The sequence below is a fragment of the Bacillus sp. 3255 genome (genome assembly GCF_031456485.1).
Taxonomy (GTDB): Bacteria; Bacillota; Bacilli; order Paenibacillales; family NBRC-103111; genus Paenibacillus_E.
Map to the genome: position 1 here is coordinate 1 of NZ_JAVDUS010000002.1, position 115,343 is coordinate 115,343.

Genomic DNA, 115,343 nt, shown 5'->3' on the forward strand with positions numbered 1-115,343 from the left:
ATTTCCTATGCGCCGATGGGTGTCGACGTGGGAGATCGCGGGGCAGGAATGTATAAGTTGAAAAAAGCAGCCGCCGAAGCGGCTGCTCTTGTATGCGTCTTAGACGGCTTTCCTCGCAGCCTTGAGCTTCTCAAGCTCCAGGCTCACATCTTCCTGGAAAGCCAAATCGGGCGCGCTGCTCACAGTGGCATTAACCAGCTTGTTCACCCTAAGCGATGCTGCAGCTCTGGCCTCCAGCTGCCAGATTTGTTCTTCCATTCTAGCGAAGTTTTTGCCAATGCTCGAGGCATCAACCGAATAAAGCGTATTGTTCACTTGCTGTATCGCATGAGCCGTGTTCGCTCTGGACAAGTACATGAGCTTTTTATTTTGCAGCTCTTCGTACAGCTCCATCAATCTCTTCAATTGATCTTCCAGAGCCAGCGTCTGCTGTCTCATCGCCTCATATTGATCCTGGTGTGCTTGCAGCTTACGCTCTGTGGCCAACTTCTCCTCCACAGCCAGTACCGCCATGTCTTCCTCGTTCCGGTCAATCGCGATATTTGCTTGCCGGGTGCGCTTCTGTACGAGGTGTTCAAGCTCTGCGATGATAACTTCATATTTCCGTTCGGCAAGCAGTTGATTGGATAAGGCAAGCTTGGCTTCCATCAGTTTCCCTTCCAGCTCGCGTATATATTGCTTCACCATACTAAGCGGATTTTCCATTTTATCCAGCACCTCATGAATGCCAGCCATGGCGATATCGTTCACACGTTTGAAAATTCCCATTTATTTCTCCTCCTTAAGTACGTTGCGTTCCCATTGATCCAAGGTGGCCGCCCGCTGCGCAGATGAAGCACTGTACATAACGGTATGCTCGTCCATCATAAAAGCAGGCACCGCCAGTTGGTTGATGTCGGTTCTTCTATTGTGGATTCTTTTCGCCATTACCCATACCAGAATTAGAAGGATAAGTCCGATAACAATCCCAAGGATAGGTCCACCATGAAATCCGTGGTGATAATGACTATCAGCAAATCGCTCCGCAACCGGATTACCGACATGCAGCCGGGGGGCCGGAAACTCATGTCTCATGCTCTCCACCTCTCTTCTCTCTTCTCTCTTATTCGCGTTACAAGTTGAAGTATAGACCCCGTATCTTAAAGGCCAATTAAAACCAACTGAAAGAGGGTTGAACGTTCACTGAGAATCTGCTGAATGCTGCACCTGCTTCTGTACCTGCATCTGCACCTGTTCCTGTGCCTGTACCTGCTCCTGCTCCTGCTCCTGCTCCTGCACCTGCACCTGTACCTGTGCCTGTACCTGCATCTGCTCCTGCTCCTGTTCCTGCACCTGCACCTGCACCTGCACCTGCACCTGCACCTGCACCTGTACCTGCTCCTGCACTTGTTCCTGCACCTGCACCTGCACCTGCTCCTGCACCTGCTCCTGCTCCTGCTCCTGTTCCTGCTCCTGCACCTGCACCTGCACCTGCTCCTGCTCCTGCTCCTGCTCCTGCACCTGTACCTGCACCTGCTCCTGCTCCTGCTCCTGCTTCTGTACCTGTACCTGCACCTGCACCTGCTCCTGCTCCTGTTCCAGCACTTGCACCTGCTTCTGTACCTGCACCTGCACCTGCTTCTGTACCTGCACCTGCTCCTGCACCTGCTCCTGCACCTGCACCTGTTCCTGCTCTTGCACCTGCTCCTACACCTGCACCTGTACCTGCTCCTACACCTGCTCCTGCTCCTACACCTGCACCTGCACCTGCTCCTACACCTGCATCTGCACCTGTTCCTGCACCTGCACCTGTACCTGTACCTGTACCTGTACCTGTACCTGTACCTGAACCTGTACCATTACTTATAAAAAGCAAAAAAGCAGCTGCCAAGGCAAGCCGCTTCTTCTGACGCTTCGTTCATCTATCCTCCAAAGCGTTCCCATCTGCATCGTAATGGCGAATATGCGCAATTAAGTCTTCATAATTCACCCATGCAATCCCTACCTTCTGATCCGCAGCGCCGTACGAAATAATCAAATCGTCGCCGACTACAATGCCAGCCGTTGCGAACAGACACGGGGTCGGATAGTCCGAAGGCATCTCCCAATCCTGCTGCGCAAACATCAGACGATCGGGACACCGGTGCGTGACGACAGGGAAGCCATTATCGCGCTCTTTCACGATCATGAAGGATTGGGTATAGCCGAAATGTACATCTTTCTTGCCGTGATAAGAGATAAGCCATTCATCTTCGGAAATTTGCAGCGGCGGCCAGCTGGCGCCAATACGGTCTTCCTCCCAATCGAATATGCCGGTTGCCATGAGGCAATGTGTGGCTTCAGACGTCGCGAAATCCTCGATCCGCTCAGCAGCGGCAACAAAAATGGATGGCATCCCGGCTGCTTCTCCGCCCGGGAAATGAGCCGGGTTCATCGGCCTGTGCAGAAGCACATACTGCCGCTTACCGTCTATCATCATTTTCTCAGGAAACAGGAACACATCGCGATTATCGCTCCGTGCCCCATCCGTTAGCGGGCATACGTATGTGAAAGCCTCCTCGTAATGACCTGCCTTCAGCTTATCCAAATTCAGTTTATACAGCACCGTCACCGTTTCGTTCATTCGAGCGGTGACATGGAACGGTTCATCGCCAGTGAGCGCCCACTCCGGCACATAGTCATACCGGGTCTGGACGGGAGGGTCTTGTTCCACTAACCAATAAGGGCCGGGCGGGAACAGCCTGCATGCCACCGAGACATACCATTCGCCTTCCACCTGAAAAATGCGAGGATCCTCGATGCAGCCATTGGCATAATCCTTCACAAGCTCGCCGTTCACATTATGAATGACAATGTCAGCTTCGTTCCAATTCAAGCTTGGCGCCAGCGCAGGACGCGAGAAGTCGGCCTCCCAGGTCGCTCCAAGATCGTCGCTGAACGCATAACCCAGAAAGATCGGATACGGATCATGCTTGCCTTCCAATCGCTTCTGCGACCATGGCCCTGTCGCCCGGAACAGCATATGCAGCCTGTCGGAAACGGGATCTTTGACGATGGCGGGATTAAGGACCATCTTGCTTGCCCAATCACAACCCGCAGCAGGTTCTAACACCGGTTGGGATGAATATCTGAATTGAGGTGCCATGTGTGCAAGTGCCTCCTAGACCATATTTTACTCCTCCTAAGCATAAGTTAAGGACGAATGCGAATAAATAGACATAGTCGACGAGATCTACAAATGATGTCGTTTTTTTCACATTCTACCGTTATAATAAACTTAGGACGGAAGAACGGAGGAAAGCAGCTGCAAACACCGGTGGTTTACGAAAACTTAAATATTAAACACCAGATGGGCAATATGTTGATCAATATTTTATATATCAATTATGAACCCCCCGTTCCTTCCTGGTACTACGGCAATCATTGCCACAGCAGCTATGAACTGCATTTTATTCCGAAAGGCAGAGGGCTGCTGCGGGTGTCGCACCAACAATTTCAAATTGAACCTGGCATTTTCTACGTGACGGGGCCCGGGGTGTACCACGAGCAGCTTGCCGATCGGGATGATCCGATGAGCGAGTATTGCATTAATTTTGAGATCAAAATCCGGTCCGGGAGGCAGACCAAGGGCAGCACCTATCTCCAATCGGAAATCGACGAGGTCCTGCGAACCTTAACGAACACCCGCTTCTGGTTCGGCAAAGACGAGTTCCGTACGGTCTTGCTGTTCGAATCCATCCTGAAAGAATTCGAGATGCAATATTTGGGCTACTATACGGTGGTACAAAGCTTAGTGAGTCAAATCATTATGAACGCCGTTCGCTCTTTTACTCAACATAAGAAATCCAACTATTATATCCCTCTTAAAATTCCCGACGACTCCCGGCGCTATATCGCCGATACCTATTTCGACGATCCGTCTCAAGAGCTTACCCCGGAAGCATTGGCCGGGAAGATCGGCGTTAGCGTTCGTCAACTGGAACGGATCATGAAACAATATTATGGCGTCACATTCAAAGAGAAGCTGCTCGAAACCCGGTTGGAGCTTGCCAAACATCTGTTGCGAAGCGGTGAACTGCCCATCCATCTGATCGCCGAGCGAACCGGCTTTCGGTCCGCGAGCTATTTCTCCAAAACCTTTCGCGAACAGGTATCTCTTACGCCTCAACAATACCGCAGGCAGGAAGCTGAGGAACCCGCACTGTAGACATTCATGGAAACAAATGTACATCGTCACCCTGGATCCGAATTTGAAGGAATCCGCTCTTCCCGAATCGAATGGCTAACTAACCATACTTCAGAGGAGCAGACATCATGAATACGGCACATAAGATTACAACCCAGGATAAATATTTTTTGACCGTTGAAATAACCGATTATTTTGGCGTCCGCACGGAGCAGTTGGAGTTATTCGTTGACATCGGGACCAAACCGACGGTCGGGCATTATATCGATTTGTTCTTAAGACATTATGATCTAGAGGTCGAATTGAAAAATATTGCGCCTGCGATGGAGTTTAAAATTCTTCATCCCAAACCGCAGGGAATACGCGTCCTGAAGGCCATCCGGCTATCCAGAGACTGGACTTACAAGCCGATTACTAAGCTATAAGTCAAATGAAGAAGCAGCTGCTCCGGGCGATGCGCCCGCCATGAGCGGCTGCTTTTTGCATTGGCGGCAGACGTCATGATGCTCGTTCGCATCTTGCTGCATCCATGAAAAGTCTGGCAGGAAAGTCGAATAGCGTGATAGACTTATCCCTATAAGCGCTTACATCCACATTCCCTCCACGAACCACTGCATAAGCGATATAAGCCCTTGAATCTTTTCATGATTGGAATTCGTTGGCCTCGACGGGGAAAGGAGCGTACGTTCATGAAGCTGCCATTTGACCTTGCAAGGAGACTGGAAATCAGGGGTGGAGGAAGATGAAACTCGGTGATAACTATGATTTATCGGATGAAACATACGCGATTGTAAGCGTTATCGCAGATCGGCTCATTCCGAAGGATGCTTGGCCTTCGGCAACCGAAGGCGGCGTTACGGAATATGTGAAGCGGCGCGCCCAGGAGGATCCCGGCACTTGGAAAGATGTCATCGAACCCGGGTTGCGCGCCCTGGATGCGGAGGCTGCCGCCTTGCATGGTCACCCCTTCTCTCAGCTGTCGGGTGACAAGCAGGATGCATTGTTACAAGAGCTTGAGCTTGATCGTACCCGTAGCAGCTGGCCTGTTTCGCCTTCGGCGAAGCTTTTCTTTGCTGCCATTCTGAACCTGGTTGCTGAAGGATATTATGGAAGTCCGGAAGCCGGCGGGAATCTCGGCGGGAAGTCCTGGGAGATGCTTGGCTTCCGCCCGGGGCCGGTATCGGGTACCGGCGCCGCGAATCCGGAGACGGATCTGCCGCAGCGAACGATCGAACAGCTTCGTGAAGAGTATGATGCAATCGTCGTGGGAGCCGGGGCCGGGGGCTCGGTGGCAGCGGCCGTATTGGCCGAAGCGGGGCTCCGCGTGCTCGTCGTTGAGCGCGGAAGCTGGCTTCGCTTCGACCAGGTAGGCAGCGATCATCTCCGCAATCACCGGTTAAGCAAATATGGCCACAATACAGGGCCGGAGCTGGAAGGCCATCCCCGCACGATCGTGCTGGCGGACGGCACCGAACGGATAACAGCCCCTATCGATGGCGGCTATCATAATAACGCGATGACGGTTGGCGGCGGCACACGCGTGTATGGAGCGCAAGCCTGGAGATTTCATCCGGATGACTTTCGGATGGCGACCCGTTACGGCATACCGGACGGAAGCTCCCTTCGCGATTGGCCGCTTAGTTACGAGGAGCTTGAACCTTATTATGAGCGCGCAGAATGGGAAATCGGCGTCTCGGGAGACGGAGACGCACACCGCGGATGCGGAGATCGTCAGCGGCCATACCCGATGCCGCCATTGCCCAGTACGCTGGAAGCGGAGCGTTTGGCGCGTGCGGCGGCAAAGCTGGGGTGGGACGCAGGACCTGTCCCCCTTCTCATCAATTCCGTCGAGCGCGACGGCCGTTCCGCCTGCGGGAGGTGCGGGCAGTGCGTCGGGTTCGCCTGTCCGACGAACAGCAAGAACGGCGGTCACAATACGATGCTCGTGCGCGCCATGGCTACCGGCAACTGCGATCTGATCTGCGATGCGATGGTCGAACGAATCGACACTGAGGGAGGCAAACACGCTACCGGCGTTCGGCTTGTGCAGGCTGCGGGAGGCTCGCTCCGGCGGCTCCAGGTGCGGGCAGGGCACGTGATCGTTGCTGCCGGCGCCATTGAAAGTGCGCGGCTGCTCCTCCATTCGGCGAGCGATGCCGAACCGAACGGCATCGGCAACCGGTACGGGCAGGTCGGAAGGAACCTTCAGGGCCATGTGTATTCGGGAGCCTACGGCCTCTTTGACGAGCCGGTCCAAGACGGACTTGGACCCGGGGTAAGCATCGCTACCCGTCACTTTGCCCACGGCAACGGAGGCGGGATCATCGGCGGCGGGATGCTGGCCAATGAGTTCACCCGGCTGCCCCTCATTCACTGGTACCGCGCGTTAGCACCCGATACCGTGCGGTGGGGTGCCGCCGGGAAGGCTGCAATGCGCGAGAGCTACCTGCGCACCAGCCATGTCCAGGGCCCGATCCAGGACATTCCGACGCCCGAGGCGAGAGTAAGGCTCTCCCCGGCGGTCAAAGACCGCTTCGGCATGCCCGTCGCCCGGCTCTCGGGAAGTGTCCACCCCGAGTCGCTTCGGGCCTCCGCCATGCTGGCGGAGCGCGCGGAGACTTGGCTCTGGGCGGCCGGCGCACGCCGGGTTTGGCGGACGCAGCCGGGCGGAGAGCTTAGTGCGGGACAGCATCAGGCGGGAACCTTGCGCATGGGGGACGACCCGGCGGTTTCCGTTACCGATCCGAAAGGCCGCGTTCACGGATATGACAATCTCTGGGTGAGCGACGGCTCCGTCCATGTAACCAATGGCGGCGTGAATCCGGTGCTGACAATTCTGGCCTTGGCTTTCCGCACAGCCGGAAATCTGGTTAGGCATGGCTAACGGACACAGCGGCCCTTATTCGGCCAATGATGGCCGAATTGGCATTCTAACGGACACCAATGTCCCTATTTGCCGATGCGTATGCCATTTGCGCCCCATTTGCGGTAAATAAGCGCTTCGGTGTCCGTTACATTGGCCGCGCGCCCACATTCCTGGGTTTAACGGCCGTGGTGTCCGTTAAACCTGGCGGCAGCACAGCGCGCTGGCACGTGCTCGGCAGGAGACGCGTACTCCTGCCAAGTGCGCCGCGCTGGCACAAGCGCATCTCCGGCAGGCACGCGCTCCCGCCTCTATGCAGCGCCGCCCCCCTGCCCGAGCCGCCTAATAGCCTGCGCGGCGCATAAAGCTTGCCGCCCGCAGGCCGCCAAACGCACAAAGGGCGCCCCCCAGCCATTCACATAGCTGGGGGGCGCCCTTTACGTTTAGCTGCGGCGAGCAACGCCGAGCGTGACGATTTCGCAAGCACCTACCGGCAGCGACAATCGGCCGTCCGAGACAGCTGCGTCGACGCGCTCCCCGTGCTCTTCGAGGATCGTGCTCTTGTAGAAATAGTAGTGCGGAATACCGGCCTTCAGCTTCAATTCTGCAGCTTGAGGCCTCATGTTGTACCAACGGAGCAGCAAATCTCCGGTTCCTTCGTTCATTTTCAACGAGGAGAAAGCCAGCTCCTCGCCTTCCCACTGGAATAGCCCGAACGTAGGCGCAATGCTTCCCCCGTGAACCTCCGTCTGGCATAATGTCCACGGAATCTGGAATTGATAGGCTTCCGCATATGCCCTGGACTGCATACTGGAGTTACTGTACGGAATGAGCTCCATGCGTGCCGTATGCTCGCCGAGACACTGCGCCTCCGGCGTCGGGAACAAGCCCCAGTCGCCAAGCTCGCCAACCGCACGGAGCAGCGTTACCGCAATCGTATTGCGTCCGTCCCGCAGAACCTCATACTCGTTCAAGCCGAGGTTGGCAACAACAAGACCTGCTCCCGCCTCGCTGACATCAACGAATGCCTGTTGGTGCTGCGTATTGCTCGGATTCTCCCACTCTCCCGCCGGCGTGTTGTCGCGCTGCGGGATTTCGAACATAGAGTCCACACGGTGAACATTCGTGTTCAGATCCGTAGGGAACAGCATCCGCAGACGGTGGTCCTTAGCCTGATTGTTGAACGCCGACTCCACTACGACCCCTTGGCCGTTGCGGCTCAGAGAAACAACGGTCCGGATCGTCATCGGCACCATATGCTTGGAACGCTGCGCTTTACGATACGGGAAGTAGACCAAGTCACGCTGTTCTTCCTCCAGCTTCTCATCCGCCGACGCCGGGATCTCCCACGCATGGACGATTTCGATTGCCGCCTGATATGGCGTATCTTGCAGCACGCGGATTTGCGCGGCCAATCCTTTGGTCGTTCGTGCCGTTTCACCGTCCGGTTGTTTGTACATATACTCGTTGCCGATATCCCCGGTATTCTCATAGACGCCCAGATCGCGGTACGTGCGGCCGTTGGTTTTGTCCGTTACGGCGAATGAACCGTCATCCGCAATGGTTACTTTCAGAACCTCATTCTCGAGTGTCCGGTCTCCGATAAGCAGCGAGGACGTGGGAGGGAGCGTCGACGCCTTCATCACCCAAGCGTACGTTTTCAATCCCAGCGAAGGAACTTTCCCCGCTTCGAATGTCAATCTCACTTTACGGCACATATACGGCTGACGGAATTTGTCATCGGGCAACTCGTAGCCGAATTGCAACCCGGCGTCTTCCACCGCGCAAGGAATTTCCACGCCATGTTCATCCACGAGCACGCGTCCGGCAAGATCGGCTTCCTTGGCGAGACGGCTTGCTTCCTCCAGCGAGTAGCCATCGCGGAAATATAAGCGCAGCGCATCGATCTCGATAGTTACAACACCCGTACGCTCCCAACCGGATGTATTGAAGACGACAACCGGCAGTGCATCCTTCCCGAAGCTTGATGTATTAACCGCTCCGGCAATGGCACGCGAGCTTGCTTCAACGATCGCCTCGGCTACATGCCGGCTTTTCTCGAAGCGTGTGACCATTTCCCGGTGCACTTCATCGACGCTGCAGCCGCAGATGCTGTCATGCGGATGGTTCTGCATGAGCGTCTTCCACGCATACGTGAACAGATGGTGCGGATAGTTCTCTCCGGCGCGGAGGACGTGCGCGAACGCCGCCAAGGGTTCGGCAACTTTCTCCAGCATCGCCTGCCCCAGCTGATTCATCTGCTTCAAATACACGCGCGCCGAAGCGGTGTTCACCAGCGTCGACCAGCCGTCCGTGCGCTGGCTTCGCAGCTCGCCTTTGACGGTAGAAAGCTCATGCTTCAGCGAACGCTGCACAGATTGCAAATAATCGTGAAAGTTCGAATGAACGAATACGGTATCCGGATGCAGCTCACGCGCCGTCTGAATCGCTTCGGGCAAATCGAGCTGGATCGGCTGATGATCGCAGCCATTCATGAAGAGCAGCTCGCTTGTTGACGCATATTTCTCTGCATCCGCCAGCTTCCGCTCCCAGTAGGCTTTCGCCGCTTCCGGGTCAGCGGGAATTTCATTGCCGTTCGAATACCAATTGGCGAATAAAATGCCAAGCACCTTGGAACCGTCGGGCCCCTCCCAGATCAGCTCCGAGAACGACGATTCATAATCGCCGTCGGAGACGGTGTTGTTGAAGCCCGTCGGCTTCACGCCGCGGCCGAACAGCGCGTTCGTAATGCCCGACTGCTGCATCAGCTGCGGCGTCTGGCCGACCAGTCCGAACGTATCGGGGAAATAGCCGATTTTGGCCACGGAGCCGTATTTTCTCGCATCCTGATGACCGATCTGCATGTTGCGCACATTCGCTTCACTGCTGGTGAGGAACGCGTCCTGCAAAATATACCAAGGACCGATGATGATACGGCCGTCCTGGATATATTTCTCCAATCTGCCCTTCTGATCCGGCCGTACCTGCAGGTAATCCTCCAAAATAATCGTTTGGCCGTCCAAATAAAAACTGCGGTAATTCGGGTCGTTATCCAATTTATCCAGCAAGGTGTCCACCAATTTAACAAGGCGTACATGATGCTTCTCATAAGGCAAATACCATTCCCGGTCCCAATGCGTATGGGAAATAATATGCGCCGTTCTCTTCGTGCTCATGGCTTAGCTCCTCTCGATATGAACTTCTTCCGGCCGGTAGACGGACAGGATGCTGCCCTTGCTGTCAGCTGCAAAAAGTACGGATCGCTCCGCTTCCAAAGTAAACGCATAGACAGCCCCGCTGTCCGTATCCTTCACTTCGATCTCCGCGTCCCACGCATATTCGGATACGAATACGTATAAGAAGCCGTCTCTATAACGAAGCTTCCTCCCGAAGACACCGGCGAGATCGCCGCCCTGGCTCCACTGCAATCCGCTTTCGCATCCTGCCGCTTCGATCGCATACCGGTACAATTCGACCAGCGTATCCGTTCTCTCGTTCAATTCGACCGGCAGCGGACTCCAGATGAGTCGGCCGCTGCCAAGCGGAATGTGAACGACGGTGTCGCCACGGCCGCTTCCCGCAGCCGCAGGAATGCCTGTGCGCACTTCCTTCATCACTTCTGCGATGCGGCGCTGACCGTAGGATACCGGCAGTTCCGCGCCGTGCAGCAGAAGCCTTTCTTCCCGGCGCACATTGTGAAGCGTCCCTTCGCCCAACACATCGGTCAGACGCGGCATAGGATGCCAATAAGCATCGAGACTGACCGGACCTGTTGCCAGCAGCGTCGCCCCCGTCGTCTTGACGATATGGATCAGCTTGCTCCAAGCCTGCTCATCGATGTTATGAGCGCTAGGCAGCACAATCAGCTTCGGCGGCTGCTCCGCCAGATCGTCCAGATGATATTCCGATGCGCCGCGCAGCGGCATGTTCATCTGGTAGGAGAGTACGCGGACCATCCGCGTCGTCGCATCGTACGCTAACTGCCGGTTGGAGAAATCGTTCGAATAAGGGAAAATCGCTGCGATGTCATCCAGCTGCCGGTCCCGGAACAGATCCCGGATCTCCGCCATGAACCGGCCGAAATCGTACGATACGTCCGCTTCCGGTTTCTCCGTGCCGTCCGCGCGCAGCGCGCCGATATGCGATTCGTTCGCATTATCCATATAGAAGTTCGTATTCCAGATCCAATGAATGGCTCCGGCACCGCCGGCTGCGAAAGCATACGCATACTTGCGCTCCAGCATGCTGCGGAGCTCGTTCTCCGAACGCTTGGCGCGTCCATCCGGCGTTTCCACGTACATGATGCCCGTCTCTTGAACCACATTGGGCTTCCGAGCTGTTTTCGCAAAAATGCCGTCCCAGAGGAGATTGTCGTTCAGCCACCAGGAGTGAACGGTCGTGTAATCCACAGCTTCCTCATAGAAGAATGGCGATGGCCGCTGCGCGCCCAGCGCCTCGTCCTGTCCGACCACGACAAGCTGGTTAGGACTGATGTCCTTGATCGTATCGTAGAGCTCTTGGGCCCAGCGATTGTGCATATCCATTGAGAATAAGCAGTAATCGAGCCAGCGGGTGCCCTTCTTCGCCCTATGCATATCCTGCACGTCAAAGTTGATGTCTCCGGCTTCGGGAATGGCCGCCGCTTCGAAAGTCGGCAGCTGTTCCGGCGACATATTCCACCGCTCCTGGAGCCCTTCGATGCTTCCATGGCGCTCCTTGAGCCAATTGATGAAAGCGGCCTGCTCGAATGCGTCCCTGCCGGAACGAGGCCCGTCCGCGAAAATTTGCGCCGGATCGAACATCGACGGTTCGTTGATCAGATCCCAATCCACATGGGTCGACGCGCGGTGACGCGACACGATCGAGCGGATGAACCGCTTCTGCGCCTCGACGCTTTGAGGATCCAGGTAGGGGTTGACGCCTTCCCATGTTTCCGGTGTGAAGGAGAAGAAGGTGAACGTCACCTGCAAGCCGTGTTTCTTCGCCGTTAAGAAGAAGGCGTCGATCGCTCTCAGCACTTCCTCGGAAGCATGGCCGTCCACCTGCATGATATTCCGGTAAGCCGTCCATATGCCCGTACGAATCCAGTTAATGCCCGCCCTCGCCATCTGCGCCATATCCCGGTCCCACACATCCGCATTCGGCAGGAACAGAAATTTGCGCGCAACGTCGGACGCCATATAGGTCATGCCGACAATCGGCAGGGGCCGTCCGTCTTGGATGAAATAGTCGCGGTCGCAACGGACCGGACTTCCTTCGGCGAGCAAGCTCGAATCGTATCCCCAGAAGCCTTGGCGCAGCATGCGAATCTCTCCGTCCGCCGACTCCGCTTGACAGGTCACACGGTACAAGCCGCGCTCGATCGCCAGCGGCACTGGAATTCGCATACTGCCGAATTCCTTGGTCACTTCGGCTGTCACGCGCTGCGCCCATACGGCCTTCCCGCTCCCTTCACGCTCTACCTTCAGATCGAATGTCCACGCTCTCGACGCAGCTCCGGCAACAGGCCTTCCCAGGTACTGCGTTTGCAGCGTCAATACCGCATGCTCCCCAGGCTCATAGCTGGCATAATTCGGCTTGATCCACAGCTCCGTAACGCCTTGGGCGCACATCGCCGCCCAAGCGATCAAGGACTGCGCTCCGCCATTCGCCCAAAACGTTCCACGGATCGTAGTGTTCACGAACAGCCACCGCGAACCGGCGAACTCGCCGCGGGTGTTCTCCCACAGCACCACCGGCGCCGCGATCTCCCGCCCTTCTTGGCTTACGCCCTTCAGCAGCGGATAGATCTGCGTGCTCATCGTCCCTGCCGCTCCCATCTGAAGGGGCAAATCGCTGTTACGCGTCGTATGCGGCACCATGTTCCATGTATCGCCGATCTCGAACAGCGATTCTTGCCCCGCCAGCAGCGGCACCGCCGCAGACGCCGCAAGACTGCGAATTTCCTTCGATTCCACCGGGAGTATCTCATGTATGAACAATTGCTGATGGTAAGCGGTTTGTTCCGCTTCCGCATACCAGCTGCCGGCCTCGCGGCGCACAGGCCGCTTGAAGGCGGCGCCGCCGATGCTGAGGAGTGCGCCGCCGCGTCGCAAGAACGCCAAAATGTCCGGCCAAGCGGACTTCGGGAAGTAGGGCGCATGCAGGTTGACGAAGCATCCGCCTTCCGCCTGCCGGAGCGCTTCACCCAGCGCATCGACGCCTGCTATGCTCCCGCCAAGCGCCGTCAGTTCGGCGGCCGGAACTTCGCTTGCTGCGCCGCTCGGGAAGCCGGCCTCGTAGAAAATGATAATGGGACGCCTCATAGCAAGCCTTCCTTCATGGCTTGATACACCAGCTGGGAGAACAAGCTGTTGGACCAAGCGAACCATTTTCGCGTGAAAAGGGCGGGATCGTCGGCATGGAAGCCCTCATGCATATACCCGGTGTCCGCGTCCGTCGCTTCAAGCATGGCGATCATCGCCAGCTTCTCTTCCGCCGTGGTCGCCGTTATTCCCTGCATGGACAGCGCCATATGCCAAATGTAGTTGTCCGGCGTGTGGGGGCTGCCGATCCCTTTGGCCACTTTGCCCTCGAAGTAGAACGGATTCTCCTTGCTGAGCGCAAATCGTCTCGTATTCCGGTAAACCGGATCATCGGCGGATACATAGCCCAGATACGGAATCGACATCAGTCCCGGCGTTCCCGCATCGTCCATCAGGCAGTAGTTGCCGAAGCCGTCGGTCTCATAGGCATAGATCGGGCCGAACTCCGGATGGCGGTAGATGCCGTACAGCTGGATGCCATGATCGATATCCGCTTCTAGTGTCTTCAATTCATGCAGGAAATCGGTATCCCGGAACACCCATTCCGCGAATTCCTGCATATGCCGCAGCGCTACAACCGCGAACATATTCGCCGGGATGTTGTAGTGGAAGTCGCAAGCATCGTCGCTTGAACGGAAACCGGACCAGACCATGCCCGTATAGTTCACAGGCATCCCCATGCCGTTATTGCGCAGCGAGTCGGTCGGAATGCCGTTATTGCGTGTGAACCGGTACGGCGACTCCTCGAAGTGGCGCTGCTCCGTCTTGAACAGCTCATAGATACGGATCATCGCCGCCTTAAAGCCGGCATCGAAAATATCCGTCAACTCCGTTTCCTTCCAATAGGCATAGGCCAGACGCATGGAGAAGCACAGCGAATCCAGCTCGAATTTCCGTTCCCACACCCATGGGGACATGTCCGTCCGGTCTGCTCGGTTCCAATGCCAATCGTTCGCCGATTCATTAAAAGCGTTCGCGTAAGGGTCGATTAAGATATAGTGAATATGACGTTTAATGAGTCCGCTGAGGATGCGCTGCAGATCGGGATCGTTCTTCGCGAAAGGCACGTAGTGCATGACCTGTTCAACCGAATCGCGCAGCCAGGAAGCCGGGATATCTCCGGTAATGACGAAGGTCGTGCCGTCCTCCATCAATTTCGTCGTCGTTTCCAATGTATTGGGGAAGCAGTTCTTAAATAACTGCAATAATCTCGGGCGATGGGCCAGCTTCACTTCTGCTTCCGCCAGCACGTCCTGAATCGCCTGCGGCAGCTCCAGCTTCGGCATCGCAATTTTGGGCAATCTGAATTGTTCCATGGGATATCCTCCATCATTTGAATAATGAACAATGTTCGTATAAGTTCTTCGGATTTACTCTTTCACCGCACCGATCGTCAAACCTTGAATAAAATACCGTTGGAAGAACGGATAGGCGAAAATAATCGGTCCTGTCGCAAGCACGACCATCGCCATCCGCGACGTATCCTGCGGCAGCGATTGCAGCAAGCTCACGCCGATGGACGGGTTATTCGTGTTCTGAAGCAGGAACTGCATGCTGTTCTCGATTCGCATAAGCATCGACTGCAGCGGCACGAGATTCGGCGAATCGATATAGAGCAGTGCATTAAACCAATCGTTCCAGTATCCCAGCGTGCTGAACAAACCGATCGTTGCCAGTCCCGGAAGCGAGAGCGGCAGCACCAGCTTGACGAAAATGCCGAACTCGCCGGCTCCGTCGATTTTCCCGGATTCAATGATCGCGTCAGGCACCGACGTACTGAAGAACGTCCGCATAATCATCATATAGAACGCATTGCCGGCCAAGGGCAAGACCAGCGCCCACAGCGAGTCCTTCAGTCCCATAAGCTGTGTAACGACGATATAGGTCGGGACAAGCCCCCCGTTGAACAGCATCGTGAAAAAGGCGAAAAATCCGAAGAAATTGCGGAATTTAAAGCTTTTTCTAGAAATCGCATAGGCAAAAGTAGCCGTCAGAAGCAGGCTGACAATCGTTCCGACGACGGTCACCAGAATCGTGACGCCGTACGACATCAGCAGCTGATCTCCCGCTTTGAACAAGTATCTGTAAGCTTCCAGGCTCCACTTCTCGGGGAAGATCCGGTACCCGTTCGTACTGAGCGACTTCTCGTCCGTGAACGAGATGATCGTTACGAACAGGAACGGAAACACGCAAGCTAGCGCAAAGATTCCCGCTACGAGATTAAAGAGCACATTGAGCACAGGCGGTAATTTATGAAAGTCACGACTTTTCATCGGTTTCGTAATCACGCTATTTCCCTCCTTTCCGTTCCGTTCATTAGAACAGCGCGTTATCCTTATCATATTTCCGGACAATATAGTTGGACGTCATGACGAGAATGAAGCCGATCACAGATTGATAGAGACCCGCTGCGGTACTCATCCCGATCTCCCCGGTCGATTTGAGGCCGCGGTATACATAGGTGTCAATTACGTTCGTGACCGAATACAGCGTTCCCGAATCTCTCGGCACCTGCAAGAATAAGCCGAAGTCGGCATAGAAAATACGCCCGATCGCGAGCAAGGTCAAGATCGTCATCAGCGGCTTCAGCATCGGGAACGTAATGTGCTTGATTTGCTGCCATTTGCTTGCGCCGTCAATCATTGCAGCTTCATAGAGCGACTTGTCAATCCCCATAATCGCCGCCAAATAAACGACGGAGCTGTAGCCTACCGACTTCCACAGGTAAACCAAAATGATAATAAGAGGCCAGTACGTCTTATCGTTATACCACTGGATCGGATCGACGCCGAACGCCGCTAGAATATGGTTGAGCATCCCTTTATCGAAGCTCAGGAAGCTGAACACGAAATAGCCTACAATGACCCAGGATAAGAAGTAAGGCAGGAACATCCCGGTTTGGTACACTTTGGCCAGCTTCTTATTGGCGATTTCCGATAAAATAATCGCGAGCGCCACCGAGAGTACAAGCCCGACAACGATAAACACCGTATTATAGAGCAAGGTATTGCGCGTAATGATATATGCATCGTTCGTGCTGAATAGAAATTTGAAATTTTGCAGGCCGACCCATTTGCTTTCCATTATGCTTGCCCAGAAGCCGTCCCGGCTATAGCGGTACTGTTTGAATGCAATCACCATACCGGCCATCGGTAAATACGAGAAGAACAGGAACCAAAGCGTCGCCGGCAGCGCCATGAGCAGCAGCACTCTGCTTTGTTTAACATCTCTCAGAAATGCTCCTATTCTATTCATACAATCACCCCTCATCTTGAAGATTAAAAAGATCAGGCGAATGCTTTACATTCGCCTAATCCAGCATCTGATCTTATTTCTTATTCGCCGCTCTCCAAGCATCGATCTGGCTTTGCGCTTCCGCCATGATTTTATCAAGCCCGGCCGCTTTGAACTTCTCATTCGCTTGCGGGATGAATTTCTCCGGATCGACGGTACCCGTCATCAAGGTTGCCCAGAATTCTTCTTTGACGTTCTGAACCGCCGCAATTTCACTCGTTACTTTCGAAGGATCGAAGTTGAAGCCAAGCAGCGGTGCCGGTACGCCGGTATCGTTAAACTTTTTGAACTCGTCCCACTTGTTGTCAGGATCTTTCTGGTCTTTGTACGTCAGCAGGACGTTCCCAAGCGAGAAGGTCGGCATATCGTAATTTTTGGATTCCGGCAAGTTTTCCATTTTATCGTTATCCAGCTTTTTGTAATGGACGCCTTCGATACCGGAATCAACCATATTGCGCAGCACCGGATCCGTATTCAGCAGGTTCAGGAACTCCATCGCTTTCTCCGGATATTTGGAATTCGCCGAGATCGCTTGCATGGAGCCCATAACGGACCAGTTGTAAATGAAAGCCGGGCTGGCTTGTTTGGAAACAACCGGATACCCGTAGCTGGCCGACCACAAATTGTCTGCGAACGGTTGATTCGTCGCTTTGTCCGCGAACCATTTGCCGGTCACTTGAACATCGTTCAGCGAGCTGAGCGTTGCCGCTTCCGTTGGGATATACCCCGCTTTGTAATATTTGTTCATCGTTTGAAGCGCTTGCTTCATTTCCGGCGTATCCAGAATGTTAACGACTTTGAAATCCGGGTTGTCGACTTTGACAGCCATCGGCATTTTCTCGATTACATAGTCATATGGAACGTAAGGCATGAACGTTTTGTCCACGGCTAACGCATATACATTCGGCTCTTTCTCTTTAATCGCTTTCAACAACGGCTCCAAGCTTTCAATGGATTTCACATTATCTATATTCAAGTTGTATTTATCGACCAGGTTTTTATTGAAACGCCATACGTCTTGCGCCGGAAGCTCTTTATTCGCCGGCACGCCGTAATTATGGCCGTCAACTTTGGAGCCGTTCAAGAATGCCGGGTCCAACGCTTTCACAATGCCTTGTCCATTTTTTTGGAGCAGCTCGTCAATCGGCTTGAATGCGCCTTTCCGAGCGTTCTGCACATAATCGAAGGCCCATGAAGACGTGAACATGATATCCATCGGTGTTCCGGAAGCGGCCATCACCTGCATTTTCTGCGGGTAGTCGCCCCAGTCGATCATGTTCATTTTCACCGTTACGCCGATTTTCTCTGCCGTATATTTACTGACCTCGGCCATAACGCGGTCAACGTCCTTCTGCGGAGTACCGATCGTATACCAAATCAATTCTACCGGTTTGTCCGGTGAACCCGCTCCATTGTTATCGGCAGCGTCTTTACTGCCGCATGCGCTAAGTACCATAGAAGCTGCAAGCGTCAGTCCGAGTGTCGCAGCCAACCGTTTTTTGATCTTGCTCATTCTTGTATCCTCCCTGTTGAGTGCTCTAATGTATAAGCCCGAGGGGGCTATATTTACAGTACCTCATGAAAGCCGTTACAAATAGACGATAAATTAAATGTATCGGTGTACAAATCAAAGAAAAAACAGAAAAAAGGACTGCACTCCAGTTTTCCCTAGAGCAGTCCTCTATAATCGGTTGGGGATATCCCCACATACTTCTTGAATTGTTTATAGAAATAACCGACTTCCCAATACCCCACCTCTTTGGCAATGACGTGCACCTTGGTAGTCGTCGTTTTGAGCAGCTCCTTCGCTTTCTCGATCCGGTACCGGTTGATATATTCCGTGAACGATTCATTAATTTCTTTGTGAAACAACTGTCCTAAGTAAACAGGATGGATATGGTAGTGAGCGCCAAGCATTTTGAGCGACAGCTCTTCCGCGTAAGATTGATGAATAAATTTCAATACCTGCTGCACAATCGGACTTCGAACGTCGGAGAGTAAGCAGCCGATGGTCATATCGGCGACCTCTACAATCACTTTCTCCAAATCGTCCAGCGTTACGGCGCTCCTGATTTGTTGAAACGCTTGATGATAAACGTCCGCTTCCTCGGTATGGCGGATCGCTTTCAGCTCCATTTTGAAATGAATGACCATCTCATAAGCGATATCTTGAAAATGCTGCGGCGTGATACCAGGCAGCGCTTGCATGCGTTTGAAATCCTGCTGAATCAGCAGACGCAATTGCTCTTGGTCCTTAGCCACAATCAGTTTGGCATAGGAAGGCCAGTCTATGATGGAGAAATCCGCCTTGGGCTGACCTTCTTGAAACTCCAGCTCCGCAGCGTCAATCATGAGCAGCTCGGGATAGATCCAGAAATATTCCTGCGCCTTCTTCGCCGCCGCGTAACTGCATCCCGCCTGCTCCGCAAGAAGCTCCACGCTGCCAATCGTGATGCGGAGCAATCGGTCATGCTGCTCGACTTGAAACTGCCGGAGGTGCTCCTTCAGTTCTTTCCTTTCCCGCTCGGCATCGTTCATGAACGCCAGCAGCACGATGTCTCCATCCATGTCGGAGAATGCGCTCAACCAGCGGTGCGGCTCCAAACGCCGAGTGAGAAGCTCGAACATTGCTGCGGCGCCGGATTCGGCTCGAAGTATAGAAACGGCCACATAGGTACAGTCGAGATCGATGCCCAGCAAATCGGCCCGCTCGTAGAATTCAAGCGGCGCCATCTGGTTCGTAAGCCACCGCTGCAAGGTGTTGTCCTTCAGAATTTGCTTGTTGTAGGCTTGGACTAATTGTGTCTCTTTGGAAGAATGCAGCTTCTCCACCGTATTATGCAGCGTCGCTTTCAGCTCTTTGATATTAATCGGCTTCAGCAAATAATTCTCAATGCCGAGCATCATGCCTTCTTTTAAATACCCGAACTCGTCGAAGCCGCTGAGCACAATCACCTTCAACTCCGGATGAACGGATCGCGCATGTCGAATCAAATCCAAGCCGTTCATGACAGGCATCGAGATATCGGTCAGCAAAATATCGACGGAAGTTTCCCGCAAAGCTTCCAAAGCTTTCTGCCCGTTGCCGGCATGTCCGACAATTTCCAGTCCTGCTTCCGCCCAATCGATAATGTCATACAAACCTTCGATAATGAAAGGTTCGTCGTCTACAAGGAAAACTCTAAACATCGTGCCCCTCCTTCCCGTCGTCAGCAGGCAGCCATACATCGATGCACGTTCCCCGGCCCGCTTCACTGTGCACTTCAATGCCGAATTTACCGCCGTAGAGCAGCTTCAGACGTTGATTAATGCTGCGCAGACCGAAAGATTCTCCTTCCGTTTCCTCCGATTGCAGCAGCATCCCGATCTCTTTCAACCGCTCTGGGGATATGCCGTTGCCATTGTCCTCCACTTGAACGTGCAGGAAGGGTTCCTCAAGTCGAACCCGGATATGCAGCTCGTTGTCTGTGCTCTCGCTTCGCAGTCCGTGCACGATATAATTTTCGATGATGGGCTGCAGCGACATTTTCATCACACGGCGGGAAGCCAGCCTGGGATCGCACGCGATCGAATAAGTGAATTTATCCTTATAGCGAATCTGGAACAGTTCCAAATACAAGCGGCAAGCTTCCAGCTCGTCTTTCAGCGTGTAATTCCTCTTCTGCTGAACGAAGCTGCGGAATAATGCCGATAAACTGTAGATCATCTCACCTACGTCATGAGCGCCCTGGGAAATCGCCCGCATGCGGATCACTTCCAGCGTGTTGTATAGAAAATGGGGATTGACCCGGGCCTGCAAGGCCGTTAGCTCCGTATGCTTTTGTTTGATCTCCGCCTTATATACACGGTCGATATACTGATTCAGTTCATCGATCATCTCGTTAAAGCTGCGCGATATTTGGCCGAGCTCATCCTCCCGGTTATCCTGAATCCGCGCGGTCAAGTCCCCTTGCTTGACCTTCCGCGTGAACCGGATGATGAGATTAGTTCGTTTGGCGACATTCAGCACGACCAGAGAAGGAAGTAATATCGCAATCACAATGCAAACCGCGCCGATCGAGAAGATCGTGCTTCCGATTCGCCAAGAGGAAGCCGCCAGCTCCTCTTTCGGCATCAAGCCGACGACGATAAAATCCCCTTTGTTTTGCGTAAGCTTCGTCACATAATCTGTCTTGCTCAGGTCGTTATGTTCATACATCGCGTTCACCTGATCCATGTGCGGATAAGGCTTGCCGTAATACCGATCGGAAGAGTCGAACAGCACGCCTCCATCCGAGGACAGAACGAGTATCGTCCCTTTCAGTTCGGCCTGCTCATTCGATAATACGTTCCAGATGCCATCCGAGCTGAAAAATACAACCTGTTGACCGATGTTTTTCAACGTTTGCTTATCGCTGATCGGTGTCCGCACCGAGTACAAATGATTATCCCATTGATTCGCGGCATCCCGCAGCCAAACGTTCGGCAGCGAGACGCTCTTGTTGTCCAGCGCCATCACATCCGGGATGTAGGAATGCGCCGCGTTCGCGGAGATCATCCTCATCGGCCGGTTATGGCTGAGGACATACAAGACTTGCTGGTCCACACTGTACAGCATCAGATTGCGAATGTCCGCGTCATCCTCCAAACGGTTCTTGAAATAATCCAAGCCGTCATTCCACGTGCTGGTTCCGCCCATGTTATATTGTTCAAGACTATGCTGCACATATTCTTGAAAGGGGTGCTGCAGCATGAAGGAGACGCCGGCCGCCAGCGAGCTGTCCCTGTACAGCCCGAATAAGATGGACTGCGCGGAGTCATACTTTTGCCCCAAATAATTGTTTACGTTCGTCATCGCTTTCTTCTGAATATCCAGTTCCCGGTTGATGGCCGCTTGCGACATTGACCGGTACATGAAATACGAAAATGAAATAATCGTGAGAATGGTAATCAAAGAAAACAGGAGCAGCAGCTTCATGAACAAGTTGTTTCTTAAGTGCGTTATACCCAGTTTGCCGAACCCCATCAAGGCTATCATCTCCTGCTCATAATCGGGTTCATTATAACACCAAGGAACGCCACATGAAAATGCGGGAATAGGAACGAAGAATGCCGCCGTATCCTACACCCCACAGCCCCGAACGAATTCCCGTTAGGAGGATGTACGTGTTTCCTGCAAGCTGCGCTTCGTCCCTTTCACCGATAAGATGAAACAGAATAACAAGACTAGGCACGCCAGCGTATACGGGTAATTGACATCCAAGTCGAATAAATATCCGGCTGCAATCGGTCCCACAATATTGCCAAGACTGGTGAAAGCGGAGTTCAGGCCGGCGACATAGCCTTGCTGATCCTTAGCCACCATGGACATTTGCGTGCTGATGGCCGGCCGTAAAATATCGATCGCCAAAAATACGACAAAGGTCACGGCAAAAATCATCCAGAATCGGTGAACGAAAAGCGTCAGCAGAATAAACAAACCTGCAAACAGCAGACATAGGGAAATGACGCGCTTCTCCCCAAAACGTTTCAATATCCAGCTGAAGGCCGTCATTTGAACCACGGCACCGGCGATGGACCCGAACGTTATGATGAAGGCGATATCCTTAGGCTGAAAGCCAAATTTCTGATCCACGAACAGGCCGAAGATCGTTTCGAAATTAGCAAGTCCGAACGACATCACAAAAACGATGATTAAGCTTAAGAAATACGGCTCTTTGTAAGCATTCCTCAATTGCGTAAGCAAACCCCTTGGTTCAACCGGACCGGATGGCGTATCCGCTGCATGCTCCTGATCTTGGCTTGGAAGCGACTCCCGAAGGAAAACCAAAGTGATGCATGCCGCAAAAACCGCCGCAGCCGCCGCGGCGTAAAAAGGTACGCGGATGCCGAATTCAGCGATATAACCGCCGATGCCCGGTCCGATAATAAAGCCCGTTGTAATCGCTGCTGTAATATACCCCATCCCGACTGCGCGTTCTTCCGGTGTCGTGATATCCGCTGCGTAAGCCATAACGGCCGGCATAATCATGGCGGCACTGACGCCGCCCAGCAATCTCGAAACAAAGAGCAGGCCGGCCGAACCGGCTAATCCGAACATCGCTTCCGAGACGGCGAACACGATCATGCCGGCGACGATCATTCTTTTCCTGCCGAATGAATCGGCCCAACGGCCGGCCACTGGCGAACAGAGAAGCTGCGTCAATGAAAAAGCGGCAACCAACAGGCCGATAATTCCTCCCGTAATGCCCAGACTCTCCATGAACTTAGGCATAATCGGGATGACAAGCCCTATTCCGGAAAAGACCAATAGTAAATTAAACATGAGAATGAATAATGCTCCCTGATTTTTTGTCAATAATTTCATGACAAAGTTCCTCCATTAATCGAATAATAATCCTGAATAAATATTCAGTATATTGACAAAAAAAAGGCTAGCGGATCCGCCTCGCAATGCCCTGCAGAAACACATCCATAGCCAGCCGATAAGCCTCTAGCGCTTCCTCTCGTTCCATTCTCCGGCTATGTTGACTTAGCCCCAGCAGCAAACTGTCCAAAATAATCGCCAGACTGGACACATTCTTGATTGCAAATTCATCGTTATCGATTCCCTGCTGAAGCAGCCGCCGATTAAATTCAATGTACCCTTGGACCATTTCATTTATCCGCTCCTCCACCTCCGGAGCTTTCTCCGCGTTGTTGAAAAACTCATCAGCGGCCTTCGTCAAGGGGTGGCTCATTTGATCAAGCGCCAAATATTCAGCCATACCGTACAGTTTATCGGTTGTAGTCAGGTACTGCTTTTCTTTAACCAGCCATGTCCGATCCCATTCCCTGTTCCAATCTTCAAGTAAGTATACAAAAAGCCCTTCCTTGTTCTTGAAATGATAATAAATGTTACCGGCACTGCACCCCGCTGCTTTGACAATGTCTTCAATGGCCGTTGCTTTGTAGCCCTTTTGAGCGAATAAAGCTCGCGCCGCATCGGCGATCTTCTTCTTTGTTTGCTCGGCTTGCTGTTGCTTTTTATTCACGCATGCTTCACCACTTTCCAGCTGGCAGATCTTTAAAATGAGAGTCATCCATTATACTGAACATTTATTCAGTATAGGTGATAAGTGAAGTCTTTGCAAACTTATCGTGTCAAAAAGAAAACAGCCGCTCCTTGACGGAGCGGCTGCCGCGGCGTTGGTATGGTACTAACTCTCTCTTTATTTTATGCCCTTTTGACATTGTCGCTTTCCAATATTTCAATGTACCCTTCCGTTCCATGCACGCGAATGCGCTGCCCGTCTTTGATGAGGGTGGTTGCATTCTCCACGCCAACAACGGCCGGCAAGCCGTATTCGCGAGCGATAACCGCTCCGTGGGTCATCAGTCCGCCAACTTCGGTAACTAAACCTTTGATCGATACGAACAAGGGGGTCCAGCCAGGGTCCGTAAAGGCGGTGACTAAGATATCTCCCTCTTCGATATCCGCATCTTCCATATGCAAGATGACGCGGGCTCGACCTTCTATAACACCGGAAGACACAGGTAGACCTGCAATCGCTTCGGTTGGCAGATTGTCTCGGTTGTACTTGCCCACAATGATTTCACCATCCGATGTAATCACTCGTGGAGGCGTTAGTTTTTCGTAAAATTTGTAATCCTCTTTCCGCTTGTTGATGAGCTGATCATCGAGATGATTAGTGCGTACAACATCGTGAAGTTCTTCGAAAGTGAGATAGAAAATGTCCTCTTTCTCACGAATAACGCCGGCTTGAAGGAGTCGTACGGCGTCTTTCATCAAAGCCTGTTTATACACGAAGTAGCGGCTGATCATGCCGTATTTCGGATATTCACGATATCCGATGAATGACCGGATGAGGCTGATCATTCGTTTAGTCTCGCTAGCTTTTGCTTCGCCATCCGGTAATAGTAGCAATCGTTCTAATAGCTCTTGCTCTTTCTCCAAAGCTTCCTGTCGCCCTTGTTCAAATTTCCGAATGCCGGCATTAGGCTCAAAGCTTTTGATATTATTGAGAATCATAGGGACAAGTGCCATGGGTTTCTCACTCCACCGCGTTCTCGTAATATCGATCTCCCCGGCACATCGCATGCCGAATTTATGGAGATAAGCGTTGATAGCGTCTCGCGCTTCCCGGCCGCCCTTCAATCTAACGAGTTCCTCCAAGAAGTTATCCGCTTGAACCTGCTGTAAATACGCAATCACTTCCGGATAAGGGCGAATCACATCCGCGACATCCAATAGCGCCAGACCCATCTCTGAAGTAATATTGTTCGGTACGGATTGAGAAAGTGTATCCGCTGCGTTTTTTTCGCCTAACCACTCGTTCATTTTTTCATTGATCCATGTCGTGGCATTAATAGCAGCCATGAACACAGCCGTACTTTGCGGGTCAAACAGGATCTTCTTTAATTGCTGGATATCTTCCAGAATAAAATCAAACAATTCCGGTCCCGATTTCGCTTGGATGTTTTGTTTTAGCTCTTCGATCGACGCTTGATTACGCTGAATCAAATCAGCAACGATTGTCGGATCGTTCTCGAATGGTACCGGCCCATCTGTATGATTTCTGCCAGGCATCGGTGGCGTTTGATCATTTGGCAGCAATTGTATAAAGTCTCGCTCGATGACGGTCATGAGTGCGCCTTTTATGAGCGGATCGGATCCTATGGTATTTAATAAAGCTTCCCGGCCGGCAAGTGTAGTGAGCCTAGGTGCAACATCGATAAACAACCTCCCCGCGGCTTTACGCATAGGTGCAGGAGTGATTAACAGGTAAAAAGACAATCCCAACGGTTTGATGGGATCCGTCATCATTTGTTGATGACCAACCGATAAATAGACGTGCTTTTCTTGGTCATTCGTTTCAGGGACCGGGTATAAAGTCGTGATTGGCCGACTCTGGACAATATAAAACATATCATCGGCCAAACACCATTCGATATCTTGCGGGCGACCGAAATAGGCCTCGATCTGTCTTCCTATGCGTGCCAGCTGCAGAATTTGGTGTTCAGACAGCGTTTGACTCTGCTGCTGATCGGGATCGAGCTGCCGGGTCTCCGTTCCGCCCTCTTTCCGACCATAGATCGCCAATTTCTTAGTCGCAATCCGCGTCTCGACGATTTCCTCTTCCTGAACTTTATAACAATCCGCAGATACCAAGCCGGAGACGAGCGCTTCTCCAAGTCCATAACCGGCATCGATGGAGAGCAACTTCCGATTGGAGGTCATTGGATCAGCCGTAAATAAAATGCCTGAAGCTTGGGGGAAAACCATCTTTTGAACGATAACGGATAAGTAAACTTGCCTGTGATCGTAGCCATTCTGCATCCGGTAGATGACCGCGCGATCCGTAAATAGGGAAGCCCAGCATTTGCTGATATGGTGCAAAACGGCTTCTCGGCCGATGATATTTAAATAGGTGTCTTGTTGCCCGGCAAAAGAAGCATGCGGCAAATCCTCAGCAGTCGCGCTAGATCGCACGGCATAAGCATGCTCCTCGCCATATTGGGAGAGATACTGCGTCACGGCCTCCACAACATCCCTCGGAATCTTCACTTCCATAAGGATTTGCCGAATTTCCCTGCTGATCTCACCAATTTGATCCCGATCTTCTGCTTTTAGCATGGTTAATCGGTCCAACAAAGCAAGATACGTTTCGTTTTGTTCGATGGCTTTTTGAAAGCCTACGGTCGTAACACAAAATCCTTCGGGTACATGTATGCCTTGAATTTTAGATAATTCCCCTAAATTTAAGCCTTTTCCGCCGACGAGCAAAAGCTGTTTCGTTTCGATTTCGTGGAAGCCGAGAACCAATGAAGGCATGCCAAATCACTCCTAATCATGAATTTGAGAAAACCATTTGACAAGAGTTAACCGGTCGTGATACACTTAAGATGTAAGATAGAATAAATGTGTTCGTATCACGAAAAACAGTCGTGATCTGATTATATCATCGTGTTTGTTTATGTGCAATACAGAAGAACCTGGACAGTATTTCCAGGTTCTTTTTTTGATGGACAACGGCAGCCGAGCGTATGCAGGCTGCCGTTGTCGATTAATGCATGTATGTATTCTTCACTCGTTTGGAATTCAATTATTTCCACTCCATCCCTGCCTGTTGAAGCATACCTTTGATGGCATTGGAAGCTACCTTGAACAGCTCTGCTCCGGAATATCCTTGGTACTTCCCATCTGCCGCGAGATGAGGCTCCAGCGATAGAAACCCTTCGTACTTCCGATCTCTTAAATTAGCAAGCAGCTCTGCAAGCTGACCATCCCCTTCACCGGCCGGAACGACCTTCCCTGTTTCCAAGAGCGCATCCTTGATATGAATATAGGATATATAATCATCTACAAGCGGGTGTGCTTCTGTCATAGGGCGGACACGACACTGAATATAGTTTGCGGGATCGAATGCACAGCGGAAATGTGAAGATTGGCAAGCCTCTAACAGGACTCGGCAGCGCTCTCCCGTATCCCCATAAATATGCTTCTCATTCTCATGCAGCAGGATCACGTGCTCTTGTTCCGCGATCCGGACAAGCTCCTTCATTCTAAGGAGCACTTCTTCCTTGTAGTGATCGGGGCTCTCTCCGCTTGGTATGAGAAACGAAAAAATACGGATGTACGGCGTTTCGAAAAATCGGGCCAAAGCGATGGCTCGTTGAAAATCAAGCAAATGAGGCTCAAAATCGTCCGTGATCTTGATTTTCCCGATTGGCGAGCCGATCGACGAAACTTGGATACCCCGGCTGTCTAATTGCTGCTTTATGCGCTCTACCTGAGCGTCCGATAATTTCAATACATTGGTTTTCCATACGCTGCGCAGCTCCAGATAAGAGATGCCCTCCGCGGTCAACGTATCTAACTGCGTATCCAAATCAGGTGAAATTTCGTCCGCAAATCCAGTTAAAGTGATCAATGCCATTCCCTCCCCTTATAGAGAGCGGGTCAAGTAAGACCCATTCTTACCCATTTTCTTTCGATGCCTGATGGAGGATCCCCTTCTATGCCTCTCAAGGTTTACCAAAACACAGCAAGGCTGCCGATTCATTTCCACCGGCAGCCTCGTTTTTTTATATACATAGAAGATCTTAATGCTTAGCCCCGCACTCAAGTTCATCCGCACGTACTAGGATGGGTCCCCCAATGAAAAAAAGCAATGGACCGCTGAAAAACGCAATACAAAGAAAAATAAAAGCTATTTGAGCTGCCATTCTATTCCTCTCCTTTACACCGATTATGACAGGCAACGTAATTCTCATACCTATCATAAAGTTGAAAAGAAGGAATGTAACCCACCAATTCATCATTTTTTACGCCATCCACTACTAATGTCTTTACTGGAAATAACGGATGTAAACCAAAAAAACGACAACCAAGATAACAACATAAAGCGCATTGAGAAGGGTTAATCTAAGAATGTTGCCTTTGGTTTTGTTGCTGTACTGACTTCCTTCCGTTTGGTTAGCTTTCGATATGCCTACAGCGAATGTGGCCAGGAGCCCAATAAATGCAATAGCGGCAATGAAAATATAGGATAACACAAGATCACCCTCTAGTTGATTGATTGTATGATGTGCGTTCTCTTCTTGATCCCTTGTTACTGGCCTTCTTGTTCATCCGTATTTACAAAAAAGAAAGCAGGTCCTTTCAAGCGTTCCAATATGATGGCCCGCGTTTCTTTGGATGGCACGACTTCCTCGAGCGTAATCCGCATACAGTCTAACCATGCCTCCGCACGACTTGGCGTAATTGGGAATGGCATATGCCGCGCCCTCATCATCGGATTCCCGTGTTCAGCCGTATATAACGGAGGGCCTCCGAAAAATTGCGTCAAAAACTGATATTGCTTCTCGACCAAAGAATCTATATCCTCAGGAAAAATAGGCGCAAGACTTGGATGAGCAAGAACTTTCGGGTAAAACGTCTCTACGATTCTCCGTATTGTCGCTTCTCCTCCGATATATTCGTATAATTCCATGAATGATCCCCCTTTGAAAAAGTAAAAAAAGCTTATATGCCTTCTACAAGTTTAAGTTTACCTCATTCTCAAAGTAAAGGATGTTATTGTAATCACACTGAATGAGATCAAATAATGAATATTTCTTTCGGCCTCCTCCTTCTCAAACAGCATCCTTCCCTCCTTGTGCCCGACTTAAGAATCGGCCTCTCACCACGGAAATCGCCCAATATATCAGCGGTGAACATTCTATGAAGTAGGCAAAATTGACCCAGGCATGCGTGATAAAATGATTAAGCTCGATCAAGTTTTTAACGGAATGCATAGACATTCCCACCATCACTGCCCCAATCGAGAAGGAAAGCGGTCTGGAGTCTTTAAGCTGCAGGAGTTGTGAGGAAATGAATACAGCCATATAGAGCAGGATGCTAATTTTAATAAATAGTCCTGCAATCCAAATGGCCACTACAATCGGGTCTAAATTTTCCAAAAAATCGCCTATGCGAATGAATCGCAGCATTTCTAATATGGGATATGTGAAATGTGCCATTAACGCCTCATCAAATAGCAGAATACACAATAAAAAATAGACCTCAAAGAAAAGCAGACTTATCATAGAGGACCATAGTAAAGTCCGAGGCGTTTTCTCTGCGTTAGCAAGGAAGGGAAAGATGAAAATGACTAAGAACATTTCGCCGAACCATGGAACAAACGGATAGCTCGTCTGAACCAGATCGCCTAAACTTAGATTGGTTAGTAAGGCAATGCCCCGATGGTAATCCAATTCTTTGCCCACTAGAAAGGGAACCAACGTTGCTGTGGAGAAAATGACAAAAAAGAATCCCGCGGCACATCGGAATATGGCCTCGATCCCGGACCTCACAGCGATGGCGATAACGAGTCCAAATGAGCCGGCAATAACCCATGCTGGCGTTGAAGGCAAATAAATCTGCACCAGAAAATCTGTAGCCTGCCGGAGGACAATCCCGGCTAGATGAATGAAGAAAAAGGCATAAATCACCATCATGATGAAGTTGATCCATCGGCCGACCACTTCCTTCCCATAATGAATCAAGAATTCATTCTGCCGCTTCTTTACATATGCAATCGATAAGCAGGCTATCAGGAGCCCGCCGGTGTGTGCGATGAATATGCTTACCCACCCCTGATAACCTGCTGTACTCGTCAGAGGGCCAATCAGAAAACCGGCGGCGGTTGAGAAATTAAATAAAACAAACATCAAACCCAGTTCGATTTGTCTGATTCGCTGCATGCCGACATCCTTCCCCTCATTCATCCCAGATGAATTAGAAATTAAAGACATATTCAATAATCCGGTTAACGCTTGGCAGATCATAAGCATGAATAGCCATTATATATAAATAAGCGGCTGCAAGAAACGAACCTGCAATCCAAAACGTTCTCGGTTTACGCCTGTGCCGAATTAGAAACTGGAGCTCATAGCCCGCTATTGCCACAAACACGATCGTTATGCCAATCATGAACAATCCTCCGATTCCTTCTAGTCTCGAATAACTGTATTTTTTTCGGTTCCAGTCCGTTTGACGAAGATTCGGGCATCTACATGAAACTCGCAATTGGCATATGTTTCACGCCAATGGCTCTTGATTTCTTTCCACTTCTTGGGGTATTTCCATGAGACCATTTTTCCGAAATTGAATACGTCAGCACCTTTGGATTGAGTCGTTCGCAATGTTCGAGTAACCCTGTCCTTCAACTGCTCCGATAGCAAGCTCTCAAGCATTCGTATTTGTTCGGGATCCATTAAATCAAGATTGGATTCAGAGGACAGCACATCATCCTCAGCTTCAATACGAATGCTGAATTCAATCTTGTCACCATGGACGATGGGGGTAATAGACGATTTGGAGGTTTGGATCAGAAAGCTGATCGTTTTCCCGTCCGTCGGTGAATGAATCGAGTTCATCGAACTCATCATTTTTCCATTAAGCCAGAGTCCTGCCCGCATCCCTATAACATCTAATGTTCCGACCATAGTCCCGCTTTTGAAAAGCGCCGCGCCATCTGTTCCAACCCATGTGCTCATTTTCCCTTTCTCACTGACCATCTCCATTTGCCCAATGGTCAGCAAACCTGTCACCATATCCCCTCCCGATGCTTCGGCTTCCAGAAAGTCCTTGATTGTCGCACCAAGCGTCACATTTCTCTGGGCGAACTCACGCAATACTTCGGATGGAAGCCGTTCGAAGACTGGGGTTAAATTGGCAATATCTTTCCCTGTGGTTGGAGAGACAAACAAAAAGGTTTTGGTATGGAAATTCGGTTCACGCGCCGTGAACTCTAACAATTGATCAATCCCGAGTTCCGCCATTTTGCGGCCGATGACAATAACACGGCAGTGGCCCCATGAAATTTCCCTTGACAGGTCCGAACGGATCTTCCGAATGGCCACAGGGATACTCTCGCCTCTTTTCGTAACGATGGAGTAGGGGTTGCCGCTAGTCCCTCCCAGAGATAGTCCGATTCCAGTCGCCATTCGATTGGGCAAAGGAAACCCTAACGAAACTTCATAGACGCCATCTTCCGGGTAATCAATAAACATCGCGGTCACAAAAGCGCGGTCATTGATCTCAATCCTTGACCAACACCCGCTCAATATGATTATGCAAGCAAACAGGCCAAACGCTCCTATAAGACGCTTCATTGTCAATCACCATCATCTTCTGGAATTTGCGGTCTTGGTCTATATCGCAGCCTCTGACCGCCTTCCGAACCATAGATCGTAGGTCTTTTCTTCATCATCCACATGGGTACACGAATCAGTACATCCTTCCAGTCACTAAAGGCAATAGGTGCTGTTGGCGTGAGGTAGGACGTCCCGAACGAACGTAGGGTTACCAGATGAAGATAAATAAGTATGATACATAGAATCACGCCGTAAAGCCCCAAAGATGCGGCAAGGATCATGACAGGAAAACGCAATAACCGGAACGTTAATCCCAAATCAAAATGCGGGATTATGAATGAGGCTATTCCCGTGATCGAGACAACGATAACCATTGGCGCTGACACAATGCCTGCCTGTACAGCGGCCTGTCCGATGACTAAGGCTCCGATAATGGAAACCGTCTGCCCGATCGGCTTAGGAATTCGCAATCCGGCCTCCCTTAGCGCTTCAAACGTAATTTCCATAATAATAGCTTCAATAATGGCAGGAAAGGGGACATTCTCCCTGGCTGCCGCTACAGCCACCAAGAGATTGGGCGGAAGCATTTCAGGATGGAACGTTGTTACGGCGATGTAAACAGAGGGCAGTAAGAAAGAAATCAATAGAAAAAAGTACCGTATCCATCGAATCCAAGTGGCGGCTATATATCTTTGGTAGTAGTCCTCAGCCGATTGAAGCAGCATGTATAAAGTAACAGGAACCATGATCGGCACAGGCGTTCCGTCAACAAGGACGGCAACTCTCCCTTCAAGCAGCGCTGCACATAAGGTGTCCGGTCTTTCTGTATACTGCACTTGAGGGAATGGCGAGTATGGATTGTCCTCAATAAATTCTTCAATATAACTGCTGCCCAATACGGCATCTATCTCTATTCGCGATATGCGCGTTTTGACTTCCTGCACCAGCTTTTGTTGGCAGATCCCTTCTATATAACAGATCATGACTGTTGTATGAGTGAACTCGCCGAATTGAAATTTTTCAACCTTCAATGCCGGGTGCTTGATGATTTTGCGAATCATCGTAATATTAACGGATAAATCCTCAACAAAGGCCTGCTTCGGTCCACGAATGACGTTCTCATTCTCCGCTTGTTGAATGGCCCTCTTTTCAACGGATTTCATAGGAAACAAAATCATGCTGGGCTCATTATCGATCAACAATACAATCGTACCTTCAAACAAGCCCTGCAATACGCTATTGACTTCGCTGCTGCTCGTAATCGCCGAAACCGGCAGATGCTTGAATCGAAGGATATGCGCTACGAGTTCCTCCGTCGAACCAGCAGGTATGTCCATAAGCAGCGGTGCAATCACTTGCTCTTGAAGCATTTTTTGATCGACGAGACCCTCGACGAAAATGAATACACAAGCAATGTGCCCCGTCATGCATTCATGAAAACGAATGTCCGCGCAATTTCTCAACTGCTCTTCAAACCATTGCCTTCTGCAGCTTAACTCCACCTCAACATTCGGCAGGGGAGACAGGTTAGCCAATGAACGGTTGAGAAATGTTTTGTTCTGCTTCTTAAACCAACTGGGGAAATGCATAAATACTCCAACTTTTTTCTTCTTAGCATGCAAATAAAGCCAAAACAATATTCATTGCAGCAATGAATAGGCGGCTTCTCGTTTTATTTGAAAACATTTTTTTCAAAGTTTTTGCTTTCATCCGTTTCAAAAATATCCCAATTGTTTATAAGTACTATAGAGCTTTAATAAAACTACCTTTGGGAGAGTGTTCCATTATGCGTTCCTTCAAAACAAAATTGATAGTGCTTCTTGCGAGTTCGAGTTTAATGATTCCTAGCGCCATTAGCGCCGCTGCTGAGACGACTGCGGATACGCCGCCAACCTACACGTATAAGAATGGCTTTATTCACACTTTTGTCGACGGTATGTATATTCCCGGCTGTTATTTAAATGTGGATGAAAATACCGTAGCTGCTTTTATCCCTGGCGGGGTAGGCGTTATTGCGGTCGATAAGGATGCTGTGTTACCTGAAGGCTCCAAATTCTTGAAATAGCTTTAGGACTAAACAGATTCTTAAGAAATCAAAACAGCGACAGCCGTGGACGTGGCAATAAAGTCCTTGGCTGTCGCTGTTCTTGAACGCAATTACTCTAGTTTCATGTAATAAAGATTAGTGACATCAGCTTTTGTAATCGTATGAGCGCCAGACGCAAGGGATACGGTGATCATACCGTTCGTCATTGCATAATCGGTTCCGTCGATCTTAACTTTTGTCCCGTCGGCCGTATTCAGCACTAATGTTAACGTGGATGCTGTAGTCGTCGTAAAGTCAATCGTAGTTCCGGACTCCATTTTCAAGCACTGGGTTAGTGTTAAACCGTTATAGGCCACTGTTCCCTTCGTTGTTGAAAGGTTCCCTTGAATATGGAAGAAGCTGCTTGTTTTGCCATCCGTCGTAAAGTTATGAACAATTGTCGAAGTAGGCGGCGGCGTAGGTGTAGGTGTTGGCGATGTTGGTGGCGTTGGTGTTGGCGTTGGTGTTGTTGGTGGTGCGGTAGGCGTTGGTGTTGGCGTTGCCGGATCTGTTGAATTACCGCCCACAGAGACAAGCTGCGTGGTGTAACTTTGAATTTTAGACATCAGGGCCGAATTCAGGACTGACGATGTGTCATCGACGGAATCAACGAATTCCCATGTAAAGTCTCCGCTATTTAGCCGTCCCGCTTCTGCAGTAACCACTTGTTCCACCGTGCTTACAGCATCAATGTTAGAGACATTAACACCCGTGTCGATCGTCGTATCGAAGTTATTATAAGGTGTTCCGCCTGATAATGCTTTATAGATGTTCGGAACTGTTTCATTTCTTGTCGAAGCTAAGTAGGCATCGAATTGGGTTGCACTAGCGGGAGCTGTTCCTGCATCGGAATTTGCATAAATAAGACTTCCAGGATCCAGCGTAATGTTATTGTAGGCTTTAATCATACCTCCAGGTTCACCTGAGAAAGTACCTTCCCCATCCTGCATATCCGTACCCTGTAAGGAAATCAGCATTGGGTTTTTGGCATGTCGGTAATAGTTGGATTCTACGAAAGCAGAACTTCCTGTTGTAGCACCCACGCCATATTTGGAGACACCATCAAAGAAATTATTATAGATATGGATAGTCCCTGTTCTTATACGCGGATGACGAGAGTCTGAATGGTCAAACCAGTTATGGTGGAAGGTGACGAAGAATTCCGATGTTTCACTCAAACCGACGAGAGCGGCTTTGCCGGAATCCCAGTAGTGATTGTAGGCGATTGTAATATAAGTCGATGCTTTTTTAAGGTCCGTTGAACCATCGCCTTTTGCTTGGTCGGCATCTCCTCCTGCAGTTCCATAGAAAATATCGTTATGATGCAGCCAAACATTCGCATTCCCCGTATCCAGGGAAAGACCATCGTCAGGGAATAACATGATCCCTAAGTTTCTAACCTCTACATTACCGACATATCTGAGCAGCATTCCCCATCCATACGCATAGGCGTCTTCTCCGATACCTTCCAAGGTCATGTTCATTTCCGAATAGTTGGATTTACCTTTAACTTCAAGGAATCCACTGCTGTTCAGCTGTCCGCTCATGTCGGCAGCGGTTACTTTCCCAATAAATCGGATGGCTAGCGGCGTTTTATCATAGCCTTTTTGTCTTAAGGCCAGGATCGGACCTAGACCAACTCCGGTTTGTACATCCCCTGCGCTATTGATTTTCACATCAAGAGCTACGGTTTTGGCAGTCGCAGAGGTTACATAAAGAACTTGAGCGCCATTCTTAAGCGTGCCATCCTCATTATAAGCACCTGAACCTGTGCCAAATGGCGAGTTATCTGCAAAAGCAAACCCGGATCTGTCATGCGGTGCTACCGATATCGCATTGGAAACGACACTCTCTTTGGAACCATCGGACAGTACCGCTTCCACCTTCATAACATAACTGCCGGCTGCAAGCCCTACAGCGTCAGCTCGCCAAAATGCAGCGTATCTGCGGATTAATTGCGTATCGATTTGTTTATATTGAGCATCTGCCGCGCCGGCAGGCTTAACATAAACATTATACCCCTGAGCATTACTCACAGGCGCCCATTTAACATAGGCCGTCTCATTCCAGCCTCCGCTGTTGCTGATCGAAAGACCGGCAGCATGTACGGCCGTATTGGCCACGATGAAAGATAGCACAAGGGCAAACAGTAAAACGTAACTCGTTACTTTGGCAACACTCTTGTTCAATTGAATTCCTCCCGCAGTAGATTGGTTGAGAATACTTGAAATCGCTTACAAGTTTGCTCTATCCCCCCTCTCGCATCGTCATCAATCAGCTCGAGCATCCTCAGCGTACCAGTTATGAAGGCGGTGCCGAAATAATCATTTGCTCATATCCCCCCTATTTCTGAGTTAATGATTATCGGCGAGGGATATGATACTTCGAGATCTAATCAAATAAAAACAGTTATCTCCGCTTAGAGATAACTGTCATTTTTTATGGTACCGCGGAACCTAGTTGCCGCCGCCTTTATGGTGGCCAACGACTTCTCCTGCCAATGTAAAGTTAGAGAAGGTTGCCGTGTTGTAATTGTGAATGCGGCTCGTATTTTGAGCGGCATCGACGGCAAAACCGATATACACCGTTTCGTTCATCGCAATCGTTTTATGCCCCACTTCCGTCCAGTTCGTTCCGTCTTCCGAAGCGTACCCCGTGATGGTGTCCCCTATTCTGGCAATTTTCAACCAATAAGGCAGTTCCGTCCCTTTCAAGGTAGGTACACCGTAATCCTCCGGTCGATCGTTCTCGCCAAGCGCTAAGATCGGCTCCCCTGTGGATGCACGTGTTGAAAAATGAACGGAATACGGCGTATCTTGCTTATCAGCCTTCACGACCGACGTACTGATGATGGCTGTAGCCGCATCCGCCGCGAGACTTTCTCGAATCATCAAGCCCGAGATCGCATTGTTGTCCACCTTCGTTAACGAGTCAATCCTTGCTACCAGCTCGGTATCGCCTTTCACCGCTTGGGAGGCAAACTGGAAGGCATCTGCCGTTTCGCCGATCCGGCCAGCTCCCTTAACTGTAAGCACCCCATCGGCCAATGAGGCATTTCCTTGAATGGGCACTTCGCCAATATCCTTGGATGTCCAATCACCGTGTTGTTTCTCCGTATTTACGTGAATCGGCATCGAGGTCGTCTGTGTCGCATTACCTTCGTGATCGGTCGCTTTCGCAGAAACGAACCAAGTGCCGTCGGGAACATCTTGCCATGCGAAATCGAACGAACCTTTCGTCGATTCCCCAATTTTCACATCATTGGCATAATACTCGACCTTGGCGATGCTTCCTTTGTTACTTAGCTTTGCGTTCAATTTGATGGGCGATCCGGCTTTATGAATACTATTCAATGCAGGTGACTGAAGCACGACGTCCGGATTCTCGGCTTTATGATCGATGCGGACTAGCCCGTTCATATACAATTCCAGGTTGGAATACCCTGATTCCGTCACCTGCTTGCCATCGGCAGCATCACTTGGGTTCAGGCCCGCCTCGATTTCCCAGACATCCGGCATGCCATCATGATCCGTATCCTTCGGAGCTTCCACCGACTTCAACTCTGGATAGCCGCCTGCTTCCCATTCATTATTGATCAGTCTGCCGGTCCCGTTCCGCACGTCGTTCACGATTCGGGCATCGACAGCATCTCTGCGCGGATACGTCGCTCCTGCCTGACTCAGTACCCGTTCGTAAGCTTGTTCAGCCGTGCTAATGCTGAGCGTATCATGGCCCAGCACCTCGTATGGCGTGTCGGAGAACGACGTGCCGCTTTTGATTTCTTCGGTCCCCAACGCATTGTCGGCTGATACGGCTTGATCCCCCTCCATATAATTACCTGAAATGTGGAACCAGCTTAGCCTGCCGTCCTGACCGGGGCTGACAATCCGTTTCATCACTTTCTCATGTGTAGAAGGGCCGGGCTTATAATAATTGTTAATCATGTTATTTTCTTGATCGTTCCCGCCATAGGTGGAATTAAAGCCCCAATTGTACATGACGTTATTCACCAAATCCGTACTGGAGACAGGATTCACCTTATTGCCTGTATTCCCGAGCGCGGGGACGCGGCTTACATGACTCGCGAGCAGATTATTGGCGAAGGTCGCGTTCTCGCCGCCCCATATTCCGCCATATCCATGTCTTCCCTTGACATGTCCCGATAACAACATGCTTTCACTGATGATGCTCCATTGCAGGGTCGTGTTCTCATTCCGGTAAAAAGACAACGTCTCATCCACCGACCAGCTGGTGGAAATATGGTCGATGATGGCGTTTGTGACATCTCTTCCGCCAAAGGCGTCGGGTTCCGAAGCTATATTGGCGCTGCCGGGACGAAACCGCAAGTAACGGATTATGAGATTCTCCGAGCCCGAAATGTCCGTGCCATAACCGGCAATAGCGATGCCATCGCCAGGGGCTGTTTGTCCGGCTATCGTAAGGTTCTTTTGCTTAATTTTGAGCGGCTGCTTCAAATGGATCGTCCCGGATACACGAAAGATCACATTTCGGTTTCCTTGACTCACCCCATCGCGCAGCGAGCCCGGAATCGGCGTATCGCCAAGCCCATAGTCGGCCAAAGTCGTGACCTCGTATACGTCGTATCCGCGCCCGCCGCTCGTATACATGCCGCCGCCTTCGGCTCCCGGAAATGCAGGCACCGTGCCTGTCCCATTCGCCGTCTCGCCTGTCGAAGCACTCACGTGCACGGAACCTATTAGCTGAACTGCTGCCAGTACAGAAATGAGCGTCTTTTTCTTCACTACTTCGTCCTCCTCCAATAATAGGTTAACAACTTGTAATCGCTTGCAGCTTCATTCCCAAGCTGTTAACCCATTATGTGCCCCCGGACAGATGCCAAGCTATAGCTCTGAAACAACTTTTGGGCTTATGCCCCAGTACGCGGCAATGACGAGACGCAGGTTATATGGAGCATAAACAAAATTATCCAAATTCGCAGCCAAGGGAGTAACGCTAGGTGCCTTTGTCGATAAACGGGTACATTTCCCACCCAATATGTACGTGAACCTTCTCATCCGGGATGAGCAGGTTCACCAAATCATCTACAACTTCAACTTCAACCATCTTAGCCTTCTCCTCCTCAAAAAGAGTTAGTTTGTCAGTTTTACAATCTTCGTTGCGATATTCTCGCAAAACTCGCTGTCATGCTCCACGAACAGCATGGTTGGCGTGTACTCAAGCAGCAGTTCCTCGATTTGCATACGGGAGATGACATCAATAAAGTTAAGCGGTTCGTCCCATATATGCAAATGCACGTTCTCGCTCAGGCTTTTGGCGAGCAGCACCTTTTTCTTCTGGCCGCCGCTATACGCCGACATATCCTTCTCAAACTGAATTTCGGAGAAATCAAGCTTCCTTAGTATGGATTTAAACAAACTTTCGTCAATGCCATGCTCCCTAGCATAGTCCGACAAATCTCCACGAAGGTGGGAAGTATCCTGCGATACGTACGATATCTGTAACTGGCTATCCTTCTGCAAGCTTCCGGTGTAGCTTATCCCCTCCCCGCATATCAGCTTGAGGATTGAAGATTTTCCCGAGCCGTTCGGGCCCGCTAGTGCAATGCGTTCGCCTGGCTCAATCGTAAAGCTTACATTCTCGCATACCTGTCTTTCCCCATAATGAATCGAAATCGCATCCAGCTCGACAAGTGTAGGCAAATGATAAGAGAGCTGTGTGATCTCCAAGCTTTCGGAGCTTTCCACATTTTTCAAAAGCTTGGATTTCGCTTCGATGGCCGATTGCTGCCTTTTTTCAATCGACTTCGATCGCTTCATCATTTTCGCGGCTTTGTGACCTACGTAGCCTTTGTCGATTTTGGAGCCGGAATTCCTTGTGCCGTTCTTGCTTTGCTCTATCGCATGCGCCCAATTCCCCGTACGTTTGGCCGAATCAGCGAGCTGTTTGATGCTCTTTCGGAGTTTCTCGTCCGTGGCAAGCTCGAACTGATCCTGCCTCCGCTTATTTTCCCACCAGCTCGAAAAGTTGCCTTTCTGGATCTCGATATTGGTTTTGTTGATGGAGAGAATGTGATCGACGCAATGATCGAGAAACGCTCTGTCATGCGAGACAAGAATGAACCCGCTCTTTGATTTCAAATATCGGCTGACCTGCTTCCTCGCGTCCTGATCCAGGTGGTTCGTCGGCTCGTCAATAAGCAGGAAATTGTTCTCCTTCATGAACAAGGTCGCCAGCAGCACCTTGGTCTGTTCGCCGTTAGACAACGAATGGAAAGGCCGGTATAACACGTCCTCGGACACTTTGAGCAGCGATAACTCCCGCATGAATTGCCAGCGCTCATAGTCCGGATGTATATTTTCAACGACTTCATGCGTAAGACTTTCCTTGCGCTCCACAGGGAATGGAAAATATTCGAATTCGACCTTCGACGAAATATGGCCACTGTATGCAAGTTGGCCGAGCAATAGCTGGAGAAACGTCGTTTTGCCCCGGCCATTCCTCCCTGTAAAGCCCAATTTCCAGTCCGTGTCCATCCGAAAGCTGACGTTCTCAAAGATGTTGTCGTAGCTGCCTTCATAGGCAAACGTCAAGTTTGACACGTTAATCGTAGACATGTGGCACCCTCCTTTGTCGTAAAAAAAATAGAGCTGCAAGAAAGTTACCTTTCCCGCAGCTCAAAAAAATACGACAAATTCAACCCCGGTCAGGGGATGAAAAAGGATCTATGTTTTGAGTGAAAGGATAAAGTAACTCTCTTGCTAACCAAGAATAAAACAAGCCTTGTTCTATTCTTAGAAAAAGAGCAAGAACTATTACATTATCCTCTTCACCTCCGTTTGTTAAATGTAGCGAAATTCTAACATACTATTTTCCATGTTGCAAGCCACTTCTCCATCGATCCGATCATCCTTGTTCCCGGTTCTTCGGAACGTTGACCTTCAATGCTACTTGCTTCACGTTGCCTGCATAATCGGTAGCGATGTAAGTAATAGTGTATACGCGTCCTTCTCCGCTTCCGGATCGCTCAGCCCGCAAATCAAACATATAATCCGGTTGGTCCAAGTCTGCATGTTGAATATCCTGCGAAGTGTCTCCGTCACCGGTACCATCATCCGGTTCATTGGAGGTGATGGATTGTAAAATAATGGACTTAATACCAGCTCCCCCGTCTACTGCGCCGTACGTTTCTGCTGTAACGGTCACCAGTTCATGATTAGCCGGCCACAGCACCGCTTTATTCAGATTGATCTGAAATTCAGGCGCCGTTTTGTCTATTTTCACGAGAACACGCTTGATCTCTTCCAGGTTTCCTGCTTTGTCCTTACTTTGATATTCTATCGTATTGGTTCCTTCAGCCGAAACGTCGAAAGCGCCGTCATAGGTCAGCCATTGGCCGCCATTGATCCGATATTGCGTGCTATCGACACCGGATTGATTGTCCGCAGCGTTCAGCGACACCGTTACATCCGTACTCCTCCAGTCCGTAGGCGCATCATCGGTCGTAACCGGCGGAATCTCATCCGATGGTGCTCCAGGCTGCTCATATACCTCCAATTCAGATAGCGAATATCCGCCGCCGGCACCGCTCTGTATACCCAGCATCCTGACATACCTGGCACTAGCCTCCGTAAAAGAGAGATCGTCTGTGCCTCCATTGCCGGCATTCGTGCTGTATACATCGGTCCAGTCTACAGCATTGTCCGACACCTGAATCTTATAGGCTTTACCATATGCTGTCCCCCAGTTAAGTTTAACCCTGCTTACCGTCTTCATGGAACCAAGATCCGTATAGATCCATTCATTGTCGGTTAAGTTCGATCCCCAGCTCGTCGTTGTTTGCCCATCGAAGGCATACCCGGCGTCTAGCGAAGCGGATTGGGATGAGCTAGCCGTGACGGGTCTATCCAAGGCGAGATTTATCCCATTCGCATGAATATTTTCCAATCCGGCATTGACAGTCTTCATAATATTGACCATATCCGTGTAGGGCTGATCCTGTTGGTTGACTAAGCCTATATTATAGTTCTCACCGTCTTTACGCCACGTAACCGCTTGATCAAAGTACGAAAACCAGCCTGAGCCAACGAACAACGGATGTGAAGTTTCGCTTTCCACGAAAGATTTGTAGGCCATCCCTCTATCCGCTATACTAGCCACACTCGTAGCCCCATTGACGGGTGACAACCCACGTTGAGTCGTACTAAATGTATATTCCAGGTTCAATAAAGGTTTGCCGAAAGCTTCATATCTGGAAATCCAACCAGGATCGTTCGTGTAATTGTCCACCGAGAATGCATCTACAAATTCCATAGCCGCCGAATCCCATTCCAGACTGGTCCGCCAGGTGGGAACGACAGACGCACCTAAGAACAGATGATTCGTATCATGTCTTTTGATTATATCTCTGATCGTTGAGAAATACGTCCTGGATGCCAGCTTGATAAATTCCGATACATCCGCAGCAGGCACATTAGCTATATTGATCGAAGTATTTTTCAACTCGTCAAACGATGCCGCACTCGTACCCAAAAGCTGGTTAACGGCCGAAATATCATTGCTGTACCTTGGGGCAAGGAAATTCACGAAAGCGCCTTTAGCTGCAGACGTCGAATTATAGGTCAGTACCTCTTTGACGATATCAATAGTCCAACCAGCCTCATTATCGTACGTATAACCGATTAGCCACGGGTCATTCTTCGCTCTATCCAGCTGTGGGGTCAATGCGGATTCTATGAGAGCTTCACTCTGCGGGTCAAATACATCGTAAGTCCATTGAATCCTTCGCAAGTTGCCGGGGTCTTGCAGAACATGAATGTATGGAAACGTGATATTTGTCGGTTTGGTCCACTTGCTGAAAGCGTTAAAGCCCCAATCGACCAAACGCTTCTTCGTGATGTCCTCCCATTTGGACTCGAAATTGCTGCCGTATTTCCGCATTACATTGGCAACGATGAAGCTTACTCTTTCGCCGTTGGCATCATTTACATAGGCAGGAGCATAAGTCACAGGATCAGGCAGCTCCTCGAACACCCCTCTCGGGGTACCGTCCGCTTTCTTAAGCGGCGTCCCGTATCCCCATTCCCAGATACTTGTCGCATCCACGCCCTTCAGAATAAATTTGTATCCATCCGGGGTAATAAACCACCATTTGTTATCGATTTGCTGAAGTCTGAAATAACCGCTGCCCGTGTAAACTCCTCCACTTTTAATCCCGCCGTATGGATCATATTTGGTAAGATCCAGTGAAACAGCTGACAGCGCGTTCGCCTCATTCGTATATTCCTGCTGCAGCTGCTCGTCGGACGTCACCTTTCCCGGCCAGGTTTCATAAACCCATTGCCCGTACTTGTCGGCCATTAATCCGTCTTTTTTCAGTTCGAGCGCCATTTGTTCCGCCGTAAGCGCAGGTCCGGGATTCACACCCTCCTGGCCGGTCCCTTTATAAATCTGTATTTCGGTGAGGGGGATATGCTGGTAAGCATGAGGACGCTTAATATCTATAACAATAAATCGGGCCGTCTTGTTCGCCATCGGGATGTTAACGGCATAGTCCCAGGTTGAGCTTGGGCTCGTTGACGTTATTCCAGGCGTTCGGATGTGCTTGGCAGCAATATAGTAATAGTCCGTTACAGCCTCAGGGCGGTATTTGACGGTAAACTCTTTAAACCCCCATGCCGAATTGGGTGAATTCAGGACCAGATGAATTCGGTCTAACGGATAGTCCTTCAGCAGGTCAAATACCACTTGTACCGTCCCCGGAGAGGTCGCGCTCCCCATAAATCCGGCATACGTTGCGGTGGACCCGTCAAGTAACACACCGTTGCTTGAGGAGACCAACCCGGTCATTCCTCTATCGGGAAGACTGCCTCCGTTCGGAGCGTGGCTGTAGAAATAATTGCCGGTTTTCAGTAAATTTTCTGCCGTTAAGGTGTCTTTGTTCAGTTCGAGCGCCATTTGCTCCGAAGTAAGCGCAGGTCCTGGATTCGTACCCTCCTGACCGGTCCCTTTATATATTTGAACTTCGGTAAGGGGGATATGCTGAAAATCATGAGGACGCTTGATATCGATAATAATAAATCTGGCCGTCTTGTTCGACATCGGGATGTTGACCGAATAGTTCCAGGCTGAGCTTGGGCTCGTGGAAGTAATTAATGGCGTTCTGGTGTGTTTGTCCGCGATATAGTAATTCTCGGAAGCCTCAGGGCGGTATTTGACCGTTAACTCTTTAAATCCCCAAAACGAATTAGGTGAGTTCAGCACGACGTTGATACTGTCTAACGGGTAATCCTTCAACAGGTCAAATACAACCTGAACGCTCCCTGGCGTACCCGTGCCATTCCCCATGAATCCGGCATACGTTGTAGTTAATCCGTCCAACAGTACGCCATTGGCTGAAGAGATCAACCCGGTTACTCCTTTGTCCGGAGAATTGCCCCCATTTGGGGCGACGCTGTATTGGTAGTTACCGGTTTTGAGCAGAGACCCCGCCCCTTGCACATTGCCGACAGGGATGAACGTTCCTGCAATGATGAGTGCCATTAGTAAGGCTAAAATGCGAGTTGGATACCACTTACTCATTTTCCCCATTTCAATATCCCTCCTCTTAATTTTCTGAACAAGCGATCACAGGTTATTCTCCTGCATGTGTTTGATTTCGTACTGCATCTTAACCACCCGCTCTCCTTTCAGACCCATATAAGCGCTTACATTTATTAGGCTCCGCTTGCTCAGCCTCGTGTTTGTATCATAATCAGATTGTTTATGCTCCGTATAGTCCGATATTTATCACTCGGTACGAATTATCACAAATAGCGCTTCATCAAGGTGTCATTATCGATATCGATAGCGGTAATAACATCCGGGTTAAGAACGATACTACGCAGTCCGGCGTTCTATTGGAGATTTTCCTGCAACGCGTCACGTTGGATACTAGTTACTGAGCCCGCGCCATAAACCGGCTAGATGCCAAAAAGGCCTCAGGGAAGGTTTATCCTTATCCCACGGGCCTTTTAACCGCCGAGCTTAAAGACAGCGATACCTAAGGCTTCCCGAAGCACATAATACCTTAGATCAATCGGCCGAATTTGAACGGGTTCAACGCTAGCTTGGATACCAATACTCTCCGCCATGAGGCGAGCCCTTAAAGCGTGAAAGCCATGAGTGACCAATATGGCACTAGCATACCCGTTGTCCCGCATGATGACCTTGCTGTTGAGGAGATTCTCCATGGTGGAATGGGATTGTTCTTCAAGTAGCATTGCGGCTTCAGGTATCCCTTTTTCCATTAAGTAGGCTTTCATGACTTGAGCCTCGGAAAGCTGATCTCCAGCCCCCACTCCTCCTGAAAGGATCAGGCGGTCTGCCAGCTTTTCCTGATAAACTTGGAATGCGATATCGAGCCTTTCCTTCATAGCTGTACTCGGCTTACCATCCCACACGGCGGCACCGAGAACGATTGCGCAATCACTAGGATTACCGTGGGCGGATTTCCAGGACTCCATAACCTGACCGCTCATCCACGTGAAATAGGCCACGGTCAAAAGCATCATAGTCACTGTTGCTACAGTCGCCCATATCCAAAACTTTTTCATTTTTTTCATGTGTTAGTACCTCATGGTATGAATACTACGAAATATATTTTCCATATTGAGGATAAGACGTAACGAGAATACTCGTGGTTCAATGCATGAATATTAGCAAAGGCTGCCATCGGAAATCGATGGCAGCCTCTACATGATAGAGCACTTTTAAGTGACCTTGACTAGAGGCCAGATTAAGGTTTTGAGCGTATCAGCGTAATGCAGAATCGGAGCGGTTGAATTCGTTACATAACGTTTGAAATCCGAATGCATGTCATTTTTTTCTAATTCCGCCTCCGCTCGTTGAAGAGGCCAAGGCAAATGATGAATTTCACCGCGGTACAGATTTCCGCCATGGGTTGTGTATAAACAATACCTTTCTGTCAGCCATTCGTCGATGGAGCCGGGAGATGCCCGATAAACGTTCGATATCGGCGCGTAGGAGCCCGTAATACTGCCTGCGGTGCGAAGCGGCTAGTTCGCTCACTTCTATAACTCCAGCCGACTCCGGCTTTCTCCATCCCCATCCTTGACCGATAATAGGGCAAATGAAACACTCCTCTGGCTAATGCCACTGCCATCGGATTCGTAACATCCAAGCTGAAGAAGTAAACTCCCGGCTTACCATCCCTCACGACGTAAGTACGCACATTGATTTCTGGAAAAGCGGACAAATAAGGAACTGCCGGCAGCCATCTTAGGCGTATACTGCACATGTGGAATGGTACGATCCCGATCCAAGCATAACCGTCATACGTGTCAAGCGGAAGATCCTTCGGCAAATGTACCTTCATAATGTCCTTCGGTACCGGCCAATGAGCGAAAAGCAACCTCTCCCATGTCTGGGTCATGATCCAAGGGCCGGGAGAAAGAGGGTATGGCCTGTGTTCGGTATGTTTCAACAAATCGTGCACTGCCTCGCCTCAACTCCTCTTTGAATGACTTTGTGAACATCGCAGCAAGATCATAAAGCTTACAACATTTGCGCTTTATAAATGGAAGAAAAATGATGAGTAAGATCAATCAAAATTTTGATATGACTATTGATATTACTATTCCTACAATTGAGACCCATAATAAGTAAGATTTAAGAATCCTTGAAATAATGGAATCTTGCTTTTCCAAGTCATTTTTGTGGTTTTGTTGCATTTGCAAATCGATATTTCCTAACGGATTAGAATGTCCTGTTGAGCCTAAGCCTTTAAAAAGTAAAGTCAATATTAATAAAATCATAGAACCCATAAACAGATAATCGGATACTTGTTGCAATTTAACACGCTCCTTATGTAATGAAGGATTTGTGAGTTATAACAATATAATAAAATAGACTTCTCTAGGATTATGTCGATCTTTGCCATTTTAGTCGAATAATTTACCACTGTTCAATATTCGTTCATAAGGATATTCTGAACGTGGAAAAGGCCGCCCGTTTAATTTCACGGCAGCCTCTGGTTTGCATTGAACCAAGTTATGGTACCATTTCTTAGAACTACTGCGGAAAGATCAACGTAATAGCCGTACCCTTCCCCTCCTTGCTTAGAACACGCATCCACTTCCCTGCGCCGTAATGAAGCATAAGCCTTTTGTTGGTATTAAAAAGTCCAAGATGCTTGCCTTGCATCGCATCGGAGTCGAATGACGCGCAGATTTGCCCAAGCCGTTCACGCGGTATGCCCGGTCCGTTATCGATAATGGTCACATGCAGGCTTGTGCCATTCATACGGCATTTGACCTTAACGGCCAGCCGATCCTGGGCGGCAAGGCCGATATGGATACTGTTCTCAACCAGCGGCTGCATGCTGATTTTCACAACGCGGCAGTCCTTCATCTCTTCCTTCGTATCCCAAATCACCTGCAAACGATCAGAGAATCGAGTTTTTTGCAGTTGGATATAGCCTCGTACATTGGCAAGCTCATCCTGCAGCGTTACCGCGTCATCCGTTCCGCGCAGCGCATATTCCAATAAGTCGCTCAACTGTTCGATCATGACGCAGGCATCATTCGGTGAACGCGTCAGCTGGAAAGCCTTCCAATAAATCGAGTGCAGCGTATTGGACATGAAGTGAGGGTTCATCTGGGATTGAAGCGCTTTAAGCTCCAGCAGCTCCATCTTCGCCTGCCGCTCGGAAAGCTGGATTCGCAAATACTTTTGCTCTAGAAACGTATCTAGAATGTTCTTGACGATCAGCTCGTACACATCCTGAATTCTTTCCGGCATGGCAGGAACACTATCCTCATGGCGGTCGGCATGCTCCAGCACATGGACGATTTGCGTGACCTGACGGTAATTTTTTCTTGTGATCCACAAAGCATACAGCATGCTCAGCAGCAAGGAGAACACCGATAGCGCCAGGGTGATATATACGATCATCCGCGGAAGGCTGTACAAGGCCTTCGTCGGAATAACGGATACTGCAATCCACGCCAAGCGCCGGGATTGCTTCATGGTGACCAGAGCGCCGTCAAGGGAAGAGCGAAGCAATTGTCCCTTCGTTAACTGCTCAGCCGCCGGCAGCGCGATACTGCCTCCGAAGCTGTCGGAGGTGATGAGCGGAGTGCCGTTAGAGTCTGCGATATACGAATAACTGCCCTCCCAATCGTTAAATAGATTCAGTGATTTCGCGAAATAGGAAGGCAGGATATTCATCACAATGAGACCGCGGGGATGCCCCTTCGCATCCAGGTCGCCGAACGGCTGATACACCGTCAGCACCTGCGTGGTGCCGTTAGGATCGGAACTGGTCATCAGCTCGCGTGGCTGCGTAATCAACTCCTCGCCACCCTTGAATGCTTCGGATTGATAAAAGGAGTACCAGCTCGTATCCAGTGTCGAATCCACCTGGGCGATGCCGTCGCGCGAGCTTAGAAATCGTCCTTGCGAATTCTCATAATAAATATAGATGGAATGAATATAGGACTTGGAATTGGCCGGCACATCAATGACATTGCGCAAATAAAAGAGCGCTTCCACTTCTTCAAAGGAAAAGGAGGTCGTGTTCAATATGTTCGTCAGCCGGATTTTAATCTTCGGGTCCTTGTCGAAGGAGAGGCTTAAGGAATCAAGCTCAGCCGGAATGACCTCCGTGAGCTGATTGATCTGATTCAGCCGGTTTTCGCTATTCTGCTCAATCGAGCCGCGGATATACCAAACCGTAATGAAGATGGACAAGGAACCCAATATAGTCAGAGGAATCAGCGACAGTACGATAACTCTTCGCAGGTTCTCGGCGAAAAATTTACGCGCCAGCGCCGCATCGCTCTGTTTGACATATTTAATGCTCGTGCTTGAACTGCCCGGGCGTTTTCCCGTAATACTGCTTAAAAGCGCGTATAAAATTTTTCGCATTTGCATATCCCACCATTTCACTGACCTCAAGCGCTTTCCAGCGATGCTCCCGCAAAAGCTCGGCCGCTTTTCTCATTCGAACCGCGAGCACATAATCCGAAAATTTCTGACCGGCCAGCTTACGGAAATACGAACTCACATAGCTGGGATTCATATGCACGAACCGTGCCACATCCTCCAGCGTTACGTTGCGGTATTCGGCTTCGATGTAGTGAAGTATGCGCTGAATCACAGGATGATCAGGGGATTGTGCGCTCACGTCCGCCTGCATCGGCACGTCAGAGTCCGATTCATCTGCTCGACCCTTCTGCTCATCCAATTCCTGCTTAAGCTGCATGAGAACATCATGCAAGTTCTGGAACTTGGCCGGCTTCACCATGTAGTGCCGCACTCCATAGCTGATGGCCTGCCGTGCCAACTCAAAATCCCTCAGCCCGCTCAGCAGGATGACCTGGACGGGCAGTTTGCGTTCATGAATTTCCCTCGCGAGCTCGATCCCATTCATGACGGGCATCTTGATGTCGCAAAGGATGGCGTCCAGCTCGTGTTGGAGCAAATATTTGAGCGCTTCCATACCATTTCCAAGCTGTGCCACAATCTCGAATCCGGCCTTCTCCCATGGAAAACAGCTGCAAAGCGTGTCCCGAGTCGCCGTTTCATCATCAATAAATGCTAATCTGTACATGATCGACCCTCCCCCTGTTTATTATATACTTTCATAAATAGTAAAAGGAATGCATGCATAAATTGGCATAATTTAAGCGAACAATCTAAAAAAATGATACCTAATCCAAACAAAACGGGCAAGGAATGAACCATGTTCCAAAATGAAACCCCTTTCTGTGAAAACGGATTCATGTTAACTTGGGGTTGGGCCCGAAATTCACTATCCGACAGGGGGAAGTACTTTGTTTAACCGAAAACTGTATAGCTTGTCCAAAATGTTTGCCGTCTTGCTTAGCATCCTCATCATTTTATCCGCTTGCGGCACAGGCTCCAACCAAGACTCCGCTGCTTCCGGCTCTACCACCGGAACCGGGTCAGATAAGGCAGCAAGCGGTAACAAACCCGTTACGCTGCGCTTTGCCTGGTGGGGCAACGACGCTAGACATAAAGCAACGCTCGCTGCCATCGACGCCTATATGAAGCTGCATCCGAATGTCAAAATCGAAGCCGAATATATGGGCTTTGACGGATTTAACAAGAAGCTCGCCACTCAATTCGCCGGCAGAACCGCTCCCGACTTATTCCAGTTCACCTATGAATGGTCCGTGGAGATGAGCGATTTCATGTTGGACCTGAAATCCGTCAGCAGCTTGATTGATACGAAACAAATTCCGGATTCCGCCCTCAAGGATTACGGTGCCTACAAGGGCAAACAAATTATGGTTCCGTCCGGTATGTTTGCAGCAACGACCGTTGTGAATGAAGATTTCATGCAGAAGCATGGAGTTCCCGCCGACACCGTATGGACCTGGGATAAACTGATCGAAGAAGGCAAAAAGGTCCATGAACAAGATAAAAACGCCTACCTCTTAACGGCTGATATCGACGTGATTAACAAGCTGATTCTGCAGCCGTATATCATGCAAAAAACAGGCAAGGGCTGGGTGAACGACGACTTCACGCCTGGCTTCGATAAGGCTCAGTTAACGGACGGTCTTACCTACTTGTCAAATCTATATAAGAGCGGTGCAATTGAGCCGTTCGGCGATAGTACCGCGTTCGTCGGTAAGATGGAGCAAAATCCGAAATGGGTGAAAGGTGAAATCGGTCTTCTGCTTGACTACGTTCAAGCCATCGACAAGTATAAGCAAGCTGTTCCTGCTGCCAAAATCGGTGTCCGTGCATTCCCAGAGAATCCAGGTGCCGTTCAATCGGGTAACCCTACCGTTGCAGGCACAGGTTTCGCCATCTCCCAAGACTCGACAAACAAAGAGGAAGCCGCCAAATTTATTAATTACCTGGTCAATGACAAAGAAGCTGCATTGCTTCTGACCACTCAGCGCGGAATTCCGGCTTCAACCGTGGCGCGCAAAGCGCTGGAGGAATCCGGCAAGCTGGATCCTAACATTTCCAAAGGTCTGGAACTCGCTTCTGCGAAGAAGACGATTTCACCAAATGTCATAAGCACGAATGCAGAGCTTGCGCAAGTCGTGAAAGATTCCATCCAGAAGCTGATCTACAATAAGCTTACACCGGAACAAGCAGCCAACGAAATTTACGCCGGCTTCACCTCCAAGCTCCAAGAAATGAAAGCAAAATAAGGGAAGCGCGAAGGAGTGCTGTCCGTCAGGGCAGCACCCTTCTTAACACATAGCCCGTATATGGAAAGGAACATCTGACTTGAAAAGCATGCGCCTGCGCAACGTCCTTTGGGGCCTGTTATTCGTATCGCCTTGGGTGATTGGATTTTTCTGGTTTCAGCTCTATCCGCTGCTCTTATCGTTTTATTACTCATTCACAGATTCCACGCTTGTAAAGCCAGGCAAGTTCATTGGATTGGATAATTACGTGAGAATGTTGACGGTCGATAAAGATTTCTTCCCCTCCATTAAGGTCACGATTATATATGCGCTGATTGCGGTTCCCGCTAAGCTGGCTTTCGCCCTGCTCATTGCTTTGATTCTGAATATCAAAGGGAGATCGGTTAATTGGTACCGGACAGTCTATTATTTGCCCTCCATCCTTGGCGGCAGCGTTGCGATCTCCATTCTATGGCGATTTCTGTTTATGAAGGAGGGGGTCGTGAATCAAGCCTTGTCCTTTCTCCATATTCCGCCCGTTAACTGGCTGGGAAGCCCGCATGTGGCTCTCGGGACCATCAGTATGCTCGTGGTATGGCAATTCGGCTCATCCATGGTTCTCTTCCTGGCAGGGCTCAAACAAATTCCATCGGAGCTGTACGAAGCTGCCATGGTTGACGGTGCCGGCCGTGTGCGTATGCTCTGGACGATTACCATCCCGCTGCTCACGCCGATTATTTTCTTCAATCTGGTCATGCAGACCATCAATGCTCTTCAGGAGTTCACTGCGGCATTCGTCGTAACCAACGGAGGACCGGTGAAATCGACATATTTATTCGGTTTGAAAATCTACGACGAGGCATTCCAGAATATGAAAATGGGATACGCTTCCTCCCTTTCCTGGTTCTTGTTCGCCATGATTCTTATCCTGACCCTCTTCATCTTCCGCTCGGCAAGATCATGGGTCCATTATGAAGACGGAGGTAAATAAGATGCCGAATCCAACAACAACTGTGGCTCGACCGCGAAGTGCGGCCTCCAGAGCGCAAAGCGCCATGCTGCGCAATGTGATCAAACACATGGCTCTGCTGCTTCTTGGCTGGCTGATGATCTATCCTCTGATTTGGCTGTTCTTGAGCTCCTTTAAGACGAACGCCGACTTATTCGGTACGCTCAGGCTATGGCCCAGTCAATTCGTATGGGATTCTTATGTGAAGGGGTGGGCGGGTACAGGCCAGTACACCTATACAACGTTTTTCTATAATACCTTCGTGCTGGTGATTCCTACGGTCATTCTCACCGTGCTATCCAGTGTCCTGGTCGCTTATGGCTTTGCACGATTCAAATTTCCGCTTCGCAACCTGTTGTTTGTACTGATGATCTCTACCTTGATGCTGCCGCATACGGTCATTATCATTCCGCGGTATCTCATTTTTCGCAATATGGGATGGCTGGACAGCTACCTGCCTTTCATCGTGCCTGCCGCGTTCGGCTGCTTTCCATTTTTTATCTTCATGATGGTCCAATTTTTCCGGGGACTTCCCAAGGAGCTCGACGAATCTGCGGTGATGGACGGCTGCAGTCCACCGACCATTCTGTTCCGCATCCTCCTGCCGTTATGTATGCCGGCCATGCTTTCAGCTGCTATCTTCCAATTCATTTGGACCTGGAACGATTTCTTCAACCCGCTTATTTTCATTAACAGTGTGAAAAAGTTCCCGATCTCCTTGGCGCTGCGCATGACCATCGATTCGACTGGCGGTGCGATTGAGTGGAACCAGATTATGGCGATGGCTGTGTTGGCGATTTTGCCGCCGGTGTTGGTGTTCTTCTTCTCGCAAAAGTACTTTGTGGAAGGTATCGCCACGACGGGTATCAAAGGATAATGGGGGAGGTACTTACTCATGAATCATTCCGCAGAGAAGCGGCCTAATGTTATCGTATTTTTCACCGATCAGCAGCGCTGGGATACGACCGGCGCTCATGGCAACCCGCTGGAGCTGACGCCGAATTATGACCGGATGGCGGCGTACGGCACGCATGCCGCCTACACCTTCACCAGTCAGCCGGTCTGCGGACCGTCCCGCTCCTGCTTGCAAACCGGACTTTACCCGACGGAATCCGGCTGCTTCACGAACCGCATCCCGCTTCCGGAAGGTACCCGGACCGTTGCCCACTATTTCCGAGAAGCCGGTTATGATACGGCCTATATCGGCAAATGGCACCTGGCAGGTACTCGTACCAACCCGGTGCCTGTCGAGAAAAGAGGCGGCTATGCGTACTGGCTTGCTGCAGACGCCCTTGAGCATACGTCCGATGCCTACCGGACCATGCTCTATAATGAGAACAACGAGCCTGTCGAGCTGCCCGGCTATCGCGTAGACGCTTTAACGGATGCCGCCATCCGTTATCTTGCGGACCGCCGGCATGCCGACAAGCCGTTTTATCTGTTTCTCTCGTTTCTGGAGCCGCACCATCAAAATCATCGCGACGATTACCCTTCACCTGACGTATACCGTGGAAGATACTCGTCCCGCTACGTACCGCCGGACCTCGCCGCGCTCAGCGGAACGGCTCATCAGCATCTGGACGGATACTACGGCATGGTCAAGAGGCTCGACGAGGCGCTGGGACGGTTGAACGACGCACTGAAGAGCCTCGGTCTGACGGAGAATACGGTTATGGCGTTTACCTCCGACCATGGCTGCCATTTCAAAACGCGCAACGAAGAATATAAGCGTTCCTGCCACGAAAGCTCCATCCGGGTACCGCTGGCGTTCAGCGGTCCCGGCTTTAACGGCGGCGGCACCCTGCGCGAGCTGGTCAGCCTGATTGATCTGCCGCCGACACTGCTTGATGCTGCCGGAATCGATGTTCCGGATCACATGCAGGGACGCTCCATCCTGCCGCTGATTGGCGGCAACCGCGGGGGTGCCGCTTGGCAGCAGGAGGTCTTCGTACAGGTCAGCGAATCCGAGATCGGGCGGGCGATCCGTACCCGGCGCTGGAAATATGCCGTGACGGCGCCGGCTGGGGATCCGATTCGCGACAGCGGAGCCTCCGACTATGTCGAATCCTACCTGTACGACCTGGAGGCGGATCCTTATGAGCTGAACAACCTCGTCGATAAACAATCGCACGAGGAAGTGCGGGTGCATTTGCGCGAGCTGCTCATCAAGCGAATGGTCACCGCCGGTGAATCCGCGCCTACGATTCATGCGCTTCCTGCCCAGGTCTCGGGGCAGCTGAAAGTATCGAAGACTGAGATTTATGAATAGAGGCGGTGGCCTTACCCTAACTGGATGGGATTCCGTCAGTTAGGGTTTCTCTTTAATGAACCCATTTCAATTACTTGGGGACCGGCTGCAGGTGTACAGCATGCTTCCTTCTCCTTGTTCGCCTCAATCGGCGTACAACATAGGGATATGTCTCGTGATTCATCGGCACTCTCGAATTCGGAGTCTTGTTTCGTATGGAAAATTTCCCACGCATTACCGTCAGGGTCGTATACCCAGACTTTGTCCTGAACGGCATAACAGCAAGTTGTATTCATTTCATCAATTAAAAGCAGCCCGCTCTGGCGGAGGCGATCCCCTATGGCCAGTACTTCTGCAGTGTCACTCACTTGGAAGCCCAGATGATTAAGCACTCCTTTTTTCTCAAAGGGACGAACGTTTAAGGAGAAATGAAGCGCGGGTTCAGTAAGCTCGAATTTGGCATAATTCTCTTTCACTTTGGTTGGTTCTTCTCCGAAAAAGGCTTTATAAAATTCGAGTGATTTCTCTAGGTTACTGCAGTTTACCGCCACATGCATTCTTTGGATCATGATCATTTACCTTCTTTCTACGGTTTTTAATAGATTCGGACTTTCTCCTCGCTCATAAATCAAGAAAATTTGATTTAAAAACCAAAAAAAATTTAGCAGCAATCACTGCCACTCTTCCGAGCAGGCTTAAAAATACAGCACAATTGCTCAGAAAGTATTCGGCTTACTTCATTTTGATTTATTTCGTAGTAACTCCAAGTACCCCGTGTTTCCTTTGTAATCATCCCCGCATCCAACAAAATTTTCAAATGATAAGATAGTTTGGATTGCGGCATATTGACAATTTCAGTGAGATCACACACACAGGTATTACCACGCTGAGTAAGCTCATACATGATTTGTAATCGCTTCTCATCGGCAAGCGCTTTGAATTTGGCTTCATACTCTTTCAAGGATACAAGTGGCTCAGTTCCTGATGTAATCGGTATTTCTCTGATCATGGTCTACACCTTCTTAAGAAATTCTGGCTCTCCGTTCATTTTAGCACCTCCTTAACTAATAATCAATTTTTTTTGATTTAATGCACGATATCAATTTACCATCATTTTCATAAGCGGTCAATCACTTAATCAAAAAATGTTGATTAAACTTTTCCGCCCCATATCAAGAGGCTGCCGATTAGCCGGCAGCCGCAATAACACTGTTACTCCAGGTCCTGTAGATAAGCGATATCGCCTAATACAATTGCAGCGAAATCGTCCTGAATGTGCTGGCCTTTCTGAGCCTTCACCTCGTTCTCAAGCGCCTTCCATCCATTAGCTCCTGGCATTAGCTTCGCCGTGAGGCTTCGATAGACCCCCTCATTCGTAATAGCTCCTGCTTCGAAACCATGCCGCAGCAGCGCTTGAAGGTCTTCCCTACTGACCGTAACCTCAATCTGATAAAGGCTGGTAGCAACGTTCCCCGCTTTGTCTTCAGCTGTTATGGTGAGCTTGTGAGTGCCTGCCTGCGCTGAAAACGGTGCGATTGCCGGTTGTTCAACAAGTCTGCCATCGATCTGGTATTCGGTACGAGCTATGCCGCTTCCGGAATCCTCCACGATCACCTCGCCGGTCCAACCTTCCGATTGGAGGAATCGATCGGAAGTGGCTAAGCGTATGACCGGAGGCTTGCCGTCCACGGTAACCTCGGAGGAGGCCCTGAAGCCTCCATCCGTTGTCACCGCCGTAATCGTTACGCTGCCATCCTCGACCGGAATCACCGTTCCGTTCGGCTCCACAGCCGCAACGGTTGGATCGTTCGTGCTCCATCGAACCGAAGAATCGGTCGCGTCTGCAGGCAGCACCTGCGCAGTAAGCTGCAGCTCCTTAGCCAGATGCGGATTCATGAGAACGGCAGCAGGCGAAACTTGCAGGCCTGTCACTGCGATCTCCGCATCTTCAACTTCATCGAATTTCACGGCATCTGCCCGAGTGTACACCTCGAAGGCAGGCGGGTTCGAGGTTGCGGTCAACCGCGTCATTCGGACATACTCCGTGCCATCCCCTGTGAAATCATATGTGCCGAGCTCAACCCAGCCGGAAGCGCCTACCGAAGCGTTCAGCATTCGTACTTCTGTTCCTGCCGCATGCTTAATCTCGATCTGAACGGACGGATCCGCTCCCGGACTGCGCACGATGTTATAGAAAGATACGTTAAATTTAGAGGCCGGCAGCATCGGTTGCCAGGTCGCAGTTGCCCCTTGCATTTCCGTATATCTGGACCGGACATTCGGATTGTAGCCTGCGAGCCCGCTCTGCTTCCAGGTTCCCGTCTCCGTATAATGGACAGGATCTGTGCTGTCAACTACGACGGAGAGCTTCCGGATCTGCAGCTCCAGCGGTAAGGACGATTTGGTTTCACTGCCGATGGTGACGCTGGCGGTTATAGTAATCTTCTCCGTCGAATCGTCCAATCCGAGAAGTGTCACCTGACCGGCCTCATTAACGGACACAAGGTCAGGACGGTCAACGCTGTAGACAATTGTCGCATCCGTAAGGTCAGCCGGTACGCCGGTGTCCCACACGCCAGATACCCGGAGTTGAGCGGTTTGCGTGCGCATCAGCACACTTGTGTCAGCCGTAAGCGTTACAGATTCCCATGTCGGCGTATAGCTTTCGGGTACCCACATGACCGCGTCCGCGGCTATGCTGGCGCCTGAGACGGCACGGTTCGTCAGCTCTACATCGCCGCTGACTCCTGCGGCGAAGCGATGCGTGCCGAACAGCTGCCACTCGCCGTTTGCGTTTTTCTCATTGACGGTATAGGTATGCTCTCCACCGTCATAGTGAACCGTCAGGGCTGCATCCGACGCCCACTCGGAGCGGCCTGCCGGGAGCTTGTAATACACTTCGTAAAGCCCCGTCTCCGGCAAGTCGGGTTTAAAGCGGATACGGCTTGTCGGCTCTCCGGAGGTCGTCTTGGCTGTTACGTAGTTGCTGTAGTAGTATCCGTTGGCCGCCGTTGCCCTTGCCCAGCTGCCTTCCGTCTCCGCATCCATATTGTCCACGACAATTTCTGGCCGCTCGGCCTCAGGTGCAGGCTGGGCGGGAGGCGTTGCGACGTGATTCGGGAAATACAATGTTCTCTTCTGGGTCTGTTTGCCCTCTGACTCCACATAATAAGTAAACGGCTGCGACGGATCCCCCACAGGGATGGACCACTCCATCGGATATATCGTATCCGGCAGCGCCGTGAAGCTTGCGCCCCCGTTCAGGGAATAGTGCAAGGTTGCGGACTTGGTTGTTTTGGCCTGGATATATGCATTGTAAGAAGTTCCATCCGGCTTCAACAGCAGCATGCCCTTAACGGCATCGATCGGACTGTACGTATCGAAAAAGTAGCTTTTGTCCGAGGTATCCTGCTGTTCAGGCAGCCGGTGCAAAGGAACGTCGATATTCATGCCATCAATGATAATCGCAGTCAACCCTTGAGCCGAGACGCTCGTCTGCAGCTGTCCTCCGGTCATTACGGCCGACTCCGGCTGTCCGTTATCGCGGATAATCGTAACCGGGTAGGTGAGGCTCGGATCGAACCCGATCAGCTGCTCATTCAGATCGATGGTCGCTTGCTGCGCCTGATGGGATTCGTTGGACAATCCGATGTAGAAGCGATTCCCGCTCTCCCCCGTCATCCAGTTCAACTGCTTGTTGTCGGTCGAGATAATCCCTTTGGGCATCCACAGCCATACATCCGAATTCCCGTAGAAGGTGCCGGGCTTACTGCCGTAGACATGATATTTAAACCACAAGAAATCAGTTTCGAAGACGGATGGAAACGCGATGCTTCCGTTCGATTTGGCCATCTGCTCCGTAACGAGATAATCCATCGTCTGACCTAACTGTGCAGGCGCATGATGGTAGTACAACGATGTTCCGGCTATCGGCCCGAGCAGAGGGAAGTCCGGCTCCTGCTGGCTCTGGATGAATCCGCGGTAATAATAGCCGGGATAGTTCGTATAACGGCCGATGACGGCGTTATGCGCAATATCTCTTAGCAGCTCATCCCCGGTATATGAAGCCAGTCTCAGCATGAAGGGAGCTTCCTGGGCGTTCATCCGGTATGCTGCAGAGGTGTTCCCCGCCTCGAAGGTCATCCCGGTCGGCGATACGACCCAGCTGTCCACCTGCATGGATGCTCCCGGTTCGTCCTCCGGAAGGCGCGTCCGCGTGTAGGGATACATAGATTCCGGCGACCAGCGGAATGCAAGGTCATAGCGGAACGGCGATGGCTGAGGAATCGTAATCCGCCCTCCCGGCACAGGACGGGCTACGAAGATCGAGGCGTACCGCTTCGCTTCCTTATGCGCCGCCGCCAAATATTTAGGATCCTTCGTCTCTTCATACAGCTCCAGAATCTCAACCCACAGCTTGCCGTAACTGTAGAAGAAGCTGTTCCGGTCCGGTATCGCGGTGCTTGGCGTATCGATATCGCTTGCGATATACGCATCAGCGGCTGCGGTCGCTTCCTGTAAATACCGGCTGTCTCCCGTCATCCGGTAGGTCATTAACGGTTGAATGACCGGGCCCCGAACGAACTGGTCCGGGTTGCGGAAGCGATATTCCTCAAGTCCAAGGGCATGCAGACCTGCATTCTGTCCCCGCGTCATGTCGTAGAACGAGGATATCGTCGAGACGTCGAACGGTACCGCCGCCATCTTCCACAGCGACGGATCTCCGTAAACGGGAGCCCCCTTCGGCGACCAGCCGCGTTCGTTGCGCGATACCCCATGCTCCAGCATCGGAAGCGCGCGAGTCTCATACAATTGATCGTCACCGGTTAAATAGTAGGCTCCAAGCAGAACGGAGCTGGCGGCCGTGCGTATGGCATCTTGATTTTCAATATCGACGAAGCCTTTTGCCCGGTTCCACCAGCCGCTTTGCGACGGCACGTAATCTACGGAATCGTCTCCTTGCGGCTCAATTTTCAACAGCTCGATCATATTGTACATGGCATCGTTAAGCGAACCGGAGCCGACATTCTCGCGATACGCCGAATAGTCGTATTCGCTTCGCAAAATATCGGAGTAGGCGTCATAAATCGTTTTCCCCGGCTCTGCATACAGTCCTATGTCGAACCGGTAAGTGCTGCCGGCCGTCATGGCCGAATAAGTCCCGTACTGGGGAGCATAGAGAATCGGCTGCACATCTCCTTCATTATTGATCAAGCTCATGCCGAGCCTTTGATTGTTAGCCGTTCCCGTAGGCTCGAACTGCAGCGGCAGCTGCTTCGCAGGAATGAATAGCCCATAGGTGAAGGGGCTGCCCGAGGCATCCGGCTTCTCGACCAGACTCATCGGAGCCGTAAGCTCCCAGAGGCCTGTCGACTCCACGGTGCCGGTCATTTTCGCACGGTTGCGCGCTCCGCTCAGAACCTCGGTGACATCAGCCCTACGCTCCGTGGTGAAGCTCTGGTAGCCGATCACGTAATTCCCGTCCGTCCGCGGAGTGAAAGCATACGACAGGATCGGCCGTTCCGCCGCCAGCGACCAGGTCACCTGGAAATCATACCGGTCGGGACGACTCGAATCCGTCAAGATGACAGTCTTATCGTCCTGCAGCTCGAAACCGTCAAAAGTGAGCCAATCGTATGGCATTGTGTCGTAATAATTGGCCCTATCGCCCGCGGAGCCGTTCAGAAGGACCCACTGCTCTTCAAGCCGTTCATTCTCGGCATAGACGGCGGACCATACGCCGTTCACGCGTCGTGAGATGTCCCGGACGATCGTGCTGCCCCCGTCCCATGCGGCTTCATAGAAGGTGACCTTATAGCCGGCGTTCTGAATGGAGCCCTTTTCCGTATAATGCAGATTGGGAAGCTCCCTGCTGCGGATCGGCCCCAAGGGATCGGGTTTACGTTCCACGGTCCCTTCGAATTTCACCGCGTCCGCGCGCGTGTATATCGTAGTCGGACTGGAGGTGATACGGGTCAAGCGTACATATTCGTTACCCGTACCGGCAAAAGCATAGGTTCCCAAATCCACCCAGCCTTCTCCGGCTGGCGTCAGATCGACATAACGGGTTTCCGTCAAGCCGTCATGCACAATCTCAAGCATAACCCGCGAATCCGCGCTGCTCGGCCAGTTCACTTTATAGAATGAAACGGCAGCCTCGCCGGCGGTGATGTTAGGCTTCCACGTAATCGTCGCACCTGCAGTTGCCGTATAGCGGGTACTGGTTAGGTTATACCCTTTGACCGTATTGGAGGTCGTCCAACTCCCTGTTTCCACGTAGCCGCCATCGGCATAATCGATGATGATCGTGTTGACGTTCTTTCTTGTGATATGCAAATGGTAAGTTCTAGTCGTCATGCCGTCCCGCGCCGTCACCTCCACGGTGATCTCGTTCATGCCCACAACAAGCGGTATGGCAGGAGAATCATGACCGCCGGCAACGACTTCCCCATTCACACGCACAACCGCGTCAGTGTCCAGCGGTGCCGCATTCACCTTAATGGCAGACGTTTGCAGATCGACCTCCGCCGAATAATCCGTCATGTCCGGACGGAAGGCTGGAGACAAGGTGCCCGCTTGAAGCGACAAGCTGCTAAGCGAAGGATCTGCGGCGAAAGGCCGTGTTACGGTAATCGTATAATCGCGAACCGTTGTCCCGTCTCCTGCCGTCACCGTTATGGAAATTACTGTGTCCCCCGGCGCCAAAGAAAGTGCTGGAGACGGTACGCCGCTTGCTGCCTGAACTCCATTAATCTTCAGGGATGACTGAGGATCGTAGACCGTCGCTGTGACGGTGATCGAGGATGTTTCAGGAGCAGCGGTGTACGTGTAAGCCGTCACAGTCGGCGAGAATACCGGAGACAAGCTGCCGCCGCCATCGATGCTGAGCCCTCTCAACGATGCGTCGCTGCTGTCTGCGGCCCGTTCGAATTTCACGGCATCCGCATGAACGAACGTACCCGGTATGGCGGAGGTTTTGGTCATTCTCACCAATTCGCTTCCCGAGCCTGCGAAGGCATATGTACCAAGCTCCACCCATTCGGATACCCCTTGCGTAAAATCCAGCTGCTTGGTATCGGTTACACCGCCGTGCACGATATCGATCCGCACGTTCGGATCGTCGGAGGCTGTCGGGCGCTTTACTTTGTAAATGGATACTTTGTAGCGTCCCTCCAACACTCCGCTGTTCGGCGTCCAAGAAGCCGTATTGCCGACCCCTCCGGTGACCCGGGTCGAGGTACCGTTGTAGCCCTTAATGCTGCTCGCCGACCATGCGGGATTCTCCGCATATCCGGGCTCTCCATTATCGATAATCAATAGCTCAGCCGAAGCAGCGGCGGCTTTCGCCGTAGAGGGGGCCAAACCGCCCCCCGCTAACGATGTGAAGAATAAGAGTATGGACAACAACAGCGCTGTGCGGGCCATAAGCATTTTTCGTTCCACAAGGCATCCTCCTTATGATGTCACGCGATGAATCCGAACCACCCGGTTTACTGTTGCTTCCTCAGGCTCCAGAAGCCAGAGATGGCCGTCCTCGGTTCCCGCCTTCCAGCCCTCTGCTTTCAGAGTACCGCCCTGCTCATGCCAAACCGCGAAGGGGCCGTTCTCCTTCAGCCTGACCACCATTTCCAAGGGGGTGGCATCCAAGAGCTCGACAGCCGCCGGCGACAAATACTTGTCAATCCGGCCGATCGCCGACCACCCCTGCTGGACAGGGGTTATCAGATAGAGATGATTCCCATACCCGCCGAGCTCGAAATGATGCTCCTGCGTCAGCTTCCCAGCACACTGCTTCTGCCAATCATAGAGAACAAGCCCTTCGGGAGGCAGGGACCATACAGTATCTCCATTCTGCAACATCGAACCGGCATCGGCGTAATCACTTGCCCGTATAACACCGCGAACAGGTACGGCCGGTTCGGTCAGGTTATAGACCACGAGAGCGGCTGCTGCTCCCGCCAGCGGAGCGATGACCACATACGGGTCTCCTTCCAGCGGATTGAGGAACAAACAATTCTTGATCGGAGCAGCCGGTGCTAGCGGCCTCAGCAGCTCGCCGTCGGCATAGCAGAGCGGCATAATGTTCGCCTTATTGAAATCGGACGGATTGTCGGATAAGTAAATCGGGCCTCCCGACATCGCCTTCGAGATCGCCATGATTTGGCCGCTTTCCTCGTCATTCGAATGGAACATATCATGGTCGCCCCATACGGTCTGCCCGATCCACGGGATGTTGCCGTAGGAATTGTGCAAGTGCCGTCTCGCCCGCCCCTGATCGCCTACGGCATAATCCTCACTGCAGCGGGTGACCGCGCTGATTCTGGTATTGAACGCACATACGGCGTTATGCGCCATACAATTGATCAGACCGTCCAGGTGCCTGGCGCATGCCGCTTCCAACGCTTGAGCGTTATGTGCAGCGCGTTCGGCTCCGTTATCCGTTCCCGTGTTCAGCTTGACATTTTGCGCTTGATTATCAACCTTCACGAAATCGAAGCCGGCCTCGCGTACCGCACGGATCATGCTGTCGTAGAAGGCAAAAGAATCCGTGAAGGAATTCTTCGGCTGAAGCCGTTCGCCCGGGACAGGCTCCAAGTGGCGGTTCAGCCCGCCGAACTCGTTGTCGGGCGCAACGCCACCCCAATAGCCGTTGAAGTTAAGCCAAAGTCCCATCCATTGGATTCGCGTCTCGCTGCGCCGGGCTGTAAGCGCCGCCCAGCCGTCCGGAAACTTGGCGGCATCCGGCCTGAAGCTGATCAATCTGCGTCTGGCGTCGGCATGCAAGTGACCGTCGTCGACAAGCATATACCGGATCGGCAGTCCCGATGCCTCTATTCGATCGGCGGCTTGAAGCAGCATCGCTTCATTGATATCGAATTTGTACTCTTCCCAGCTGCACCAGCCCAAGTAACGGAAGGGCTCCGGATACCGCTTCTGCTCCCGCAGCCTGGTCGTGCCGCCGATACGTTCATCCTTGATAGCGGTTTCCCATACTTCCCGGCAAGCTGTATAAGGATCGGCATTGACGGCCCGCGCAAGCAAAGGGACGTCCTCTTGAACGGCCTGTGTACCGAACGTGCTCACGTTCAGCATCAAGGAGCCGGCATCCCCGGCGAACCATCCGAAGGTACGTGGTCCGACTGCCGCCAGCAAAGCCATATATCCGCCTGCGTTCAGCTTCAGCAGCAGAAAATGGCCTCCCGGAGCGAGCGCTTCGAAATCATGGATGGCTAACGGCTGTATCCGGTTGCAGCCATCCGGCCACGCTTGCGAATGTCCGGGAATCGGGTCGTATTTCTGAAAAGGAGCGAAGTAGCTCGCAACCTCGAAAGCCGGAAGCTCAAGCTCACAGCTGTAGATGATGCCTCGCTCGTCGGGTGCATAGTGTCCTTCCCCGGCGGATAGAAGGTTGGCTTCGCCCGCCACCGTTTGTACGAATCGTTTCCTATTACGGTCATGCTTCATCTCTACGCTTTCCATCGAATATCGCTCCTCCGTCACTTCGCGCTCTCCATCTTTTTAATAAATTCATTCATTTGCTTCATATAATCCTCGCCGCCTGCTTTATACCACCCCGCCAGCAGCTCATCGAATTTGCTGACAGGCGCTTCGCCAAGGATGATTTTCATCACCGTCTGATCCCATACTTTCTGATAATCCATCAGCGATGGCTTCTTGGCCGCTTCGGGCACGAAGCCGAGATCCTTGCCGTTCGCAACGGTTTCTACGGATTTCTTCAGCCATGGAGTAATTAAGTCAACCACGTTCTTCTCCGTACCCACCGTAATGAAAAAGTCGGTATCGTTCGCACGGCGCATCGTATTGCGGCGAACAAAGCTTGTCGGCGGATTCGGAATCGCCACCTTGTTCCCGTTCTCCAGCTTGTAATCGGAGCCCTCAAAGCCGTTGCTCACCGTTGGCCATACATCATCGGCAAGGAACGCATCGAGAAACTCAGCAGCCTTCTGCGGGTTCTTCGCAGCCTTGGTGATCGCCCAGAAGCCCCATAGGCCCGTCGCATAGCCCCCGCCTTGGACCTTGCCCTGCTCATTTTTCACAAAAAGATAAGTCAGCTCGACATTCGGGTTCTGCTTGCGCATCTCGTCCGTATGCCAATTGTAATGACCGGCGAAGCCTAAGTAGACCCCTGTCATACCCTTCCAGAATCGCTCTCTCGCCTTGGTCCCGTCGTTGGTGGCTGCATCCGGATCGAGAAGGCCTTCTTTATACAGCTGATTGCTGTAGGCTAGCGCTTTTTTGTAAGCGTCGCTATTGGTGTCATAGGTAGGATCCATATAAGCATACGAGCCGCCTGTGGTCGGCTGCCAGCCGGTCAAGCCGAACGGACCTGTGAGTACGGGATCCAGCACTTTGCGCGCATTCACGTTAACCGCTAATCCGTACGTATCGTTTTTGCCGTTTTTATCCGGATCCTCCTTCGTAAATTTCCGCAAAATATCGGTGAACTGGTCGATTGTGACCTCCGAATTATCCGGAATCGTCACGCCGACGTTCTTCAGCCAATCCTTGCGTACCCAAAACATATCATTCCGGTTCACCGACGTTCTCGGGATTCCGTAAATGTTGTTGTCCTGCTTCACTTTAAGCGCGTCCCAAGAAGTCTGGTACGTGTATTTCTGCAGGTTGGCCGCATTCTTCACGTAATCGTTCACCGGCAGCAAGATGCCGTCCTTCATCGCATTCAGGAAGCTCGGATCGTTCGTTGCCGGGAAGAACACGATATCCGGATATTCGCCCGAAGCCAGCATTAACTGAAGGCGTTCCTTATATCCCGTAAGCGGGGGAATCTCGAAGGTCACCTTCGTATTCGTCTTTTTCTCCAGCAGCTCGACCATCTTCTTATCGGTTGCCGACAGATCCGCCTGGTCATAGTTGGCCATGATCTTCAGAGGCACAGGCTGCGAGGAGCCCTGCCCGCTTGTCGCCTCTCCTCCACTGCTTGCCGGTGTCCCCGTAGCGGCTTCATTGCTTCCGCAGGCCGCACTAGTCAGCAGGACCGCCGCTGCCAATACCGCTAACATACCCCTCTTGTTCGCCATCATAGATCGTTCCTCCCACATATTTGGTTGATAAAGCTATAGCAAGGGTTGCCCCTACCACTATCCTTTGACCGAGCCGAGCATAATGCCTTTGACAAAGTAACGCTGAATGAACGGATACACGAGCAGAATCGGAACCATCACGATAGTTAGCGTGGCATACTTCAGCGTCTCCGTCGTCGCCTGTTCGCCGCCGGTTTCGGCTGCATTACCGCCGGTGGCAATCTCTTTCATGCCGGCCCCTTCGATAATTTCGCGAAGAAACAGCATAAGCGGCCATTTCTCAACGCTGCGGATATAGATCACGCCGTTAAAGAAGTTGTTCCAGTAACCGACGGCGGCAAACAGCGCAAGCGTCGCGATGATCGGCGTCGATAACGGAACGATGATGCGAAACAAGATGTAAGGGTCCGAAGCGCCGTCGATGCGCGCCGCTTCCTCCAGCTCCTCGGGCAGACTTTCGTAGAAATTTTTCATCAGAATGAGGCTGAAACCGGAAAATAAGGATGGCAGCACCAGTGCCGCGAGCGAGTCCAGCAGGCCGAGGGAACGCATCAAGTAGTAGTTCGGAATAAGCCCCCCGCTGAACAACATCGTAAATACGATAAGCAGCATGAATATTTTCCTGCCCTTTAACACCTTCTTGGAAAGCGGATAGGCCGTTATGATGTAGAGAAAGAGGCCAAGCGACACACCGCATACGGTTACCAGAATCGTATTCCTATAGCTCACCCATAAGATGCGATGCGACATGATCTCCCTATAAGCGCTTATTTCGAAATCCTGCGGCCATATCATCATCGGATTATCCACGTAAGCGGCATAGGAGCTGAATGAGACGGCAAGCACATTGACGAACGGATACAGCATCGCCAGACATACGAGCGTGAGCAGCACATAGTTGATCCAATCAAATACCTCAAGCTTCACTTTGGTTAGCTTCATAAGTTTCATCTAGTCACCTACCAGATTTGTTTTCCGAATACGCGCGCAAGCCGGTTCGCCAGCAGGATCAGCACTAAGCCGACCAAAGCTTTGAATAATCCGACGGCAGCGGCGAAAGACAGACGTCCGTCGATAAGTCCAACCCGGTACGTATACGTTTCAAAGACATCGGCTACGTCATACGTCATCGGGTTGTACAGCAGGAACACCTGCTCGAAGCCGTTGTCGAGGATGTGGCCGACCTGCAGGATGAGCAGCACCACGATGGTCGACGTAATCCCCGGCAGCGTGATATGGCGGATCTGCTGGAACCGCCCCGCTCCATCCATTTTGGCCGATTCATACAAGGTCGGATCAATAGCGGTCATCGCCGCCAGATAAATGATCGTGCCCCAGCCTACACCCTTCCACACCTCTGCGGAGATGATGATCGTCCGAAAATATTCCGCCTTCAGCAGGAAGGGGATGGGCTCATGGCCGAGTGTTTGCAGAAGTTGGTTGACGATGCCCGTTGAAGGAGACAGAAAGTTCATGACCATGCCGGCCAAGACGACCCAAGAAATGAAGTGAGGTAAGTATAGAATCGTTTGCGATACCCGCTTGAACAGCAAATGCCGAACCTCGTTCAGCATCACAGCCAATAGGATGGGCGCGGGAAATTCGAAAATAATCTGATACATACTGAGCAGCAGCGAATTACGCAGTACCTTGTAGAAGTCGGGAGCTTGGATCAGGTACTCGAAGTTATCAAGCCCGACCCAGTCGCTGCCCCAGATGCCCCGAACGAGACTGAAGTCCTGAAAGGCGATAACAATGCCGGTCATCGGAATATATTTGAAGATGATCAAATACAGAAAGCCCGGTATCAAAAATACGTACAGCCACTTATGATGGGACATATGCTTGCGGAATGCCTGCCTGCGCGTCTTCGCCCCGGCGGCGGATACCGCTTGTTGCGCTGTGAATGCCATCGGTTCCTCTGTCCTTTCCTGCAGCGATTTGTTTAACGTATCGTCATTGTAGCGAAGCCAGGGCTGCAAAAAAATCTAATATCTCGCGAAAATGTTTGTTATTTCACCGACTTGCCAAAACGTAAAAAACGCTTGGCCCCCTCCACCATGGAGTTAGCCAAGCGTCGAACAGCTGCAATCAGGGTGATAGCAATCCCTGCTCCTTCAGCTGCTCCTCCGCAGCCTCCAGGTATTGCTTGTAGTGATAGTCATTCTCCAGCGTACGCAGAAATTCGTCGTAAGTCGCTAGATCGCGTTTGCCGTATATAAATTTGTAAAGTTCCTCGGTTATGTAACGATTCGCTTCGTCAGGCACATAATCCGCAGGAGGGTCTATAAACGAATCGAGCACCTCCAGTCGCGGCTGGTTCATGGCATAGGTGAAGTAAGGCTCCTGCTTGGGAAACTTCGTCCTTAAGTACACCATTTCATCCCGGCCGGTCAGTTGGTACAGATAGGCGTACTTGACGTCGCTCATGCTGTCGGTGGGCGTAATGCTGCCGTTTCGCATCGCATAATGCTTTCCTTCCAGTCCATACATGACCAGCCGGTTCCCTTCCGGAGAAGAAACATAGTTGATAAGCTTAATGATTTTGTCCAGCTTGGCCGGATTTCGTGCGAGAGCCCCGGACATGACCAGCATGTTCGTTGCACCCGGATCGTAGAAGTCCGTATACGTACCGCCAGGCCCCGATGGGCTCGGCAGCTGAATCCATTCCGCAGCCGGGTTGTAAGGCTTCCATTCTTTGACCTTGTTGTCATTAATAATATTAGGCCAGTTGTAATAAAAGAGGCCGATCTGACCTTGAAATGCCTTCATTTCATGCTGATTTTTCATATTCGATAAGAAATCGGGATCTACGGCTCCTGCCTGAATGAGCGATTGGATATAACTTATCGCCGGCTTCATGTTGGGATCGTAGAGCGAGTTCATTAAAGCGCCGTTTTTCTGGTAGAAATGACCCGGGTAGGTTGTGCCGAAAGCGCCGAAGATGGGGCCTAGCGCCAAATAAGGCGCACCGCTGAAGCCATACGTATCTTGAATCCCGTTACCGTCGGGATCACCAGCGGTCATGGCTTTCGCCACGGTTTTCAGCTCCTCCAGATTCCCCGGGGGCTGCAATCCGAGCCGATCCAACCAGTCCTTGCGAGCCCAGTATGTATATTGGAAAGCGGTATTATTCCGAGCGATCCCATATTGCTTACCGTTATATTGGGTTATCGTAGGATTCCCGCCTCCGGCAAAATCGATGGCCGGCTTCAGCAAGTCCACGTAAGGGGATAAATCCAGAAGCGCGTCCTGCTTCACCAGCTTCGTCAGCGTACGGCGGTCTACATAAAATAAATCGGGTGGATTGCCTTCGGCAAGCCGGATATTCAGTTGATTTCTGCAAGCGTCGCCAAGGCACTGGAGAATATGCAGGTCGATGCCCAGCACCGAGTCAAGCTGATGTTTAATATCATCGTCCTGCGCATCCGGCAGCTCGCTTCCCGCTACAAGCACCTCGATAAGAGGAGCCCCCTTCGCCGGCGCGGTTGATTCAGCTGGGGATGAAGCTGCCGGGTAAATTCCTTTGCACGAAGCAAGCAGCAAGGCACAAGCCAGCACTAAGGCGGTAACTGTCAGAGTTGTCCGTGAACCGCTCATATGATACATCCTCCTTCCGCTCGTGCTGCAATACTTTAATTATAAACGCTTTCACTGCCATAGACCATGATACCCGCTTTTCATATTTCACGATTTGTTTTGTTATTTCGCTTTTTTGGTTTTGCGCTGTCCATGACCGCCTTTTTGCTTTTATAATGAACATAGAACGAGAACAGCGCCGGAAGGACGGTCGCATGGATATGGTACGAATGCTGGGGGTAAGATCTTCACTTCGCTTTAAGCTGTCAACGAAAATGTTCGTGATCACCTTCGCTTTGGTAGAAGCTATCATTTTATTGCTCGGCTTCTCCTATTACCGGTATTCGTCGAACACGCTGCAGGCGGCGCAGACCGAGTATGCCGAGCAAATGGTCCAGAAATCGGATAAATATTTACAGTTAAATCTCGCAAATATTCGCAGCTTTTTCCTGTCCGTCGCGAACGACAACCGGCTGCGAACCGGAACGGAGTCGGAAATGCGCAGATGGCTGAATGAAAACCTCATTTATTTCATGCCAAGCGCCAGTAATATTCATGTTATCGTTGGTGACCATACGGTGATTGGGACGACGCCGAACGGCTGGAAGTTGACAGAAAGCCATTTTTTGATGCAGAAGCTTAATGCCGTTCTGAATCGGGGGGAGCTCTATTGGATCGGCCCTTACTTCTCACCGGTCTCCGGCTACACGGTTTCCGTTGCGATGCGGATTGAGGACAGTTCAGGAAGCGCCCGGCTGCTGCTGGTCGATCTGGACTTGCCCGGCCTGTATGAAGCGCTCATTCCCGAGAGCACTTCCCGTATGCAGGGCTCGCTGCTGCTCCTCGATGCGGGAAACAATCTCGTCTATGCCAAGCCGCCTTATGCCGAATATTCCGTATTTACCAAAAGCTTCAGCCTGACGAGTCTCCCCGCTTCCAGCTTCAATGCCAGCTGGACGAGAACGGAGCTTAAGGATGCCGCTCAGCACAACCTGTTTCTGACTCGCAGCCGGACGAACTTCGTCGGATGGCAGGTCGTGTGGGTGCTCGACCAGCAGACGCTGCTAGAGCCTCTGCAGAAGCTGCTGGAATATACCGTATGGATGGCTATTCTTTCCTTAGTGCTGTCATTTGGGATCGCCGGTCTGATCTCCGTGCTTGTCAGCCGTCCGATCCGCAGTATCGCCTCGACGATGAATGAAGTCAGCAAGGGCAACCTGAATGTCTCCATTCATATGACCCGAGCTGACGAGTTAGGCCTGTTGGCCGGCCATTTCAACCGGATGGTCGGGCGTCTAAAGGGCTTGATCGAAGATTTGCGCCATACCGAGGAACAGCGGAAAGCCGCTGATTTCAAAGCGCTTCAAGCCCAGATCAAGCCGCATTTTCTATATAATACACTGAATACCATCAGTATGGTGACCCGGCAGGGCAAGCACGAGCAGGCCGACGAGCTCATCTCGGCACTCACCGATCAGCTGCAGTACAGCTTGGACGCCTCCCCCGCCCCGGTCACGTTCCGCGAGGAGCTGAGGTCGATGGAAAGCTATATTACGCTGATGAGCGCGAGATATAAGGGCGCTTTCGTATATGAATCTGACATCGATCCGGCCGTATTGGAACGCCTGCTTCCGAAGTTCACTCTACAACCGCTTATCGAAAATGCCATATTCCACGGTCTGGTTCCGCTCGGGCGGCCTGGCACTCTCTTCATCGGCGCTTCAGATCACGGAGCAAGCTGGGAGCTCATGATTGAGGACGACGGCGTCGGCATGTCCGAATCCAAGCTGCAGCAGCTGCGTGACAAGATCGACGGCAAGGAACGATCCGACCGGATCGGCATGGTCAATGTACACCGGCGGCTGCAGCTCATGTTCGGGGAACGTTATGCGGTCCACATGGAAAGCACCGCAACCGCAGGAACGCGGATTATTATATCGCTGCCTATCGTGAATAATGCGTCATATCTTACTTTACTGGAGGTCGCTTCCAATGAAAAGGGTATTGCTCGTGGATGACGAGCCGGCTGCAAGAGAGCATATCCGCGACAGCTTTCCGTGGACTACCTGCGGCTGCGAGATTGTCGGCGAAGCCGGGAACGGCGAGGAAGCGCTCGCGTTATGTGCCGTTCTCAAGCCGGATATTGCGCTTATCGACATCACCATGCCCGTCATGGACGGTATGGAGCTGCTACGGAGGCTTGACACCGAGCATCCCGGCGTACGCAGCATTATGCTGACCGCGCACCGGGATTTCACCTACGCGCAGCAGGCCATCCTGCATAAAGCCTTCGGCTACGTGCTTAAGGCCCCTGTCAGCATGGTAGAAATGAAAAAGGCGCTTGACCGCGCCTGCCTTGACTTGGACCGGGATCTGCACTTCGACCGGCACGAGAAATCGCATGCCCAGATGCTGCGCAGCTATCAGTATCCGCTGCGCCGCAAATTTTTCTCCGATGTGCTGCACGGCCTGTTCAACAAGCAGGAAGAGTTGATTCGGGAGGGCGTCAGACTTGGCATGAATCTGGCATCCCCGGAGCATGTCTTGATGATCTGCGCTGCCGACCGCCTCGAAGCTTACGCAGCCCGGTACCCGGACAGAGATAAATCGCTGATCGAATACAGTATGCTTGAGATCGTGCGGGAGACCTTGAGAGACACCGAGCAGCGCCCGTTCGAATTGTTCCCCCTGGAATTCGGTCAATTCGTTCTCCTGCTTGGAGGTGACGAAGCGAACAGCGAGCCGTACGACTCGCGTGTACAGCGCGTATACCGCTCGATATCGGCCCCGCTAAGCACGTATTTACAGATGGGACTGACGGCCAGCTACAGCCGTCCCTTTCCATCATTAACCGGCTTGCGCAAAGTGTATGCGGATACGTTGAAGTTTGCCGTTCTGCGCTTCTACCAGGACCGGCCTGCGGCATTAGATGCGGGAGGGCCCCTGCTGTTTCAACAGGTTCCCGCTGAGCGTTGGGCCGAATGCAGCCGGCGGCTGGATGCGCTTCTTAAGCAGGAACAGCCGGACCTGGAGGATTGGTCCAAAGAGGTCAAGCTGCTCCTCCAGCGGTTTCAGCCGGATCCGGCCTCGGCCCGTTGCTTGTTCGAGCAGCTCAAACCGATCGTGGAGCAGCGTTTTCCAGCGCTGCCTGCACAGGAACCTTCATGGCCCCGGTTTGCTTCCTCGGCCAGCTTGACCGAGGCGCTTGCCGAGCTGACCGCGTATATCAAAGAGCAACTGAAAAGCCGCTCCTCGCTGCGCGAGCTGCGGCCGGAAATCGCTGCGGCTGTCCACTATATCAAGAAGCACCTGCATCTGGAGCTGACGTTGGATTTGATCGCCGGCAACGTACAGCTGAGCCCCTCCTATTTCGGCCATCTGTTCAAGAAGGAAGTCGGCGTATCCTTAATCGACTATATTGTGGAACAGCGCGTCGAGATGGCCAAGACCTACTTAACCGACGGACAATACCGCAATTACGAGCTGGCGGAACGGATTGGCTTCCAAAACTATTCATACTTTTGCACCATTTTCAAAAAACATACAGGCATGACGCCGAATGAGTACAAAAATGCGAATAAGACGAAGACACATGTATAGAAATGAAAACTCCCCTCGCTGCGAATCATGCAGCGGGGGGAGTTTTGCATTTGGTTCTCTGTTAAATAGCGGCAAATCTAATAATTTGAATCAGGAAAAGTCTTCTAAGAACGATGACGCCTCTGGCATTCATAAATCGGATGACAATGAAAGTGCGGCGGCGGTTAACGACACGACCGTTAAACACGGTTATGGTTCCATTGGCATTTCGGTAAACAATGCCATAGAAGTGATTGAGTAATAAGGTCATTTTTAACATTCCTTTCGGCTGTGATACTATACAATATGCTGAAATGGCATGTCTGCGAGGGCTAATTTAATAGATTAGTATGGAGATCTTCTACTTTTGGAGTAGATCTTTTATAGCATATTCATAATAATCACACATAGTAAACAATCTGACTTTACAAATAAAAGCTATCATTGACTCGAAGCTAGTAATCCAAAAGGAGTGTGAGAGATGATGAGATTGAATCGTAAATCATTCCCCATGTTGGCGGTAACCTTACTCGCCACAACAGCTTTTACCACGCAGGGCTTTACCAATGGGTTCCAACTGCCGACGGCAGAAGCCAAAGGACCGAGTAAAAAGGAGGCTTCATGGCTCGCCGGGGATCATCACGTTCATAGTGAATGGAGTGTCGGTTGGGATAATTCTACCACCCCGCCAACTGCTATCAAAGGCGGAGATGCCGTTTATCCGATTACGAAGAACGCTCAAATGGCCAAATCCTATGGCGTGGATTGGATGGTTTCCACGGATCACGGCGGTCCAAACCATTCAAAAGTGAATTTGGAGCAGGCTTATCCCGAAGTGCTCAAAGCCCGTGCAGCGGTTCCTGACCTGATTTTATTCTATGGCATGGAATTTGATACACCCGCAGCGGATCATAGTTCATTAATCATTCCGAAGACCGATCAAGAGTCACAGACCCTCTATAATATTGAAAATAAGTTTAATAAGCGCGATCCCTATCCTACTGATCCGCAGCGTGATACGGAATCCAACATGATCGATGCTCTAACTTATATGAAAGACTTAGAAGAACCGCCTGTTCTTTTTGCAAACCATCCTGCGCGCTCAGCTAATGCAGGCGGCGTTTGGGGGCAGGATACTCCGCAGGAGTTCCGCAATTGGAACGATGCAGCACCAAATGTCTCCGTTGGTATGGAGGGGGCACCCGGTCATCAAGCGGGAGCAGTCAACCCCGATGGTTCCATTGATCCTAACGGCAGCCGAGGCGGTTATGGCGGCTACCCGACCATGGGCGGATTCGATCAGATGAGCGCTAAAGTAGGCGGTCTATGGGATTCCATGTTAGGCGAGGGCAGGCATTGGTGGATCACCTCAACTTCCGATTCACATGTAAACTGGCGTGACGGCGGCAGCGACTTCTGGCCTGGCGAATATTCCAAAACCTACGTGAAGGCTGAGAAAACTCACGAGGATATTTTGGATGGTCTGCGGAATGGACGGGTATTCGTAACAACCGGCGATTTAATTAATGAACTGGATGTGACTGCGCAAGCGGCAGGAAAGTCCCCTGCTCATGCTGAGTCGAATGGCAATCGAGCTTCCATCGGTGAAACATTGAATATTCCAAAGAAAGATGGAAGCGATGTCACATTGACGATTCGATTCAAAGACCCGAACGCAACCAATAACCACGGGGATAACCCAAAAGTCAATCGCGTCGATCTGATCATGGGTGAAGTGACAGGAAAAGTAGATAATCGATCTGCGGCGACCAACCCGACTACGCAAGTGGTTGCTAGATTCGACGAGAGCAGCTGGAAGCAAGACGGCGAGTATATGACGATTACGTACACATTGCACAATGTGAACAAAGATAGTTACATTCGGGTTCGCGGAACAAACACGAGTGAACTTGAACCTAGCCTTGATCCTAAAGGTGAAGATCCATGGAAAGACCTTTGGTTCTACTCCAACCCTATCTTTTTGAATTTGAAATAAATTCAAGACAATGATTTGCGGCGAGGAGTTAAGTCAACTAGCTCCTCGTCTTTCCTTTTGAAATGATAAATGAGGATGTGTAGTCATAGTGAAACTTCATTGGTTAATCATGACTCTAGCTATTGCTTTATTCATACCATCACCGATTGCACATGCACACAGCAATAACAGTGAGGGTTTCTCCACAATAGCTGTTCAAGATCAGAAGATCGATTACAACTTACAGCTCGATTTCATTGAATTAAGTCATGCCGTTGGGTTCAAGATCGATGAACAAAACGTTGAAAACTTAGAGGAACTGAACAATCTCATTGCTCAGAACAAGCTTCCTCTCCAAGAATATATAAATACACACATTGCGGTTTACGCAAATAGCTTCCCGGTTGAAGGCGCAATTCATCGAACTTCTGTCCTGCAGATAAATGGTCGCGCATTTGCTGAAATTATCCTTTCTTACCCAGTGAACCAAGTTCCTGAAAATTTGAGCATTCGTTACAACGTATTTTTTGAGGACAGCGACCCTAGTCATGCGAACATGGCCAAAGTACAAATTGGAGAAAAGCAACAGGAGTTTATCTTCACGTATGAGAAAAGAGAAATGGATATCGGCGAAATGAGCTTTTTCACCAGTGCCAAACAATTTCTTTGGATGGGATTAAAACATATTTTTACGGGGTATGACCACATTTTATTTGTTATCAGCTTGCTCATTGGGGCCATCACGATCCGTCATATTCTTGCTTTAGTTACAGCATTCACTATCGCCCACAGCATCACGCTTGCCCTTGCAACGCTAGAAATCGTTCAATTACCAAGCAAGTTCATTGAATCTGCGATTGCGCTGAGTATTATTTATATAGCGCTTAAAAACATCTTTCAACCCGAATCCAAGCACGCCCCGTGGATAGCCTTTGCGTTTGGACTCATTCATGGATTTGGGTTTGCAGGCATCTTGGCGGAACTGAACTTAGGTGCGGCTCACCTAGCTACGTCTTTATTGTTTTTTAATGTGGGGATTGAATTCGGACAAGTCCTTATTGTATCTTTGATTTTCCCAATTCTCATTATCCTAAATAAACGCCTCACTTATAAATGGTTCATGCCAAGTGTGTCTACGGCTGTATTATTTTTTGGATGCGTCTGGTTTTTTCAGAGGGCTTTTTAGCCGTCGATGACATAAAAGCTCGGCTCCCTCAACGAGAGAGCCCCGCCCCGCCGCAGTTTAAGAAAAACCGTCAGGGAACTTCCCTGACGGTCCTTTTAGGTTTGACGAACATCGGTAATTTTGTAGTCATGACCATGAATACCTTTGTAATACTCTGGATACATACCTCCACCACTACCTTTTCCTTACCAAAAATTTAAATAAGGGGTAACCTCTCGGTCACCCCAAAACTTATAAATTCTTATATGTCAAAAAAGCTGCCGATTGCCGGCAGCCTTGTTCTTGTATTTTATAACTTTCGATAGTAATATGATGCACCTGTTACCCAGTCGTTGAACGATCTCCAGAAAGTTTTGCTATCATTTCTCTTACACATTGTTCAATATCCTTGTTGGAGCAATCAAAAGTCGTAGTACTGTATGCTTTGTATAAAGGGACTCGTTCCTCATAAACGTCCTTAAGACTATTTCCTTTTTTTATCACAATGCCCCTGGTTGTTACGTTCGTTAGTCTTTTCCTAATTTCATCATATGGGACATGCAAATAGATAATCTGGCCATTTTGCTTAAGATGATCCATAGCTTTTTTCGAATAAATCATACTTCCGCCAGTAGAAATAATACAATTGTTCAGCTGCAGCTCACACACAGATTTTTCTTCGATTTCCAGAAACTTTTCAATCCCCTCATTATCAATAATATCTTGGAGCAGCCTCCCCTGATGTTGTTGTATAACAATATCCGTATCCACGAAGTCCATTCCCAAAGCTTTAGCAAGCAATACACCTAATGTGCTCTTACCAGCCCCAGACATACCTATAAGAACAATATTCATACTTCCCCTCACTTTACTCCTCTACTTCAAATATTGAATCAATAATAATTGGAAGATTGTCTCTAACTGAAACAGCTCCAAACACCGAACGTGCATGATTCCCCTTCTCTCCGAACACATCCAACATAAGATCTGAACAACCATTTAAAACTTTATGATGATCTTCAAAATCAGCATCTGCGTTAACAAACCCCTGAATCTTAACAACCCGTTTCACATTCTCAAGAGAGTTTAGAGCTGATTGGAGAACAGCTAAAATCTCGATTCCAGTCTGTCGCGCAAACTGATAGCCTTCTTCAGTCGTATATTCCCGCCCCAACTTACCTTTTGGTTTTCCAACAGGCCCTTTTCCTGAAACGAACAAAAGACCATTTACCTTTACGAAGTTTGCATACTTAGCCGCCGGTTCACTTGCGTTGGGTAGTACGATTCCTAGTGCTGCTAATCTATCGGCGATTGATTTTTCAGTCATTCCTTAATCCCCCCACGCTCAATAATTGGAAGAATTATACTACCATATGAATATTGGGGCAACCATTAGTTTTTTTAATGAAAAAGGCAGCCTTGCCGGCTGCATTTTCTGCTGCCTTCTGAATTTCGTTATGAGAATTGCTAATCAGCTTTTACTCCCACAAAAAAAATATTTGCTAGTTTCCCCGAATTTTCGAATATAGCAAGCCCCTCAACACTCGCATCGCTTTAGATTAATTCCACAAAATGAGTATCGTTCTCTGAATCATCCATAACAGAAAATCCGATTGATTGATAAAATACATCTGCATTTGGGTTGTCTGTCTTTAGGACAAGCATCTGATAGTGATTTTTTGCCTCAGCAATAACGGAGTCCATTAGCAACCGTCCTATCCCGAATCGGCGGACACTTGGTAAGACATAAAGACGGCGAACACGACCGGCTTCTTTACGAGCTGCATGAGGATCTTGATTCAACCCGCAAACCCCAACAATATCACCTTTTATCGTAGCAATGAAGAATGCCTCCCCATCCCTGTCGAATTTATTGGTTCCGGCTTCATAGTCGGCTACTAGTCGATTGAGGTGACGAAATCCTTCGCTCGTACTTTCTTCAACCAGTCTCAATAACTTATCAGTCTCTAGATGGCTAACTTTCGTGATAATAAACTCATTCACTGACAATGACTTAATTAGGTTTGGAATCTCCTTCAAGTTATCGCAAATTGCATCGGGAAGAATCGACGACGTATCCTTCGATTTAAGAATCGTGAACATCCCCAGTTCCTTAGCAGGGACGATATCAGCTCTCATACTATCCCCAACAACTACCGTGCAGCTGCTGATTGCTTTCAAATTAGTAAGAGCGATTTGAAATATGGCATGGTCAGGCTTTTTTATATGTACAGAACCGGAAGTAACAATGTCAGAGAAATAGTCGGCAATACCTAAAGCCTTTATTTTGTTTCGTTGGTAAAAGTCCCTGCCGTTCGTAACAATGCCTAATTTATATCCTTGACTCGTTAATGAAGCGAGCATCTCATGCAGGCCATCGAATCCTATACAGTATAGATGAAAATTATTGTTTAAATCATCAAGTAACTCTTCAAATAAGTTCTTTTCAATATTGAAGAAACCTATTAATTGTTCATACACGTGTTCTTTCGGCATTACAAGATGGTTAAGTTCAGTGAATTTCTCAATGAAATCATTTCGATTTGGAATGAATCTGCTCAAAGAGAACTTCTCAAACTGGTAAAAAGCAAAGTTAATTAATGACTTGTTTTTATCAAGCAATGTTTGGTCAAGATCGAAAATAACAGTATCGATTGCCTTCAAATAAAATCCTCCTTCCTTGACTTACGTCAATGATTGCTAAGAACCGCCTTATTACAATGGTATTCATACATGTAAGGGGGTTTATTGATATGACGATGCGAGGAAAAGAACGAACGGAACAGCGGAAGTTTGCTCTCATTACTGGAACATCTCTGATGATCATGATGGTCGCGGCTATTTTTTCCTATGGTATTGTGCACCAAAGCCTTCAAGTCCAGGGGGATGCAAGTACAACACTACAGAACATCATTTCAAAACATCTTCTGCTTCATGCAGAAATCTTAGGTTGGATCATCATACTAATCTGCGATATCGTAGCCGCTTGGTCTTTGTATGTGTTCCTGAAGCCGGTCGATCCAAATCTTTCACTGCTCGCTGCGTGGCTACGACTTGCATATGCTGCCCTACTGGGAATCGCCATCATGAATTTGATTTACTTACAGCTGGTTACCTCCAACCCTGCAGACTGTCAATCATTTGTTACAATCGATCAACTGCACGGGCAAGTTCTTTTGAACCTTAGGGCCTTTGATTCCATGTGGTCTGTTGGGTTAATTGTTTTCGGAGGGCACTTACTCATAGTCGGGATATTAACTCTCCAATCTAAAACCATGCCCAAATGGATTGGTGTGCTCATGTGTGCTGCCGCCGTCAGCTATTTCATCATTCACGTAGGTAAAATAATGCTCCCTGCTCACTCTGACATCATGATGATCCTTGAGCGGGTGCTAATTGTGCCTATGACTGCAGGTGAACTCGGCTTCGGGATATGGCTATTGTTTCGGGGTGGAAAGCCTCTTCTTGATCCTGCTGAATGATTCCGGAGTCATCCCGAGATAACTTGCCAATTGGTAATGGGGAACGCGATCGATAAGATCAGGACGTTTCATTATTAATCCTTTAAAGCGATCTTCAGGTGAAGAAGCGATAAAAGCGGCAAATTCTTCTTGAACTCGCGCAAAGTTCTGCTCGATCATTTTGCGTGTCATGGATTCCATTTGTGCGTATCTCGAATACATGTCTTTCTCTGTATCTAGGTCGCCCACAACCAGTACGGAATCCTCAAGAGACATCAAGGTGTATTCGGATGACTTATCCATTTTATGATGACTGAATGTGGCGATAGCTTGTTCTTCGGTATAGAAATTCGAGGTGATTTCTCTGCCTGCCTCATCTATCGAGTATTGCCTAATACACCCCTTCAGAACAAAGTAACACTTAGTGGAGATGTCGCCTTGCCGAAGAAGAAGAGTACCCTTCTTGAATTCTTGTATATGGATCTCATTGATGATGGCTTGTTGTTCTTCTTCGGTAAGTGATGTCAAACTGCTCATGTACTTAAATAGAATATCTTTCATCCGCTTCCTTCTCACCTCTTACCATCAAATCCTTCGTCTGAATATACCTTGATTACTTTAAAGTGCTTATGTCACTTTAATGTGCGTACTTCCAATGTATGGGAAGTTCATGCAAAATAATGTTATCAAAGTATAGTTCAGAAGGAGCTGGAACATATGAATAATGAATCTATAACAACACGCAAGGTCGCCTTGGTCGTGGGTGCGAATGGTGTTATCGGTCGCAATCTCATTGATCACCTCATCACTCTCCCTGATTGGGACGTGATCGGCGTATCCCGTCGCGGAGGAGAGTCTAACGACCGTGTTCGATATGTGACGGTGGATCTGCTCGATAGAGCCGAGCTTATCGAGAAGTTAAGCGATTTAACTGAGGTAACACATATTTTTTATGCGGCTTACCAAGACCGTGCAACATGGGCTGAACTTGTCCCACCGAACCTCGCCATGTTGGTGAACATTGTAGAAGCGATCGAACCCATTGCGCCCGGCTTGCAGCATGTCAGTCTCATGCAGGGATACAAAGTATATGGCGCACATCTCGGACCGTTCAAAACTCCTGCTCGGGAGACTGACGCTAACCACATGCCTCCTGAGTTCAATATTGATCAGCAGGATTTCTTAGAACAACGGCAGAAAGGGAAGGCTTGGACGTGGTCGGCACTCCGACCTTCTGTCGTCTGTGGCTTCTCGCTTGGAAATCCGATGAATCTCGCAATGGTCATAGCGATTTACGCTTCAATTTCGAAGGAGCTTGGTATCCCTTTGCGGTTTCCAGGCAAGCCGGGAGCTTACAACAGCCTCTTGGAGATGACAGACGCTGGGCTTCTCGCCAAGGCAACCGTATGGGCGGCGACCGACGAACGCTGTGCGAATCAGGCCTTCAACATTACGAATGGCGATTTGTTTCGATGGAATGAATTATGGCCGAAGATCGCTCAATACTTTGATATGGAAACAGCCCCTCCGCTGCAGATGTCTCTGAATGTTGTCATGGCGGACAAGGAGCAGCTATGGAATAAAATGGTTGAAAAGCATGGGCTTGCTCGGAATTCCTATCAAGATGTATCCTCGTGGTCATTCGGTGATTTCGTATTTGGATGGGATTACGATTTCTTTGCCGATGGCACGAAGGCTCGTCGTTTTGGCTTTCACGAATTCGTTGATACCGAAGCCATGTTTATAAACATCTTTAACGATTTCCGTCAGCGTAAAGTCATCCCGTAAACTACCGTACAATAAGAAAGCCGACCTTGCAGTGGGTCGGTTTCTTAGCTGTTATTTACGTCTGTAAGCATTGGATTAGCCAGTACCGAAGCCTTTCCCTCGTACTTTCTCTCTATATGCGAATCCCCCCAACGGCACATGAGATGCAGCAGTTCCTTGAGACTCCAGCCGTAGTCTGTCAATTCATACTCAACTCTAGGCGGTACCTCATTATAGGAAATTCGTAGGATGATGCCTTCTTCTTCAAGCTCCCTGAGGTGTTGCGTTAACATCTTTTGCGTAATTGCGGGAATCAAGCTCTTAAATTCATGATTGCGTTTCTTACCGAATGTCAAATGAAAGAGAATCACAGGCTTCCATTTCCCGCCGATTACCTCTAAAGTTGCCTCCACTGCCGTGTTGTATATTTTTTCCGTTTTATCCACGCAACTTGCCCCTCTTCGAATATTTCGACTTAGGTCTTGGTAACTCCTGATGAATTGGAGCTATTAAATGGCTCTATTCAACATTATATATATAACCAAAATATTATGCTATTCGTAACCAGCCCCTTATTTCAAAACTAACGCTCTTTGGGGTCAACCGATTCTTGATAGATGTCAGCGTAAGTTTTTGAATCTTTGATTAGGTCGTCGCAGAAAGCAGCTAGATCGCTTCCCGTCACTTCGAGCACGTCTTTGCCCGAGGCCGCGCCCTCTTCAAAAAGATCGATAATCCCCGCAAGCAAACCCGTCCCGTCGGTTAACTCAACAGGGCCAACCTTAAAGTAATATTTTTGAATCTCTTTATAAACAATCTGATAATCTTGCGGGAGCGCTTTGACACGCGCCACATGCGCTCGCCACTCTTTTTTGCCTTGGATGATATCTTGTATTCTCATGTTATCCTCCTATTTACCTAATTTTTTGGCAATATTCGCATTGAGCTGCTCGCGCCACTTATCGCGATAAGACTTTGCCCCTTCTTCGCCGGCCAGCGCTGAACAGAAGCCCTTGATATCGTTGCCCAAAACCTCATGGACACGCTGTCCGTCCGCCGCCGTTTCTTCGAGCAGGCCAAGCACACCATCAAGAATTGGCATGAGGTTGCGACCGGTGAAATCGGAGTGCGGCCAAAGATTGGCATTAATTTCTCCCCATGCCGCTTGATAATCAGCCGGCAGCTTTTGGGCTCGCGATTCAAAACCTTTCATTTCCTTCGTCATGTCGCTGCCGGTGATTTTTTCCCAAAAATTCATTATTTTCTCTCCTTTAACTCGTTAATTTTTGATGATACGAACTCCCATTTCCCCCAGAATGCCCGCAGCTCCTCACGCCCCGCTTCATTGATGGCGAAGAATTTTCGCGGCGGTCCCATGTCCGAGGGCTTCTTGGTGATCTCCACCAACTTGTTCTTTTCAAGGCGGATCAGAATGGTGTATACCGTCCCCTCCACAACATCTGTGAAGCCGAGGGCGTTCAGCTGCCGCGTGATTTCGTAGCCGTAGGTTTCTTTGCGGCTGATAATTTCAAGGACGCAGCCCTCAAGCACGCCTTTGAGCATTTCCGTTAGGTTTTCCAGCACAATCACTCCTTGCTATTCTGTATGACTGGTATGAAGTATTACTTACTACCACTATAAAGTATCACGCAGTAGTTAGTTTGTCAATGACGTTTGCACCGAAATATAACTATTTTCTAATAAGGATTGCGGTTTGGAGAAATACTTTTTAGGAATAAGACGGGAGGTGAACAATGAAATGAGCAGAACTAAAGACACGAACAACCCGAAGCATACGACGTCATCCAATAAAGCTGGGGAACAAAAGAAATCGAAGTAACCCTGTTAAACACACGGTCATATACTTCAAATACGCAACAAAAACCCGGTTTTTTATTTGTCCGGGTTCTTTTTTTTGGGGCTATATAACAACATCGATTCAAGAGGTTCTCTTACATATACGGTAGTAAACAAAAATGCATATGAAATAAATCGGGAACAAAGTCAGCCCAAGAAAAGCAGATAATAAAACTAAATCAACCTTTCTACTTTCATTATCTGAATCAAAGTTAATAAATCCATACAAAGTCGAGAAGAACCATAATACTGTTATTAGATAACCCAGTTTATAAGGCAGCTTCATTTTATCACCTTCAAGTTTAACTTATCATTCATTGTACTTATGTGTAAGTACTAAATATTAATAGTACTCATGAGCTTACATACTACAACGCAAAGAACCGCAAGCTCATGTCCTACGGCTTTCTAGTGCTTATTTTAGCATTATTTTAGTGATTTCTTTCCAGTTCCTTTTGTTGAGCGTCAAGCTTATCCATAATGTTATTCATTTTTACTTGAAGCCAATCTTTCGTGTACACCGTTAACAATGTTTCCTTCGACAAATGAAGGGCATTCAATATGATTTCAATCTCAGCTTCGTTTAAATGGTTATTTTCTTCCAGCATAAGATGAACCTCCCCTTTGAAGATCTCACATTAAGTATGGGAAAGAAGCCGTGAGGATAAACCTCTACGGTCCTTTTAGGCTGTCTAAAATCAGATATGCACTTGTGGGATAAGGAGCGCTTTATTCTTAGAAAAGCGGAATAATTTAAAAAGTTGTACAAAAAATAATACTATTGATAGTTATATTTACCATTATATTTAAGCATCCGGATTAATACGTTTCTTTTTCAGTTCTTCTTGATATCTTCGAATGGTTTGTTTTCCGCTTATTCCACTTTTCACAAGAATGGAGGTTGTTGGTTTGTCACCTATGCATGAAATGATGCAACAAGCTTATTTTAGTCGTATATAGCAGCGAACTGATTGAAGAACCTAAACCATTCAACATGGCTAAAGAGATTTTAAAGCGTCTTATGTTTAATGCAGGTGTAAAAACATGCAATACGATTGGTGACGGTATCGCTGCCGTCTTATCCGGCGATACTTTGGTCGTTATTGAGGGTATTGAACAAGCTAATCTTGTTAGTTCTAAAGGTTTCAAGGATAGAGGCGTTGAGGAACCTGCAACTGAAAATAACGTACGAGGACCAAGAGATGGCTTCACAGAAAGTCTACGGACCAATACGGCGCTTGTTCGCAGACGGATCAAGGACCCGATGCTGCGTCTTGACGCAATGGTGATCGGAACAAGATCGAAGACAGATATAAATATTGCTTACATTCAGGATCTGGTTAAAGAAGGGCTTGTCGAAGTGGTAAAACAGAGGCTGGGGCGCATAAAGATTGATGCTATTCTGGAAAGCGGCTACATCGAAGAGTTGATTGAAGACGCACCTCTCTCCCCGTTCGATACAGTACAGAGCACGGAACGGCCAGACGAAGTAGCATCTGCACTCCTTGAAGGGCGAGTCGCGATTTTAACCGATAATACTCCACACGATGTTTTTCGTACTGTTGTTGCACGCGCTTTCGCTCCGCTCCTTCGGAGAACCCTACTTGGCGCCGGTCAGTCCTTTTCGCCCTTCAGAGCAGCGGGATTTGCTGCTGCGACTACCCTTATGGATGAAGGATCGACGACCGTCATTGCACAGGATACGGTACGAATGAGTGATCAGCAAAAACCGGAATAGTAAAGGAGCAGAAACCAACCAGACGCGGGCACGGCAGTCGATTCATCATGGCCGGCTGCCGCGGTGTCTTTATACAACTATCGTCACCGGTAATGAGTACGAAAGATTGATTCAGCCTAACAACATGATTGAAAGCGCTTATATATTCTTTGCAAGTAGAACTATAATCGTTATTGTAGACTATGAGTAAACGGATTATCGTCAAGCAGCTGGAGTACATAACTGTTGAGATTTCTGGCATCGCATTTAAATTTTGAAAGGAGTGCGTTGTATGGATCATACAAACTCGTATTACTGTTGTGAATGCTGCAGAATTGTACCCGAAGATTATGTGATGTACTTTTTTAAAACGGATTATAAGCGCATTTCAGGCTATGTTTATCGAACAGGTGTATGTTCAAGTTGTTGTGAAAAGAAGCAAATTTCAATAAAAGATGATGCAGAAATTCATGTAGAACTACGTTGACGTTGCTCTTGACGTCCGACACAACAAATTGCCTATGTAACACCGAGGTGATTCAATGTACTATTGTATACAGTGTAAAGAACTCCACTTGCGTTCTAAATCGAAACAAATCCTAATTTTTTGTTCAGGGTTCCATTACATTGGTTCAACTCTTTATAATGCCGGGGTTTGCAATATTGAAAGAAAGTGACCTCAATAAAACAGGGAGCAGTTGCCGGCACCGCGGCGGTCTGCTCCCCGTTGTTAACTAATGTTCCCAGTTATTTGAACAAAGTTAGGTTAAAATTAGCTATTTCTTCTTTTCAACTTTATTAAACGTATCAAAACACAACTCCCAAATACCCTTCAAGGTCATTTGGGCACGTTGTGTTTTTTAGTTTTCTCGATTGCGGCACGCGAGCCTCAACATTCGGTGCGACTGTCAATTAAATGATGAGAGACAGCAGAGCGGGTAGAAAAACATGTTAAAGTTTTCTCTACAAATTTAGGTAAATTTTGCCGATACATGTAGAGGATTTTAATTTCTTTTAGCCAGTTTACTTAAGTTTCTAATGTAAAGGAGTGAAAAATATGATAAGAAAGCTTACCTTTCTCCTGCTTGCACTTTCGTTGTTCGTTACACTAACGGTTACCCCGTTGGTTTACATACCGAGTGCTTCAGCAGCTGATGTATGGTTGAAAGCATCCCACTGAATCCGGGGTCAAACTCAATTACCATCAAAGTCACGGATACCGATGGCGCTAGCGCTGAGTATGAGCTGACCGTGATCCGGGATGCCGGGACGGCTGGCTATCCACACCGCATTACATCCGCTGAACAGCTGGCCAGTATTGGCAATTTAACGGAGGGCTATAAGCTAAGCGACTTCTACCGGCTGGATGCCGATCTCAATCTGGCAGCTGCAGGCATCAGCAACTGGTCACCGATCGGCAGCAGTGTGACACCTTTCAACGGTGTATTTGACGGAAATCATCACACCATCGCCAATGTAACCATCAGTCAGCCCTCAGCGGACGAAGTTGGATTCTTCGGACGCACGAACAGCGCGCAGCTCCATGACTTCGCGCTAGTGAATGTGCAAGTGACAGGGAGAGACCATGTCGGCGGTTTGATCGGGTATGCCGAAGATACGCCTGTCAGCTCCGTGTCCGTTCAGGGCGCGGTGTATGGCCAGGATCACGCAGGCGGTCTAATCGGGACCCTCATCGCAGCAACACCTTCATCCGGCCTTGTGGACTACTCCTTCTCCGCTGCTTACGTATCCGCAGCAGCGGGCAGCTCCGGAGGCCTCATTGGCACTACAACGGTCGCTGACGTGGTTACTCATTCCTTCTGGGATATGGCAACCAGCGGGCAAGCCATTACTTATGGTGGAGGCCTAGGTAAAACCACGAATGATTTAATGACCAAATCAACCTTTACAGCCGGCGGCTGGCAATTCGGAAGCGGACATAGCTGGGAGATTATAGACGGTACCGGCTACCCAACGCCGCTTGCAACTTTCGCTCATTTAACACTCAGCGGCTTAACTTTAAGCACGCCCGGCTCTTCCAATTCGATGCGCGGCTTCCAGTCCGGCACCGGCCTCTATTCGCCATCGCTGAGTACGCCTGTAGGTGCGGCCACAATTCTGGCAACCCCTTCAACACCTGATGCGACGGTCACTTTTAACGGAACGAGCTCCAACAACGTCGCTTTAACACTTGGCAGCAACCCGGTTCTGATTCGGGTCACCTCACCGGACGGCATCTCACAAGGCTTGTACCGCATGAATATCAATGTTCCAACACCGGAAATTCAGTCGTTACAGGTTCCTTCTAACGGCACTTATGGCTTAGGTGAACCCATGGACTTCACCGTTACCTATACCCAGCCGGTCACAATCTCCGGCACCCCGGTATTGCCGCTTCATCTCGCTGGGACGGATGTCAACGCCGTCTATACCGGACAGCCCGCCGGACAACCGACCAAGCTTAAATTCCGCTACATCGTCCAGACAGGTGACACCGATCCGAACGGCATCGAAGTCGGAACCGCTTTATCCCTTGCTCCGTCAGCCACCATTACTTCGATCGGCCAAGACGTGCCGTTGACGATTGCCGGGGTTCCCTCGCTTTCCGGTATTGTGATTGACGGCATTGTGCCTGCCATTCTTTCGGTACCGGCGACAACAACGCCTACCAATGGGCCGATTACGGTTAACGTCACGGCAGACGGAACCGGAAGTGCGCTAACCTCGCTCAAATGGGCGGCAGGTACGCATCCGGCATCGTATTTCACAAGCAGCGGGACTGTCGTAACCGCCGGTGCTTTCCAAGTGACAGATAACGGCACTTATACCATCTATGCCAAGGATGCAGCAGGTAATACAGCCGTTTCCACATTGGAGATCACGAATATTATTACGCAAAATCCGTCGATGCTGTTGGATTTTAATCCAAAAGAGCTTGTACATACCGGTGTCGACGTTACCGTCACCGCAGAAGCGGCGGATGCAGGCACAGGCAATGCCATTGCTGATTTGCAATGGGCGGAAGGCGCAAGAAGCGCGGCTGATTTTGCTGCACCGGGTTTTGGCACAGCGATTCCGTTGACCGGCAGCTTCCATGTTACGCACAATGGTACCTACACTGTCTATGCCATCGATATGGCCGGCAATCAGAAGGTTGAAACGATCACCATAGCGAATATTGTGACCCAGCTGCCAGTGATTGCCCTGGATTACACGCCAAAAAGCATTGGAGTAAGCAGCGTCACACTGACCGTCACCGCTTCGGTTTATGAAGAAGGCACGGGCAACACGCTCAACAGCTTGCGTTGGGCGCGGGGAGACCTTGCTATAAGCAGCTTTGCCGATCCTGCTTTTGGAACGGATGTACCTGCTTCCGGACTCATTCCCGTAACACAAAACGGCAAATATACCGTCTACGCTTCGGATTTGGCGGGCAACGAGCAAGCGGTCGTCATCGAGATTACGAATATGAGTGAAGCCTCAAACTCAGATAGCGCTGCTGCTCCCGCTGCTCCTGTCACACCGCCAGGTCAATTCTATGTTGAACCGGGTAAAGCGTACACCTTCACCTTTGAAGGACTTACCGTGCAGATTCCGGCGGGTGCCGTGAAAGTGCCGACAACGATTACGGTAAAACGCGCAGGAACCGATGCGCAGCAGCTGATTACCCAAGGACAAGCTCTGCTTAGTGAGGCTTATAGATTAACGAAAGATGTAACCGGCAAATTCGCCGTACCGATTTCGCTGACCTTCACGGCTGATCTTAGCAAAGAGAAGCGCCCTGCTGTTTTCTATTACGATGAAGCAACCAAGCAGTGGACGAAGCTTCCAAGCAAAGCGGAAGGATCCCTGATTACGGGAGAGACGGATCATTTCACCCTGTTTGCCGTCCTCCCTGCTGCGGAAAGCAAACCCCTCGTATTGTCGGATATTACCGGCCATTGGGCCGAACAAATTATTCGCAGCAGCGCTGCACAAGGCTGGATTAGCGGTTATCCCGACGGCACGTTCCTGCCGAATCGAGCGGTATCCCGCGCAGAATTCGCCGTCTTGCTGAGCAGCGTCCTGCATCTCCCTGCCGGACAGAGCCTACCGTTCGCCGATGCCTCGAGCATACCGGCATGGGCTTCTCCCGCAGTCGCCAGCGCTGTACAAGCCGGCATCCTGAGCGGCTATGAGGACCGCACCTTCCGGCCGGACGTCAGCATCACCCGTACGGAAGCTACGGTGATGATCGCCAAAGCGGCCGGACTTGCAGAGACGCAAGCAGCCGCAACCGGCTTCGCGGATGATGCCCGCATCGCCGGCTGGGCGAAGGGCTGGATCGCCTCCGCCCTATCTGCGAAGCTGGTTCAGGGCCAAGCGGGCAACGCTTTCCAACCGCAAGCTTCCACGACCAGAGCGGAGGCCGTCGTCCTGCTGCAGCGTCTTGCAGCGCGTCAGCCCTAAAATAGAAAGGAAGAGCCTCTAAGAGTGCTCTTCCTTTTTTTAAGGTCTCAACTTCGTTCCCCCACATAAGGGTTGTCCTTCAATCAATCGTGTTTTCTATTGTGGTACCGAAATTGGGACCACTGATAGTGGATGAAACAACCGATGCAAAATCCCAGTATGGCTATGAAAGCGGCTAGACCAACCATCGCGGAAGCGGCATAAGCCAACAGCGTCCAATGCAGCAAGTGACTGATGAATGCAATTAACAAAAAAAGGACAGCTAATAGCTGATTAAACTTCTGTTGTGCTTTATCTTCCGGTATGTATTCGGAAGGTTTTTTTTTGAGGAAGCCTTTTGCCGCCCGCATAATAGGATTGAAATCAAAAACAATTCCCATCAATCCGGCTATCAAAGGTACAGCCATAATCCAGTAGCCCCCTGTGACCAAGGAGAACAGGACTGACAAAACAATTACCCATTGGTTAGCTCGGACCAAAGGCCGGGGAATGGATGGAGGGACCGTGTTCATACAGGATCGACCACCTTTCTTAAATAGGACCAAAAGGAATAATTATAATTGCAAAGCCTTTTCAAGTGCTCCAGTCGCGCCAAAGCCATCATGGTAATCAAGCTTCTTCCCCTTTTTCTCCGCAAGCTCCCTCACGGCCCACATCGAAGTATGTTTGATCGCACCTTTTAAGATGATTATCACATCAGCATGATTAATAATACGTTGAAAGTAGCTTTCTACCGAGCCTCCGCCCGTTTTGCCATTATGATGCTCTACAATTAAACCGCGCTTCTCGCCTAGTTTCTTGAAAGTATTGGTTTGTGTTCCGCCTATAATCGCAACCGTCTTCATTTCAATTCCTCCATTCAAATAAATTTCTCTTTAAACGCTCCGCAATCTGTTATTCATATCGTAACTCATTATTCAATAAAGTCAATAGGTTTAGTCGGAATTAATTATAACCAAAAGGGGCTAACCGAATTACAATCATTCGGCGCCCCTATTCTCTTTATACTTATTTACCGATTATTCGGTTAATCTTTTCCGGGTACGGTAACCTTGTGTAGAGAACCATTGGATAATTAATTGGCCAACATAACAGACAAACTATTTTCTTTCCCAGCGCTGCCAATCAAAAGAGGATGCCTCCAGCCGCGCCTGATAGTGCGGTGAAACGATGAACGGCTTTCCTGCCTGGGACACTAGCTTGCCTCCGTCAGTCAGCCCGAGATTTCGCTGTTCCAATACCTCAACGAGACGTCGGCGCCACAACGCTGCTTCCTCCTGCCAGTCAGGGTGGTCTGCCAGATCGGCGCTCTCACTGAGATCGGATCGCAGATCAAAGAACTGTTCCGTCCCGAGGCGCGGGAACCAGATGTACTTAAACCTTCCGTCCGTCACGTACTGCATCTCCTGCTCCTCCGAGTAACACGTCGAATGTTCGCCATGAACGAATTCACGCTTGTGCGCAGTCTCCCCTTGCAGGAGACCTTTCATACTGATGCCGTCCACGGTGGTGGGAATAGCCAGCCCCAGCATGTCGAGGATAGTCGGCATGATATCCTGAATTGCCACTGCCTTCGAGACGGTCTGCACAGGGCTGCTGCCGCCCTGACCAGGCGGCTTGATGATCAGCGGAATTCGCGCCGAACCTTCGTAAGCATAGGTTTTGCGCCACAGATGATGATCACCAAGCATATCGCCGTGGTCGGACAGAAAGACGAACAAAGTGGAATCAAACAATCGCTGTTTTTTCAAAGCGCCGAACAGCCGGCCAAGCTGATGGTCGATGAACGTGATCGACCCGTAGTACCCGATCCGGGCGCGCCGGATTAGCTCATGGTTCTTGACGCCTCTCCAAGCGTCAGGCCGCAGCGCCTCCGCAGGATCGTCGTGCAGTCCGTCCCAGTCTCCCCGGTAAGGCTCGGGGATCGCCTTGTCCCGGTACATGTCAAAATACGATGCCGGCGCATCATAAGGCGAGTGTGGCCGGGCGAACGATACCTTGAGGAAGAACGGCCGGGAGGGGTCGCGCCGCTCGAGGAACGAGAGCGCCTCGTTCACCGTCCAGACCGTCGGGTGCAGCGATTCCGGCGCATGATAAGGCCGGGCCATCCAGCTGTTCCAGTCGATGCCGTGATCGACAATGTCGTAAGGCCCGCTCCGCTGCTGCAAAAACCACCGCCGATAATCGGACACGAAACCTGGATCCTCTTCTCGCCCGGATTCATCCAGCACAGTCTCCTGGAAGCCATTGCGCGCCCGCTGCGGGTAGAAATGCATTTTGCCGACACCGAACGTCTGATACCCGGCCCCCGCAAGCTCACCCGGTAGCGTATGGGCAAAGCCAACGCCCATCGGCCCCTGGCCCCGCCCCATGCCGAGAATGCCCGTGTGCCAAGGGTCCATGCCGGTGAGCAGCGCCGCTCTGGCTGGTACGCAGGAGGGAGACGGCGTATATGCCTGCGTAAAGCGCGTTCCCTGTGACGCCAGCCAATCGAGATTAGGCGTTTCTACAATCGGATTACCGTAGCATCCCAGCGCATCGGCCCGGTGTTGATCCGTCATCAGCAAAATCACGTTTGTCATTCAGCTTTTCACTCCCGTCAAAGCAATTCCTTGTATAAAGTAGCGCTGCAGCACCATAAAAATTACAATTAACGGCAGCACAGCGATGCAAGCGGCCGCCATCATCAGCGGGTAATCCGTCGCAAATTCGCCGACAAAGCTGGCTACCCCAAGCGAAAGCAGCCTCATTTGATCCGAAGAAGTCAGCACCAACGGGTTGAGGAAATCGTTCCACGAGGCAATGATCACAAAGATCGCCAGCGACACCAGCCCAGGCCGGGACAAGGCCATGTAGATGCTCCAATATATACGAGGGTACGAGAAACCGTCCACCTTGGCCGCCTCCCCGATCTCCGCTGGAAGGGAGAGGAAAAACTGGCGCAGTAGGAAGATGCCAAAAGCGCTTGCCAGCCCGGGCACGATCAGCGCTTGATACGTGTTCAACCAGCCAAGCTGTTTGATGAGCAGAAAGGTCGGCACCAGTGTCAATTGATGCGGCAGCATCATCACGGACAGCATCAGCAGGAACAGCGTGTTCTTCCAAGGAAAGCGCAGCGTCGCAAAGGCGAAGGCTGCCATCGAACAGAACAGCAGCTGTCCCGCCGTCTTCACTACTGTGACCAGCACGGTATTCCCGAGATAGCGCAGCAAATCTGTCGTTTGAAACACTTTGATGTAATTTGCGAACTGCCAGACCGCCGGGAACAACGTCGGCGGAGCGTGCATCGATTCAGCGAAGGTTTTGACTGAAGTCAGCGCCATCCACAAGAAGGGGAGCACCATGAGCAAGGCGCCGGCCAGCAGGCCTAGATGTGTCAATAAACGATCGTCTTTCATCCGTCTCATCTCCTCATCCTGTATAATGCACCCATCTGCGCTGCAGTCTCAGCTGTACAACCGTTATCGCCAGAATGGCTGCAAACAGCACGACTGCTTGCGCAGAGGCAAAGCCCATATGGAACAACGTAAATCCTTCTTCATAGACGTTATAAACGACGCTGCGCGAAGTATCCAGCAGAGCCGGATTACCTCCTGTCATTACGAACACAAGATCGAACAGCTGCAAAGCCTGAATCGTGGCCGTCAACACAACGAAGAACAAACTTGGGGACAAGAGTGGCAGCGTGACGTGATGCAAAAGAAGGTATACGCCCGTCCCGCTCCATCCATCTCGGCCGCCTCGTAATAACTGGATGAGATTCCTTGAAGACCGGCCAGCAGCACAATCATATGATGGCCCAACGTCGACCATACGCTGACCAACACGATCGAAGGCATAATCCAATGCGGATCGGACAGCCAATTCGGCTCCGGCAGCCGCAGCGCATGCAGCATGGCGTTAATCGGGCCGTAGTCCGAATTATAAAGCCATTTCCAGATCAGTCCGACTGCCGTGGACATCGTCACGACAGGGATGAAATACAGCGTCCTGTACAAGGAGCGGCCAACTATCTGCCGGTTCAAGGCGACGGCCGCGAGTGTGGCAAGTGCAATCGACAGCGGCACGCTCACCACAGCAAACAGCAGAGTATGCAAACACGATGCCACAAAATGCTCATCTTTCAGCAGGTCCGTATAATTGCCCAGCCCGTTAAAAGACGGTTTCCCAAGACCATCCCAGTCCAGAACCGAAATCACGCCGGAAGCCGCTGCAGGCAGCAGATGAAACACGCCCAGAAAGAATAGGCCTGGGAATAGAAAAGCGTACGCCCACCACGCCTCCACCGTCCGGCTTCGCCACCTCTGTCCGCGCACGTTCGCCCCCGATGGGCGGGCGGTTACCGGATTCGTTAAGTTCTTGCTGTACATAGAACGACTTCCCTTCTCTTCAATGCTAATTCGCTCTGCTTAAGATTCGCTTTACTTTTCCTTAGCCAGTAAATCATTCATTTTCACCGCTGCCACGTTTAACGCTTCCGTCACCGGTGTTTTCCCAAGCAGCGCGTTCGTGATTTGCTCGATAAGCAAATTTTGCCATTCGGCTGTATTTTTCGATACTGGGTAGGGACCGGTTTGGTCCACCGTACGGATAAACGCCTTCATATCAAGCGCAGGAATCGATTGCAGCCATAGGTCGACAGAACCTTTGTGCGCCGGGTAGTTAAATGCACTTTTCGCCAGAAGATCTTCCCCGTCCTTGCCTGTCAGCACCTTAAGCAGCTCCCATGCTTCCTGCTGATGCTTGGACTTGCTGTTGATCACCCAGCTGGAGCCATGTATGTAATAACCCTGCTGCTTGCCGGCCGGCAGCTCTGCCACGCCAAGTTTGTCGCCAAGCATTTTGTAGAGTGTCGAAGCGTCAAACGAACCGCCTGGCACCATGGCTGCCTTACCTGAGCCAAACAGCTGCGTCGGTTTCGTTTCCACCTGCTGCTGGGCCGTCGGCGAAATGCCTTGATCGATTAAATCCTTCATAAATTGAATGGCCGACTGCGTCTCCGGCAAATCGAGGCCGGACTTGGTGTGATCGGCGCTGATGACCGAACCGCCTGCCTGATAAATCAAAGGATAATAGCCTGTTTGAGCGTCATTCGCGGCGATGTAGCCGTATATTTTTTGGCTGGTATCCGTCAACTTCGCGGCATTTGTCTTGAGCGTCTCCCATGTCCACGATCCATCCGGATACGGTACTCTCGCTTTATCGAACAGCTCTTTATTGTAAAAAAGTCCGACCGTACCTTGAAAATAAGGAATGCCGTATTGCTTGTTGTTATAGCGGTACAGCTCCGTGATCCCTTTCGGATAGACGGACAGATCCCACTTGTCACGCTCGACTAGCTGCTGCAAATCGGTCAGCAGGTTGAGCGAAGCAAATTTGTAAAAGTTCGGGCCGTTCATCAGGAATAAATCCGGACCTTCACCGCCTACCAGCGAAGTTTGCAGCTTCGTATAGTAGTCCTTGACCGGCGTAACCGTCAGATTGACCTCCACATTCCCGTGATCCTTGTTGTACACGGCGACAGTTTGCTTGAACGGCTCCTTCAATTCCTCCACCCAAGTAGCGACATTCAGGGTCACTTTCTCCTTCGTCACGGCCTTCGCGGAAGCGCCGGCCGAAGCTGCAGGGCTAACTTGAGCGGGAGCGGCGGGCTGCGAGCAGCCTGCCACCACCGTGCTTAACACTGCTGCACTTAAGAATAGCGCCGCGCAGGAGCGCTTATTGATGATTTTTAATGTTCGTTTGTTCATCGTATCTTCCTCCTAGTGAGATGATTTGTTGCGGGCATACCGCACCGCTTCCTTCGTCCGGTTCAGCGTCTCAATATGTCCTTCATAATTGTGTTGAACCAGCCCGACGTACAGCATGTCTATGACGTTGAGCTGGGCGATTCGCGATGCCATCGCACCGTTGCGGAAGTCCTTTTCCACCGTGCTGCAAAAAAGGGGGATATCGGCGATCTGCGCAACCGGGTTGACGCCGAACTGGGTTAAGGAGATCAGTCTCGCGCCTCTCCGCTTGGCGATTTCCATCGCCCGCAGCACCGCTTCAGTCTGCCCGGAATAAGAAATCGCAAGCACGGCATCGCCTTCCGTCAGATTGGCGGCGATAATCGCCTGCGCGTCCTCGCTGGCGCCGACCTCGCACCACATCCCGAGCCGGCTCGCCTTGTGCCGGAAATCGTCGGCAATCACCGCCGACGATTCGATGCCGAAGATCGCAATCTTACGGGCTTCGGAGAGCAGCCCTATCGCTTGCTCAACCTGCGCTGCATCCAGCACCATCAAGGTATCCTTAATCGACTTTATGTTGTTATTGGAGATCGACTCCAGCAGCGACTCCGTCGGTCCGTCAACCTGAAACTGCCGGTACGGGTGCTGCTCGCTCCGTTCAACCGCAACATTGGCAACAATAGCCAGCTTCAGCTCCTTGAAGCCTTGGTACCCCAGCGATTGTGCCAGACGAATAATCGTGGCCTCACTGACGTCAGCCTCCTTGGCCAGCTTCTGAATAGAGCACCCCACCGCGGACTCGGGATAGTCCAGCATATAACGTGCAGCCTGCTGTTCCATCGGCGTCAGGGAATGTAGCGCCTCCCGTATACTGATCAACCCGCCTCTGACCAATGCGTTCCCTCCTCATAGAAACTTTGTTACATCAATTTCGCTTACCTGTGAATAAATGTTTCAGATCCGACTTAAAAATATCTGTGCATCCTACGCACAGTGCTTGGTTCGACCCTCTTTTAAGACAAAAAAAGAGCCCAGACCGGCAGCTCATTCCACACGCGTAGAATAAACTCACCTATCTGAACCTCTAGTCATCTAGTCGGTATATGTTAAAAGGAAATCGAATGCTTTTATCTTATACTCATAATTCCCATACGTCAACTAGGAATTTAAATGCTAGTTCCACCATCTATTCGAAATGCAATTTCCCTTTAGGTCCGCCCCGCTTATCGGGTAAAACCTCCCATTAGTCCTATTCATTCTAGGTTTTCTTTAATGAGAGGTTGTTCGAGTCTGTTGTATTCAACTAATGTTCTCCATTTTGCTACCATCAATCAATCCGAAACACATCCTCCAGATCCTTCCCCAACAAATCACTCAACTTCTTCGCAGTCGCAGGTCCCACCGACTTAAGCGATCGTTCCAGTAAGCTGATATAGGAATGACTTAATCCCGAGTGTTTTGCCAGCTCCCTCTGGGAGTAACCTTTGATAATTCGAGCCTTCATAAACGCCTCGGTTTTAGCCATGATCCTCATATAACCAACTCTCCTCCAATCATTAACGTATTCTTTATAAAATTCCCTTATATTTATGTTTGAATCTTAAACCATTCATCATCATCCATCCATTTTCAGAACACGTTCTCATTTTGTTCCCTTGTTTCTATTATATACCAACCTCTTTAACTTTTGCAATCATAATCGTTTACTTCATATAACGTTTTTCGCTTCATTTTTTATGCTTTGCAAGATTCATATTACTTTTGTATACTGAAATTATTGTATTGTTTACTAAAATTTACTTTTTGTCTCGGCGAGGTTGAAACGATGTATTTCTACGATAGATTACGAGATTTGCGCAAATTAAAAGGCTTTACCCTGAGGGAATTGGCCGACCGTTCCGGCGTCTCTGCAGCCTACATCTCCCAGTTAGAGAACGGCAACCGCGGGATCCCTTCGCCTGATGTATTAATGAAGCTTTCCGAAGGACTCAACACTTCCTACTCGGAATTGATGGATCTCGCCGGCTATCTGGAGTCACCGCCCTCAACGGAGAAATATCAAAGCAATCCTGTCAATCTGCGGCGTTTCCTGCGCGAGAACGAATTGATGTTCGATGGCATGCTGCTCACCGATGAAGACAAGGAATGGGTGGAGCGCATGCTCACCGTCCTGTTCTGGAAACAGCGGCATGCTGCGAAATCCGAGGATCCCGAAGACGACAATCATCAAGAGGAAGATGGCTTTGGTCCCATGGCATAATCGGAATAAGAAAAAACCGGCTTATTCAGCCGGTTTTTCTTGTTGATAGGATTGAATCGGGTAATCGATTACGATGACATTCTCAATAATGCCGGCGAGCGATTGGACGAACGCCTGGTGAGCCGGATGCGGTCCGTACTGCTGGAGCGACTCGCGGTCCCGGAACGTCACACGCAGTCCCAACGTGTACCCGCGGATATTGTCCGTCTCTTCCGTCACATTGCTCCCCGCTGTCACATCGACAATGCCTGGAATTTGATGCCGGAATGCCAACAAAGTTTCAATCAATTCCTGTTCCTTCTCAACCGCCAATTGCTCCTTAAAGCGAAAACAGACCAAATGCTCGAACATCGCGATAACCTCCATATGTAACTTACAACGTGATACGCTGGCCAGGCTCCATGACGAGCCCTTTTATGCCTTCAGCCGACAAACTTTCCACGAATGCATGCGGGTCCTGCTTAATAACCGGGAATGTATTGTAGTGCATGGGAACAACGGTTTTGGCCTGCAGAAACTGGGCAGCGATCACAGCATCGCGCGGCCCCATCGTGTAATTGCTTCCGATCGGCAGAAAGGCGAGGTCGATATTATTCAATTTGCCGATAAGCTGCATATCTCCGAACAAGCCTGTGTCTCCTGCATGGTAGATCGTTTTCCCTTCAACCGTAATCAGGAAACCGCTGGCCATCCCCGTATAAATATTATCCGTCGTTCCAGGCGGGTTATAAGAAGAGTCATGCAGAGCCAGTGTCATTTTCACATTGCCGAAAGGAAAATCGTAGTCACCGCCAATGCCCATGCCATGATTCTTAGCGCCTTGAAAGCCGATGTATCTCGCCAAGTCGTTCGGCGCAATGACGGTAGCATCATTGCTAGCCGCGATCTCCAGCGTATCGCCTAGATGATCGCCGTGGCCGTGCGTAACCAAGATGTAATCCGCTTTGATCTCCTCAGCCTTCACTACGGCCACAGGGTTATAATTCAAGAAAGGGTCTATGATGAGCGTATGTTCCTGCAAACGAATCTCTACACAACTTTGTCCATGAAAAATGATATCCATTGTATCGCTCCTTTGATAGGGGTAGGCTCTGAATTATTTTACCATACTTTATTAACCAAGCTGAAATTCATCGTTTCGTTGTGAACGCCTGTCTCAATCATACCCCCATACACAATCCTCAGAAGCCTTCTCCGGCAAAAAACAGCGAAACACCGTCGCGCTTAACTGGTGGGTATCGGACCGCTCGAGATAGTCGATTCTGCAGACGAGCCTCGGCTCGATCCATTGCGTCCCTTTCTCTAAGACTGTGTGCAGCGGCTCTGCCAACGCTAGAAACAGCTTCTTGTCTTCTTCCGTCAAACCGGCCTCTACCATGCCCACCGGCTTGTTCTTGACCGTTCTGAAGTTCAGGCCAATGTTTAGAGCGAACGGGATGAGCCTGTAGCCAAGTACCATGACATCAATTGACTTGGCATATTTCAGCTTCTGCCAGTCAGCGCTTCGGGTATCCAAGCGATAGAGCGAATCTTTACGCTTAGCGACGATCCCCTCCATATGCTTGGCTTTCATTAAGTCGAACAGCGCCTTACCCTGACCTTCCACATACAGGGTTGGCAGGATGACGGAATTGGCAGCCAGGATGCCATGCAGCACTTTTTTCCGTTCTGTCAAAGGCTCCTTAAGCAGTTCACGATCCGTCTGCAGAATGTCAAAGGCAACGAACGTTGCCGGGTGCGAAAGCACGGCACCGCTGATTTTGGCCGATTGGCTTATTCGGTCCCGGTACATGAAATCGTCAAAAACAGGCTTACCCCCGCGCAGCACGATGCCCTCGCAGTCCAAAATAGCGCTATGCGCGCGGATTGCCGCAAGCCCTTCCTGCAGCTCAGGAAATTTACCGGTGACGACCCGCCCGCTTCTCGTGTAGGCTTCAATGCGGCTGCCTTGCTTATGTATGAGAATTCGCGAGCCGTCCCATTTCGGTTCAAACATATAACGATCGTCATCAAAAGGCTCTTGGCCAAGCGCAGCGTTCATCGGTTTTACCGCGGAAAACAGCATGAAGGATCCCCCCTGCTACCAGTTTGGGGAAATTTCCATAGCTCTAAACAACAGCGCGCGTTACGATACGACTACGTATGCCGAATGTCTCTCAGTTTCTTGTCCAACCACATCATGGCATGCTCAAGCTTATCTTGGGGCACATTCGCAAACCGGTCTCCAATGGACACTTCATAGGAACACGAATTCTCACTTGCCTCCCTAAGGTAATGCGTCAGACCCACGCCTGTCTCTGCATACAGCTGAATAAGCAGCGGTTCCAGTTTCTCTTTCGATATGCCGACATGAACGTGGAACATATTCGTCACCGGCGTAACCGGTAGCGTTGCTACACCGTCGACTTTGTTATAAAGTGCGGCAAGCTCTTTGGCTCCCTCATAATACTCGGCCATCTTCGGCAACCGCCGCTTCAAATAATAACTGGCGCTCAGGATATACGGATATAAGCTAATCAAATCGCCGCCATGGCGCCTTTTCCAAACTTTCGAACGCTTCGTGAATTCCTCGCTCCCGGCTAGAATTGCGCCCGCAATGCCGCCGATTCCTTTGTAGAACGACATATATACGCTATCGAATAACGCGCAGATCTCATGTACCGATTTCTGATAGTACGGAAGAATCTCATAGAGTCTCGCTCCGTCCAAATGAAGCTTAATCCCGCTGTTCCGGCAGTACGCCGAAATCGCAACCAGCTCTTCGTAATCCGGCAGCTGGCCGCCGATTTCGCGCTGCGGCAGCTCCAGCAGCAAGCAAGCGATCTCCTCTTTCAATTGGCGCACATCTTCAAGACGAATCAGCCTGTCTTTCTCGCCAAGCAGGATGGTTTCAATATGGTGCAGCTCCTTCAAGCCGTCTTCCTCGTGAATTTCCAAATGGCTCAGAGGGTGATAGGCCACTCGCTTGAGTTCCTTCTCGTCGCACCAGATCCGCAGCGCAATTTGTTGAGCCATCGTTCCGCTTGGAAAAAATACTGCCGATTGTTTGCCCAAATAGGCAGCCATTTCCTCTTGAAAATCCTCGATCAGTTTACCCGAGCCGTAAGTATCGCTATTCAAGCTACCGTCAATGTCGTGAAGAGCTTCCTTCAAGACTTCAACATTTCTCATGCCGTGCCCGCCAAGCGGGTAAGCGGTTTGCTGAAACGCTTCTAATAATGGATTGATTTTGTTCATTTGGATCGTACTCCTTCGTATGTCACATATCTCTCTTGGTATCCGATCAATCGTAGCCTATAATCATGATAATGCCGACTGAAAAGGAGACACCGTCATGAAAGAAATTCTCATAGGTCCTAGAGATCAATATACCGCTTTTCCCGTAGAAGTTCAGCTTAACGGCGATCTGTATTTCCTGGTGCATCCGGATGAAGGGCAGTACAGCTTATTCTCCAGCATATGTCCGCATGGCGGCTACACCGTAGATCTTATTGACGGAGAACTTGAGTGTCCCTTGCACGGCTGGACATTTGAGTCACATACAGGCCGCTGCCATAATGTTCCCAGCGCCAGACTGGCTTCCTACGACGTCATCCTCAAAGACAATCAGCTATTCGCGCTGATGGGGTGATCTACCGTATATTTTACCAGTGGTCAAGCTATAATAACAGCTGTTGTTATTCTACGAACGGCTTTAGGAGGCTGCATGACCGACCAGACGAACAAAGAGAAGCCCCACGGAATGGTGTGGTGGCAATTAACCTTATTAGGCGTAGCTTGTACAATCGGTACCGGCTATTATTTAGGCTCCAGCATAGGCATTCAAGCAGGCGGCGCGTCCTTCCTGTTCATGTTCTTGCTCGCCGCTCTCGGAGCCTATATGGTTTTCGATTTACTAGCCCAATTGATAGGGAAAGATCCTGCGCAAGGCTCCTTCCACACGTATGCGACACAGGCCTTCGGGCGCTGGGCCGGCTTCTGCTCAGGGTGGGTGTACTGGTGCTCCGAATTGCTCATTATGGGGAGCCAGTTAACCGCCTTATCTTTGTTTACCCGCCTCTGGCTTCCGCAGCTGCCCATGTGGATACTTGCTTCCGGCTACGCTTTACTAGGTCTAGGCGTCATTCTGCTCGGTCCGCGGTTCTTCGAACGCACCGAAATCGTGATGGCGATCATCAAGGTATCCGCCATCCTGATATTTCTAGTCCTTGCCGGCTCTGCAGTCCTCGGATTCATGTCCGGCACGCATCCGCCGAAATTCCCAACGGAACAACGGCATCTCCTGCCCAATGGACTGCAAGGTACTTGGTCTTCTCTTATCTATGCCTTTTATTCATTCGGCGGCATCGAAATTATGGGCATCATGGCCACGAGGCTGAAGCGGCCGGAAGAGGCTCCGAAAGCGGGGAAAGTGATGATCGTCCTGTTAGGCGTCATCTATATCGCTTCTTTGGCGTTGGCCTTCACGTTATTGCCGCTCCATGCCTTTCAGGACAAGCAAAGTCCGTTTCAATCGGCACTAACCCCATATAATCTCCCTTATGTGCCGCATGCATTTAATGCGATCTTCATCATCGCCGGCTTCTCGACCATGGTCGCTTCCCTCTTCGCCATTACGACGATTCTCGTCACGCTGGCGGAAGCGCGTAATGCGCCATCTCTGTTCGCCGGAAAGACAAGCGGCCGACGCCAAATGCCGCTTGCCGCGATCGGATTCACAACAGGCGGGATGACGGCTGCCGTGCTGATGGCACTATTACTGCCGGAATCACTGTATGCGAATGTGACAACGGCCGCCGGGATTATGCTGCTTTTGAATTGGATATTCATTCTCCTGTCGTCCGGACGTTTATTAACGTTAACCTTGTTGGGCAAGGTGAAACGATATACCGGCATGCTGCTGATCCTGGCCGCAATATCAGGGACGCTGGTGCATCCGATGAGCCGGCCCGGCTTCTGGACCAGCCTGCTATTCGTCCTTATCATCGCCGTCATTGCAATCATCCTCCATTTCAAGTGGAAGAAAGAAGCGCCGGCGAGTGGCATATCCTCTTTTCGCCCTGACAAGCTGCCTTTGCGCAACCCCGATAAGGGGGAAGGAGCGACTTAGTCATCCTCTTATTCGCAACCGAATGACTGCTGAGAAAGTGTTTGACATTGACGCTGCGTAAAGCTGTAGAGTGAAGATGTCAGGAGGTGAACACATGGAATACACCGTACAGAGTCTAGGCAAGTTGGCCGGCGTCAGTACCAGAACGCTTCGCTACTATGATGAAATTGGACTTCTTAAGCCGGCGAGAATCAATTCATCCGGGTACCGAATCTATGGTCAGGCGGAAGTGGATGCGCTGCAGCAGATTTTATTTTATAGAGAATTAGGCGTAGGTCTGGATCGCATTAAAGAAATCGTCACTTCCCCCGCCTTCAACGGAGCCGATGCTTTGAAACAGCACTATGTGCAGCTCCTCGACAAAAGAAATCAGCTCGATAAGCTGATTGCCAATGTTGAAAAGACCATGGCCTCACAGGAAGGGAGAATATCTATGACGAATACAGAGAAATTCGAAGGCTTCAAACAACAGCTGATCGATGAGAACGAGAAGAAATACGGCCAAGAAATTCGCGAGAAGTACGGGGAAGATGCCGTCAACCGATCCAATCAGCGAGTGATGAATATGACACAAGAGGAGCATGACGAGGTGACCCGGCTCGCCAATGAGGTGACAGCCGCATTAGCCGAAGCCTTCCGCACGGCCGATCCCGCGAGCGAAGCGGCTCAGCAAGCCGCACATTTGCATAAGCAATGGCTCACTTACTACTGGCACGAGTACAGTCCGGAAGCCCATGCGGGCCTGGCCCAGATGTATGTCGATGATGAGCGCTTCAGAGCCTACTACGATGCCAACCAACCGGGCACAGCCGAATTTCTGCGGGACGCCATCCGCATCTATACCGGTCAGAAGCGGTAGAAGCCCAGTTATCGGGACACTAGCATTTTTTCTACTCTATCCTTCAAACATCCAGTTATTTAAAAGAAACTTGAATAGAATAGTATTACACCAGCCACCAGCAGCCGTGTGTATGTCTACCTCCAATCCAAAAAGCACAGGGAACCCGTAAGGGCCCTGTGCTTTTCGGTTATGTTTCGGCCATCACGCCGCTGCCGATCGGTTTGACCAGCGCTTTGCTCTCCCAGACGCGGCTTCTCCACCGCAAATACATAATCAAGCCGCGCAGCCATTCGTCGACGGCGAAGGCGATCCAGACGCCGAGAAGGCCCATTTCCATATGGATGCCCAGGAAGTACGCAAGCGGTACGGCAACGCCCCACATGGACAGAACGCCCATGGCAACGGGGAATCTGGCATCACCGGCAGCACGTAGCGAATTGATCACAACCAGATTAAACGTTCGACCCGGCTCCAAAATGATAGATAATAGCAAGATTCCGGAACCTAGCGCGATAATGTCCGGATTATTTGTGAACAGCCCCAGCAATTGTTTGCGGAAGAGAGAAGCTATTCCGACAACGACGAATGTCATCAGGAACGTGATCCGCAAGCTGCGAATTAACTTATGATAGGCGGCTTTGAATTCTCCCGCGCCTACCATATGCCCGACGATAATTTCCGTCCCCATGCCGATCGCCATACCGAGGGCCATGAAATAGTTCGTGACATTCATGACATACACATGCGTGCTTAATGCCACTTGCCCGATAATATTGACGAAGCTGACGATCATCAAGTATTGGGACTGCCAGGACAGATGCTCGCCCGCGGACGGCAGCCCGATGCTAAGGATTTGCTTCACAATCCTCTTATCGAAGGTGAAATAGTCTTGGAAACGAATCGGTGCGGGAATACGGCGATACAAGATAACAAGTAATACGATAAGTCCTAAGAATCGGCTTACAACCGTAGAAACCGCGGCACCCGTTACTCCCCACTCAGGGAAACCGAGGTTACCGAAGATGAGCAGCATGTTACCGACCACATGAATGATATTAACTCCGAGCGTCACATACATGACGTCTCTCGTCTGACCATTCGACCGAAGCACGGCGGATATCGCATACGATAGAGCTTCAATCCAGATGAACGCGCTGATAAGGTTGAGATAACGCTTGGCGATGTGAATTTGATCCGGAGCCAAATTCATCAGCTGCATGATCGATTCGCCGAAAGCAACCAAGATGATGCTCACTACGATACCGAAGAGCAAATTGATCGTAATCGCCAGAGCGGAGATGCGGCTCGCTTCTTTGGCTCGGCCTGCTCCTAAATTTTGAGCCACGGCCACACTCGTTCCGATCCCAACAAATCCGAACATGAGGATGCAGAAGACGATGATTTCATTCGCCAGACCAACCGCTCCGGTCACTTCATCCGAAATCCGGCTTAACATGAATACATCCGCCGTACCGAGCATCATACGAAGAACGGAATCAATGAAGATCGGCCACGTGACCGCGAATAGACTTAATTTTTTCCATGTAGCTGTTGACTGGGTGTCTATCATTGGGTACGCTCCTCAATTTCAAATGCTTTCAGTGTAGGATACGTAAGCGATTTCAGTCAATTGCTATTATCCACCAACGTCCTTCTCGCATATTTGCCGCCAATGAGCCCACAATAAATGAAGGTTTCAACTAACAAATAACAGGCTAAGGATGTGCGCACATGGCGAACAAGCAAAAAAATCAAAACAACCAACCCAAGGGTCAGAAAGCAAGCGAGGACAATAAAAACAATAATAACAGCCATAATGGCATCGATGACGCGGATAAGCATCCGGACAAATAACACAAACAAAAACCTTGGTTACCTCCCTAGAGGTGTCCAAGGTTTTTCTCTGCTTTACTTCACGCGAACCCATGCCCCGCGGTTGTCCGCCGACTCGATTTCCGCTTCCGCTATGACAATGCTGTCCATCGTGCTGGAAGGTTCGGCTGTAGTGACCGTTTGCCCGGCGATTAACGTTTCTACGAAATATTTGAGCTCCTGGTAATAGCCCATTTCTTCTGAAATCTCCGGCTTGAAGCCAGGGCCGTCGTTCACATTCACTTTCAACCCGTCGGAATTGAAAACGATATTCCCTTTCTCGAAGTTAACCCGGAACTGCATATCGAAACCATAATCCCCTTGCAGCGTCCAATCGGCCTGCGCATTGATCACTTTGCCGTCTTCATACAGATAGTTCGTAGAAACGATATCATAGCCGCTGCCCGGCACAACGTTGCGAGCCAAGCTGGATACGGACTCCGGCTTGCCGAACAGCCAGTTGATCATATCGATGTCATGCACATGCATGTCAAGGAGCGCTCCGCCGCTCTTCGCCTTCTGCAGCAGCCACGGCCCCCATGTCGGCGTACCGCCGCCGCGATAGAAATAGCCCGCTAACACTTTGCCGTACGATTCATTCACAACCAGCTCTTTCAAATACTCATAGGCAGGCCAGAAGCGCAAGCATTGACCGACCATCAACTGTTTGCCGTTCTGTGCGGCGGCTTCGATCATTTCCTTACACTCTTGCGCGTTCAGCGCCATCGGCTTCTCAACCAGCACATGAATCCCCTGATTCAAGCATTGAATGGAAATATCGCGGTGCAGGTAAGTCGGCAGCGTCATATCCACACAATCCAGCTGCTCTTTCTCCAACATCTCCGCAACACTCGTATATTTGTTGAAACGGCTGTAGTCGATAGCGGCTGCACCGGTATCGATGTTGCCTCCCGAAGCGTTGCCTTCCAGCTTCTCGACGTCCACGTCGCACAATGCCACAACTTGAATAGGGGCTCCTTCCGATTCAAGACGAATGTAGTTCTCCAGATGCGTTCTTCCCATGAAGCCTAAGCCGATTAATCCGATCTTCAACATATGTTTATTTCCTCCCCAGGATTGCGTCCATCGCGCCCGATGTATTGAAAACGATTTGTTGTCCGTGATGCGTATAGCCCGGAATCATTTCTGCGATGACATAATCTTCATACCCGATCGCTTGCAGCGCCTTGACCACTTCCGGATAATTCACATCGCCTGCAAGCAGATCAACGAAACCGTGCAGGCCGCCTGCGGCGCGGCGGTAATCTTTGAAGTGCACCTTTTTAATGCGTTTGTTCAGAATCGAAATCCAATGCTCCGGGTACCCGGCATACACTACGTTCCCAACATCGAAATACGATCCCACATAAGGGGAATTGATTTTATCGATAAAATCTCTTAACTCCAGCGGCGAGAGCAAGAACTTGTTCCATACATTCTCGATCCCGATAGACACCTTGTAGGATTCCGCTACTTCGGCTAGCTCGCTAATGCCTTCGAGCGCATAATCGTAAGCTTGATCATAGGGCACCACTTCAGAATCCGGAATGAAATCGACGCCAACCGCACCCGGGACGACCAGAATCGTATCAACGCCCAGAATCGCTGCGCTTTCCAATTGCTTTTTCACAATATCTTTCGATTTCTGGCGCGTACCGGCCTTTGCACTTGTGATCGGATATGTCCAGTATAAACCGCTGGCCAAGCTCGTCAGCTCAATCCCCTGCTCGTCCGCAACCTGACGGTAACGTTTGATTTCGCTTTCATTGCTCTCCAGACTTAGCTCGCCCGTCTCGTTCAATGCCAATTCGATACCGTCAAATCCCGCCTCTTTGGCAACGGATATACATGCCTCCACCTTCATGGAGCCTGGAAAAGACCAAATATTAATCCCTTTTTTCATCGTTATCGCCTCCGTCTCTTGCTTCCATTATAGAAGAGGCGCGTCCGAGAAGATTTACCCAAAAAGCCGATTTATTTGCACTTTCTATGTTAAAATAAGGCTGGGTTCACTTACGAAATCGACCCTCGGAAAGGACGGCCAGCATGGAGTTCCCACGCCTGCAACTTCAAGAAGCTATCACCATTCAAACTTTGATCTCCTTTCATTATTTCGAATACGCCAAGGGATTCGTCTTTGACGGCGAGCAGCATGATTTCTGGGAGCTTCTCTATGTGGACAAAGGAGAGGTCGAGGTCCGGGCCGACGATCATATCCATACGCTTAGCCAAGGATCGATGATTTTCCATAAGCCGGAGGAGTTCCATACGGTACATGTGAGACATGAACATAAGCCGCCGAATCTGATCGTCATCTCTTTTGAATGCAAGTCGGAAGCCATGAGCCATTTGGAGAACAAAATTGTTGCCCTTGGCGACCGTGAAAGAAATATGCTTTCCCTTATTATCCAAGAAGGGTTTCAAGCTTTTCTGCCCCCATTTGACAGGCCGTCGGAGCATCAGCTGGAGAGGAACCCGAATGCCCCGTTTGCCAGCGAGCAGATGATCCAAGCGTACCTGGAAGCGTTGCTCATCACATTGATTCGCAATCAGCAGCAGCCTGCCGCTTCCACGGATCCGTCTAAATACAAGCAATCCTCCTTGCAAAAGGAGAAAGCCGAGCAACGGCTTGTACAGCAAATCATGGCTTACTTAAAGGATAATCTCGGGCAATCTTTGACCCAAGATCAGCTGTGCCAGACCTTTCACCTTGGCAAAAGCAGGCTGAAGGAGCTCTTCCAGTCGCAGATGCAGACCGGTGTCCTGGAAACGTTCAAAGCCTTGAAGATCGAGCAAGCCAAAACGTTCATTCGGGAAGGCCGTTACAACTTCACCGAGATCGCCGCCATGCTCGGATATGCCAGCATTCATTACTTCTCCAGAGACTTTAAGAAAACCGTCGGCATGTCGCCGTCCGATTATGCCAAATCGGTGAAGGCGCGGCTTCCCTGACCGGAATCAAAAAGCACCCAGTAGGGACTGTTACGATCACAGTGCCATCCTGGGTGCTTTTTAACTTATTTAATAACTTTCAATAAACGCTTCGCCGTTCCATTCGCCGTTTCAATCGTTTCGTACACATTCACGGTGAACGGATAGCTGAATTGGTCGGATGTAATATTGGATGCATCCAGCTCTTGTTTGCCGCTAATCAATTTGTTAGCGCCAGTGAAGGAAGCATCCTTGGAGCCAACGACACGCCCCGCGTTATCGACGATCTCGAATCTTAGTTTCGAGAAGTTGTTATCTACGACAACATTCTCGTCCTGCTTAATATCCAAGTCCATACGGAACTTATACGAATAAGTCAATTGCGGAGTCGTTATCGACGATACCGTCACGTCGTTGAACGTCACCTCGAATGGATACAAGGAAATCGTCTTCTCCGTATCTTCCTGCTGCAGCTCCGTTTGCAGCGCCGCAACCGTCGTCGTGTAAGGAGCGGCGGCAACAGGATCCAGCAGTTTCATTGCGAAGCTTGTGCTCTCTTCCGATTGCGGAACGATGAACGAGTAGCTCACCACATAGCTCAGCCCCGGATTCAGCATCGCAGCCACGTTCGCTTGGCGTGCGCCTTGGTACGTCATGCCTTGCGTGCTCACCAATTCCGATTGGAACGTTGGCATCGCCACAGGCGTCGTGCTCGTGTTCGTCAATCTGAACTTCGCTACAGCCGTTTGATAGCCTTCGCCCGGATTCTCGTGAAGGTGAAGCTCCATTAACGATACTTCCGTGGATTTATCGATGACCTTCGTCAGCGCGTCAAAGGCGATCGGTTGACCGATAGTATACGGAACCGCTGCGCCCGTTCCTTGCTCCTTCGGCCATGCAACAGCCAGCTTGCCAGTAGCTAGTGTGGCAGCCTCGCCCCCGCCTTTCGGCACGAATGTGTCCGTCGACAAGACCACCAGGTTGGACAAGGTCACACCATTTTCAACCGGGATGGCATAATGAATATATTTCTTCTCTCCGGCTTCAAGGGTAACCGGATCGACTTCAGCGCGTTTGCCTACATAGCTCTTCGTCTCCGACTGAGCATCTAACCGGAACGCCGGCACCGTCTCGCGCCCCGCCCCCGGATTGTCGGCCAGCACCGTAACGACCGCCACGCGGCCTGTCTCCGTCGTTTGCATCGATGCCTCAACGGCTGTATAAGTCAGACCTGAATTCACGCCAGGGATCGAGAACGATTGCCCCCAAGCGATATTTTCGAGATTTTGTAGAGCTGCACTACCCGTTCCGCCATACCAGACGGCTTTCGCCGGCATGGTCAGCAGCGTTGTTTCCAGCTTCGGATACGAGTACACATCCACATTCACAAAAGACACTTGATCGATCGTACCGATTTCCTTCGAATCGACCGTTGTCATGTAGACCAACTCGCCGATTTCTTTGGGCTGAAGCGATTCCTTATTGCTTCCGCTCGGTTTCAGCGTGTAGAACACGCCGCTCGATGTCTGTACGCGGAGTTCATGCTCCGGCACCCGGTTCTGATTCGCGCCACCGTTGTATAGCCGAACGGTGACGGATAGCTCGGAGCCTGTCGCCGTTGGCGTCACGGCTACACTTTTGATCGCGGCACGAATGTCGCTTGTCAAACCGTAATTCACCGTTGGCGCGGCAACCGTCGTTGTCGCCGCATCGGCTGCCCATACGGTCGTACCTCCTTGTACGATCAGAGCGCCGAGCATAATCGCGGTTAGACTTGATTTCCATGGTCTCTTTTTCATGTATTAACTCTCCTCTTATATAGAAATTTCACTTAGCAGCTTATTTCGCCGCAGGTGTCGCTGACGGCTGTGGAGAAGCGCTCGCGCTCTCCACTTTCTGGCCGTCCTTCAAGGTGTTCTGTCCGGTAACGACGAGCTTCTCGCCGTCTTTCACACCATCCAGCACTTCCTGGTACTCACCGTTGATGCGTCCGAGCTTCACTTTGCGCTTCACGTATTGATCGCCTTGCTGAACGAAGACGAAGGTTTCCGATTCTTCACGAATCACGCTGAGCGTAGGAATCGCCACCACTTGCTCTTCGGTTTCGGTCGTCAGCTGAACCATGAACCGCGTTCCCGGCTGAAGCTGATGATCGCTATTCGGCACTTCCAGCTCGAGCGTATACGTTTTGCTCGTCGCGCTCATGATTGGCGCCAAGTAGCTGATCTTTGCCGTGCCTTTTTTCTCCGGTGTGTCCGGGTTATAGTAAACGAGCTCCTGCTTGCCTTTGACGAGCTGATAATTGGTTTCAGCAAGTTCCGTTTTGATCTTGATCGGATCGATTTGCTGCACTTGACCGACTTTGCCTGCCGCTGCCGAAACGGTTTGGCCAACCACGATGTTGAAATCGGTCAGCACCCCGCTGCCCGGTGCTTTCACTTCATAATTTTCAAGAGCGCGCGTTGCGTCTTCAAGCGATAGGCTTGCAGATTCCGCCTGTGTTTGCGCAGCGGAGATCGAATCGGAATTGTCGAAAGCCGCCAGCTTGCTCTTCGCTGCATCCAAATTCATTTGCGCGTTATCCAGCGCTTGCTTCATTTGATCTACCTGGTGCTGAACGATTGTTCCCGCATCATAATCATTACGGGCCTTGTTGTAGTCCTGCTGAGCGTTCTTCAGGGCCGTTTCGCTTCTAGTCACATTGTCCGCCAGATCTTTGCGGTTGTTGACTTTGTTATCTCTTGCCTGCTGCAAGGACTCTTGGGCGCTCTTCAGGGCAAGCTCACTTTTGCGTTTCGCGGATACGGCGTCAGTACTATCGATCACGAATAAAACTTCGCCTTTCTCCACGTATTCTCCTCGGTTTTTCAATACTTGCTGCACTTCGCCGTTCGCTTTGGACACGACGTCCAGCGTCGTTCCTGCCGCGACATCGGCAACCTGCTCGATCGGGCTGCTGATTTTCTGTTTGGCGATGACTTCCGTTTTGACCGCTCTGGGAGCAAGCTGTACGGTTGACGCTTCACCCGCTCCTGGAACGGAGCAGGCTGTCGCCAGGACCGCAGCCGCAGCCAGCAGTGCAATCATGCCTACTGGACGGAGTTTGAAATTACGTTTTCGCGAACTATCGTTAATCATCTATGTGCCTCCTTATACTTCTAACGGACTTGTTGGTGTTGGGGTTGCTTTCTTGCGGCCAAACATGCGACCGAAACGGTTTTTAATGCTTTCAATCAACTCGTAGACGATTGGTACGACGACCAGCGTCAAGAGGGTAGAAGTGATCAAACCGCCGATAACGACGACGCCGAGCCCTTTCCCGATTAATCCGCCTTCTCCGGAAATCCCGAGCGCCAGAGGCACCAACGCCATGATCGTAGCACCCGCCGTCATAATAATTGGGCGCAATCTCACTTTACCTGCCTCAATTAGAGCATGGCGAACCGTATAACCTTCTTCGCGCAGCTGCTGCGCGCGGTCGATCAGAACGATAGCGTTCGTAACAACGATACCGATCAGCATGAGGAAACCGATCATAGAAGTTACGGTTAACGGCTCTCTCGCAATAACAAGCCCCAGCAGACCCCCGATAACCGCAAGCGGTAGAGAGAATAAGATGGCGAATGGCGCACCTGCATTACCAAAGGCAAGGACCATGATCAAGTAAACAACGAATACGGCTGCTGCCATGGCGACGAACAATTGACCGAAGCTTTCATTCACGTCATCGGACACGCCCGTCACTTTCGGTGTGACGCCTTCCGGCAATTCAAGCTGATTCAACGCCGCAGTCAATTTAGCACTTACGCCGGTTTTGTTGTCATCATTGATCTTGGCGGATACTTTCACAAGCTGCTGCTGGTCTTCACGAGCAAGGGAAGCGGCGCCTTTCGTTTCACCGATTTTGGCCACCTCTTTCAACAAGATCGTGGAGCCGTTTGGTCCTGATAATGGGATATTGCCTAATTTCTCAAGTGTATCTTTGTCCGATTTGTCTAACGATACCGTCGTCGTGTAGACGATATTATCAAATTTCATATCTCCCAGACTTTGTTTCTGAATCCAGGCGCGTGCTGTATCCCGGACCGCCGCTGAGCTCAAGCCGTAGGCTCTTGCTTTCTTCTGGTCCACAGCAATCTCTATCTCTGTTTTGGCATCACTTAAATTGTCTTCAACCTCGGAAAGCTCAGGGAACGTTTGGAGCTTCTCCTTCACCATTTTTGCCGCTTTCTCCAGCTGAAGCTGGTCTTCACCCTGCAAGGTGTAGGCAAAATCCGTCGAGGAAACGCCAAAGTCGCCTTCCATCGCTTTCGGCTCAACCTCGGAACCGCTAGGCAGCTCGGAGAGAATATAAGCCTTCATTTCATCTTTCACTTGATTCGGATCTACTTTATCGTTCACTTGAACGAAAATCTGGGAAGCATATGGCGTCCGCTCGTCATCATTGCCGGCATAACCGACTAACGACTCTACGAATTTAAATACCGGTTCGCCATTGGAATCTTTCGTATCCAGGAGCACTTTCTCGATTTCTTTCGTTTTGGCATCCGTAGCTTCGAAAGAAGTCGCGTAAGGAAGCTTTAATTGGAAATACATCGTTTTCGCGGCGCTGGCTTCCGGCAAGAAGGACACGGACAAGAACGGAATCGTTCCGGCCATCGTGACGATCAGCATCGCTAGTGCAATCAATAAGGTTTTAATCCGGTTTTTCAAACTCCAAGTCAATACTTTCTCGTAGAACGCTGTCAGCTTCGTCGGCGCCGACTCATCGTGAGCTTTACCTGGTTTGCTGCGCAGAACGAGCAATTTGGCAAGCATCGGTATGACGGTCAAGGCAACGATCAAGGAAGATAGCAGCGCACAAGCAATCGTTAAGGCAAAAGGTCGGAAGAACCCGCCGACAACCCCGGTAACCAAAGCTAGCGGAGCGAATACCCCGACAGTTGCCAGCGTAGAGGACGTAATCGCCATCGAAACCTGCTTCGTGGCTAGAGCGATAACGGACTCTTTGCGCTCCTGCGCTTTTTCCAAGGAGGCATATATATTTTCAATGACGACAATGGAGTCATCGACGACACGTCCGACTGCGATGAAGATACCGCCGAGCGTCATCGTGTTCAATGTCAAATCCAAGGAAGACATCAATAGCAATGTAATGAGAATGGATAAAGGAATCGAGACCAGAACGATCAGCGTCATCCGTACGTTGCGAAGGAAGATAAGGATCATCAAGGATGCAAGTACGGCCCCTACGACACCTTCACGCACAAGTCCTGTAATGGACTCTTTAATTTGATCGGCGCTATCGTACGTATTTTTGAACGTGATATTCGGCATTTCCGCTTTCCATTCGTGAATCTGCTTCTCGATCGCTTCGGAGAATTCAACGGCGTTCGCGCTGCCTGCTTTGTACAAGATCATCCCGATCGCCGGCTTGCCGTCCAATCTGCCGATGAAGTCCGATTCCGTAATGGCTTTAACTTTTGAGATTTGCTCCAGCTTCACGATATCGCCTTTCGGCGTAGTGATTTCAAGCTGCTGCAGATCGAACAGACTGGTGATATTGCCTGTAACACGGGTCATTTTGCTATTGCCGCTAATGTCGACGGAGCCGATCGGGCTCTTAGCCGCGGCTGAGTTAATCGCATTGCTCACAAGAGCGGGCGATAAACCATACACATCCAGCGCAGAAGCATCCAGCTCGATATCGAGCGAAGTGTCTCGGGCTCCGATCACATCCATATGGTCAATCCCTTTGATTCCTTCAAGTCCAGGCTTGATTTTATCTTTAAAGGATTTATCCAACTCCGTTTGACTGATGCCGTTCTCCGCATAGGCCACCAGATAGTTGGATGGGAATGACGCGGCGCCGAACGTCGACGCCTTCGGCGTCCCGGCTGTGGCCGGCAAAGAAACTTCAGCCAGCATATCCTGAACGGCTTGTTTCTTCTTATCCACATCGACATCCTGCTTGAACATGAGAATAATCATGGAGAAGTTATCGCTGGATGTCGATTGCATCGAGTCCAGATCTTCCAGATTCGCCAGCTTCTTCTCAATCGGATCTGTAATCTCATCCATGACGTCCTTCGGCGCACCTGTGTAGGTAGTCGTGACTGCAACTACCGGGAAAGAAACGTTCGGCATGTTCTCTACTTTAAGCTGCGAGGATGAATATAACCCGCCTACGAAAAGCATGATCATAATAATGAATAATGCCGAAACATTTTTCATCGAAAAGTGTGTAAGTCGATTCATTCCTGTACTCCCCTCGTATAATGATTCTGACTCTAAGATACAAGGCGAATATGAACCCAATATGAACAGGCAGCAAAAAAGCCTGGAAAAATGAAATTTCCAGGCTTTCCGCGTTCATTATTTCTTCATGGAATAGGTTAAAATTGGCAGAGTTACCAGGAATTGAGTGCCTTTTCCCGGTTCACTGTGTACCTCAATCGTCCCCTGATGCAAATCGATAATTTTCCGCACGATCGCAAGCCCAAGCCCGCTTCCCGTATCCCGCTGTCTAGCCTGGTCGGCTTTATAGAAGCGGTCGAAAATACGGCTAAGATCTTCCTCCGAAATCCCAATCCCATCGTCATGAATGGAGACCTGAACACGATCGCGCAGCGGAACGAGCTTAACGAAAATATGACCGCCTGCCGGCGTAAACTTAAGGGCATTACCGATCAGATTCATCCAAACCTGGTTGAGCTGGTCGGCATCCGCGGAGATTTTCACTCTGGGCAAGGCCAGATCAATATCGAGCTGCTTCTCGGACCATAACGGCTCATAGAAGACGACGATTCTTCGGAGCTGCTCGTCAAGATCGAAGATCGTCGGGTGAAACGGATGATGCTCCGATTCCAGCGAAGCCAGCTTCAGCAGGTTATCGCTGAGACGGGAGAGCCGTTCGCTTTCGCGTTCGATAATCTCCAAATACTTGAGACGCTCCGACTCATCGATTTCCGTTCCTCTTAACGCTTTGGAGAAGCCGCGGATCGAGGTGAGCGGCGTTTGGATCTCGTGGGACACGTTGGAGACGAAATCTTGCCGCATCTGCTCCAGCTGCTTCAACTCTCCGGCCATGTGATTGAAGCTGTCCGCCAGTTGTCCGAGCTCATCCTTCTGCTTCACGGCCACATGAACGTTGAAATTGCCCCGCGCCAACCGCTGCGTCGCAATGGTCAGCTTCTTCAGCGGATTCACCACATAGCGCGATGCGATCAAGATGAGCAGCGACCCTACGAGGAGCACGATCACGAGTACGGTAATGACGGCGGTCTGCACTTGGCGGCGGGTCGCTTCCGACAAATTCGGATGAATGAATAAAGCGTAAGTTTTGTCGCCGAGCTCGATCGGCAGACCGACCTTGATTTCTTTGAGCGGATCCTTCACCATGCCGTAATCCAAGCTTTTGTACACATTGCCCTTCAGAACAATGGCAATTTCCGCGTCTTCAATGCGCGGATGTCCATCTTTATTGAAGACAACCTCCGTCATGGGCTGACCGGATTCATCGAATAACGCGAAGATATAGTTGTCATTGAAGCGGTTGCTCGCCGATACGAAGGTATCGATCTGCTTCACCTGTATTTCTTCGGCCAGCTTGACGATTTGTTGGCCGATGGCCAGCATTTCATCCTGAAATTCGTTCGTGATCAAATTTCTGAAAAATAACGTAGCAAGCGGGAACGCCACCGACACACTCACAACGACAACCGCCAGAAACGTACAGACCACGCGCAGGTAGAGCGACTTGATCATGCATTCACCTCTAGCCGGTATCCGAGCCCGCGAATCGTAACGATCTTGAATTCTTCCGTCAGCCCTTCGAAGCGTTCCCGCAGTCGTTTGATATGTACATCAACGGTTCGATCATCGCCTTCATAGTCGATTCCCCATATTTGTTCGATAAGCTGCGTACGCGTGAAGATTTGTGCCGGATAGCTGGCCAGTTTGTACAGCAGCTCGAACTCCTTGAGCGGCAGAGCAAGCCGCTGCTGATCCTGCAGCCGCACCTCGAAAGCCGTCCGGTCAATCACGACGCTGCCTACCGAAATGGTCTGCGATGCGTTGATCCGGTAACGCTTCAGCAGCGCTTTGACCCGCATGACCAGCTCCAAAGGGTCGAATGGCTTCACGAGATAATCGTCGGTGCCCAGTTGAAACCCTTTTACCTTGTGAACCGACTCGCTCTTGGCCGTCACCATGAGCAAAGGCATGTCTTCGTATCGCGC

93 protein-coding genes (1 of these 93 running past the window's edge) are annotated in these 115,343 nt (G+C 50.3%); 23 read left to right on the forward strand and 70 right to left on the reverse strand.

Features of this window, described 5'->3' with window-relative positions:
* Positions 1-99 precede the first annotated feature (99 nt).
* The 4 genes from J2X61_RS02585 to J2X61_RS02600 all read right to left on the reverse strand — a co-directional run bounded on the left by J2X61_RS02585 (position 100) and on the right by J2X61_RS02600 (position 3,124).
* The gene (locus J2X61_RS02585) at positions 100-768 is read right to left on the reverse strand and encodes a PspA/IM30 family protein (RefSeq protein ID WP_310185706.1); all 669 of its coding nucleotides are present in this window, start codon (positions 766-768) and stop codon (positions 100-102) included.
* Positions 769-1,074 carry a hypothetical protein gene (locus J2X61_RS02590; protein WP_310185709.1) on the reverse strand — a complete coding sequence of 102 codons (306 nt, stop codon included), beginning with the start codon at positions 1,072-1,074 and terminating at the stop codon, positions 769-771.
* A gap of 105 nt (positions 1,075-1,179) precedes the next feature.
* Positions 1,180-1,680 (reverse strand): hypothetical protein, encoded by a 501-nt coding sequence (locus J2X61_RS02595; protein WP_310185712.1) that lies wholly within the window; start codon positions 1,678-1,680, stop codon positions 1,180-1,182.
* Between the two features lie 217 nt (positions 1,681-1,897).
* Complete coding sequence (locus J2X61_RS02600) at positions 1,898-3,124, reverse strand: glycoside hydrolase family 130 protein (protein ID WP_310185714.1); 1,227 nt, start codon at positions 3,122-3,124, stop codon at positions 1,898-1,900.
* A gap of 204 nt (positions 3,125-3,328) precedes the next feature.
* Here J2X61_RS02600 and J2X61_RS02605 point away from each other — a divergent pair, with 204 nt between their 5' ends.
* From J2X61_RS02605 to J2X61_RS02615, 3 genes are all read left to right on the forward strand, one after another.
* Complete coding sequence (locus J2X61_RS02605) at positions 3,329-4,186, forward strand: helix-turn-helix domain-containing protein (protein ID WP_310185716.1); 858 nt, start codon at positions 3,329-3,331, stop codon at positions 4,184-4,186.
* Between the two features lie 107 nt (positions 4,187-4,293).
* Positions 4,294-4,590, forward strand: coding sequence for a hypothetical protein (locus J2X61_RS02610; RefSeq protein WP_274465804.1), 297 nt, complete (start codon positions 4,294-4,296; stop codon positions 4,588-4,590).
* A 317-nt stretch (positions 4,591-4,907) separates the two neighbouring features.
* Positions 4,908-7,049, forward strand: a complete 2,142-nt coding sequence (locus tag J2X61_RS02615; protein ID WP_310185718.1) for a GMC family oxidoreductase — start codon at positions 4,908-4,910, stop codon at positions 7,047-7,049.
* 127 nt (positions 7,050-7,176) lie between these two features.
* Here the strand turns inward: J2X61_RS02615 and J2X61_RS02620 are convergent, their stop codons facing one another.
* The 18 genes from J2X61_RS02620 to J2X61_RS02705 all read right to left on the reverse strand — a co-directional run bounded on the left by J2X61_RS02620 (position 7,177) and on the right by J2X61_RS02705 (position 32,838).
* Positions 7,177-7,425, reverse strand: a complete 249-nt coding sequence (locus J2X61_RS02620) for a hypothetical protein (RefSeq protein WP_274465806.1) — start codon at positions 7,423-7,425, stop codon at positions 7,177-7,179.
* 46 nt (positions 7,426-7,471) lie between these two features.
* Entirely contained in the window at positions 7,472-10,204 is a 2,733-nt protein-coding gene (locus tag J2X61_RS02625; RefSeq protein WP_310185722.1) for an alpha-mannosidase, read from the reverse strand.
* 3 nt (positions 10,205-10,207) lie between these two features.
* On the reverse strand, positions 10,208-13,333 hold the full coding sequence (locus tag J2X61_RS02630) for a beta-galactosidase (protein ID WP_310185724.1): 3,126 nt from the start codon (positions 13,331-13,333) through the stop codon (positions 10,208-10,210).
* Entirely contained in the window at positions 13,330-14,649 is a 1,320-nt protein-coding gene (locus J2X61_RS02635; protein ID WP_310185727.1) for a glycoside hydrolase family 125 protein, read from the reverse strand. The genes J2X61_RS02630 and J2X61_RS02635 overlap by 4 nt, the downstream gene beginning before the upstream one ends.
* A 54-nt stretch (positions 14,650-14,703) precedes the next feature.
* Positions 14,704-15,606, reverse strand: a complete 903-nt coding sequence (locus J2X61_RS02640) for a carbohydrate ABC transporter permease (RefSeq protein WP_274467416.1) — start codon at positions 15,604-15,606, stop codon at positions 14,704-14,706.
* Between the two features lie 43 nt (positions 15,607-15,649).
* Entirely contained in the window at positions 15,650-16,588 is a 939-nt protein-coding gene (locus J2X61_RS02645; protein ID WP_274465810.1) for an ABC transporter permease, read from the reverse strand.
* Between the two features lie 73 nt (positions 16,589-16,661).
* Complete coding sequence (locus J2X61_RS02650; protein WP_274465811.1) at positions 16,662-18,140, reverse strand: ABC transporter substrate-binding protein; 1,479 nt, start codon at positions 18,138-18,140, stop codon at positions 16,662-16,664.
* A 155-nt stretch (positions 18,141-18,295) separates the two neighbouring features.
* Positions 18,296-19,816 (reverse strand): response regulator, encoded by a 1,521-nt coding sequence (locus tag J2X61_RS02655; RefSeq protein ID WP_310185732.1) that lies wholly within the window; start codon positions 19,814-19,816, stop codon positions 18,296-18,298.
* Positions 19,809-21,632 carry a sensor histidine kinase gene (locus J2X61_RS02660; protein ID WP_274465813.1) on the reverse strand — a complete coding sequence of 608 codons (1,824 nt, stop codon included), beginning with the start codon at positions 21,630-21,632 and terminating at the stop codon, positions 19,809-19,811. Before J2X61_RS02660 ends, J2X61_RS02655 begins: the two co-directional genes overlap by 8 nt.
* Before the next feature lie 126 nt (positions 21,633-21,758).
* Positions 21,759-22,973 (reverse strand): MFS transporter, encoded by a 1,215-nt coding sequence (locus tag J2X61_RS02665; RefSeq protein WP_310185733.1) that lies wholly within the window; start codon positions 22,971-22,973, stop codon positions 21,759-21,761.
* A gap of 67 nt (positions 22,974-23,040) precedes the next feature.
* Positions 23,041-23,640, reverse strand: coding sequence for a TetR/AcrR family transcriptional regulator (locus J2X61_RS02670; RefSeq protein WP_274465815.1), 600 nt, complete (start codon positions 23,638-23,640; stop codon positions 23,041-23,043).
* A 182-nt stretch (positions 23,641-23,822) separates the two neighbouring features.
* Positions 23,823-26,441 carry a phosphoenolpyruvate synthase gene (gene ppsA, locus J2X61_RS02675; RefSeq protein WP_310185735.1) on the reverse strand — a complete coding sequence of 873 codons (2,619 nt, stop codon included), beginning with the start codon at positions 26,439-26,441 and terminating at the stop codon, positions 23,823-23,825.
* 271 nt (positions 26,442-26,712) lie between these two features.
* The gene (locus tag J2X61_RS02680) at positions 26,713-27,540 is read right to left on the reverse strand and encodes a sugar phosphate isomerase/epimerase family protein (RefSeq protein ID WP_274465817.1); all 828 of its coding nucleotides are present in this window, start codon (positions 27,538-27,540) and stop codon (positions 26,713-26,715) included.
* A gap of 681 nt (positions 27,541-28,221) precedes the next feature.
* On the reverse strand, positions 28,222-28,602 hold the full coding sequence (locus J2X61_RS02685) for a globin domain-containing protein (protein ID WP_274465818.1): 381 nt from the start codon (positions 28,600-28,602) through the stop codon (positions 28,222-28,224).
* Between the two features lie 142 nt (positions 28,603-28,744).
* Positions 28,745-29,905 (reverse strand): GerAB/ArcD/ProY family transporter, encoded by a 1,161-nt coding sequence (locus J2X61_RS02690; protein ID WP_310185737.1) that lies wholly within the window; start codon positions 29,903-29,905, stop codon positions 28,745-28,747.
* Complete coding sequence (locus tag J2X61_RS02695; protein ID WP_274465820.1) at positions 29,889-30,083, reverse strand: hypothetical protein; 195 nt, start codon at positions 30,081-30,083, stop codon at positions 29,889-29,891. The genes J2X61_RS02690 and J2X61_RS02695 overlap by 17 nt, the downstream gene beginning before the upstream one ends.
* 20 nt (positions 30,084-30,103) lie before the next feature.
* Positions 30,104-31,267 (reverse strand): Ger(x)C family spore germination protein, encoded by a 1,164-nt coding sequence (locus tag J2X61_RS02700; protein WP_274467417.1) that lies wholly within the window; start codon positions 31,265-31,267, stop codon positions 30,104-30,106.
* Between the two features lie 2 nt (positions 31,268-31,269).
* Positions 31,270-32,838 (reverse strand): spore germination protein, encoded by a 1,569-nt coding sequence (locus J2X61_RS02705; protein ID WP_274465821.1) that lies wholly within the window; start codon positions 32,836-32,838, stop codon positions 31,270-31,272.
* A gap of 248 nt (positions 32,839-33,086) precedes the next feature.
* Here J2X61_RS02705 and J2X61_RS02710 point away from each other — a divergent pair, with 248 nt between their 5' ends.
* Positions 33,087-33,314 (forward strand): hypothetical protein, encoded by a 228-nt coding sequence (locus J2X61_RS02710; RefSeq protein ID WP_310185739.1) that lies wholly within the window; start codon positions 33,087-33,089, stop codon positions 33,312-33,314.
* A 92-nt stretch (positions 33,315-33,406) separates the two neighbouring features.
* On the opposite strand, the gene J2X61_RS02715 is transcribed toward J2X61_RS02710, so the two are convergent.
* From J2X61_RS02715 to J2X61_RS02755, 10 genes are all read right to left on the reverse strand, one after another.
* Positions 33,407-35,524, reverse strand: coding sequence for a pectate lyase family protein (locus J2X61_RS02715; protein WP_274465823.1), 2,118 nt, complete (start codon positions 35,522-35,524; stop codon positions 33,407-33,409).
* Between the two features lie 267 nt (positions 35,525-35,791).
* The gene (locus J2X61_RS02720) at positions 35,792-38,098 is read right to left on the reverse strand and encodes an Ig-like domain-containing protein (protein ID WP_274465824.1); all 2,307 of its coding nucleotides are present in this window, start codon (positions 38,096-38,098) and stop codon (positions 35,792-35,794) included.
* Between the two features lie 348 nt (positions 38,099-38,446).
* Positions 38,447-39,931, reverse strand: a complete 1,485-nt coding sequence (locus J2X61_RS02725; RefSeq protein WP_310185742.1) for an Lsa family ABC-F type ribosomal protection protein — start codon at positions 39,929-39,931, stop codon at positions 38,447-38,449.
* 289 nt (positions 39,932-40,220) lie between these two features.
* Positions 40,221-43,904, reverse strand: a complete 3,684-nt coding sequence (locus tag J2X61_RS02730; RefSeq protein WP_310185745.1) for a discoidin domain-containing protein — start codon at positions 43,902-43,904, stop codon at positions 40,221-40,223.
* Positions 43,905-44,326: 422 nt separating this feature from the next.
* A complete protein-coding gene (locus tag J2X61_RS02735; protein ID WP_310185748.1) occupies positions 44,327-44,917 on the reverse strand; it encodes a YdcF family protein in 591 nt (196 codons plus the stop codon).
* A gap of 147 nt (positions 44,918-45,064) precedes the next feature.
* Entirely contained in the window at positions 45,065-45,349 is a 285-nt protein-coding gene (locus J2X61_RS36285; protein ID WP_396135398.1) for a DUF2071 domain-containing protein, read from the reverse strand.
* On the reverse strand, positions 45,280-45,747 hold the full coding sequence (locus J2X61_RS02740; protein WP_310185750.1) for a YqjF family protein: 468 nt from the start codon (positions 45,745-45,747) through the stop codon (positions 45,280-45,282). The genes J2X61_RS36285 and J2X61_RS02740 overlap by 70 nt, the downstream gene beginning before the upstream one ends.
* 172 nt (positions 45,748-45,919) lie before the next feature.
* Complete coding sequence (locus J2X61_RS02745) at positions 45,920-46,165, reverse strand: hypothetical protein (RefSeq protein ID WP_310185753.1); 246 nt, start codon at positions 46,163-46,165, stop codon at positions 45,920-45,922.
* A gap of 220 nt (positions 46,166-46,385) precedes the next feature.
* Complete coding sequence (locus J2X61_RS02750; protein ID WP_274465830.1) at positions 46,386-48,242, reverse strand: cache domain-containing sensor histidine kinase; 1,857 nt, start codon at positions 48,240-48,242, stop codon at positions 46,386-46,388.
* Positions 48,169-48,927, reverse strand: coding sequence for a response regulator transcription factor (locus J2X61_RS02755; protein ID WP_310185756.1), 759 nt, complete (start codon positions 48,925-48,927; stop codon positions 48,169-48,171). Before J2X61_RS02755 ends, J2X61_RS02750 begins: the two co-directional genes overlap by 74 nt.
* A gap of 223 nt (positions 48,928-49,150) precedes the next feature.
* Between J2X61_RS02755 and J2X61_RS02760 the strand changes: the two genes are divergently transcribed.
* The 4 genes from J2X61_RS02760 to J2X61_RS02775 all read left to right on the forward strand — a co-directional run bounded on the left by J2X61_RS02760 (position 49,151) and on the right by J2X61_RS02775 (position 53,766).
* The gene (locus J2X61_RS02760) at positions 49,151-50,509 is read left to right on the forward strand and encodes an ABC transporter substrate-binding protein (RefSeq protein WP_310185759.1); all 1,359 of its coding nucleotides are present in this window, start codon (positions 49,151-49,153) and stop codon (positions 50,507-50,509) included.
* An 88-nt stretch (positions 50,510-50,597) separates the two neighbouring features.
* A complete protein-coding gene (locus J2X61_RS02765) occupies positions 50,598-51,479 on the forward strand; it encodes a carbohydrate ABC transporter permease (protein ID WP_274467418.1) in 882 nt (293 codons plus the stop codon).
* A 1-nt stretch (position 51,480) separates the two neighbouring features.
* Positions 51,481-52,374, forward strand: coding sequence for a carbohydrate ABC transporter permease (locus tag J2X61_RS02770; RefSeq protein WP_274465833.1), 894 nt, complete (start codon positions 51,481-51,483; stop codon positions 52,372-52,374).
* 18 nt (positions 52,375-52,392) lie between these two features.
* Positions 52,393-53,766 carry a sulfatase family protein gene (locus tag J2X61_RS02775; protein ID WP_310185762.1) on the forward strand — a complete coding sequence of 458 codons (1,374 nt, stop codon included), beginning with the start codon at positions 52,393-52,395 and terminating at the stop codon, positions 53,764-53,766.
* 35 nt (positions 53,767-53,801) lie between these two features.
* Here the strand turns inward: J2X61_RS02775 and J2X61_RS02780 are convergent, their stop codons facing one another.
* The 8 genes from J2X61_RS02780 to J2X61_RS02815 all read right to left on the reverse strand — a co-directional run bounded on the left by J2X61_RS02780 (position 53,802) and on the right by J2X61_RS02815 (position 68,408).
* Entirely contained in the window at positions 53,802-54,311 is a 510-nt protein-coding gene (locus J2X61_RS02780; RefSeq protein ID WP_379239628.1) for an ArsI/CadI family heavy metal resistance metalloenzyme, read from the reverse strand.
* Positions 54,312-54,406: 95 nt separating this feature from the next.
* Entirely contained in the window at positions 54,407-54,754 is a 348-nt protein-coding gene (locus tag J2X61_RS02785) for an ArsR/SmtB family transcription factor (protein ID WP_274465836.1), read from the reverse strand.
* Between the two features lie 203 nt (positions 54,755-54,957).
* A complete protein-coding gene (locus J2X61_RS02790) occupies positions 54,958-61,188 on the reverse strand; it encodes a golvesin C-terminal-like domain-containing protein (RefSeq protein ID WP_310185765.1) in 6,231 nt (2,076 codons plus the stop codon).
* Between the two features lie 12 nt (positions 61,189-61,200).
* Positions 61,201-63,225, reverse strand: a complete 2,025-nt coding sequence (locus tag J2X61_RS02795) for a Sip1-related alpha-galactosidase (protein WP_310185768.1) — start codon at positions 63,223-63,225, stop codon at positions 61,201-61,203.
* 17 nt (positions 63,226-63,242) lie between these two features.
* On the reverse strand, positions 63,243-64,808 hold the full coding sequence (locus J2X61_RS02800) for an extracellular solute-binding protein (RefSeq protein ID WP_274465839.1): 1,566 nt from the start codon (positions 64,806-64,808) through the stop codon (positions 63,243-63,245).
* 57 nt (positions 64,809-64,865) lie between these two features.
* Entirely contained in the window at positions 64,866-65,750 is an 885-nt protein-coding gene (locus J2X61_RS02805; RefSeq protein WP_310185773.1) for a carbohydrate ABC transporter permease, read from the reverse strand.
* Between the two features lie 17 nt (positions 65,751-65,767).
* Positions 65,768-66,790 (reverse strand): ABC transporter permease, encoded by a 1,023-nt coding sequence (locus tag J2X61_RS02810; protein ID WP_310185776.1) that lies wholly within the window; start codon positions 66,788-66,790, stop codon positions 65,768-65,770.
* Between the two features lie 109 nt (positions 66,791-66,899).
* Entirely contained in the window at positions 66,900-68,408 is a 1,509-nt protein-coding gene (locus J2X61_RS02815; protein ID WP_274465842.1) for an extracellular solute-binding protein, read from the reverse strand.
* A 194-nt stretch (positions 68,409-68,602) separates the two neighbouring features.
* On the opposite strand from J2X61_RS02815, the gene J2X61_RS02820 reads away from it, so the two are divergent.
* The 5 genes from J2X61_RS02820 (at position 68,603) to J2X61_RS02840 (ending at position 75,127) form a co-directional block, all read left to right on the forward strand.
* Positions 68,603-70,405 carry a sensor histidine kinase gene (locus J2X61_RS02820; protein WP_274465843.1) on the forward strand — a complete coding sequence of 601 codons (1,803 nt, stop codon included), beginning with the start codon at positions 68,603-68,605 and terminating at the stop codon, positions 70,403-70,405.
* A complete protein-coding gene (locus J2X61_RS02825) occupies positions 70,380-71,987 on the forward strand; it encodes a response regulator (protein WP_274465844.1) in 1,608 nt (535 codons plus the stop codon). Before J2X61_RS02820 ends, J2X61_RS02825 begins: the two co-directional genes overlap by 26 nt.
* Entirely contained in the window at positions 71,980-72,228 is a 249-nt protein-coding gene (locus J2X61_RS02830) for a hypothetical protein (protein ID WP_310185781.1), read from the forward strand. The genes J2X61_RS02825 and J2X61_RS02830 overlap by 8 nt, the downstream gene beginning before the upstream one ends.
* A 219-nt stretch (positions 72,229-72,447) precedes the next feature.
* Positions 72,448-73,962 carry a CehA/McbA family metallohydrolase domain-containing protein gene (locus J2X61_RS02835; RefSeq protein ID WP_274465846.1) on the forward strand — a complete coding sequence of 505 codons (1,515 nt, stop codon included), beginning with the start codon at positions 72,448-72,450 and terminating at the stop codon, positions 73,960-73,962.
* Positions 73,963-74,050: 88 nt separating this feature from the next.
* Positions 74,051-75,127, forward strand: coding sequence for a HupE/UreJ family protein (locus J2X61_RS02840; protein WP_274465847.1), 1,077 nt, complete (start codon positions 74,051-74,053; stop codon positions 75,125-75,127).
* Positions 75,128-75,448: 321 nt separating this feature from the next.
* Here the strand turns inward: J2X61_RS02840 and J2X61_RS02845 are convergent, their stop codons facing one another.
* From J2X61_RS02845 to J2X61_RS02855, 3 genes are all read right to left on the reverse strand, one after another.
* Positions 75,449-75,961, reverse strand: coding sequence for a shikimate kinase (locus J2X61_RS02845; RefSeq protein ID WP_274465848.1), 513 nt, complete (start codon positions 75,959-75,961; stop codon positions 75,449-75,451).
* 13 nt (positions 75,962-75,974) lie between these two features.
* On the reverse strand, positions 75,975-76,433 hold the full coding sequence (locus tag J2X61_RS02850) for a RidA family protein (protein ID WP_310185784.1): 459 nt from the start codon (positions 76,431-76,433) through the stop codon (positions 75,975-75,977).
* A gap of 227 nt (positions 76,434-76,660) precedes the next feature.
* Positions 76,661-77,770, reverse strand: coding sequence for a GNAT family N-acetyltransferase (locus J2X61_RS02855; RefSeq protein ID WP_274465850.1), 1,110 nt, complete (start codon positions 77,768-77,770; stop codon positions 76,661-76,663).
* A gap of 89 nt (positions 77,771-77,859) precedes the next feature.
* On the opposite strand from J2X61_RS02855, the gene J2X61_RS02860 reads away from it, so the two are divergent.
* Entirely contained in the window at positions 77,860-78,588 is a 729-nt protein-coding gene (locus tag J2X61_RS02860; RefSeq protein ID WP_274465851.1) for a DUF4386 domain-containing protein, read from the forward strand.
* On the opposite strand, the gene J2X61_RS02865 is transcribed toward J2X61_RS02860, so the two are convergent.
* Complete coding sequence (locus J2X61_RS02865) at positions 78,544-79,128, reverse strand: Crp/Fnr family transcriptional regulator (protein ID WP_274465852.1); 585 nt, start codon at positions 79,126-79,128, stop codon at positions 78,544-78,546. The two genes, J2X61_RS02860 and J2X61_RS02865, sit on opposite strands and share 45 nt — an antisense overlap.
* Positions 79,129-79,284: 156 nt before the next feature.
* On the opposite strand from J2X61_RS02865, the gene J2X61_RS02870 reads away from it, so the two are divergent.
* Positions 79,285-80,355, forward strand: coding sequence for an SDR family oxidoreductase (locus tag J2X61_RS02870; RefSeq protein ID WP_310185788.1), 1,071 nt, complete (start codon positions 79,285-79,287; stop codon positions 80,353-80,355).
* A gap of 44 nt (positions 80,356-80,399) precedes the next feature.
* Here J2X61_RS02870 and J2X61_RS02875 read toward each other — a convergent pair whose 3' ends face one another.
* The 5 genes from J2X61_RS02875 to J2X61_RS02895 form a co-directional block, all read right to left on the reverse strand.
* Positions 80,400-80,780 carry a winged helix-turn-helix transcriptional regulator gene (locus J2X61_RS02875; protein WP_274465854.1) on the reverse strand — a complete coding sequence of 127 codons (381 nt, stop codon included), beginning with the start codon at positions 80,778-80,780 and terminating at the stop codon, positions 80,400-80,402.
* Between the two features lie 137 nt (positions 80,781-80,917).
* Complete coding sequence (locus J2X61_RS02880) at positions 80,918-81,235, reverse strand: DUF1048 domain-containing protein (RefSeq protein WP_310185792.1); 318 nt, start codon at positions 81,233-81,235, stop codon at positions 80,918-80,920.
* A gap of 9 nt (positions 81,236-81,244) precedes the next feature.
* The gene (locus tag J2X61_RS02885; protein ID WP_274465856.1) at positions 81,245-81,592 is read right to left on the reverse strand and encodes a DUF1048 domain-containing protein; all 348 of its coding nucleotides are present in this window, start codon (positions 81,590-81,592) and stop codon (positions 81,245-81,247) included.
* Complete coding sequence (locus J2X61_RS02890) at positions 81,592-81,897, reverse strand: PadR family transcriptional regulator (protein WP_274467420.1); 306 nt, start codon at positions 81,895-81,897, stop codon at positions 81,592-81,594. Before J2X61_RS02890 ends, J2X61_RS02885 begins: the two co-directional genes overlap by 1 nt.
* A 725-nt stretch (positions 81,898-82,622) precedes the next feature.
* Positions 82,623-82,799, reverse strand: a complete 177-nt coding sequence (locus J2X61_RS02895; protein WP_274465857.1) for a hypothetical protein — start codon at positions 82,797-82,799, stop codon at positions 82,623-82,625.
* 386 nt (positions 82,800-83,185) lie between these two features.
* Here J2X61_RS02895 and J2X61_RS36560 point away from each other — a divergent pair, with 386 nt between their 5' ends.
* A complete protein-coding gene (locus tag J2X61_RS36560; RefSeq protein ID WP_483861666.1) occupies positions 83,186-83,929 on the forward strand; it encodes a spore germination protein in 744 nt (247 codons plus the stop codon).
* Positions 83,930-85,066: 1,137 nt separating this feature from the next.
* Positions 85,067-88,357 (forward strand): S-layer homology domain-containing protein, encoded by a 3,291-nt coding sequence (locus tag J2X61_RS02910; protein ID WP_310185797.1) that lies wholly within the window; start codon positions 85,067-85,069, stop codon positions 88,355-88,357.
* Between the two features lie 83 nt (positions 88,358-88,440).
* On the opposite strand, the gene J2X61_RS02915 is transcribed toward J2X61_RS02910, so the two are convergent.
* The 9 genes from J2X61_RS02915 to J2X61_RS02955 all read right to left on the reverse strand — a co-directional run bounded on the left by J2X61_RS02915 (position 88,441) and on the right by J2X61_RS02955 (position 95,623).
* Complete coding sequence (locus J2X61_RS02915) at positions 88,441-88,869, reverse strand: DUF4395 domain-containing protein (protein ID WP_310185799.1); 429 nt, start codon at positions 88,867-88,869, stop codon at positions 88,441-88,443.
* Positions 88,870-88,911: 42 nt separating this feature from the next.
* The gene (locus J2X61_RS02920; protein ID WP_274465862.1) at positions 88,912-89,202 is read right to left on the reverse strand and encodes a DUF2325 domain-containing protein; all 291 of its coding nucleotides are present in this window, start codon (positions 89,200-89,202) and stop codon (positions 88,912-88,914) included.
* A gap of 255 nt (positions 89,203-89,457) precedes the next feature.
* Complete coding sequence (locus J2X61_RS02925) at positions 89,458-90,939, reverse strand: arylsulfatase (RefSeq protein WP_274465863.1); 1,482 nt, start codon at positions 90,937-90,939, stop codon at positions 89,458-89,460.
* The gene (locus J2X61_RS02930) at positions 90,940-91,755 is read right to left on the reverse strand and encodes a carbohydrate ABC transporter permease (RefSeq protein WP_274465864.1); all 816 of its coding nucleotides are present in this window, start codon (positions 91,753-91,755) and stop codon (positions 90,940-90,942) included. It lies immediately after the preceding gene.
* A 13-nt stretch (positions 91,756-91,768) separates the two neighbouring features.
* The gene (locus J2X61_RS02935; protein ID WP_310185803.1) at positions 91,769-92,008 is read right to left on the reverse strand and encodes a carbohydrate ABC transporter permease; all 240 of its coding nucleotides are present in this window, start codon (positions 92,006-92,008) and stop codon (positions 91,769-91,771) included.
* Positions 92,002-92,727 carry a carbohydrate ABC transporter permease gene (locus J2X61_RS02940; RefSeq protein ID WP_310185806.1) on the reverse strand — a complete coding sequence of 242 codons (726 nt, stop codon included), beginning with the start codon at positions 92,725-92,727 and terminating at the stop codon, positions 92,002-92,004. The genes J2X61_RS02935 and J2X61_RS02940 overlap by 7 nt, the downstream gene beginning before the upstream one ends.
* A 51-nt stretch (positions 92,728-92,778) precedes the next feature.
* Positions 92,779-94,107: an ABC transporter substrate-binding protein gene (locus tag J2X61_RS02945; protein ID WP_274465866.1), complete on the reverse strand. Its 1,329-nt coding sequence runs from the start codon at positions 94,105-94,107 to the stop codon at positions 92,779-92,781.
* 12 nt (positions 94,108-94,119) lie between these two features.
* Positions 94,120-94,983, reverse strand: coding sequence for a MurR/RpiR family transcriptional regulator (locus J2X61_RS02950; protein ID WP_274465868.1), 864 nt, complete (start codon positions 94,981-94,983; stop codon positions 94,120-94,122).
* 433 nt (positions 94,984-95,416) lie between these two features.
* Positions 95,417-95,623, reverse strand: coding sequence for a helix-turn-helix domain-containing protein (locus J2X61_RS02955; protein ID WP_274465869.1), 207 nt, complete (start codon positions 95,621-95,623; stop codon positions 95,417-95,419).
* 318 nt (positions 95,624-95,941) lie between these two features.
* On the opposite strand from J2X61_RS02955, the gene J2X61_RS02960 reads away from it, so the two are divergent.
* Positions 95,942-96,349 (forward strand): helix-turn-helix domain-containing protein, encoded by a 408-nt coding sequence (locus J2X61_RS02960; protein ID WP_396135394.1) that lies wholly within the window; start codon positions 95,942-95,944, stop codon positions 96,347-96,349.
* Positions 96,350-96,370: 21 nt separating this feature from the next.
* Here the strand turns inward: J2X61_RS02960 and J2X61_RS02965 are convergent, their stop codons facing one another.
* From J2X61_RS02965 to J2X61_RS02980, 4 genes are all read right to left on the reverse strand, one after another.
* A complete protein-coding gene (locus J2X61_RS02965; protein WP_274465871.1) occupies positions 96,371-96,700 on the reverse strand; it encodes a Dabb family protein in 330 nt (109 codons plus the stop codon).
* 22 nt (positions 96,701-96,722) lie between these two features.
* Complete coding sequence (locus tag J2X61_RS02970) at positions 96,723-97,412, reverse strand: metal-dependent hydrolase (protein ID WP_274465872.1); 690 nt, start codon at positions 97,410-97,412, stop codon at positions 96,723-96,725.
* Between the two features lie 93 nt (positions 97,413-97,505).
* On the reverse strand, positions 97,506-98,414 hold the full coding sequence (locus J2X61_RS02975) for an ATP-dependent DNA ligase (RefSeq protein WP_274465873.1): 909 nt from the start codon (positions 98,412-98,414) through the stop codon (positions 97,506-97,508).
* Positions 98,415-98,485: 71 nt separating this feature from the next.
* Positions 98,486-99,586, reverse strand: a complete 1,101-nt coding sequence (locus J2X61_RS02980) for a threonine aldolase family protein (protein ID WP_274465874.1) — start codon at positions 99,584-99,586, stop codon at positions 98,486-98,488.
* Between the two features lie 97 nt (positions 99,587-99,683).
* Between J2X61_RS02980 and J2X61_RS02985 the strand changes: the two genes are divergently transcribed.
* The 3 genes from J2X61_RS02985 (at position 99,684) to J2X61_RS02995 (ending at position 102,318) form a co-directional block, all read left to right on the forward strand.
* Complete coding sequence (locus J2X61_RS02985) at positions 99,684-99,980, forward strand: Rieske (2Fe-2S) protein (RefSeq protein WP_274465875.1); 297 nt, start codon at positions 99,684-99,686, stop codon at positions 99,978-99,980.
* A gap of 75 nt (positions 99,981-100,055) precedes the next feature.
* The gene (locus tag J2X61_RS02990) at positions 100,056-101,459 is read left to right on the forward strand and encodes an amino acid permease (protein WP_310185814.1); all 1,404 of its coding nucleotides are present in this window, start codon (positions 100,056-100,058) and stop codon (positions 101,457-101,459) included.
* A gap of 94 nt (positions 101,460-101,553) precedes the next feature.
* A complete protein-coding gene (locus tag J2X61_RS02995) occupies positions 101,554-102,318 on the forward strand; it encodes a MerR family transcriptional regulator (protein ID WP_274465877.1) in 765 nt (254 codons plus the stop codon).
* Between the two features lie 169 nt (positions 102,319-102,487).
* On the opposite strand, the gene J2X61_RS03000 is transcribed toward J2X61_RS02995, so the two are convergent.
* On the reverse strand, positions 102,488-103,870 hold the full coding sequence (locus J2X61_RS03000; protein WP_274465878.1) for an MATE family efflux transporter: 1,383 nt from the start codon (positions 103,868-103,870) through the stop codon (positions 102,488-102,490).
* Positions 103,871-104,031: 161 nt separating this feature from the next.
* Here J2X61_RS03000 and J2X61_RS03005 point away from each other — a divergent pair, with 161 nt between their 5' ends.
* Positions 104,032-104,154, forward strand: a complete 123-nt coding sequence (locus J2X61_RS03005; protein WP_274465879.1) for a hypothetical protein — start codon at positions 104,032-104,034, stop codon at positions 104,152-104,154.
* Between the two features lie 54 nt (positions 104,155-104,208).
* Here J2X61_RS03005 and J2X61_RS03010 read toward each other — a convergent pair whose 3' ends face one another.
* Together J2X61_RS03010 and J2X61_RS03015 are read right to left on the reverse strand one after the other, a co-directional pair.
* Entirely contained in the window at positions 104,209-105,228 is a 1,020-nt protein-coding gene (locus J2X61_RS03010; protein ID WP_310185817.1) for a Gfo/Idh/MocA family protein, read from the reverse strand.
* Positions 105,229-105,232: 4 nt separating this feature from the next.
* The gene (locus J2X61_RS03015; RefSeq protein ID WP_274465881.1) at positions 105,233-106,075 is read right to left on the reverse strand and encodes a sugar phosphate isomerase/epimerase family protein; all 843 of its coding nucleotides are present in this window, start codon (positions 106,073-106,075) and stop codon (positions 105,233-105,235) included.
* A 143-nt stretch (positions 106,076-106,218) separates the two neighbouring features.
* Between J2X61_RS03015 and J2X61_RS03020 the strand changes: the two genes are divergently transcribed.
* Complete coding sequence (locus tag J2X61_RS03020) at positions 106,219-107,124, forward strand: AraC family transcriptional regulator (RefSeq protein ID WP_274465882.1); 906 nt, start codon at positions 106,219-106,221, stop codon at positions 107,122-107,124.
* 65 nt (positions 107,125-107,189) lie between these two features.
* Here the strand turns inward: J2X61_RS03020 and J2X61_RS03025 are convergent, their stop codons facing one another.
* The 5 genes from J2X61_RS03025 to J2X61_RS03045 form a co-directional block, all read right to left on the reverse strand.
* Positions 107,190-108,902 (reverse strand): hypothetical protein, encoded by a 1,713-nt coding sequence (locus J2X61_RS03025; RefSeq protein WP_274465883.1) that lies wholly within the window; start codon positions 108,900-108,902, stop codon positions 107,190-107,192.
* Between the two features lie 40 nt (positions 108,903-108,942).
* Positions 108,943-110,241 (reverse strand): efflux RND transporter periplasmic adaptor subunit, encoded by a 1,299-nt coding sequence (locus J2X61_RS03030; RefSeq protein WP_310185822.1) that lies wholly within the window; start codon positions 110,239-110,241, stop codon positions 108,943-108,945.
* Positions 110,242-110,253: 12 nt separating this feature from the next.
* Positions 110,254-113,361 (reverse strand): efflux RND transporter permease subunit, encoded by a 3,108-nt coding sequence (locus J2X61_RS03035; RefSeq protein ID WP_274465885.1) that lies wholly within the window; start codon positions 113,359-113,361, stop codon positions 110,254-110,256.
* 117 nt (positions 113,362-113,478) lie between these two features.
* Positions 113,479-114,870, reverse strand: a complete 1,392-nt coding sequence (locus tag J2X61_RS03040) for a HAMP domain-containing sensor histidine kinase (RefSeq protein ID WP_274465886.1) — start codon at positions 114,868-114,870, stop codon at positions 113,479-113,481.
* Positions 114,867-115,343 carry the 3' portion of a response regulator transcription factor gene (locus J2X61_RS03045; RefSeq protein ID WP_310185826.1) on the reverse strand. The gene runs 204 nt beyond the window's last position, so only the last 477 of its 681 coding nucleotides appear in the window; the start codon falls outside the window, past its right edge — the gene reads right to left on this strand; its stop codon occupies positions 114,867-114,869. The genes J2X61_RS03040 and J2X61_RS03045 overlap by 4 nt, the downstream gene beginning before the upstream one ends.

Coding starts and splice junctions, on each gene's coding strand:
- J2X61_RS02895 (WP_274465857.1), bottom strand. CDS start 82,799: ATGCTGGAAGAAAATAACCATTTAAACGAAGCTGAGATTGAAATCATA.
- ppsA (WP_310185735.1), bottom strand. CDS start 26,441: ATGCCTTCATTGGTTCTCGGCTTCCACGAAATCGAAACGAAACAGCTT.
- J2X61_RS02865 (WP_274465852.1), bottom strand. CDS start 79,128: ATGAAAGATATTCTATTTAAGTACATGAGCAGTTTGACATCACTTACC.
- J2X61_RS02765 (WP_274467418.1), top strand. CDS start 50,598: ATGCGCCTGCGCAACGTCCTTTGGGGCCTGTTATTCGTATCGCCTTGG.
- J2X61_RS02910 (WP_310185797.1), top strand. CDS start 85,067: ATGGTTGAAAGCATCCCACTGAATCCGGGGTCAAACTCAATTACCATC.
- J2X61_RS03030 (WP_310185822.1), bottom strand. CDS start 110,241: ATGATTAACGATAGTTCGCGAAAACGTAATTTCAAACTCCGTCCAGTA.
- J2X61_RS02730 (WP_310185745.1), bottom strand. CDS start 43,904: ATGGGGAAAATGAGTAAGTGGTATCCAACTCGCATTTTAGCCTTACTA.
- J2X61_RS36560 (WP_483861666.1), top strand. CDS start 83,186: ATGGCTAAAGAGATTTTAAAGCGTCTTATGTTTAATGCAGGTGTAAAA.
- J2X61_RS02695 (WP_274465820.1), bottom strand. CDS start 30,083: ATGATTGGCATAACGATCGTGTTTGTGGCAATAGCGGGCTATGAGCTC.
- J2X61_RS02845 (WP_274465848.1), bottom strand. CDS start 75,961: ATGAATATTGTTCTTATAGGTATGTCTGGGGCTGGTAAGAGCACATTA.
- J2X61_RS02970 (WP_274465872.1), bottom strand. CDS start 97,412: ATGGATATCATTTTTCATGGACAAAGTTGTGTAGAGATTCGTTTGCAG.
- J2X61_RS03015 (WP_274465881.1), bottom strand. CDS start 106,075: ATGAAAAAAGGGATTAATATTTGGTCTTTTCCAGGCTCCATGAAGGTG.
- J2X61_RS02625 (WP_310185722.1), bottom strand. CDS start 10,204: ATGAGCACGAAGAGAACGGCGCATATTATTTCCCATACGCATTGGGAC.
- J2X61_RS03000 (WP_274465878.1), bottom strand. CDS start 103,870: ATGATAGACACCCAGTCAACAGCTACATGGAAAAAATTAAGTCTATTC.
- J2X61_RS02655 (WP_310185732.1), bottom strand. CDS start 19,816: ATGTTTAGAGTTTTCCTTGTAGACGACGAACCTTTCATTATCGAAGGT.
- J2X61_RS02585 (WP_310185706.1), bottom strand. CDS start 768: ATGGGAATTTTCAAACGTGTGAACGATATCGCCATGGCTGGCATTCAT.
- J2X61_RS02885 (WP_274465856.1), bottom strand. CDS start 81,592: ATGAATTTTTGGGAAAAAATCACCGGCAGCGACATGACGAAGGAAATG.
- J2X61_RS03035 (WP_274465885.1), bottom strand. CDS start 113,361: ATGAATCGACTTACACACTTTTCGATGAAAAATGTTTCGGCATTATTC.
- J2X61_RS02995 (WP_274465877.1), top strand. CDS start 101,554: ATGGAATACACCGTACAGAGTCTAGGCAAGTTGGCCGGCGTCAGTACC.
- J2X61_RS02835 (WP_274465846.1), top strand. CDS start 72,448: ATGATGAGATTGAATCGTAAATCATTCCCCATGTTGGCGGTAACCTTA.
- J2X61_RS02630 (WP_310185724.1), bottom strand. CDS start 13,333: ATGAGGCGTCCCATTATCATTTTCTACGAGGCCGGCTTCCCGAGCGGC.
- J2X61_RS02610 (WP_274465804.1), top strand. CDS start 4,294: ATGAATACGGCACATAAGATTACAACCCAGGATAAATATTTTTTGACC.
- J2X61_RS02605 (WP_310185716.1), top strand. CDS start 3,329: ATGGGCAATATGTTGATCAATATTTTATATATCAATTATGAACCCCCC.
- J2X61_RS02805 (WP_310185773.1), bottom strand. CDS start 65,750: ATGAAGCTAACCAAAGTGAAGCTTGAGGTATTTGATTGGATCAACTAT.
- J2X61_RS02615 (WP_310185718.1), top strand. CDS start 4,908: ATGAAACTCGGTGATAACTATGATTTATCGGATGAAACATACGCGATT.
- J2X61_RS03020 (WP_274465882.1), top strand. CDS start 106,219: ATGGAGTTCCCACGCCTGCAACTTCAAGAAGCTATCACCATTCAAACT.
- J2X61_RS02690 (WP_310185737.1), bottom strand. CDS start 29,905: ATGTCTTTAATTTCTAATTCATCTGGGATGAATGAGGGGAAGGATGTC.
- J2X61_RS02915 (WP_310185799.1), bottom strand. CDS start 88,869: ATGAACACGGTCCCTCCATCCATTCCCCGGCCTTTGGTCCGAGCTAAC.
- J2X61_RS02740 (WP_310185750.1), bottom strand. CDS start 45,747: ATGACCCAGACATGGGAGAGGTTGCTTTTCGCTCATTGGCCGGTACCG.
- J2X61_RS02735 (WP_310185748.1), bottom strand. CDS start 44,917: ATGAAAAAAATGAAAAAGTTTTGGATATGGGCGACTGTAGCAACAGTG.
- J2X61_RS02640 (WP_274467416.1), bottom strand. CDS start 15,606: ATGAAAAGTCGTGACTTTCATAAATTACCGCCTGTGCTCAATGTGCTC.
- J2X61_RS02955 (WP_274465869.1), bottom strand. CDS start 95,623: ATGAGGATCATGGCTAAAACCGAGGCGTTTATGAAGGCTCGAATTATC.
- J2X61_RS03010 (WP_310185817.1), bottom strand. CDS start 105,228: ATGTTGAAGATCGGATTAATCGGCTTAGGCTTCATGGGAAGAACGCAT.
- J2X61_RS02830 (WP_310185781.1), top strand. CDS start 71,980: ATGTATAGAAATGAAAACTCCCCTCGCTGCGAATCATGCAGCGGGGGG.
- J2X61_RS02820 (WP_274465843.1), top strand. CDS start 68,603: ATGGATATGGTACGAATGCTGGGGGTAAGATCTTCACTTCGCTTTAAG.
- J2X61_RS02825 (WP_274465844.1), top strand. CDS start 70,380: ATGAAAAGGGTATTGCTCGTGGATGACGAGCCGGCTGCAAGAGAGCAT.
- J2X61_RS02795 (WP_310185768.1), bottom strand. CDS start 63,225: ATGGAAAGCGTAGAGATGAAGCATGACCGTAATAGGAAACGATTCGTA.
- J2X61_RS02775 (WP_310185762.1), top strand. CDS start 52,393: ATGAATCATTCCGCAGAGAAGCGGCCTAATGTTATCGTATTTTTCACC.
- J2X61_RS02755 (WP_310185756.1), bottom strand. CDS start 48,927: ATGTACAGATTAGCATTTATTGATGATGAAACGGCGACTCGGGACACG.
- J2X61_RS02725 (WP_310185742.1), bottom strand. CDS start 39,931: ATGTCTACGATTAACGTGTCAAACTTGACGTTTGCCTATGAAGGCAGC.
- J2X61_RS02850 (WP_310185784.1), bottom strand. CDS start 76,433: ATGACTGAAAAATCAATCGCCGATAGATTAGCAGCACTAGGAATCGTA.
- J2X61_RS02685 (WP_274465818.1), bottom strand. CDS start 28,602: ATGGAATTATACGAATATATCGGAGGAGAAGCGACAATACGGAGAATC.
- J2X61_RS03040 (WP_274465886.1), bottom strand. CDS start 114,870: ATGATCAAGTCGCTCTACCTGCGCGTGGTCTGTACGTTTCTGGCGGTT.
- J2X61_RS02940 (WP_310185806.1), bottom strand. CDS start 92,727: ATGTACAGCAAGAACTTAACGAATCCGGTAACCGCCCGCCCATCGGGG.
- J2X61_RS02980 (WP_274465874.1), bottom strand. CDS start 99,586: ATGAACAAAATCAATCCATTATTAGAAGCGTTTCAGCAAACCGCTTAC.
- J2X61_RS02880 (WP_310185792.1), bottom strand. CDS start 81,235: ATGAGAATACAAGATATCATCCAAGGCAAAAAAGAGTGGCGAGCGCAT.
- J2X61_RS02965 (WP_274465871.1), bottom strand. CDS start 96,700: ATGTTCGAGCATTTGGTCTGTTTTCGCTTTAAGGAGCAATTGGCGGTT.
- J2X61_RS02700 (WP_274467417.1), bottom strand. CDS start 31,267: ATGAAGCGTCTTATAGGAGCGTTTGGCCTGTTTGCTTGCATAATCATA.
- J2X61_RS02800 (WP_274465839.1), bottom strand. CDS start 64,808: ATGATGGCGAACAAGAGGGGTATGTTAGCGGTATTGGCAGCGGCGGTC.
- J2X61_RS02890 (WP_274467420.1), bottom strand. CDS start 81,897: ATGCTCAAAGGCGTGCTTGAGGGCTGCGTCCTTGAAATTATCAGCCGC.
- J2X61_RS03005 (WP_274465879.1), top strand. CDS start 104,032: ATGGCGAACAAGCAAAAAAATCAAAACAACCAACCCAAGGGTCAGAAA.
- J2X61_RS02985 (WP_274465875.1), top strand. CDS start 99,684: ATGAAAGAAATTCTCATAGGTCCTAGAGATCAATATACCGCTTTTCCC.
- J2X61_RS02920 (WP_274465862.1), bottom strand. CDS start 89,202: ATGAAGACGGTTGCGATTATAGGCGGAACACAAACCAATACTTTCAAG.
- J2X61_RS02990 (WP_310185814.1), top strand. CDS start 100,056: ATGACCGACCAGACGAACAAAGAGAAGCCCCACGGAATGGTGTGGTGG.
- J2X61_RS02945 (WP_274465866.1), bottom strand. CDS start 94,107: ATGAACAAACGAACATTAAAAATCATCAATAAGCGCTCCTGCGCGGCG.
- J2X61_RS02665 (WP_310185733.1), bottom strand. CDS start 22,973: ATGAAATTATTGACAAAAAATCAGGGAGCATTATTCATTCTCATGTTT.
- J2X61_RS02710 (WP_310185739.1), top strand. CDS start 33,087: ATGATTCCTAGCGCCATTAGCGCCGCTGCTGAGACGACTGCGGATACG.
- J2X61_RS02705 (WP_274465821.1), bottom strand. CDS start 32,838: ATGCATTTCCCCAGTTGGTTTAAGAAGCAGAACAAAACATTTCTCAAC.
- J2X61_RS02590 (WP_310185709.1), bottom strand. CDS start 1,074: ATGAGACATGAGTTTCCGGCCCCCCGGCTGCATGTCGGTAATCCGGTT.
- J2X61_RS02650 (WP_274465811.1), bottom strand. CDS start 18,140: ATGAGCAAGATCAAAAAACGGTTGGCTGCGACACTCGGACTGACGCTT.
- J2X61_RS02660 (WP_274465813.1), bottom strand. CDS start 21,632: ATGGGGTTCGGCAAACTGGGTATAACGCACTTAAGAAACAACTTGTTC.
- J2X61_RS02930 (WP_274465864.1), bottom strand. CDS start 91,755: ATGAAAGACGATCGTTTATTGACACATCTAGGCCTGCTGGCCGGCGCC.
- J2X61_RS02925 (WP_274465863.1), bottom strand. CDS start 90,939: ATGACAAACGTGATTTTGCTGATGACGGATCAACACCGGGCCGATGCG.
- J2X61_RS02785 (WP_274465836.1), bottom strand. CDS start 54,754: ATGATCAGAGAAATACCGATTACATCAGGAACTGAGCCACTTGTATCC.
- J2X61_RS02750 (WP_274465830.1), bottom strand. CDS start 48,242: ATGCGAAAAATTTTATACGCGCTTTTAAGCAGTATTACGGGAAAACGC.
- J2X61_RS02645 (WP_274465810.1), bottom strand. CDS start 16,588: ATGAATAGAATAGGAGCATTTCTGAGAGATGTTAAACAAAGCAGAGTG.
- J2X61_RS02815 (WP_274465842.1), bottom strand. CDS start 68,408: ATGAGCGGTTCACGGACAACTCTGACAGTTACCGCCTTAGTGCTGGCT.
- J2X61_RS02975 (WP_274465873.1), bottom strand. CDS start 98,414: ATGCTGTTTTCCGCGGTAAAACCGATGAACGCTGCGCTTGGCCAAGAG.
- J2X61_RS02635 (WP_310185727.1), bottom strand. CDS start 14,649: ATGGAACAATTCAGATTGCCCAAAATTGCGATGCCGAAGCTGGAGCTG.
- J2X61_RS02770 (WP_274465833.1), top strand. CDS start 51,481: ATGCCGAATCCAACAACAACTGTGGCTCGACCGCGAAGTGCGGCCTCC.
- J2X61_RS02860 (WP_274465851.1), top strand. CDS start 77,860: ATGACGATGCGAGGAAAAGAACGAACGGAACAGCGGAAGTTTGCTCTC.
- J2X61_RS03025 (WP_274465883.1), bottom strand. CDS start 108,902: ATGAAAAAGAGACCATGGAAATCAAGTCTAACCGCGATTATGCTCGGC.
- J2X61_RS02600 (WP_310185714.1), bottom strand. CDS start 3,124: ATGGCACCTCAATTCAGATATTCATCCCAACCGGTGTTAGAACCTGCT.
- J2X61_RS02870 (WP_310185788.1), top strand. CDS start 79,285: ATGAATAATGAATCTATAACAACACGCAAGGTCGCCTTGGTCGTGGGT.